A 115,343-nucleotide genomic window follows, 5' to 3' on the forward strand; every position below is an offset into this window, starting at 1 on the left:
TTTTAGTAGTTATTTTTATGATAGGTTTCGTAGGTTCTTTTATCTCAGGGATGCTGGGAGTTGGCGGTTCAATCATCAAATACCCAATGCTCTTATATATTCCACCTTTATTCGGTCTTGTCGCATTTAGTCCGCATGAAGTTTCCGGTATTAGTGCAGTCCAAGTATTATTTGCCTCCATTTCGGGTGTCTGGGCTTATCGAAAGGGCGGTTACTTAAACAAGTCACTTATTCTTTGTATGGGGGGATCCATTCTAGCGGGAAGTTTTATAGGAAGCTATGGTTCTCTTTTTTTATCAGAGAGCGCTGTCAATATTGTATATGCTTTGTTGGCCGTTGTCGCGGCAATTATGATGTTTATTCCTAAAAAACAAATCGATGGTCAGCCGCTTAATGAAGTTACGTTTAACAAGCCGCTCGCCGCCATTCTTGCCTTTATTGTCGGGATTGCTTCAGGAATTGTAGGTGCAGCAGGAGGATTTATGCTTGTGCCAATCATGCTCGTTGTACTGAAAATACCAACAAGAATGACAATCGCGACAAGCCTTGCGGTTACATTCATTTCTTCGGTCGGTGGAAGCGCTGGTAAGATTCTGACAGGACAAGTTGATTATGGACCAGCCTTAATCATGATAATCGCAAGTATCATTGCTGCACCACTTGGAGCAAGGATGAGCAAATCAATGAACACAAAAGTTTTGCAGTGGATCCTTGCTGTCATGATTGCAGCTACAGCGGTTAAGCTTTGGATGGATATCCTTATATAATTAAAGTGCTCAATCAGTATATATGTATTATGTTAAAATCAAATCAATTTTTGAAGCTTTATCAGGAATCTTTGGTGGGGAGCAAGAAGCTCATAAAGGATTCTTGCTTTTATTACGATAGCACATTTTATTTTATGAAGAAGTTTTTATAAATGAAAAACTAAGCAAGCTATTAAAAATGTAAGCGTATTAGTTTATTAATAAATAGTTTATTGTTAAAATATAGTTGAATAAGAAAATAAAGGGGAGATTGTTATGGGGAAACTTCAAGAAAAAGTTGTCATTATTACAGGTGGTGCAGGGGGTATTGGGCTTGGTATGGCGAAAGCAATGGCCAAGGAAGGTGCTATCCTCGCGATTGTCGATGTAAATGAAGAAACAGGCAAAGCGGCGGAAAAAATTCTGCAGGACATCTCTCCAAACTCCATGTTTGTGAAAGCTAATTTAATGGATCGTGAAAACTTACCAAATATTATTCAAACAGTTGTTGATAAGTATGGCAAACTGGATGTGTTAGTCAATAATGCACATGCATCTAAACAAAAATTATTTGAAGAGATTACACATGAGGACTTAGAGCTGTCACTTGGAACAGGATTCTATCCAACATTCTACTTGATGCAGGCAGCTCTTCCTTATTTGAAGGAAACGAAAGGTAACATTATTAACTTTGCTTCCGGAGCAGGTATCAATGGTGACCAAACACAAGCTGCCTATGCAGCTGCGAAAGAAGCTATTCGGGGAATCACTCGTGTTGCCGCTAATGAATGGGGACGCTATGGCATTAATGTTAACCTGATTAGTCCGATTGCCGATTCTGAAGGCGTACGTGCCTGGGCAAAGGCGCAGCCGGAATACTACCAGGCTGTTGTGAATAAAATTCCGCTTGGCCGCTTTGGCGATGTAGAGGAAGATATCGGCCGTGTAGCAGTCTTTTTGGCAAGCGCAGACTCTCAGTATATTACTGGACAAACCATTATGGTCGATGGTGGAGCAACAATGCTTCGTTAAGAAGTGATTATGATGGAACAAGATAATCTATTTGATTTAATTCATTCCATTGAACAAGTTTCCAATGAGCACATTGTGGATTTTACGTCCCGTTACTCTTATCCAATCGGTGTATCGGCAGTACTTGTTCTGGCTGAACTTAGAGATGGCAAGGCATTAAGGCAAAGCGAACTTGCTGATATGCTTGGTTACACAAAAGGAGCAGTCACGCATATTGCCTCAAAACTCGTTCTTTTTGAGCTTGCCGAGCGGGAATATGATGAAGAAGATCGGCGCTCTGTTTATTTGAAGATTACTGAAAAGGGTTGTACAGCTTTAAACGAGGCTCAAAGGATTGGTGAATCGATTTTCTTAGAGTTGTTTGAGGTACTTTCTAAAGAAGAACTGCATGAATATTTGCGCCTTCAGCAAAAATTGCTTGAGGGGATGAAAAACAGGCGGTTATCTGGGAATAAGTGAAAAAAATAAAGAGATAAAAGGCCGATTGCGAATTTAAGCAATCGGCTTTTCTGTGTAATTAAGTATCATACGGATGAGTTTCTATCATTTTCATAAGGGCAATATTGTAAGTTTTCCCTGTATTTAAGTATCAAAGCTTTTTTACCATTAAGTCTGTCGTTTAATATAAAGGTGTTCCTTCTGAGATGTTAATGTCAAAAAAGTATAAGAAGGTGAGGATACCATTGTTATAACAAGAAAAAGACGTAAGCCAATTCACACCTCACTTCTTGTCTCAAAAAATGTGTCCTTTAGGCTAAATGATAAGGCTTGTTTGTTACAACTAATTTGTCAAAGGACAAAGGCCATATGCATACATATAAAAATGACCCATTAAGGAAAGGAAGAAAAACAATGAATGATAATGAAATGGAAAATAATTATAAAGAACCGATATTTTATATTATCCAACCAGTGAATAAAGGTAAATTGATTGCTCAGTATATGCAGGAAGTTTATCACAGTAAGGGGATTATCAAAGAAAAGGAGGATAATAAATTACAAGAAGAATATAGTTTACAAGAGGACGAAGCAGCTGTAAAAAATGAACTTACAGAGAAGTTGCATGAAGAAGCATTAAAAGAAAATAACGATATAATCACAGAAAATTTATTGACAGGAAAAACAAGCCAAAGTGAAGATGAAAATATTGAAGTTCAAGTCGAAAGTGATACTCTAAAAGATGATCTTCGGATGAAATTAATACGGTTAGCAAGGTATCCATCAGTAGTGGAGAAACCTTTCTGTGAAATAAAAATTGAGGGAGAATCCATTGTTGGGCAAATAGAGAGTAAACGTGGAGAATTTTTAAAGGTAAAAGTAGATGGGAAAAATAGATTAATTGCCATAAATGATGTTGATGAACTTTCTATTTTATAAATTAAACATAACAATGACCTTATTTTTCGTAAAAACTGAAAAATAGGTCATCTTTTTATTAATATAATAGCTTTCGCCTAATCAAAAAAAGGTAAATTTCATAAGATGTATCAGAAGGAAAGGATAAGCCTAAAAAGGATAAGCCTGAAGATAATAACTCGCAATTGAAGGTGATAAAAATAAAAGAGTACAGAAAGAAAACCTGGGAGATACCCCCAGGCTGTAAATATATGAAAGTAAATTATAACCTGCCAGTTTATTTACAATCATGATGGATAGCTACAGGACAAAGGCAAGTAACTGCACCAAACATATTCAAATCAACAGTAATATAAGCATCAGTACCTTCGAGTTCCTCAAAATAATAATCATCTTTATGATTCTCTTTATAATCATCTTTATAATCATCTTTATGATTTTCATAATGATGGTCATCTGAGTCTATGCCTTTTGGAAAATAATCTTTTTTCTTTAATAATTCTAAGGTTGCACAACAAGAATCAGAATCAACATTATCGATGCGGAAAATTTTGGATTCAACAAAATAACATTTATTCTTCTTTTTAGTTGTTCCATGCCCTGTAAATAGTTCTCCAGTGTTAAATACAGTAAGCATAATTGGAATCGTGTTATATTTGTACCCTCCAAAAAGTTTACCATTATTTAATTCGTTAATTGCTCTTTCGCAACCTTTTCCAAGAGTTTCTTCATCGGGCTTTACTAAATCTTGAGCCTCCGCAATAGCTAGTAAAGTATCACAAATACAACTGGATGTTTCAAAATCAGAACCGCAGCTCATATCTTCTCCTCCTTGATGAAATCATTTCTCTAACAGGTTATGAAAATAAGAGTATAGTTGTTTGAGTATATAGCCTATTTTTCAATGTATTTATAAAAATGAAGAGAAAGGAGAGTAATAATGGAGCTGGATATTGTGAAAATATTTATAATAGGATTAGCAGCTTTTCGATTAACACGCCTATTTGTATTTGATAAAATCACTGAATTTATCAGGAAGCCATTTTTTAATGAAATCAGTGAAGTTGATGAAGAAGGTAATGAAATTGTTTTATATATGGTTAAAGAAAAGGGAATCAAACATTTTTTTGGAGAATTACTAAGTTGTCATTGGTGCACTGGACTATGGGTTAGTATTGGCTTAGTAATGATCGATTATTATATTCCAGTAGTTAGCTATTTTTTATTGATGGTTTTGTCTGTAGCTGGGATTGGTTCAATAATTGAAACAATTATCGGAAAGTTAAATTCAGAAGAATAAATATTACTTCAGTTAAGAAGTTGCGTAAAGCTTCGGTAAAAGTTTAATTTTCTAATGATTCAAAAGGTGACCTCTAAAAGTTAGATTTCAACTCTAACTTTTAGGGTGAAGTACATCATCAATAAAAATGGTCATTTTTACATAATAAATTCTTTATAAGTTATAGGACAAGCAAACAAGCTATCATAGAAAATCTCCATATAATTAAATTACGGCTAATTATAGCTGAAACATATGTGAGGTGAACAAAAATGGCAGAGGGGAACCCTGAATCTAAGCAGACTCCATCTGGAGCTATTACAAGTGCTTCCTTAAAACAACTGTTAACAGAGTATTTAACAACGACTCAAGAAATGGCCAGGAATAATTCTGAATCGACCCTATCAAGGTCTATTGCAAGAGTATCCTTTAGACAGCTACTACGACATTATTTAAGAACGGGTCAAGAAATTGCAGAAGTTCATGTCAATAGATCACAATTTAATGGAGAACCTGATTTAACTAATGTACAAGTTGTTAATGTAGGCAATGATTATGCTGAATTTAGACAAGTTGATTCTTCATTTGGAGGAAGGACATTTATCGTAAGATTTAATCAAATCACTTCTCTTGAACTTCCTTAAGTTATTTAAAGATAATGTGGCTTTATGTGGTTTTTATAAACACATGAAGCCGCTTTAAGGAGGATATGCGTTTGATTAAACAACCAACTATTTTATTTATTACAAAAAGATTCCATAATCGGATTAATAAAAGTACAGAATACTTTATCTCAGAACTTCAAAAACAATGTAACTTATATATATGGGAAAATGATGGTGATTTAAGCGGAATACTTAGTAGATTGCCGCAGTCACCTTCATTTATTCTTTTAAATGATTTTAAGCCGGATTATACACCTACAATACGTGGTATAAGGGATACCTCTATACCTGTAGGGGCTATATTACATGAAATTAAATATAAACCTTACCGTCGTAGACTGTTTTATGAGCGGGAGTACATTCAGCATATTTTTACACATTATAGGGATGCAAGCAACCGTATCCTTCCCGAATTAAAGGAACGGTACATTTGGATGCCCCATTTTGTTCCACTTGATATTTTCAGAGACTATGGGCAAGAGCGGGATATTGACTGTTTAATGATGGGGATTCTAATCAAAAGGGTATATCCAAAACGATTTGCTATGTATGAGCAGTTGTTATATTATCCAGGCTTTAAGTATTTCGATCATCCAGGTTATGGAGAATTACCAACAAATTCAAATCATTTAACAGGAATAACATATGCCAAAGAATTATCAAGAGCAAAAATATTTGTAACATGTGATTCTGTTGAAAAGCTGCCTCTTATGAAATATTACGAATGCCTGGCCTGCAAAACATTATTGATGGGAACGGGATCAGATGAGTTAAAAGAATTGGGGTTTATTGATGGGGAAACATTTGTTGAAGTAGATGAATATAATGTACTTGAAAAAGTAACTTATTATTTAGAGCATGAAGAGGAAAGAAAACAAATAATTGATAAAGGCTATAAATTAGTTGCAGAAAGACACTCTGTGGAAAAGAGAGTAGAGGAATTTCTGTTTACGGTAAATGAAATTATTTCGAATAGAAGAGATAGATAAGGATATGAACACCTTATCTATATTTGTGGCTGTCGACAAAATCGGCAGCTTTTTTTTAGAAATAATTTAAAAAAATTAGTTTAGCAGTTCTAAATACACGATTTGGGTATTTATAGTTACCTTTTGCGAAGTTATTCATAGTATGAAAAGACAAGTTGTAATTTCCAATATTTTTAAGGAGGGAAACAGGTGCGAAAAATAAACCTTCTTGTGACGACTGGTGATTTCAGCAAATATATATCACCAGAGTTTCACTATTTATTGATGGAGGTAGCTAAGCTAACAAATTTAACTGTTTGGCATGAGTCAGGCGATATTAAGGAAATTCTGAAAAAAGTAGAAGTTCAACCGGATTTTATTTTCATAAATGAATTTGGAGAAAGTAACTCTCCAAAAATTACAGGCCTCAGCACTTTGGAAATTCCTTTTGCAGTTAATTTATATGATATTCATTACCATATTAAGGATAGGAAAGAAGCTCTCCATGCTGAAAATGTAAAGCATATATTTGTGTATTATCGCGATAAGTTCCTCGAGTGGTATCCGGAGTTTGCGCATATGATGAAATGGCTGCCCAAACATATTAATCCAGCTATTTTTAAAGATTATAAGTTAGAAAAAGAAATAGATTATTTGTTAATGGGGGCGGTACATCATCGGGTCTATCCCATTAGACATAAAGTTGTACAAGCTATGAAAGATGAGCCTGGATTTGTTTATCATGAGCATCCTGGTTATCGAAATATAGATGATGACGAAGAGAATGTATTTGCTGGTGAAAAATATGCACAAGAAATAAACCGCTCCAAAATGTTTTTTACATGTAATTCAAGATATGAATATGTTCTTACAAAATATTTAGAAGTACCGGCCTCCAGGACTTTGTTACTAGCTCCCTCATCGAACGAGTTAGAAGACATGGGATTTGTACCAGGAGTGCATTTTGTAGAGATCAATGAAGATAATTTCCAGGAAAAGGCGCAGTATTATCTGGAGAATGAATCAGAAAGGTATAAGATTTCTAAACAAGGCTATTTAATGGTTCATGAACACCATACGACGAAAAAGCGTGCAAAACAATTTGTCGAGTTGATTCAGGAAATAATAACAAATGAACAGAAGTAGGGAAGATAGATTAATCATAAATGCTTGTGCTTATTATGAGAGGGAGGAAATGAATGTCTGAACTTAACTCTGATGAGATTGCAAAGATTCTGAGCTTGGATTCGTTTGAGATTTTGGAAAGAGAGTTGATACTTGATGCCTCAAAGAGAATAGAGCGTATCAAATGGCGGGAAAATAAAAATGCTCAACCTGAACAAGTATTGATTAAATATGGGAGAGATTCAGCGATACTGGTTGAGGTATTTTTTTATAGCAAATTATCTAATTTTGTGAAAGAACATATCCCCAAAATCATAGCTTATGATGTCCATAATAATGTAAAGGTCATGATTCTGGAATGGATAGAAGGAGTAAACCCAGACTTTAGTGACCAAAAAAACGTTAAAAGGGTTTTTAAAGATTACGGGAAGTTTGCAGCTAAGTTGGGAAATCAAATAAATGAGTTTGATAATGATAAGATTGATAAATTGATAAATATCGATAAAGATTTTAAAGGGAAGTTAGATCACTTTATTGACAAAATATCTGTTCGTAACCATATTGATGAGATTTATGAGGGTATAAAATTCCGTGAAATCAGAGAAGACCTTCTGAGAGAGATTGGTGGATCTGAATTTTTAGATTTAATTAAAAGAATGGATCAAAAATGGATATTGCAAATAATCCATAAATTATATGGAGTACCATGTACATTACATCCTGGTGATGTATCGAAGTTTAATACGTTAATTAGACATTCCAATGACCAGGTTTTAATCATTGATTTTGAGAATATGAAAATTGGACCGATGACTTTATTGATGGAATATATTGGTGAGGAGGATATTCATGTTCCTTCAAGTCAGTTAAATGAAACAGCTTTGAGGTCCTATGTTGACGGATGGAATAAATACAGTTCACAGTCAGTTAAGTGGGAACCATTTTATGATAGTTATCTCGCAGCACGAATCCTTTATAAATGTTATTTAATTCAATGGTATTTAAATAAATTTGAGAATAATAGTCGGAGAACTCCTGAGCAATCATGGGTTACAAAGCATGTAAATGATTTACTAAGCTACTGTAAATGGATAGAAAAATAATCTAATATATGTGATTTTTTTAGCGAAGGGAGAGAGAAATTTGTCAAACCAATTATCAAGCGGTGAGATAATGGACCGTATTTTAAGAAGTTTGAAAAAACAAAGGCCTCTATCGATTGTATCAGTCGGTCAAACCGAAGCCGTTGTGATGGGACAAGATCAATTCGATAAGGATCCTATTTTAAATAAATTTCAAGGCCATTACAGAAAGGAAAAAAAGATAGCCAATAAAGATGTGAAAGAAGGCTTTTATCATCGTGGAATAAGGTTTCCAAACCCCATTGCTCAAATGGAAGGGATTGCCGCGGTGAATAGTGCTGATATTGTGGGATATAACACAATTGAAGAAAATTCCAAGGAAATTACGGAGCGTGTTTTTTCAATCTATAATATTGAACCAAAAGAGTATTTTGAAGCGAATATTAGAAGAGTTTTTATGAAGTCACAAAAAGATAAATTTGAAGATATATTACGTAATAGAAAAGTATTATTAATTGGATCACTTGCAGAAAAAGCAAAAAAAGGTTTGGAAGATAGATATGGAAAAACATTGGGTGTACAAGTAGTAGGTGCACTCCCTGTTTATTCGTATGAAGATATACCAACGGTAAAAGATCAGCTTAAAAAGATCGATTTTGATATATGCTTTTTAGGAGCGGGAATAAATGCGCTTATCCTTGCCCCATATATAGCATCCAGGTATGGAAAAGTAGCATTCGATATAGGTTCAGGAATGCAGACATTTATTACGGATGAAATTGTTACAGATTCTTGGATCAATGAAATAATCGGGATAGATCGATTAATGAAAATGTAGATGTGCTGTTTCTGGCTTATATTGATGGGCTTGAAGAATGAAAATTGGATTGATATCGGAAAATATGATTAGGTAAGTGAGTTGAAAAATCGTGAAAGTATCAATTGTCATTCCGAGTCACAATCGGTATGAACAGCTTACAAATACAATTGAAGCATTACGGAAACAAAGTTATGATAATTATGAAGTGATGATTGTGGATGATGCATCAGATGATCGCACCAGTACAATTGATCTTCCGAATCATTTCCGTATAATTCGAAATGATAAAAAAATGGGACTTGCAGAAACGAGGAATCGAGGGATTGCCAATACAGATGGGGATTTAATCATTTTTCTTGATGCGGAGATGCTGGTTTATCCTGACTATATTGAAAATCATGTTAAAAGGCATGAGAAATGTGAAAACTTGGTTTTAACTGGTGCCATGTATTATTATTTTATAACTCAAAGAGCCCAAAAAAAAATCGTGGACCAGAATATAAACTTCTTAAGTGAAGAATTTCAAAAATTAATCCGTTTTAAAGATTATTATTATTCGAATATCATTGTCCCTTATGGGGATGAATTGGACAAATTCCTGATTCCTTGGGTTGCCTGCATGGGTGGTAATCTTTCTGTGAAGCGTACTCTTTTAGACCAAGCGGGATGGTTTGATCCAAAGTTTATTGGCTATGGATGGGAAGACTGGGAATTAGGGTACAGGCTCCACCAGTGTGGTGCTACATTTAAAGTGGATCGTGCTGTGGGGACAATTCATCAAGAACATGAAGTTAACAAGAAAAGATTACAGGAATCCTTACTAAATTATCGCTATTTCATGGATAAACATCCTTCAATTGAAGTGTATGCTATGAGTTTAGAGCTGATTAGCGAGCAAGTAACAATAAGAGATATTGATCAATTACTCCATAAATATGACCATTTTTACAGCAAGGACCTGAGGTTAGCATTTTACGAAATTATAAAATATAATGCCCGTTATGTAACAAAGGAATTCCAAAAACCTTTTATTTCTAAAGACACAATAAACCTAAATCATCTATCTGAGGGGATTTTGAAAGAAGTTTATATCATGTTACTGAATAAACATGTATAGATTGTTAGAAATTTGACCTTGCAAATCCGTTATTTAAATGGTTAAATAGGTCCATTGACGATTAAGAAGTCAGTAATATTTAATTGTTTCGTATATCAAGTAGTAAATGAATTTTAGTAGTCTGTTAGACGTAAATATCCAAGTCAATATAACCGTTCCCGACTGTGGTTCGGTTTTTCTATCTTATATGATACTCGATATATGAGATAAAATGATATTCGCAATGATTTTTCGAAGATGGATATTTAAAATTTAATAAGAGAAAATTAAACAAAAGGGGGATTAAGATGTTTTCAATCGTTGTAGCACATGATCGAAATCGCGTTATCGGTATCAATAATAATCTTCCATGGCGTATTCCTGCGGATATGGCCCATGTGAAACAAACCACGATGGGTAAAATTTTAATTATGGGTCGAAAAACGTTTGAGTCTATAGGAAAGCCACTTCCTGGCAGAACGAATGTCGTTTTAACGAAAGATCCATCTTGGGTCGTTGAAGGAGTAAAAGTCGTACACTCAGTGGATGAAATTCTTCAAATAGAAAAAGATACCGATACTGAATGTGTCATATTCGGTGGGCAAGTATTATTTGAACAGCTTCTTCCATATGTATCAAAAATCTATTTGACATATATCGATCATCATTTTGAAGGAGATACATTCTTCCCAGTCCAAAATTATGATGAAGAGTGGAAATTACTTTCATCTGTAAAAGGACCAAAAGACGAAAAAAATCCATACGATTATTATTTTAAAGAATACATACGCAAGTAGGGTTCAATACAGGAGGCTTATTACATTGCTACGGTTAATTTATATGGTTATTTATTTATGCGGCTTTTTATTGTACAGCTTACCAGGACTGTCTAAAATGAAAAAGATTTATGAGAAAAATAATGCTCGTGACGATGTGGAAATTCAGCAAATTCCAAAAAAGTGGGCAAAAGGATTTTTAAAGAATTCCGGCTGTGAGTTGGAAGTCGAAGGAATCGAAAATATTCCGGATGGACCAGTATTGTTTGTAGGAAATCATGAAGGGAATTTTGATATACCCGTATTAATGGCTGGTATCTCCAAGCCGTTTGGCTTTATTTCAAAAATTGAAGTGAAAAAACTTCCGATTATTGCTGGCTGGATGGAGGTAATGGGCTGCGTGTTTATGGATCGTAAGGATCGCCGTGCCTCTATACAGGCTATTAGAGAAGGGGCCCAGAAATTAAAGGATGGTCACTCTATCCTTATTTTTCCAGAGGGTACTCGCAACAGAGGTAAGGAGATTGGTGAATTCAAAGCAGGCTCCTTGCGTCTTGCAAAAGATACAAAGGTGCCGATTGTACCTTTTATGATTACAGGTACTGCAGATTTGTTTGAGAATAACAATAATAAGATAAAGCCAGGCAAGGTTAAACTTGTTATATTGCCCGCGATTACCTCTGAACAATACGAAGAAGAGGGAATGACAGTAGTGGCTGAACATATTCATACTAGAATCAAAGAGGAAAGAAGCCATCTTTTAAAGGGTGCATAAATCAAAATCAAAGGTATACGTACGTATCATTAGTGCTTGAACGCCAAAGCAGGTGGAGAAAATCCATCTGTTTTGGCGTTTTTTTTAAGGCTTGAAAAATCTGTTGATGAACAAAGTTCCATCAATTCATCAAGTTAGCCAATTTATCACACTGTATTAATTTACGAAATGTTAACAGCAAATCAATTATATTAATTTTTCTAAAAATTCTGTTGATTTATTATTCGTACCTGCTATAATTTATAAATTAATAAAAGTAATGGAGGAGAGCATATGAGGCATCTGGTGAAAACAAATGAAGGAGTATCGCCTGAACAAATTTTAATCGCGTATCAGCAATTAAAAAACAAGGTTGCTCACACTCCTTTGCAAAGAAATAATCGATTGTCAGAAAAGTACCATTGTAATGTTTATTTGAAAAGAGAAGACCTTCAATATGTACGTTCTTTTAAATTACGTGGGGCATTTTATGCGATGCTAAATCTATCGAAAGAGGAATTGCAAAATGGCATAGTATGCGCCAGTGCCGGCAATCATGCTCAGGGAGTAGCTTACGCATGTAATGAATTAAAGGTGATGGGTAAAATCTACATGCCTACAACCACTCCAAGACAAAAAGTTAATCAAGTGGAGTTATTTGGAAAAGAATATGTGGAAATTATCCTGATTGGTGATACGTTTGATGATTCATTTATAGAAGCAAGGAAGTGCGAGGAAGCAGAAAATAGAGCATTCATTCATCCGTTTAATGATCAAAATGTCATTTCTGGACAAGGTACGGTAGCTGTAGAGATATTTCATGATATAGACGTACCTGTTGACTATATTTTTGGTAGCGTTGGCGGCGGCGGATTGATGTCAGGTGTAGCTGCATACAGTGCGAGTATCTCTCCCACTACTGCCTGTATTGGCGTAGAGCCGGTTGGGGCACCATCTATGCAAACAGCAATCAAAGAGGGGCGGGTGGTTAAACTTCCGCAAATTGATTCCTTTGTTGATGGAGCTGCCGTAAAAGAGGTTGGAGAGAAAACATTTGCTATTTGCCGCGATTTGCTTAAGGATGTTGTTACTGTGCCGGAAGGAAAGGTATGTACCACGATTCTGGAATTATATAATGAGCACGCGATTGTGGCTGAACCGGCCGGAGCTATGTCCGTTGCAGCACTGGAATTGTATCAAGAGCAATTGGTAGGAAGAACGGTCGTGTGCATCATTAGCGGAGGCAATAATGATATTGGGAGAATGCAGGATATCAAAGACCGATCTCTTCAATATGAAGGTCTCCTGCATCATTTCATTGTTCATTTTCCACAGCGGGCGGGTGCTCTGAGAGAATTTCTCGATGAGGTGCTTGGACCGAATGATGACATAACCAGGTTTGAATATACGAAGAAGAATAATAAAGACAATGGTCCTGCACTTGTTGGCATCGAATTGCAAAAAAGAGAGGATTATAATGGACTGATGCAGCGAATGGAGACTAAAGGATTCCAATTTGTTGAAGTAAAGAAAGGAAGCAGCCTTCATCAATTTTTAATATAAGTTAGAATGGTAGATTTATTTAACAAAACGAATTACTAAATAAGTAAAAGTTAGTATATTCTGTTTGTATATGAAATTATTACTTTTCTTTACCTTTAAAACAATTATAATAGAATTAGATTCATTTCAGCTTGGGAGGGAGAAAAGAATGTTTTCAAATATTGGTGTACCAGGATTGCTGTTAATCCTTTTGCTTGTCCTGATTATCTTTGGACCTAAAAAGCTACCTGAAATCGGCAGAGCTTTCGGTCAAACATTACGTGAATTTAAAAATTCTACAAAAGATTTAACCAGTGATGTAGTGGATGATATAAAGGATGTTAAAAAAGAGATCAATAAATAATTTAATAGTTTATTTAAAAGAGGTGTGAGAATTTATTCTTGCACCTCTTTAAAGGGATTCAGAAAGGCGTGACTCTAGTTTGGAAGAGAAAGAATTAAATATGATAGAGCACCTTGATGAATTGAGAACAAGGTTAATCATCACAGTAACTGCTTTCCTACTTTTTTTATGTGTATCTTTTTTCTTTGTTAAAGACATATATAAATTCTTTACTCGTAATGTAGATGAGAAGCTTATTGTACTTGGCCCTAGTGATGTTATGTGGATTTACTTTACAATAGCCTCCATAGTGGCTATTGCCTGTACAATACCTGTTCTAGCAATTCAGCTCTGGCTGTTTATTAAACCTGCGCTTTTGAAACACGAACAAAAAATTGCTTTATCCTATATACCTGCATTATTTCTTCTATTTATAGCAGGATTATCCTTTGGCTATTTTGTCATTTTTCCAATCGTTATGAGTTTCTTGACAGATTTGGGTAATGATGTGATGACGACATCCTATACGGCAGATAAATATTTGAAATTTATTATTCATATGTCATTGCCGTTTGCATTTCTCTTTGAATTGCCAGTCGTCATGATGTTTTTGACGTCCTTGGGGATCCTGAACCCTTATTTGATGGCGAAGTATCGGAAATACGCATATTTTGTATTAATTGTAGTAGCGATTATCATTACACCGCCTGAATTCTTATCTGATTTTGTTGTTTCAGTTCCGTTATTGCTGTTATATGAAATTAGCATTTCGCTATCAAAATTTGTATATAAACGAAAGCTAAAAAAAGCAGAACAGTACGAACTAGAACAGGATTTAGATTAAGAATGTAATTTGAATGAAAAGGCTGGGACATAAGTATTTCAGTCAATGATAAATCCGACCTACTAGGTGATATTTTAATAAATATTTCACCTAATAGTTCGGATTTTTATTTGTTTTCAATAGATTGGTTACTTCTGTATACCATTATTAAACTAGTGGAATGGAGCGGAAGCCACCGACTCCTGCGGGAAGTAGAGGAAAGGCTGAGACCTGAGCAAGGCACAGCCGAGGAGGCTAAAGCCTTCCTCCTCGCGGAAAGCGAGTGGCTGCAGCGCAATGGAACGGGCTTTTTTCTCCAACTTAACTCTTTAAGAAGAAACAGATATCGTTCGTTTTTCAGCATTGTTTATAAGTTATGTCCCAACCTCTTTTTATTTTTCATGATAGTAATAAATGATGAGGGGAGATATTAAATAGCTGTAATTTATGAAATATATATAGAGCGTTCACTTGTATATCTGTTATGGTTTTGAGAATCTTTATAGCTTAAATCGATTAACAAATTCCATGGTAGTATTTGCAGGAATTGAGTATTCTTATTGTAAGAATTTTTCATTAACTTATATTAGATAAAATGAAATTCATTTAAATTTAATTTTCTACCATGTATAATATGATTAGTCATACATATAGGATGTGAAACTATGCCAAATATTAAAATTGTTACTGATTCCACGCTTGATCTGCCAAAGGAGGTCATCGCAGATAATGACATAACGGTTGTACCACTCTCAATAACAATAAATGGCGAAACATACATTGATGGAGTAGATATTACATCTAAAGAATTTATTACCAAAATGCAGCAATCAGAAGAATTGCCAAAAAGTTCACAGCCGCCAGCGGGTGAATTTCTGGAAGTATATAATAAACTTACAGAAGATGGAAGTGAAGTGTTATCCATTCATATGACTGCTCAAATGAGCGGTACAGTGCAATCGGCTCAAACTGCTGCCAGAATGGCTGATGGGAAAGTTACTGTAGTTAATTCCAAGTATATATCCAATGCATTGGGATTTCAGGTACTAGCAGCTTCTGAAATGGCAAGAGAAGGTAAAACGATGGATGAGATTGTTGAACGATTGGATCATATTAGGGAAAATACTCGTCTTTTTGTAGTGGTGGATACCCTTGAGAATTTAGTTAAGGGCGGCCGAATTGGAAAAGGGAAAGCTATGTTAAGTTCTCTCTTAAATATCAAACCGATTGCTTCACTTGATACAGGAGAATATACTCCTGTAGCGAAGGTGAGAAGTCAAGGTCAAATCGTAAAATTCTTAGTGAAGCAGCTTGTGCAGGATATTGAGGGGAAAGTTCTAAAGGGGATTGGCATAACCCACGCGGATGCCATGGAACTTGCAATGAAATTGAAAGAAATGGTAATTAGTGAACTTGGCATTGACGATGTACCAATTTATGAAACGACACCGATTATTAGTACGCATACAGGAATTGGGGCAATCGGCTTTATGTATTATTCCGACTAATTTAAACAGTAAAAGAAATGCACTATCCAAGATGGAGATAGTGTATTTTTTTTTATGATTTTGCTATTAATTTCTATTTATTACAGGAAAACTGCCTAATTTTGTCTAATTATTGATAGATACTATGAAATTGTGTGAGGGATCTATGAAGAATATAAAAAAGCCGATGTCAATCAAACGTAAAATTTTGACGAGAACAGCCTTGTTAATGCTTATTACTATCATTCTTATCTCAATAATTGGGTGTAAATTAATTAATGCTTATACAGAAGATATATTGTATGAAAGAGGTAAGGGGATGGTTATGATTGGCTCATCGATGATTCCCTCCCAATTAATAAATGAAGCTTCAGTTAATACTGATTCTTCAATAGGTGCAAGATCTAAACTAAAAACGTATCTAAACGAAATGAATAAACAGAGTAATCACATATATTCCGGACATATTATTATATATAACAAAAATAAAAAGCAGTATGAAATCATCAGTGCATCAGACGGTACTCAACCTAAGGGTATAAAGGAAGGCACACCCTTTGTGCCAAGTAAACGAACACTACCTTATATTCAAAAGGTCATACATGGTGAAAATCCGCAGATAACAGAAATATATAAGGAATCTTCGGAAAAATGGGTCAATGTCTATGCTGGAATTGATGGATTGGAAGAGCCCAATAAAGCTATATTAGCGGTGACAATCAATGCAGAAGAAGCGCTCACGAAAAACTTGTATTGGATACTCCTATTCATTGGATGTATTTTAATCATTTTTTGTATGGCATATGGTGTCCTTCGTCATTATTTAAATAAATTAATGAGCCCTGTTCATAAGCTGATTAAAGGAATAACGAAGGTAAGTCAGGGTGAGTTTAATGTTAACTTAACCGAAGATTCCTCAACAGATTTTGAGGAGCTTTTTGAACAATTCAACCATATGGTTCATCAACTTCATATTTTATTTAAAAAGCTTTCAATTACTTCGGTACAGATTGGTTCCAAATCTGATAATGAAATGTTAATCAATAATTTTGATGAAGCCATCAAAGAAATTGATAATATTGTATATAGGACGAGTATTCAAAAAGAGCTGCAACAGGCTGAAAAAATGAACGCCATTGGACAATTGGCAGCATCGGTTGCTCATGAGATTCGAAATCCTATGACCGTTGTAAAAGGGTTTCTTCAAATCTTTCAAAATAAAAGCAAGTTATCTGAAGAGGAATTATCTTATATAAAATTAATGGTAGATGAAATCAATCGGGCTGAAGGAATTATTAACGATTATTTATCTCTTGCCAAGCCGGATTTAGGATCGAAGGAACATGTGATGTTATCAGAGTTCTCCGCTCATATTGTTGATTTAATGAACGGATACGCCTTAATGGTCAGTAATATTCATTTACGTTTCGAATTGGATTTTGACTTGGAAATATACATAAATACAAACGAAGTGAAGCAGGTATTAATCAATATTATGAAAAATGGGATTGAGGCAATGAAGGATGGCGGCGAACTGACTTTATCCATTCAAAAAGAAGGAGATTATATAGTCTTTTCGATATCAGATACAGGTATTGGTATGAGTGAGGAACAATTGAAACGTTTAGGCACAGCCTTCTACTCATTAAAAGATAAAGGGACGGGTATTGGATTGATGGTTTGTTATCAAGTTATTGAGAGAATGAAAGGGAAGATTGAAGTCGATAGTGGGAAAAATAAAGGTACAACATTTAAAGTGTATGTCCCTTTTAGTTGATATGAAATAAAATAGGTAAATCAAATAAATTAACAATCAAGTATAGGTAGGTCATAATAAAGTAGGATGTTATCTTATTAAACTAAACGATAAAAATCATGCGAAAAGGAGTCTTTCGGAATACATATGTTCATACTTATTCTGATTATTGCACTGCTGCTTTATGGCGGGCTCGTCTACTATATAGGCTGGCGCGGATATCGTTGGCTACGGCCGGAATCTTCAAGTCGGCGATTTAAGATCCTATACAGCCTCATCATTGTACTTGCGGCTAGCTCATTTATAATTGGCCGCTTTTCAGGGTTAACATTTTTAAATATTGTTGGTGCTTATTGGATGGCATGCTTTTACTTGCTGTTAATGCTAGTTCCGCTTGCACATATTACAGTTATCCTCCTACGCCTCACACGGCTGCATCGTCCCAAAACACAGTTATGGGCAGGAATCATCACGGTAGGACTGTTGATTACATTTATGATATTTGGTACATATAATGCCTACAGCCCAGTTGTACGCAACTATGAAATTAAGATGGATAAAGGTTCCTCTTCTCTTGAAAACCTACATATCGTAATGGCTGCAGATACACACTTTGGGCTGCTATCGGGTAAAAACCATGCGGAGCGTTTGGTAAAGAAAGTAAACGAACTGAATCCTGATCTAATCCTTTTGCCTGGAGATCTATTTGATGATGATGTTCAGCCATTCCTTGATCAGAAGATTGATCAGATATTATCTAAGCTTCAGGCGCCATACGGGGTGTATGCATCACTTGGCAATCATGACAAGCATGATGGTACGATGCAGGAACTGATTAAAGCATTAGAACACAGTGGAATTCACGTGCTGTACGATGAAACTGTAGAGGTTAAAGAAGAGTTCACCCTTATTGGACGAAAGGATCGAACAGAACAAGATAGGTTGCCATTAGATAAATTAATGAGTGGTGTAAATCTTGAAAAGCCAGCCATTTTATTGGAACATCAGCCCTATGAACTTGATGTTGCGCAGCAAGAAGGGATTGACTTAATGGTTTCAGGACATACCCATCGCGGTCAGATTTTTCCGGGGAACCTAATTACTGATGCGATATATGAAAATGATTGGGGTTATTTAAAAAAGGATCAGATGCACTCGATCGTGACATCCGGTTTTGGTTTTTGGGGACCGCCTATTCGGATTGGCACACGCTCTGAAATTGTTACGATTGAAATTCAGTTCGAGTAGGGTTTTATAACGAGTCAAAGAAATTCTAACGAACTTACCAGTATTTCAATCTCAAAATATAATAGAGCTCCAAGGGATGTTATAGTAAGATTTAAAGCACCTTGTTCATAATACTGAGCATTTGATTGATTTTAATTGAAATAAAAATGATAAGACAATCCGCCAATCAAAGGCAAAATACTTTTGTGAAAATACAGATTTTGATAAAATTAACAGTATTAGAGATTAAATACAGGGTGGGTAATTCATGAATTATTTTGGCAAAATAGCAATGGTGTTTTTTCTGATTTTAATTGTAAATGGTTGCTCTCAACAAGAAATACCCAATGCGGTAAATTGGAAGGTAGATGATTTTACCTTTACAGACCAAAATGAAAAAAAAGTATCAAAAGGTGATTTAAAAGGAAAAGTATGGATCGCTGATTTTATTTTTACAAATTGCACTACAGTATGTTTGCCGATGACTTCCAATATGAAAAAACTTCAAAATATGATTACTGAAGAAGGCCTTGAAGATGTACATTTTGTTTCCTTTAGTATCGATCCGGAAGTTGACAATCCTGCTATTTTGAAAAAATACGGGGAAAGCTTTCAGGCGGATTTCGATAATTGGAGCTTTTTAACAGGGTATGACCAAGATACGATTGAAAGTCTGGCACAGGATAGCTTTAAAGTATTGGTGCAGAAGCCTGCAGAAGGGGACCAGGTAATTCATGGAACCAGCTTTTCGTTGGTTGATCAAGATGGCACAGTTGTTCAGCAATATTCCGGGGTTGAAGGTATTCCATTCGAGGATATTATTAAACATATAAAAATACTACAGTCAAATTAGGGGCAGGGGAAACCTGTCTTTTTTTATATCATAAGGATATTTCTTGTAAATATAATGAATATAATAAAGAGTAAGCTTTAGGCAGGTGACAGCTATGTGTTGGAAAACCTTGATAACTGTGATTATGATATTTATGCTTGCAGGATGCAGTCCTTATCAATATATTTTTGGAAAGCAAGTGGAAGAACATTCGGCCTCTTCTATAACAAAAGCATTAAAGCGGGAAATTCCGGATGATTTTTTTCCTACCGATGTAAAGGTAGTTTCACTGGGGGATTCCTTGACCCAGGGGGTTGGGGATAGCAGTGATCAAGGGGGGTATATTCCTTATTTAGTCTCCTATTTAGAACAAAATAAGGGGATAAGAGAAGCGGAATTTACTAATCATGGTATCCGTGGCAATCGAACTGCAGATCTTTTAAGGCGGTTGAATACGCCGCAATTAATATCTGATATACAAACTTCAGATGCCATTATTATTACAATTGGCGGAAACGATATCATGAGAGTTGTAAAAGAGCAATTTACAAACTTGACCATGCAGGATTTTAATTTAGAGGCTATTCGTTATGAAGAGCGACTGAAAGAAATCTTTAGTATAATTAGGCAATATAATAAAGAGGCAGAAATTTATTTTGTTGGCTTGTATAATCCGTTCGGAAAATGGATATCTGCATTTCAGGAACTGGATATTATCATGGATGATTGGAATAGCGTCAGTGAGGGAATAGTTTCTGAGGACCCGAATGCTTTTTTCATACGAATTGACGATGCATTCTCAAAATCAAATGAAAATCTTTTATACAAAGAGGATTATTTTCATCCGAATGACAGGGGATATGAGATTATTGCTTCACGTATATATGAGAAAATGAAAGAGAGTACTGTTAAAGATATAAATACGATGAGGATGGTACAAGAGGGGGAGAAGAATGAGGAGAATCTTCAAAATAGATAATAAGTGGAAAGGGTTGTTTTTGGGGCTTTTAGCAATCAACCTAATTGCTGCCTGTATCCTGATCTATTGGACGACTCGTCCAATAAAGGATGAAGAATCATTAAATAAACTATCTACTAACGATGAAAAAGTAGAGATACCGTTTAGATCCAATAAGGAAGATCTTAATCGGATTATTAATTATTATATTGAGGAAGAAAGCTCAGATAGTCCAATTAAATATGAGGTGCTTTTAAAGGAAAGCCTGGAATTGTACGGTACATTATCTGCGTTTGGCAGAAATGTCGAGATCAAGGTGTTATTTGAACCGGTTACACTCAAAAATGGGGATTTGCTTTTAAAGCATGAAGCTATTCAAATTGGCGGTATGAGTTTGCCGGCAACATTTGTATTGAATTACATTAACGAAAAATATGATACACCTGAATGGGTTATGATACGACCTAAAGAAAAAACTATATATTTGGCTTTAAGCCAAATGGATCTTAAGAGTGGAATCACTGTTAAAGCAAAGGCTTTTGATCTCAAAAATGATGATATTGAGTTAAGCTTGTTAGTTCCGGTGGAATAATTGTAAAAAGAGGAATTGTACCATGAATCCATGGATGCAATTCCTCTCATTTTTATATAAACAAAATTTCTGTATCTTTATGGTCGGTTCCTGAGCTTAAAATCAGCATCGTGTATATTTGGTCGGGATGAAGGGTGACGGAAAAAGGATCAAGAATCATTTCTTTCGATCTTGAACACTTCACTAAAATTTCTATTGTCATCGGAGTCAATCCCAGATACGAGCTGGGCTTTTTATAGGTTAAATTAGAAAATATGGTATCTCCACCTGTTACAGCGATATCGATACCAGCTGAATCAGGATTTAGATTTAGAGAGTTTAACTTTGTCTCCCTGGTCGGAAGAGTAAGATTATCCTCGATTGAAAAGAGAGAAAATCCTACTCGCTTTGCTGCAGCAATCATGGTATAAGGAGTTCCTTCTTTAATGTCTACTTTTCTGCTTAATAAAGCGGAATGTGATTGGCCGCTCGGATAAACATCAAATTCATATTTCCCTTCAGGCAGTGATAAATAATGACTAACAGATTTAGAGGGGATGTTCTTGAAAATCCGTGTTCCGTTTATATATAAATCTATGCTTTTTACAGATGGAAGGGCGTGAAAAAACCTTACCTTTCCAAGCATAGTCCGCTCATTGCCTGCCCCTTGGTGAAGTAACTGATTCATATAATGCAGGTGTCGATAGTAATACTTGATATACAAATCAGGATTCGTATATTTATAATACTGGGACAGTAAATCGTATTCCTTCGCCTTCTGATAATAGCTTTGTCCATTCATAGAGGACATTGGTCTCACTCCTAGCACTTCCAAATTATATTCTAGCTATATGCAAGAGAGCTTAGGCATGTGTCTTTGTATGAAAAAAGTCATAAGCAAACCATTTTCTTAATTTACAAAAAAAGGGTAGAATATCTATACGTTTATAAATATAAACTCAAAAGGAGGTAGGATGATGGAAAAAGCAATATTTGCCGGTGGGTGTTTTTGGTGCATGGTAAAACCGTTTGACACATTTCCAGGAGTAAAAAGTGTTATTTCGGGATATACAGGCGGACATAAAGAAAATCCTACTTACGAGGAAGTATGTTCTGGAAGTACTGGGCATGTAGAAGCAGTGGAAATTACATTTGATCCAGCTATTATAAAATATAAATCAATTATGGAGCTATTCTGGCAGCAAATTGACCCGACAGATGCAGGCGGACAATTTTGTGATCGAGGAGACTCCTATAAGACAGCCATTTTCTATACAACTGAGGAACAAAAGGAAATTGCAGAGCAATCCAAAAAAGAGTTGGGTAACAGCGGCAGATTTACAAAGGAAATTGTAACACCGATTCTTCCTGCAAAAACTTTTTATCCAGCTGAGGAGTACCACCAGCATTTCTATAAGAAGAATAAAGATCATTATGAATCCTATCAAGTAGGTTCTGGGCGTGCTGGTTTTATTAAAGAGCATTGGGGTGAAAATAAATGACCAATTATTCTGAGCGTCTAAAAGAATTAACACCGATGCAATATGACGTAACCCAGCGAAATGGTACAGAGCCATCTTTTCGAAATGAATATTGGGACAACCAACAAGAAGGAATCTACGTGGATATCGTTTCGGGAAAACCGCTCTTCAGATCAAAGGATAAATATGATGCGGGATGTGGCTGGCCAAGTTTCACCAAGCCTATTGATGAGTCTGAAGTAATCGAAAAGGACGATTTTTCACACGGCATGCGTCGTATAGAGGTCAGGAGTAACGAAGCGGATTCCCATTTAGGACATGTATTTCCCGACGGTCCTGGTCCTGCAGGAATAAGATACTGCATTAATTCTGCCGCATTAAAGTTTATTCCAAAAGAGGATTTAGAAAAAGAAGGTTACGGGTTATATAAAAAGTTGTTTAGCTGATAAAGCGTAAGGATAATCTCTCTGAGTTAGGGTAATATTGCCCCGCTCGGGTGATTATCCTTTTTGTTATGTAAACCGTATTCGTAATAGAGCAAATGGGGTTTGGAAAATGTGAATCTGTTATTTTTTCTTTATGATATATTTTTACATCATTATACTGACGGGTTCTCGTTTCATTTTAAGAGCTTTTACAGCCTTAAATTCTCTTGCAAAACACGAGATGTTAAAAAGAAAACTCCTGCAATTTGGAATTTTAATATGAAATATAATGTAAATGATATACTTTACTTACGGAGAATGGAGGAGGGGAAGGGTGGTTAAACAAATAAATTTTCAGTGGTGTGTCACAAAGTATAATCCAGATTTTAGGGATGAGAATGGGTACTATACCATAGCGGAGGAATGGACTTGTCCTTCTGAAATAGGGAAATTTATTAATGGGAAAGAATTCACTTTTAATGAATATCTCCAGGTTGAGGCAGCTTATATAAATTCCATGATTAAATTCATGGGGGAAAGTAATATTGATTCACTAAGAATTTTACAATTGGAAAAGAAGATTTCTGAAGAAGACCTTACATCACCTTTATACGAACAGGAATTTGAAAAGCTGGTTATCAAAGAAGACCTGATGGTAAACAAAAATGAATTGCGCTTGATTTGCAAAATGATTTTGCGAAATTTTATATGGTGTAAGCTATATAGTAAAGATCAATTCTTCATACACTTTGGCTATGATTACTATATGTATATTGGGTCCAATGTAAATTGTCAATCTGCTATTCGATTTGCTGAAAGTAATGGACTGTTTGTCGAACAATGAACGTCGCCATATTTTTTCTCTGAGGAAGAAACAACTAGGCTGATTCAATGGAACGGAATTGATGATGAAGATAAGATCGTTATTGGTGAAGAGGAACTAGTATCTATTCCATTAGATGAATATCGCAGGATTTTTAACTTATCAGCAGAACATCCAGTTACTGGCTATTTTGAAATAGGAAAAGAACAAATGGGATTTTTTCAAACCTTTTTAGAGCACAGGATGAATTTTGATAAATATGAGTATAGTTTTTGGGGTGAAAAATGAAGTAATTGAAAAGAGGAAGCATATTCGCTTCCTCTTTTGCTGTTTTACGTGTTATTTTTTTAATGATTCGAAATGGAAAATTTCCTACAAGAAGAGAAGCGTAACTAACAGGCAGTTCCTTATTAGTCTCTATTCTTTTTCAATGATTCCCGAAATCCGAATATAGGATTCGTTCGTTGAATTGTGTTTACTTTGAAGGCTGATAGGAACAATCTTTAGTTCATGTGTTCCTTCCCCGAGGTTATTGGCCAGATAAATATATCGTTCTTTTTGAAAGGGCCACCAAGTACTGATGGTACTATGAAATTGATCGTCTATATAAATATCAGCCGTACCACCATCTGGACCGCGCAGTAAAACGGCACCAATGATTGGTCCTTTAAATTGATAGATTAATTGACTCTTTTCTTTATTTGAATGCAGGTATCCATCATGTTTCGTAAACCCGTAATTATGAGTGTATCGATTATTCATTTTTAATTGATAATCGTTTTGAATATATTTGGCTTCAGGCAGAGTCACTGGTTTTTGTGCATGATCCAATGTACTAAGGATGTTAAAAATTTCATTCGCATATAAAGAGTACCCTTTTCCATTTGGATGAACGGAGTCCTTTGTTAACTCGGAAATCGATAATGGCGACTGTTTAAAGACTGGTCGCATGTCTACTGAGACAGCTCCATAATGCTTGCTGATATCCTTAATTGTTTGGGCAAACCCCTCATCCGGCAAGCTGCTCTCGATCACAGTTATTACGTTTGCTTGTGGTGCATTGATTTTAGCGTGTCTGATTAGATTCTCATACAATTCGGCAAAATCATCTTTCAGCATGTATTTCCTGTCGTTTTCACCAAAAACAATGAAGATTAAATCTGTGTATGGAGAAACCTTTGTTTCTTGCAATTTATAGATACCTTCAAATGAAGTGGCACCGCTTTGAACAATATATTGACCGCTCATTTTGCTTCGATATTTCTCATGGATCATGTTTTCTAATTGGGAGAACCAAGTAAGTTCAGGCTTTTCTGCTCCCGATCCACGACCAATGCTATCACCTAATACTAAATAGCGGATTTTTTGTCCATTCTCTAATTTATCTATTAAGCCCTGTGTTTGGCTTTTGCTGTAAAACACATTCATACTGAAAAAAGCCAATAAACCCGTGGCAACCATCACAACAAGTAATACCCCTTGCTTGCGTTTGAAAATACGATTAACCCCCATTTTTCTCTCTATAATCTAGTCTGATGTTACAATAATGTTACAATATTTACATAAAAAAGGCAATCAAATTAGGCGAATGCACATACCTAAAGGGCGGATAACACATATAGTAAAAATGTAATGATGAACTTCTAAAGGAGTGAAACAAATGTATTACGGTGGTCAAGATGGATGTTTCAGCGGTTGCGGTGGATATGGTTACGGTGGAGGTTACGGACACGGAGGCGGTTTTGGTTCCGGGTTCGCATTGATTGTTGTGTTATTTATCCTCCTTATTATTATAGGTGCTTCTTTCTGCAGCCCTTGCTGATTAAAAAGGAAATGGGACGGTTATCCGTCCTTTTTTGCGTAATCGGTGAAAAAAGTCCATTTTTTGGTTAAAATCTACATATTATCACTTTAAAAACGAACGAAATAATTGATTAATATATTAATGTTCGTATTTTCTGTTGACGGTATAGGTTTGCTTTGGTATGATTTTTAGTGCGGAGCAGACCTATAAATGGAGGAGATCCTCATATGAAAACGAATTATGATGTAATTATCGTGGGTGCCGGTCCTGCCGGAATATTTGCTGCCTACGAATTTACTCTAAAATTACCACAGGCGAAGGTACTTTTAATTGATAAAGGTCATGATATATATAGACGGAACTGTCCCATATTGCAAAAGAGAATCGAAAAATGCCCGCCACCTACTAATCGAAAGAGCTTTGCAGGTTGTTTGCCTGCTTGTTCCATTACGAATGGTTTTGGTGGAGCAGGGGCATATTCTGATGGCAAATTTAATATTACAAGCGAATTTGGTGGATGGATGACAGATTATTTGTCAAAAAATCAAGTCATCGAACTGATAAAATATGTAGATGCAATTAACTTAAAGCATGGTGCTACCGATACGATTACAAATCCGATGAGTGAAGAAGTGCGCCGAATTGAGAAGTCAGGCTATGCAGCTGGGTTAAAGCTTTTGCGAGCATATGTACGTCACTTAGGAACGGAACAGAATCTGGAAATATTAAAAAGTATATATGAATATTTAAAAGACAAAATTGATATGGTTTTTAAGGCTGAAGTAGAAGATGTAGTAACTGAAAAGCAGGATAACCAATATGTAGCCAAAGGAATTGTTCTTAAAAATGGTGAAAAGCTATACTCTGATTATGTCGTTGCTGCACCTGGGAGAGACGGTTCCAAATGGTTAACGGAGATTCTTAAAAAACGTAAATTTAAAATGACGAGTAACCAGGTTGACATTGGTGTAAGGGTTGAAACATCCAATGTGGTAATGGAAGAAATCAATAAACATTTATATGAAGGTAAATTTATCTACAATACCTCTGTTGGTACGCAGGTTCGCACATTCTGCTCCAATCCTTCCGGGCATGTTGTAGTTGAAAATCATTCTGGAATAATGCTGGCGAATGGTCATGCCTATAAAGATCCTGAGCTTGGCAGTGAGAATACAAACTTTGCATTACTGGTATCCCATAAATTTTCTGAGCCGTTTGATAAGCCTACGGAATATGCCCATGAGATATCCAAACTGGCAAATGCCCTTTCAAATGGCGGTTTAATTATTCAAAAGTATGGAGATATCTTAAAAGGAAGACGTTCTACTGTTAAGAGAATAAAAGAAGGCTTTATCGAGCCTACAATGAAAGAAGCGGTTCCTGGAGATTTAGGCTTAGTTTTACCCTACAATACAATGAAAAGTTTAATAGAAATGACCGAAGCTTTAAATAAAGTAACGCCAGGTTTAGCATCTGAGCACACATTGTTTTATGGAGTAGAAGCAAAATTCTATTCAGCAAGACCAAATTTAGATGAGCACTTCCAGTCAGACATATTAAATTTATATGTAGGTGGAGACGGAGGCGGTATTACAAGGGGATTAGCGCAGGCAAGTGCCTGCGGAGTCTGGGTAGCACGTGATATTATCCGCAAAGCTCAGAAAGTTAAAGTAGAACCGGTTTTAGTATAATCAAAATCCTCGGATCATTCCGAGGTTTTTTTGTGAATAAGTATATTTCTGAAACATTTAAATGGTTTATAATATATGGAAATGTATTGTATTCATGTATACTTGTTACAGAATAGAATGAAGAATTATCCGCAATATACATAGTATGCTATAGAATGAAGTTGCATCCCTATCATCCTCCCACTTAAAGTGGTCTGATTAACAAGGTAAATAATAGCATTGCGTAGTTTTTTTAGGTATTATGTATAATGCATAATTAATGTTAAATGAGTGGAGCGAAAGCAAGTGAAATCTTTTTATCAATTTTTAAACACATATAGGCATGCCCTGGAGAAAAGTGAGATGTCCATGTTTGCTGAAAATGTTTTTCATGATCCCGGGTTCCCTAAGAATTCGGCTGATTATCATGAAATTAGCCTGTATCTAGAAATGAATGTAGACTATATATTGGACATGAGCCTATTTGACGATGCCTGGAATCTTTACCTTCAGCATATTGGTGAGTTATAGTTTGGAGAAAATCAGATTAATCATATCGAAGCTTTATAAATTTTTAGTAGGATTCTGAGCTTTTTAGCAATTGAATTTAACGGAAAGAAACAGGTGTTCTTATGCCAGTTCGATTACAAACCCGTTTGTTAAGTTATTCTCTTATTATTTCAACGGTTCCTTTACTATGTCTTGGGATTATCTCGTATTCGACCCAGCGATCGTTGATTGAAAATCAAGTGAAAATGACATTAAGAACGGCTGCATACCATGCGGCAGATACAACAGATCGTTTTATAGATGAGAGAATCAGCGATCTAGCTTATTTAAGTCGGCATTCCGAAATAGAAAGCGAAAATAAAACGCATTCATTGAATTTTTTAAAGGAATATGTTGAATCAAAGTCGATTTACTCCGGATATATCTATGTTAATAAGGACGGGGATGTAATTCCCTCGGAAAAGTACAATGATATTACTCCTTATTTTATAAATAGTGAATCCTTTGAAAAATCAAGCGCAGGCATTCAGTACTTGTCTAAAGTGTATAAATTAGATCGTGAAAAGCCGTTTTTTTTGATCAGCACACCAATATATACGAATGATAATGAAATAAATGGAGTATTTGCTCCAACTTTTAATTTATTTCATCTTTGGAAAACGATCGAGTCCAATTTAACACTTGAGCGTGAAAAATTTCCTTATACAGCGTTTATGATTAATCACGAGGGCTGGATTGTATCAGAACAAAATGAAGATAATATTATGAAAACAAACTTTTTGGAAGAAAATAATCTTTCACTGGATGAATTGATTGCCTCTGATAAACAAAATGAATTAATCCAGTCTAAGAATGGCAAGCAGCTATTTGCTGTGAAACCAATCAAGGAAAGAGCGGATGCTCAGGAACAGTGGTATGTAATTACCGCAGCTAGTAAAAAAGTGGTATATGCTCCATTGCAGCAATTAATTGATCGTTATCTAATGATAGGGTTGATACTGCTGATTGGTATTTTACTATTTGTCTTTTATTTATCCAAAACGGTAGTTAAGCCTGTTGTCAGGATGGCGGAAGGTGTGGAGAGATATACGAATGGGAAAAAATATAACCAAATAGAAAGTACATATCATGAGCTAAATGTACTTAATAGGGCTTTTATTTCCATGATAGAAACCTTGGAACAACGGGAAAAGGAGATACTCAGAACGGAGAAACTTAAATATGTTGGCCAATTAGCGGCCGGAGTAGCCCATGAGATCAGAAACCCTATTACGACGATTCGAGGGCTTTTCCAGCTATTAAGAGATCACCCCTATGATGAAAAGATATTTAAAAATTATATTGATATTATTATAGAAGAATTAAATCGTATGAATAGAATAGTCGGTGAATTGTTGAATCTATCAAAACCATATCAGTTAATCATGAAAAAATATTCAGTTACTGAGTTGATTGAAGAAATTATTTTACTGCAAAGAGCGGAGTTAAATAAAAACAATATTACGATATTAAAAGATATTCATTACGATGGAATCATTTATACAGATCGAAACCGTCTTTATCAAGTGATTTTAAATATAATCCAAAATTCTCGAGATGCTATGAAAGATGGCGGAACAATCAGTATTTTAACAGATTGTTTTGAGGATAAAATGAAATTAATCATTAAGGATAATGGACCGGGTATTCGTGCAGAAACGTTATCCAAGCTTGGTACCCCATTCTTTACAACAAAAGAAAATGGTACTGGATTGGGACTGGCCACAAGCATGAAAATCATGGAAGAGTTAAAGGGTACATTTGAAGTAACAAGCGTAGAAGGAGAAGGAACGAGCATTATTCTAACCATTCCTTCCGATGGAGATATTTCTATTTAACTATCATATGAAAATTTATTGAGCAATCTACTTATTCATATTAACGTGTGAATAAGTGGATTGCTTTTTTTCAAAAAAGGGCATTAGTTGAATTTGAAACGTATGACTCAATCCGACGTCATAAAATGGATAGCAAATGTTAATATACTGTATATACAGTAGGGTACAGTAAGAAAGCAGCCGATTCTGTCACAAATCCAGTCTAGATCGGTGAATTAAGCCAAAGTCAAAAATATAAATCTTTCCCCAATTTAATCCTTTTATTGGATCAAGTCTTGTTTTTTCGGGAAGATCGCTAAAAGAGTTTAAATAATAGGCTTCCCCTCAATAAAAGAGCTGCATATACTGATAAAAATTCTACCCGAACTGCGAGGGGTGGCAGCAATGGGCAAGCGTAATAAACCGAAGTTTGCAATTGGTAATTCAGTAGTCATACTTGTGAATGGAATTGTCGGTAAAGTGAAATCCGTTCAGGAATTTAATCAAACATATGTATATGAAGTCCAAGGTGCTGATGGAGTATTTACGGAATCATCCTTAATGCTTGTAGAGGATTTTGAAGGGCTGTTATTTGAAGCAGAACATGTAAACATTGATTACAAGTATTTTTTTGGAGATTTAGTGCAAGTGAAAGGGTATGGAAAGGAAATCTTTAAAGTCATTGGGTTTCGAACTGAAATTTGGAGATATAAAGAAGAATCGTGGGAAGATATTATTTATGAATTATCTAGAATCACTGACAATGAATGGCTAGAATGCAATGAGGATGATTTGATTTTTCTGGCAGATGCGAAAGATGCAGAACAATTTTTGAAGAAACATGCTCTTAATCAAAAATTGAAATCAAATCAGTATAAGAAACTAACAGAGCCCTCACCGCTCGCACATTTAAATAAAAATGGTAACCAGGAGTATGATCATCAAGAGAAAATTAACCATCTTCTCGATATTTATAATGATTATCGAATTTTACGTGACATGTTTGGTGATGAAACCTATGGGAAAGTGATGAAAACAGCTATAAAAAAACTAGAAAAATTAGTGGTCGATCAAACAACAAGAGAGAAAAAAGAGCCTCACTAAGTAAAAAACAGACTTCTCTTGGTCTGTTTTTTTGAATTCAAAAGTATAGGCAGATTGTAAATGGTTCTCTAGCCACTGAAGTTGTAAATATTTAACGGTATAATTTATAAAAAAGACTAGGCCAAAACTCATAAATTTAGGATTCGACAAAACTAGAAGATTTTCAATGCAGGAATTTGTTATAGGAGGGTGTAATTTTAAATAGCAAACGGATGAGGAGGGAAAGTATGCTTAAACAAAGAATTTTAAAGTGGTCGGCTTTGCGAAGAAGAGAGTATGAAATCGCCATTTTTCAAACAGAACACCCTCGGGAGAAGAAAGGTTATAAACAGGTATATCAAGGCTATATAGACGGAGAAAATCATACGGAAGTCATCAATAAATTGTTTAGAAAGTTTAATATAAGGGATTTAATACCTGAGAATTATAAAGGAAGAACCATATCAAGTGGTGATATCATTATGATTGGGGACAATTACGAGAAAAAGAGTTACTACCAGCTTCAATCTGGTGGCTGGGCTGTTGTAAATCGAATTCATGTTTGTTGAAGTCTGAATTATCGGTAATTTTATTTTCTTTGAAAGCCTATGGTATAGTTATATTGAATATAGACAGTTTTGTCTTTACATAAAGGAGGAAATATTCAAACATGAGTGTACATATAGGCGCTAAAGAAAACGAAATCGCAGAAGCTGTGCTATTGCCGGGAGATCCATTAAGAGCAAAATATATAGCTGAAACATTTTTAGAAAATCCTGTTTGTTATAATGAAGTTAGAAACATGTTTGGTTATACAGGAACTTATAAAGGGAAAAAAGTGTCTGTTCAAGGGACAGGTATGGGAGTTCCGTCCATCTCTATTTATGTAAATGAATTGATGCAAAGCTATGGTGTACAAAAATTAATTCGTGTAGGAACATGCGGTGCGATTCAAAAAGATGTAAAAGTGAGAGATGTTATTTTAGCCATGACATCATCAACTGATTCCAATATGAATAAATTACTTTTTGATGGAATCGACTTTGCCCCTACAGCTGATTTTGGCTTATTAAAAAAAGCATATGACACAGGTGTGGAAAAAGGACTCCAATTAAAAGTTGGTAATGTATTTACTGCAGACCAATTTTACAATGATAAAGCAGACCATGAAAAATGGGCACAATATGGCATCTTAGCTATTGAGATGGAAACCACTGCATTATACACTTTAGCTGCTAAATATGGCAGACAAGCATTATCAATTCTTACTGTCAGTGACCATATCCTTACAGGTGAAGAAACGACAGCTGAAGAGAGACAAACGACATTTAATGATATGATCGAAGTTGCTTTGGATACTGCTATTGAATCTTAATATTATAAAAACAAAAAAGCTCTGGTGAAAACCAGAGCTTTTTTTTATAATTGTACTATTGATAATTTATTTGAATTTTTGTATTGGATTATCCACCAGGATTTTTTGAAAAAATCAAGCAGGTTGGGAACTTTTCAGATATACTTGAAAAGGATTAGAGGAAACATCCATATATCGCTATCTAAAGCAAATGCATTCGAGTGATAAAATATTACACTCATTGGATTAGCGGTTTGTTTGAATTTTTTGGAAACTAAGTATAATACGAACAAAACTTAAAAACATATCAATTTAACAAGTTTACAAAATAGTAATTAACATATGCTGATTTAATGGTTTTTTGAAACAATAAACAGCTAGAGAGAGAGAATTGTGAGGGAAGAGAAATGAGAAAGATACTTCTTAGGATGATGATGGCAACGGTTTTATTACTCACAGCATGTAATGATTTGTCCATTGGCACGGATCAATCAAAAAAAGAAGAGAATGAGAACCATACACAGGAAACAGCAGGGAACGGACAAGGTAATCAAGGGGCGGAAGAGGGTGAAAATAGTGTGGAATTGGCGGCTGAATTCTTAAATGATATTAAGGTCGAGGATGGAGTAAACGTTATCCAAAATCCTGATAATATACTTGTGTTGGTAAATAAGGAGAATAGTCTTCCGATTGGTTACCGAGCAGATGATTTGGTGAAACCGAATGTTACTTTTTCATTCGTAGGAGAGCATGAAAAACAGCTGATGAGAAAGGAAGCTGCAGAGGCACTCGAGAAGATGTTTTCTGCGGCCGATGAAGATGGAGTACAATTAGCAGCTGTGTCCGGTTTCCGTTCATATGAAAGACAGGTACAGCTATATAATGCAGAAATTGAAGCATCTGGTTTAGAGTATGCCCAACAATCGGTAGCTGAGCCTGGTAAGAGTGAGCATCAAACTGGTCTAACAATGGATGTATCGAGTGTTGAAAATAACTATCAGCTTAACGAAGATTTTGGCTCCACAACGGCCGGACAATGGCTTGCTCAAAATTCTGCTGAATATGGATTTATCATCCGCTATCCGAAGGGTGACGAGAAAACAACTGGATATATGTATGAGCCCTGGCATATTAGATATGTAGGAAAAACCTATGCCCGTGATATAAAAAAACGAGGCTTGACCTTGGAGGAATACATTCAGCTGGCAACAGAGTAGGATATCATTTGGAGTTCTGATATAATATAGTTAATTTTAAGGCAGTATAGTTCAGTGAAAGTGGTGAACCAGTTGGATTCAGAACAAGATCAAGAACAAGCAAACAAGCCGAAGGGCTATATTAAAGTAAGCTGGATTTATCTCCTATTAGGATCAGTATTACTTATTATCCTTAGTGTTTTTGCAACAAGGTACATAATGGATAACACGCAACAATCAACATCAGGAATCAAGATTCCACTTAGCGGATCTAAAAACGATATGGAAAAAATCAAAAGTGCTATGGACACCTTGGAAAATAGTTATTTCCAGGAAGTGGACCGCGATAAATTAATTGATGGTGCCATTAACGGAATGGTAGAATCACTTGATGATCCATATTCAGATTTTATGACACAGGAAGAAGCTGCCAGCTTTCATGAAAGTATTTCCTCTTCTTTTGAGGGAATTGGGGCAGAAATAATGTCAGAAAATGAACAAATTGTAATTGTTTCACCGATAAAAGGTGCACCTGCAGAGAAGGCTGGTTTAAAAGCGGGTGATATTATTTTAAAAGTGAATGATAAAAGCCTGCAAGGGATGTCGTCCAGCGATGCAGTGCTCTTAATCCGTGGAAAAAAAGGGACGGAGGTAAATTTAGTAATCCAGCGTCCTGGTGCAAGCAAAACAATGAACGTTAAAATAATACGTGATACAATTCCTGTTAATACAGTTTATAAAGAAAACTTAACGGATGATATTGCAAACATACAAATAACCAGTTTTTCTGAGAATACAGCTGAAGAGCTTGAAAAAGCATTGCGTGAAGTGGAAGAGCAAGGGATGAAGGGAATTGTGCTTGATTTAAGACAGAACCCGGGTGGATTGCTTGACCAAGCTGAAAAAATAGCGAATATGTTTGTTCCAGCTGGGGAAAATCTCGTGCAGATTGAAGACCGCAGCGGAAATAAACAAGTAGCAAAAGCGACAGATACCGGTTATAAATTTAAATTGTCTACGGCTGTACTAATTGACGAAGGCAGTGCCAGTGCTTCTGAAATAGTGGCTGCAGCGTTAAATGAATCTGCTGATATTCCGATTATTGGTGTGAAGTCATATGGGAAGGGAACTGCTCAATCAGCAATGGACTTCACAGATGGATCCAATTTGAAGTTTACGTATGCAAAATGGCTGACACCGGATGGCAACTGGATTCATAAAAAAGGCATCAAGCCGGACATTACTGTCAAAATGCCTGATTATGCAAATTTATCGTTTATTGATCCTGAGGAAAAGCTAGAGCTTTCAAAAATGTCGCCAGAAGTTGAGAATGCTGAAAAAATGCTTAAGGCGCTTGGATATGATCCAGGTAAAGCTGATGGATATTTTGATGAGAACACCGTAACAGCGGTTAAAAAGTTTCAAAAGGATCATGATTTAAAAGAAACAGGTGTGATCCAGGGAGACACCACAAATAAATTAATGAATGAATTAAGAAATAAAATTACTGAAGAAGATCCACAGCTAGAAGCAGCTGAGAAAAAATTGGCTGAGGATATAAAATAAAAAAATCGCTTCTCCATTCCAGGAGAGGCGATTTTTTTGGCTAATGATTCAGGAAAGAATATGAATGTGCTATTAATCAATATTATTTAAACGAGCGTTCGCCAAATGCAATAAATGTTTTCTCATCTTCAATTAAACCACAGGCAGCGCACTGGATTCTTCTGACAGGACCATTATAGGGTAAATGAAAGGCGTCTAGTTCATCGTCTGCGTACATTTGAATAACAGTGCCTGATTGGGGATCAAGCTTCACGTAAATGGGATTTTGTTCAATCACATTAAAACGTGACCGGTTTGTTTTACAGTTTGGACAACAATATGGATGGCTCACATGCCTAACCTCCTTTTAGTATAGGTTTTGTAACCTCATCCAGAAATATACAAGTAGGGAATAAAGAAAAAATAAGATAGAGAAGACCTGTCTATTTGGTGAATTTTTCAATTAATTACTGGTCTCTAATTCCAGTTTTGGAGTATGATTAGAATTAGGGGATTCCGAGAATGATAAGGGGTTGGAATTAAGTTGTTTAAAAAGAATGTATTGTTTTTAAGTCTATGTATGATCACAGTATTAATCCTGTTCGGATGTCAGGACAAAGCAGCAGATGAAGAAATGCCAGCGATCATTGATGTCCAAGTAAAACTTTCTCCCGAGGCTGCCAAGGTGAATGAAAATGTGCTTTTTGAGGTGACCGTAACACAGGGGAATGAAAAGGTAACGGATGCTGAAACTGTCGAATTTGAATTTGGCAAACAGGATGGTTCGGATAAAGAGAAAATTGCCGTTAAGCATAAAAAGGATGGTATATACAGCCTTGAAAAGTCATTCTCTCAGGAAGGGGATTATTATATGATCCCTCACGTGACAGCAAGAGGAATGCATGCAATGCCAAAGAAAGAATTTACTGTTGCTAATTAACGAATAATGGATAATCACAGGATGATTACTCTTTCGTAAATATGATTGCTTATAGCTTGAAATAGAGGAGCAGCTTCTTTGCTGGCTCCTTTTCTGTTTACATACTAGATAGTTTGAGTGCAATTTTCACAAAGATATCTTATGAAGGTTATATCTATTTTTGGTAACGAAAAATGAAGATAGCTTATTCGACAAACGGAGCAGGTGTGCGGAAGAAGGAGAACCATCATAAAGTTGTATAACACAAACCTGCAAATAAGGAGAAATCATGCCACTAATGGGTTATTAAGCCTATATCTAGTGTTCTGATCAGCACTATCTTGTTATACAGCTGGGCATAGTTTAGTGAAAGAAGGATAAAGCCTATTTAAGTTGAATTAATATCGGAAATAGAAATATGGATAACGGGAGGTCACTATGAAAAAACGGTTGCTATTATGGGTTCCTTTTATTTTATTGATTGTTGGATGTAATGATAAAACTATATTTTTCTCAGGAGAAAGTGACACCTCGAAAGTATATATTTGGTTATAAAAAAGAAACGAGTGACACAACTTTTGAAAACTTGGAGATTGTAATCAATGATGGCGAGACCAAATGGAATGAAAATAACTATAAAGGAACTACAATCTCTATCTCAGCATCCTGTACAAGCTGTGCTGTAACACAGGAAGATCAGCCAATCGATGTTACCATTAAATGGGATGATGGAGAAGAAGAATCCTTTAAGTTAGAGACTAAGTGATTATATAAATTCCCGGTAGGATTAATGCTCATTTATTTGTTGAACTCCTTATAATACATGTTTAGAACAGTTATAGTATAAAAACAATGGGTTTTCTACAGGAGAGTGATAACATTGTATAAAAAAATGAGTGACATAAATTTTAATTATTTTATAGGTCAAAAAGTTATAGAAGTAGACACTGATAAGAATCTACCTCTGGGTCTGACTTTAGAAATGGGTCATTTAAATATTGAATGCCCTTGGAGGTTACAAGTATCGAATGAAGTTGCGATTAGATATTCAGACTGCATCCAATCTCCTGAAAACTATTCACATAAAAAAGTTGCAAAGATTCTATGTGGGAAAAAATTATAAAAATCCTACATTTCGAAATGATATCTGATTTAGTGGTGGAATTTGAAGGTGATATTTATCTCGAATTGTTCCACGATAGTAATTATTTTGAGGGATGGCAGTTACAAGGGAACAATGGATCTTATTTATTTACATTACCTGGAGGTTCATATTCAGATTAGTGAAGCTTCTTCTATATAACCAACAACCAGACGTAGTATATCCATATTTATTGAAATGTAAAAATAGCTTCATAATTTTTTTATCCCTTCTTTTCGGAATGATTGATGCATACACATATAGTTAATTACGTTATGCATCGATAGAAAGGAAGGGTCTATCTTGACAATTCAGGAGAATGATAAAAAGGTAATTGAACCATCTCAGGTGTACAAATTACATAGGGAAGAAAAACAATATACCGCTGAAACGCATAATCAAACAGAATTCAGGATAAAAGAGATTGCAGGATTGGATGTTGGAGAGTTTAATAATAATGCGCATATAAAAAGGGAAAATCATGAATTTGTTAATATAAAAAAAGAGTTGTTTTTTAAATCAAATGGCAATGCACATATCATTTTTGATGTCCACAAATTCAGGTATTTTACGGTTGCAACTGCAAATCCAAATGATAAAGGAATCCATGTTTCCTTATCAGTAAGCCCTGATAACACGATTTATGCCTCTTTGATTGAAAAGCGATTGGTTAACCAGGGTAAATTAGAAATATTGGATTGCCATAACAGGCTTAAATATATGAAGGTGGAATTCAATGGGAAACCGGGAGATAAAGTTCTTGTATTTTTACAGGGAGAAAAATAAAGGATAGTAAAAACTGGCCCTGTCATCCAAGCCAGTTTTTTTACCATTCAGGAATAGAAATTTCTGAATAGTTTGATTCATTCACCTTAAAGAGAATGATTTCCAGGATTTCATCCCGATATGAAGATTTCGCTCCCTTTTTTTTTACCGGAGCAGGTAGATGAAAAGAGTGTTTCTCCTCTGGATCCGGGGGTAAACCGGATAGGAGAAGCTTTGTAGAAGTATGGTATAACTTAACGTTAGGTAAATGATCCTCTTTTATTGGGATTCTAATGAAAAGATAATCATGTGTTTCCAGAATATCTACGGAATGTTTTGAATGGACCACCGTTTGCTCATCTGGTTCTGGACTTGATTTAAATTGTTGGTTGATCATTCCTCCTAATTGATCAGGTGATAGCATGGAGAATAATTGTTCCATCTGCTTTTCCATACCTGGCTGATTAAGGAACTTCATCCAATCTGGCATTTGGTTTTGATTTTTGGGAAAAAGGTTCCACGGAAACAATTGATCACCTCGACTTTCAAGAGACATATTAGGTTAACTTACTATATGCGATAAGGGTAATTGTCGTTAATGCAGAAGTCAGCTTTTGATTAACGGAAATGTCATCTTTCAATGTATAATACAGATAGTAAATACTGCCTGTAGGGGGAGAAGAAGTTGACTCGGAAAACGGCTTTAATTACTGGTTCAGCAAGAGGACTGGGCAGAGCTACAGCAAGGCAATTAGCTATGGATGGGATAAATGTCATTACGACCTATCGTACTAATCAAGACAGTTCCATCCGTGATATGCAGGAATTAGCTCAAAACTACAACGTGCAAGCTTATGCTTTGCCATATGATGTAACAGTTCAAGATCATCATCGCAAACTAATTCATCAATGCTATGAATTATGTGGTGGAATTGATATTCTGATACATAATGCTGGTCCATATATACAGGAACGTAAACCAATGATGGAATATACGGAAGAAGAATGGGAATATCTTATTAATGGGAATTTATCGAGTATGTTTTACTTAGCCAGATTGGTTATTCCCTATATGCGAGTGAATAAATGGGGAAGAATTATTACCATGGGGTTTGATCAGTCAGACCACGCTCCGGGCTGGAAATACCGTTCTGCTTTTGCTGCTTCCAAAACGGGATTAACCTCCTTGACAAAAACGCTGGCTTTGGAAGAGGCGGAGTATGGAATCACAGCCAATATGGTTTGTCCAGGGGATATTGTGGATCCTTGGAAGGAAAGCTTTCGTGTAGAAGAAGGTATAGTATCAGAAAATGTTCCGGTTGGAAGGCCTGGAACTGGCGGTGATATCGCACGTGTCATTTCGTTTCTATGTGCAGAAGAAGCTGACTTTATTACAGGAACGGTTATTCCAGTAACAGGTGGGCAGGATGTTTTATCAAAAACCAGATAAGCAGCTTTACCTTGAAAATTTAGTATGTGTAAGTTTATCTGAAAAATCATCGTATAGATAGTAAATAAAAAAGTTCGCTTGGTTTATTCAAGCGAACTTTTTGTATGGTTAGCTATTTGAAGTGTGCACAAATTTTCTTTTTTGAACGTACAACAATCTCAATGTTAAACCAGTTGCCCCAACAGCTAGGCCGGAGATTAATCCAATCCAATAACCAAATGCTCCAAGGTCGGTATAATTAGCAAGGAATATGCCAAGTGGCAGCCCTATAATCCAATAGGATAAAAGGGACATAAAGAACGTGATATTCACATCCTTATAGCCTCTCAAAGCACCCTGGATTGGTGCCTGAAGAGCATCGGAAAGCTGGAAGAAGATGGCGTAAATTAAGAACTGAGCTGTTAATGAAGCTACCACAGGATCGTTAGTGTATAGAAGAGCAATATAATCTCTGAAAATAAATAAGAAGATAGCACTAATGCCTGCAAAACCAATCGCACAAAAAACACCAAGTATTGAATATTCTTTAGCTGCTTTATAGTTCTTGGCACCTGCCTCATGGCCGACAATGATGGTCAATGCCATCGCAAAGCTAAGTGGTACCATATACAAGAAGGATGAGAAGTTCATGGCAGCCTGATGTGATGCAATCGTAATCGTATCATATGAGCTCATAGCCAGCGTAACTGCTGCAAAGATACTGGTTTCAAAAAAGATGGACATACCTATTGGGAATCCAATTTTCATTAATTCAACCCATTCCTTAAAAACGGGCAATGGCCATGATTTTAAAATGCCAAAACCGGAGAAAGGCTGTAATCTAATGATAATCACTGCTGCAACCAGAGTGATAACCCAATAAGTAATTGAAGCAGCGATTCCTGCACCAATACCGCCAAATGCCGGAACACCTAACTCTCCATAGATAAACATATAGTTAAGTACTACATTGACTGGGATCGCAATAAGGGTGATTAGCATGGAGACGGTAGTTTTCCCTAGTGCGTCAATAAATGAACGAAGTACATTGTAAATCATAATTGGTAAGATTCCGAATGCCAAAGCAACTAAATAACCATAGGCTATTTGATAAACATCCGGCTCAAGATTCATGCCTGTTAATATCGGTTTAAGCACTAAAGCACCGGCGCCAATTAGAATAATGGACATTGCGACAGCTACATAAATCGCCTGCATAACAGAAAAGCGAATTTTATCTGCTTTTTCTTTAGCCCCAATTAAGTGGGCGACGATTGGTGTTACTCCCAGTAAAATGCCGGCAAGTCCATTATAGAAAGGACTCCATATAGACGTGCCTATGGCTACTCCAGCTAGGTCTTCAGGACTTGCTTGCCCGGACATAAACGTATCAAAAAAGCTGATAGCGAATAGTCCCAGCTGTGTAATTAATATCGGGAGGAATACCGAAATTATTCTTGAAAAGTTACTCTTTGTAAAAATAGATAAATTCATATCCATGCCCCCCGTATAAAGTAAGTATGACAATAAAAAATTATACCACAAAATAATTCTGCTTTTTAAACTTTAATTTTTACTTAAATTGGCTGGATTATGTTTATTCAGTTATGTGTCATATTAGTTAGAATCACTCATATATTGTATAACGAATAAAACAGAGTGGAGTGAGGAGAGAATGGCATACATAGGTTCGAAGGGTTGGTATGTGGCCAAGCTAAAAGAAAATGGTATAAGAAGGCATCCTGTTGAACGGAGAAAGCTGGAGTTGTACAAAACATATATCTTGAGAAAATTATACGAACAGCAAAAGATAACAAAAGAATAAGGGGCGCTATTACGAAAAAAGGTGTATGCACAGTCTATTAGGCAGACTATGCATAACACCTTTTTTAAGCTTCTTTTATATCAAATACAGACACCTCTGCTGGTTGTCGCATTTGTGATAAAGTGAAGTGGTCCTTTGTTATCTCGAATAAATCAAATGAATACTCCCCTGAGTTGATTTCTTCATATAAGGCTTTTCGACTTTCGTTTGCAAGCATAGTATAGGGCATCTTTTGAGCTGCTTTAAAAGAACGAATATTTTCTTTCTTTATTCTCAGAAAGACCGTTTCAATCTCAAGCTCAAAAAACAATTCTTCAAAGAAATGCTGTTTAGCCAATTGGTTATATCCTTTCCCATGATAGGGTTTCCCTAACCAAGTACCTAAAAAGCCAGCCTGATTGGATACATCATAAAGCGTTATCGTGCCAATTGGATTTCCCCACTCATCGAGAATGGTACGTGAAATCAGTTCGCCACGCTCCTCAGCTTCAATCATTTGTTTAGTAAGAAAGAGATATTCTTCATATTGATGCGTTTTATGGCGCACAAAAGGGAAGACATCGGGGTGAATCATTAAATCAAACAATACAGGACAATCAGATAATTCACGTTTTTTCAACATACAGATCCCTCCGTATGAGGGCAGCCGCTAACTGCGATTTCCCCTCGAAATTTTTTAATGTAATATCAAAAAATTTCGGGGTGGGAATCGAACCCACTAGGACCATTACTGGTGGCGCACCATTTGCCTTCCCTAATTTTCGCTTATACAATTTTCAAAAATAAACTATTTCTGAAAGTATCATACAAGATTTTTTAGTAAAATGAAATAGTTTTTTTTCGTCATTTTTTGTACATTTTTTTAACAAAATTTAATGCCTATTTATCGTAAAAATAAAGTTAGAATATATTTAGGTGCTGAAGTATTAATATGACAGCTCCCAATAGTATGACATAGATAGCAAAAGGCTTTAAGGAATGATTTTTAATATATTTAATCATCCAGGAAACAGCAAGATAACCGAATATAGCAGAAAAAATTGTACCGAGAAATAAACCTTGGAATGAAATCGCTTCGACGGGTCCTGTTAATAAATCTCTACTCTTAAATAATATTCCTCCGAATATGACCGGTATGGAGAGGAGGAAGGAAAAGTAAGCCGCCGTTTCACGGTTAAGACCGCTGAAGAGGCCCGCTGCCATCGTAAAACCGGATCGAGAGATGGCCGGAAAAATGGCGGCCGCTTGGAAAGTACCAATAAATAACGCTTGTTTATAGGTAATGCTCTCTAAATTTTTATTTTGTTTGGGCATAATATCCGCATACCATAGAACAATTCCAGTTATAAGAAATTCCCAGCCAATTGTAATTCCGGATTTAGAAATACCTTCAAAATAATCATTGAATAGTACACCTGCTAAAACTGCAGGGATTGTCCCGATTATCAAAAGGAATGTCATTTTCGAAAATGGTTTTTTAAGAAGTTTTATAATTTCATGCCAATAAAAAATCAGCAATGCAATAAGTGTCCCTGTATGCAGCAGGGTATCCAGTAATAATCCTGCTTCATCGAGACCGAATAAATGTCTCCCTAAATATAAATGACCCGTACTGGAGATAGGGAGAAATTCAGTAAGTCCCTGAATGATCCCCAGTACTATTGCTTTCCATTCTTCAAACAAATTAGTCAGCCTCCTCATGCAGGTTACAAAACCAAATTTTTATACTTGTCTATAGTTTCTGTATAGAGTGTATGAAGAACAGAAAGAAATCATGAAAGCTTTGAAACCTAAATGAGGAATGAATCGTATAAATTTATATAGAAATACAGGAGGTTGTAAATAATGAAAAATACAAATGATAAATTATGGGCAGTAGCCATCTATATCAGCAGTTTTTTCTTAGTGCTGGTTGGGCCGCTTGTTATATGGTTAATTAAAAAGAATGACTCCGATTTTATCGATTACCATGGTAAGGAATATTTAAACTTTTTAATCAGCTATACGATTTACTCCTTTATAGCATTTATATTGGCGTTCATCGGTATTGGTTTTATCCTTGCTTGGCTGATTGGAATATATGTATTGGTATTTACAATAGTGGCTGCTGTAAAGGCATATTCCGGAGAATATTATCAAATCCCATTAACACTTCGAATATTGAAATAGCAATAGGTGAAGACCTCGGCATAATTTTTGCCGGGTCTTTTTTATATACTATTTTGGACATGTTCATCATAGAATGTATAGATGATTGTCAGGTTTAAAAAATTGGCGGTGAAAAATCTTTGACTACTAAGCATTATTACCAAAAAATTCATAGCATATATACAGCAGAATTAGTCGCATACTTTGTAGTCGGTCTCCTCTGTTTTTTGTTTGCCTGGTTGATTGGATTGGATATCATATTAGCTGCGTGTGTTACCATCCCTTTTATAGTGCTGGTTCTTTTTTCTATTAATCGCAATTTCAGACTGAAAAACAGAATGAGAGAACTTCCGGAAGCAAAAGAGGCTGATGAGGAAGGATCGCCGCTGTCGAACAGCCAGTATTTCCTTGGATTTTTACCAGCCCCGACCCTGCATATGGCTATTTTCTCAACAGAAGGAAAGTTGGTTGGATCTCTTAAAGATAAACGGGAAAATATTTGGATGTGGCTCATTCCAGCTTTTTTACTTATTTTTTTACCGAGAAGATATGTCCTTTCAGACAGCAACGGCCATGTATTATGTGAGTATCGAAGCCATTTTGGGTTAAATGGGGATATTGAAATTTTAACGGCTAAGCAAGAACAAATAGGCAGGTATAAACAAACTAAACAACTGCGGAAAAAAAGTACAAGCAATGTGGCAAATCCATATGGAATCCGGCAATATGGCGGTGAAATCCTTCATGGATCTGAATTTATTGTTAAACAAACATATGATGAGCGGAAAATTGTGCATTATTCCTGTGGATGGATGCCGGCATACTACAGTAAACATTTTCTGGATCCCAATACACCTCTCCTGACATTTACGGAAGGAGCAACAGAGGATGAAAAGAGAATAGGCTATTGTTTTTGCCTGGATTACCTTCAGCAGCAAAACCACTGACCACTCCTATAAACATCGCTAAACTTTAGCTTGTTGCACAATATGTTTTATAATGGTGAAATAGTGAAGAGAAGTTGTTTGAAGGGAGCAGGAGAATGGATATAAAGATAATTAAAGTACATGGTTCCAACAATGATTTTTATTTAATTGATGAAATGGATACCGAGTTACCATTAACAGATGAAGAACGAGGCCAATTGGCTATAAATATGTGCAAGCGGACGGGCACTGAGGGAGCAGATGGAATTCTCTTTGTGTTGAACAGTGAGGCCTCAGATGCAAGAATGAGAGTCTTTAATGCAGATGGTTCTGAAGCATCCATGTGCGGGAATGGCCTCCGTTGTGTAGGCCGGTATGTTCAAGAAAAATTGAAGAAAAATAATCTGCTGATCGAAACGATGAAAGCTATCCTGCAGGTCGCAAAAGAGCCGGACATGTATAAGGATATCCCTACATACCGCGTCGAAATATCTCCGGTTATCAAGGCAACGAGTGCATTGCCAATGAATACTGAAATGGACGAAATCATCAATCAAAGCCTGCCGTTTATAGACGAGGATCTTACGTTCACAACTCTGTCAGTTCCAAATCCACATCTGATCAGTCTCGTTGATAAAGAGGTAATCCATTCGGATAAACAAGAGAAAATTGCAACTATGCTGAATGGAAAGAATGACTGGTTTACAGATGGTGTGAATGTCAGCTTCGTTTCCCGTCTGGAGGAAGAATCCATTTTTGTTCGCACATATGAACGAGGAGTTGGCTTTACGGATGCATGCGGAACGGCAATGTCAGCTTCAAGTCTAGTTACAAAATGGATTGATGAGTTGGCTGATGAAGCAGTTCTGCACGTCTATAATCCAGGCGGAATGGTCTTGTGCCAGGTTCATGATTTGCCAGATAAAACGTGGATTGATTTGATTGGCAATGCAACGTATGAGTATGAAACAGTTATTCAATTAAATTTGGAACCACTACATGTTAGCTTTGGAGAAAGGAAAGTCTATAGAGAAGAAGCAGAGGCTTATTCAGCATTCCAACAACATGCTAAAGCATATGTAGAATCTAAATTAGGCTGAGCCATTATCATATCGGGATAGGAGGGCAAAATGAAGAAGCAGACAAATACCTTTTTAAATGTTCATGTAATCACCTTTTTCGTATTAATCGCCCTCTTTATTGTGTGTACCATCCTTTTCGTAGATATTGCAGAGGACATAAATGGGAATGAGCTTTATCATTTTGATATGACCATCATCCAGGCTGTGCAGGGGAGTATTAATGACTTAAGCACAAAAGTCCTTACCTTTATAACTAATCTTGGATCAGTGGATGGGAATATTCTATTGGTTATCCTTTTCTCTGTGTTTTTATTATTTAAAAAACGTGTAGTAAGTGTCATATTCTTAATCATCACGACATTATCAGGCGGTTATGTTAACCATTACTTAAAATGGATTTTTCAGCGGGAGAGACCAACATTAAATCCATTGATCGAGGTAAATGGCTTCAGCTTTCCGAGCGGTCATGCTATGTCATCCTTTATCCTTTACGGCGCACTTATGATCATAACTACCAGAATCACGAAGAATCGGCCTATCAGATTGGCTGTCTATGCGATTTGTATATTTATGATTTTAACGATTGGTTACAGCCGAATCTACTTGGGTGTCCATTATCCGAGCGATGTCATTGCAGGGTATATTGCAGGATGTGCATGGCTTGCTATCATTGCAACTGTATTTACATTTGGGGAATATCGAAAAACAAAAGGTTCGAAATCGTAATAGGGGCTGTCGGTAAGCCATAATGGCTTATGGACGGCTTTTTTTTCTGGAAATCCTGGCGGTCTGTGGCAAAAGGTTATTTAAGGAAATATGTGTTGTGATAATTTATAAAGTAAAATATTCTGGCATAAGTAAGCAAGGGGAGTAAATAAAAGGGATTCATTAGCAAGGATTAAGGATATTTAATTCCCTTAAAAAGACCAACAGGGTCATTATGTTATCAATAACATATATGGTATAATTTTCATACAACTACTTGGTGCGGGTGGTATGCACCTTCTTTTCCTTATATAAAGGAGAAGGGAGGTGATATACGTATGGATTTTCTAATAGCTCTGGCAAAAGATGTAGCAATGATCTTTTTCACGACCCTTGCTGCCGGCATCGCCACGCGATTCGCCAATCTTCGGCTTAAGGGCAAACGAAAAACCACCCCGCGCCGACCAAAGCATAAGGGTGGTTCCTCTAAGAATTAAGCTATTTGCATACCACTCGCTATTAGTTGTACCAGGGAGTATCCAGCTCTCTGGTTTTTAATATATGTCTATATGTTTATAATATACCCTAAATAATAGAAATTCAATCAAAACTGATGGAGCAGCTTATGGTTTTTATTGGTTCAAAAGGGTCAGATAGAAAGAGTGGCATAGGCTTGATTGGAACTTCTAATACTCACAAAAAAGTCTATTTGATGGCTGTGACATTAATAGATAAGCACGGTTTGAGCGGTTTTGTTTGAACCTTAATAGATTTAAAGCCTGTTTTGTTTAGAACCTCTTTAATCTCATCAGCAAAGGCATAAGCCTGTTCTTCAGTTGCTTCTTCCTGCCTTGGCTGTACGGTTATAGTCAGTTTTCCATTCTCTTTTAATAAAGAATGTATTTTTTGAATACAAGCCTCTTGATTTTCCCATAATGGATAACTATTTACACTGAATATTTTATCGTACACCATTGGACTCTGAATCTCGAGAACAGTTCCATTGAATAAACGAAGCTGATTGCGTTTGAGTTGTTCTTGATTACGCTTGCTCGCATTGTTCACCATTTCTTCTGATGGATCGACACCATCAATTTGAACGGTAGGGTGCTTCTTAAAAAGCATATGCATTCCTTCACCCGGGCCAAAACCAACTTCAAGCAGTGTGTCATTTGGGGTAATAGACAATTGATCAAATGTCCATTCATATAATTCCTCATTTTCGTAGGCCATTATTTTACCTGCAATCTTTCCGAGGACACCAGTTGGATTTTTAAACTGATTCGTTATTATTTCCTTCATTTAACATCACTCCTACCCCATACATACCCAAAATACTAAATCGTTAACTCTTTTGGATTAATTATCAAAATAGATTGAAATAACTGAAAATTTATAGTAAATTAAGTAAATATATAATTTCATATTCTTATCTAGAGAGATGGAGGGACTGGCCCGTTGAAATCTCAGCAACCTGGATGGTAATCCAAGGTGCTAATTCCAGCAAGCAATGCTTGAGAGATGAGAGACCTTAGGAAAGAGGGCTTTCATGATGAAAGCTCTTTTCTATTAGTCTGTTTTCCTCATCAGAGAGATTAACCAACTAATTAGGGGGAAAGACAGTGAAACTCTTGGAAACGTTAAATGAAAAAATTCTCGTCGCAGATGGAGCGAGTGGAACACTTTTATATTCATTTGGAATTGATAGTTGCTTTGAAGAGCTTAATTTGACAAACCCCAATCAGATCAAAAAGATGCATAGAAGTTATATTGAGGCTGGTGCTGATGTGATTCAATCGAATACATTCGGTGCAAATTTTCATAAATTAAAGCGCTATGGCCTTGAAAGGGAAGTTTCTCAAATTAATAGAGCCGGAATGAAAATAGCGAAAGCTGCAGCTGATCCAAATACATTTGTTATCGGGACAATTGGCGGCTTGCGGAGCTTCAGGAAATCAGAATTAATATTGACTGAAATTAAGGGATATTTCGAAGAACAGCTGACCGCTTTATTGGATGAAAAGCCGGATGGCATTTTACTTGAAACCTATTATGATTTAGACGAATTATTAACGGTGATAGAGTCGGCTAGAAAAATGAGTGATCTTCCTCTTATCGCGAATATATCTCTGCATGAAACAGGCCTTTTGCAAAATGGAATGCATGTCAGTGAGGCGTTTTCTCTAATGAAAAAAACAGGCGCAAATGTGGTAGGCATCAATTGTCGGATGGGTCCTTATCATATGATTCGCTCTTACGAAGAAGTACCTGTGTTAGAAGATACCTATTATGCAGCATATCCAAACGCCAGCTTACCTGATTTATCAGATGGAAGATATGTCTATTCGACAGAAGCGGATTATTTCATTAATAGTTCAAGGCAGCTTGTGAAGCAGGGGGTCCGGCTGTTAGGTGGATGCTGTGGTACAACTCCTGCCCATATTCAGGCCATTCGTAAAGGAATCGAAGATCTTCACCCTGTAAAGGTGAAAGATTTTGTAGCCAAGCCGAAGCATCAGCCTATATCATATGAAATCATTCAATATAAACGAAAAGGTCCAGATACAATTTTAGGTAAGGCAAAAAAACAAACGACGGTGATCGTGGAGCTGGATCCGCCAAAGACGTTCGGCCTGGAGGATTTTTTAATAGGAAGTCGCTATCTATTAGATTCAGGTGCCGATGCGATTACACTTGCGGATAATTCATTGGCGTCACCGAGAATATCCAATCTTGCGGTAGCGTCGATTTTACAATCAAAATTAAATACGGTGCCTCTTGTTCACTTAACTTGTCGGGATCATAATCTGATTGGCTTACAGTCTCATTTAATGGGCATGCATTCCCTTGGATTATCAGAGGTGTTGGTAGTGACTGGGGATCCTTCGAAAATTGGTGATTTTCCGGGCGCAACTTCAGTATATGATCTTTCTTCCATGGACCTGATTTCATTGATTAAGCAATTGAATGAGGGGCGCTCTTATTCTGGAAAATCGTTGGGTAGCCGGGCAAATTTCGATATCGCAGCTGCCTTTAATCCAAATGTAAAGTACATAGATAAAGCCGTACAGCGAATGGAAAAGAAAATTCAGGCTGGAGCTGATTATTTCTTAACCCAGCCCGTGTTTAGTATTGAAAAATTAGAGGAAGTATACGCGGCAACCAGGCATATAACAAAGCCGATATTTATTGGCATTATGCCTTTAACGAGTCACCGAAATGCAGAGTTTTTACATAATGAAGTGCCGGGTATTTCCTTGCCGGTTCATGTTAGAGAGGCGATGGAAAGAGCCGGAGCGGATAAGGAAGCCTGTGCTCGCGAAAGCTTTGCCATTTCAAAAGAATTAGTGGACGCGGCAAGTGAACTATTTAACGGGATCTATATTATTACACCTTTTATGAAATATGAATTAAGCGGGAATTTGGTTCGGTACATCAAAGAACAGAAATCAGTTGTAAATAAGGAAGTGCATCTATCATGAGAACAGAAAAATTGAAAGAGTTATTGGCTGAAAGAATAGTTATTCTAGATGGAGCAATGGGAACCATGATTCAGGCACATCAATTAACAGAGGATGATTTTGGCGGGGAACAATACGATGGGTGTAATGAGTACTTAACTCTAACCCGCCCGGATGTAATCCAATTGATTCATGAAGAGTACTTGGCAGCTGGGGCGGATATTATTGAAACAAACACATTCGGGGCAACGCCAATTGTACTGGATGAATATGATCTTGGTCACCTGGCATATCAGCTGAATAAAGAATCAGCTCAATTGGCTCGAAAAGCAGCTGAACAATTTGACAGTCCTGACAGCCCTCGCTTTGTCGCAGGCTCAATGGGACCCACCACCAAGACCTTATCCGTAACAGGCGGAGCTACTTTTGAACAATTGGCAGATTCATATAAAGAGCAAACGAAGGGTCTGCTTGATGGGGGAGTTGATTTGCTACTCTTGGAAACATCGCAGGATTTATTAAATGTGAAAGCAGCTTATATTGGAATGCAAAGAGCATTCTCATCTTTAGGCAGAAAAGTACCATTGATTATCTCAGGAACAATTGAACCAATGGGAACTACTCTAGCCGGTCAAACCATTGAAGCTTTTTATATATCGTGCGAGCATATGAATCCTCTAGCAATCGGGCTTAATTGCGCAACCGGTCCCGAGTTCATGGCTGACCATATCAGGTCTTTATCTGAATTAAGCACTGCAGCAGTTAGCTGTTACCCTAATGCAGGATTACCGGATGAAAATGGCCAATATAATGAATCACCATCTTCACTAAGCAAGAAGATTAAACAATTTGCCGAAAAAGGATGGATTAATCTAGTTGGGGGCTGCTGTGGAACGACACCTGATCATATCCGAGCTATTAAAGAAGCTGTTACCGGAATTGAAGCGAGACAAATTAATGATAAACAGGGTAATCATGCTGTCTCTGGTATTGATGCCTTAATCTATGATGATTCAATGAGACCTTTATTTGTAGGTGAACGGACGAATGTAATCGGGTCCAGAAAGTTTAAGAATTTGATTAAGGACAGGAAATTTGAAGAAGCGTCTGAGATTGCCAGACAGCAAGTCAAAAAAGGAGCCCATGTAATAGATGTTTGCCTGGCTGATCCAGATAGCGATGAAGTGTCTGATATGGAAGCATTCATGAAAGAAGCAGCTAAGAAAATCAAGGTCCCTTTTGTCATCGATTCAACCGATGAACTGGTTATTGAAAAGGCACTCCGCCATTCTCAGGGTAAAGCAATCATTAATTCAATTAATTTAGAGGATGGGGAAGAACGTTTTGAGAAAATTGTTCCATTAGCCAAAGAGTATGGGGCAGCCTTGGTTGTTGGTACGATTGATGAAAAAGGGATGGCCGTAACAGAAGAACGGAAACTGGAGGTTGCCCGCAGATCGTATCAGCTATTAACAGAAAAGTATGGAATCGTACCAGAGGATATTATTTTTGATCCGCTTGTTTTTCCAGTTGGTACTGGTGATGAACAATACCGGGAAGGCGCAGCGGAAACGGTAAAGGGACTGGCGGCCATAAAAAAAGAGCTTCCGAGAACATTAACAATTTTAGGCATCAGTAATGTATCGTTTGGATTGCCGAATGAGGGAAGAGAGGTCCTGAATGCCGTTTATTTATACCACTGTACAAAGGCTGGCTTGGACTATGCAATTGTCAATACAGAAAAATTAACCCGATTTGCTTTAATCCCTGAGGAGGAAGTTAAATTATCAGAGAATCTTTTGTTTTATAACTCTGAAGAATCTCTTGCTGAGTTTGTTGCTTTTTATAGGACGAAAAAGCCAGTTCAAAAGGAGACAAAAGAAAAACTGCCATTATTGGAGCGGTTGCCTGAATATATTATCGAAGGGACAAAGGATGGGTTGAAGGAGGATATTGATGAAGCTCTTGCACAAGGGATGGAGCCACTTGATATCATCAACGGTCCATTAATGGCCGGTATGTCGAAGGTTGGGGAACTATTTAATGATAACCAGTTAATCGTAGCTGAAGTATTGCAAAGTGCGGAAGCTATGAAAGCAGCCGTTTCGCAGCTTGAACCATTGATGACTAAATCAGGTACAACGTCTACAAAAGGAAAAATGGTGCTGGCAACCGTTAAAGGGGACGTACATGATATCGGGAAGAATCTCGTTGATATCATCATGAGTAATAATGGCTATGAAGTGGTTGACTTAGGAATTAAGGTAGCTCCGCAAACCTTGATTGAATCCGTCCGAAAGGAGAACCCAACTATTATTGGCTTGTCAGGCTTGTTAGTAAAATCAGCCCAACAGATGGTTATTACCGCTCAGGATTTAAGAGAAGCGGAAATTGATGTTCCGATTGTAGTAGGAGGAGCAGCTCTTACCAGGAAATTTACAAGGGGACGAATAGCTCCTGAATATAATGGACCAGTCTTTTATGCAAAGGATGCCATGAATGGACTTGATTTAATCAATCAGCTCCATGACGAAGAGAAAAGACCATCCTTTCTAGCTCAGCTGGAGGCAGAAGCGAATAAGCAAGCAGAAGTGATTTCGATTGAAACAAAAAGGGATATTCAAGTGGCAGAAAAACGTGAAAAAACAGTGAAGGATCAAGAGAATATACCAGTCCCCGAGGACTTAAACCGGCATATTCTCCAGGATTACCCGCTATCTTTGGTATACCCATATGTGAATAAACAAATGTTATTTGGCCATCACCTTGGAATGAAGGGGAAAGTGGATCGATTGTTTGAGGAAGAGAATCCAAAATTATTAGAACTTGCAGCCATAGTTGATGAAATTCTCGAAAATAATCAGATTAAATTGTCAGCTATGTATCAATATTTCCCTGCTAAAAGTGATGGAGAAATTCTAAAAATCTGTTCTCCAGCTAATCCGGACGAAGTGCTCGAAACGTTTAATTTCCCGCGCCAAGCCAAAAAGCCGTATCTATGTTTATCTGATTATGTAAAGGACCAGGAGTCAGGTGTACAGGATTATGTAGGATTAATGATTGTTACAGCCGGTAAAGGTATAAAGGATATAGCAGAAGAGTGGAAAAAGGAAGGACAGTATTTAAAAAGCCATGTCATCCAAGCACTGGCGCTCGAATGTGCGGAAGGTCTGGCAGAACGAGTCCACCATCTTATGAGAGATGCCTGGGGAATCCATGACTCTATCGATATGACCATGAAAGAACGATTGAGTGCTAAGTACTTGGGTCAGCGTTATTCGTTCGGATATCCAGCCTGCCCGAATCTTGAAGATCAGGAAAAGCTGTTCAGGTTGCTGAAACCAGAGGATATCGGAATTCAATTGACGGAAGGGTTTATGATGAATCCTGAAGCATCTGTTTCGGCAATAGTTTTTTCGCATCCGGAGGCTAGGTATTTTAATGTGGGGCGGGAAGAGTAACGAGATAACGTAAAGGCATAGATAAACGGCCTTCTAAGCCATCGGTCGGGAGTTCGAATCTCTCTTCGGATGTAATAGTTATCATGAATAAGTCCATATGAATAGTAAATTTCAATATTATGGGGTACAAACGGAGATTAGCACCAAGCGTTTGTGCCCCTTTTTAGTTATCTATAAGTAAACTACTGTAAAGCTTAAATGCAGGAATAAAAAGACAAGCTATAATTCTCCTATTTAAGGTTTAAAGTATATACAATCGGGAAATTAAATTATATTAATATAATATTTTTGAAATAACTTTTTTAAAACGGTCAAAAAATCTTTCTATAGAAAGTATTTAAACAAGAAAAGGGAGAGAAGCTAGTATGTTTGAAATCAAAGGAAAAGTAGCAATCGTAACAGGTGGAGCAAATGGAATTGGTAAAGAAGCGGTAAAAGCTATTCTAAACAAAGGTGGAATCCCTGTTATTGCAGACTTCAATGAGGAGTTGGGAAATCAAACTGCCAAAGAGTTAAATGTTGAATTCTTGAAAGTAGATGTATCAGACGAAAAACAAGTAAAAGATATGGTGTCACACGTGGTTGGAAAATATGGACACCTTGACATAATGGTAGCAAACGCAGGTATTGGCGGGGGAGGTAGCACACTAGACCTTTCAACACAAGATTATGAAAAATATATCGGAGTTAATCAGAACGGCGTATTCTTTTGTAGCCGTGAAGCGATTCGTCAAATGGTTGCTCAAGGTACGGGTGGTGCGGTCATTAACGTTTCTTCAATTCTAGGCTTAGTAGGTTCTGCAGGTGCTTGTTTCTACAACGCTAGTAAAGGCGCAGTAAGATTAATGACAAAATCAATGGCCTTGGAATTTGCTCCTTTTAACATTCGAGTAAACAGTATCCATCCCGGATATGTTATTACAGGTATGGTAAATGAGGATGTTGCAGGAACAGAAGGAATTGAAATGTTAAAATCTCTTCATCCGCTATCAAAAGGAATCGAGCGTTTAGGAAAACCAGAAGAAATTGCACATGCAATTATTTTTGGGATTGAAAATACTTTTATGACAGGAGCGGAAATTGTCGTAGACGGCGGATACACTGCTCAATAAAGGAATACATAAAGAGATTTAAGAACACCCACTAATGAAAAAGTAGGTGTTCTTTTCTAAGTCAATGATCAATTGAAGTATGCTAATAATGGCACTAAGCTGGAAGTATTCGATAAATTCGAGCATAAATAAGACAACTTGATGGTCTCGGTGGAAGAGCATTTAAAAGAAGGACAAACAAATAAAAAACTGCATCTTTATTGAGAGAAATCTCAATAAAGATGCAGCGGATATAAGGATAAAAAATAAAATAGAATACTAGAATTTATGACTATGCAGCGTTTTCTTTTCTTTTTTCTTGTTCGTTGATCATGACAGCACAGGCTGCATCACCTGTAATATTGACAGATGTTCGTGCCATGTCAAGAATACGGTCGATTCCGAGGATTAGCCCAATGCCTTCTACAGGTAAATTAACTGAGCTTAGTACCATTGCAAGCATAATCAGGCCTACACCAGGTACACCTGCTGTGCCGATACTGGCAAGAACTGCCGTTATCACGACTGTAACTAAGGCAGTGAATGATAAATCTACACTATAGACTTGAGCGATAAAGATGGTGGCAACACCCTGCATAATGGCAGTTCCGTCCATATTGATTGTCGCACCCAGAGGCTGAACAAAGCTTGATATTTCTTTTTTAACACCTAAATTGTCCTGTGCCGCTTCCATGGATAGAGGTAAAGTTGCATTACTGCTGGAAGTACTGAAGCCTACTGTCATGGCCGGTGCAAAGCCTTTAAAGAACCATATTGGACTTTTACGTGCCAAGAAGAAAATGGTTCCTCCATAAACCAGAAGAGTATGAATGATTAGTCCAATTACAACGACTATCATATATAATGCCATCGCTTTCATTGCACTGTAGCCTTGTTCTCCAATTGCCGAAGCAATCAGACCAAAAGTTCCATAAGGGGCTAATTTCATAACCCAGGTTACTAGAAACATAACCAACTCATTACCTTGTTCGACTAATTTTACAATTCCTTCTGTCTTTTTTCCTAAAGCAGTTAACGCAAATCCAATTAAGGCAGCCATGAAAATGATTTGAAGCATATCACCTTCAGCCATAGCCATGATTGGATTATCAGGAATAATGTTAAGGAACGTTTCTCCGACTGAAGGGGCCTTTTCAGCCTCAAAAGTCGCATTTTCTGTATCAAATTTACCTTTGGTCCCCGGTGAGATTACCATAGCAAGAACGATGGCCAAGATAATGGCTATGGCTGTAGTACATAGGAAGTAGAAAACGGTTTTAAAACCGATGGATCCGAGCTTTTTAGGATCTCCCAGGCCCGCTACACCTAAAATAATAGAAAATAATACAATTGGAACTACTAACAATTTAATCAGATTGATAAAGATGGTACCTAAAGGATCGAATAGAAATTTGTTGAGTGTTTCAAATAAAGATGGGGAGAAAATATTTAGGGAAAGACCTACAAGGGCACCTAGTATCAGTGCAATGATTATCTTCTTTGTTAAGTTCATATGATTCCTCCTAGCTCTCAGCCATAAATTCTGACACTAAACTATCATATTTATCCTTATATTCCAAATCACGGGAATTAATGGATATTTTACCACGGAATTTGAAATTACTCATCTAATATAACTTTTAGAGCATATTAATCTTCTTTATAGTGAAATAAGGAGTATTAAGTCCTAGAATAATGTGAGGATATTTCTATTGATTTTTATTACTAAAAGCAATCAAGGCAAGGTGAAGGGACCATCAAGAAAATTTGGGGAGATACAAAGTGAAAAATAAAAGGAAGAGGAGCGTTAGGCTTCTCTTCCTTTATCTTTAACATCTTCTTTATTATGGTTGATCTGCATTTGCTGATTAATTGCCTCATCAACACCCTGATAATAGATTTTACTATAAAAGTTGGCTACAGCTTTAGTCCATGTCCCAGTCTTTCTGCCTTCTGAACGCTCTGACAGATAATCTGAGTATGTTTGATTATATGCTTCAATTTCTTCTTTTATATCATGCTGATAGGTTTCGTTATGATAGACCGCTTTAACTGGCAGGCGTGGTTTTAAGCCGGGATCCTCTGCAGGATAGCCGATACATAAACCAGAAATAGGTAAAACAAATGGAGGAAGGTTGAGTTCCTTTATGACTTTATCTAAATTTCTGCGTATACCGCCAATGCAGACTGTACCAAGGCCCAGTGATTCGGATGCAGTAATGGCTGCTTCAAGAGCAATCCCAACATCTGTAGCCCCGACCAATAATGTATCAATATTTTCTGGGACTGCAAATGGAGTTTTTTCGATTTCACTGGATACATATGCTCTATAAAAGTCTGAGCAGAATACGAGGAATACAGGGGCCTCTTCAATATGCTTCTGCCCGCCGCATAGCTCTGCAAACTTCTTCTTCCTGACAGGATCTTTCACAGCAATAATGGAAACCTGTTGTCCATTTATCCAGCTTGGGGCAGATTGGACAGCTTTAATGATTTGTTCCAGCTGTTCATCCTCGACTGGTTTGTCTTTATAAGATCGGATGGAACGGTGAGATAATAAGGTTTGCATGATTTCGTTCATGTTGAGGTCTCCTCCTTCGGTATATGGTTTCGTTATTAGTATAGTACAAACGGGTTTATTGTTCATAATAGAACCATACGGTCGGTCAATTATCTAAGTGTTAGATTGGGTTGTAGTGCTTCAATGAAAGAATGAGTTACTTCTATTAGGAGGTCAAGTAATCTGGATAGACTTCGAGATGTAAATTTTTCTATGGGATGACACCCTATATGACTTTTTTGGAGTGTGGAAAAAAGTGGATGAAAAAATAAGCTGGGTGTCCGCGAGGTATCTAATTCTTTCTCAGACTCTCCAGCTTAATTGAGATACTCTTTATTATAACGGTACTGCTTTTTTGTTTCGTGATACCATTTGAAGGTAGCGATAAACACTCGATTCGGACATTCCCATTATCTCTGCCACTTCACTTATTGTGCCTTTTATATCAAATACTCCATATTCTTTTAATTTGGATATAGCAAGTTTCTTTTGGTCAGGTGATAATTGGGCTCCAGATTCCAGGATATCTCTATCTATTACTGAATAAATGATATTACTTACATTATCTTGAAGCTTTTCTACAGGTTGCTCTTGTTCAGTTTTCATATCAATATGTTTAATATCAAAGCTTAGATTGGCTAAATTTAATATATCTTTGGCAACTTTTCGATAAGCGTCTGCATCAAAATTTATACATAAAAGTCCCTGTAACTGACCTTCATTATCTTTTATAAACAAAGTAGATGAACGAAATTTTTTACCCCGCGGTCCTTCTCCAACATATCCAACAACATAATCATTGTCTAAATAAACCTTATCGTTGATTAACCTTTTTGCATAGTTAGTTAATGGGCTATCTAAAGACCTTTCGCTTAAGTCCTCATTGACGATGTGACCGATATGAGAACCGCCATTAGGATTTAAAATATGTAATACAAATTCATAATTAGGTCCCGAAATTTCTCCAAAATAATTCATTATAGTTTGATAATGTCGAAATAGTTCGTTATCCAATTAGATATTCCTCCTTTTAGGAAACGCTTTTAAGTAAATCTTTGACGACCAAATATGTTGGATCAATCGATAAGCATATTTAGTAAAAATTCCTTAATGTAAGCTATCGTTTCTGAGCTTGCTCAGTTCACGTCTGTTGGGGGATTCTAGTGATTATCAAGACTATTAAGTGTAACCTTTGATAATAAAACCAATTTAGTCATAATCTACTAATGATTATAGCAGAATGTAAACGCATTCTAATAATTAATTTTTACAAAAATTAGTTTTTACTCATCTATATTGACATATTAAACCAATTATGTGATACTTTGAGCTAGTAGTAAATAATAACTACTGTAATAAATTATTGGAAATTAAATAATAGATTTCCAAAGTCGATTTTATTTCTTAGTAATGTAAACCTTTTCTAAAAAGAAGGGAGTTATCTATTGGTCTGATGTGTGAACCGGTCGAAGGATTGGTAGAGGTTCCTTGTGTTAAGAGAAAATGAGTTGTTTTCTATATAAATACAATATTTTGTAAACGCAAACAAATTAGTTGGAGCAAAAGATACATATACACAAATATCTCAGTTTTAATCTGCTGGAATAAATACAAAGGAATATAAATTAGACTTTATTTTCGAATCTTGTAAGTAATTAAACTTATAACAACTATAAGTGATAATCCTTAGTAGAAAGTCAATGTATATATAAGGAGGAGTTAAATCATGCATGGAAATACAGCAAAGAAACTCGAGTTACCGATTGAAAACCATTCAGTAAACCAAGAGAACTTTCCAGATGCGAAGAAATGGCATAAACAAGATACAACCTGGGCATTGAGCCTTTTTGGAACAGCAATTGGAGCGGGCGTACTCTTCTTACCTATTAATGCAGGATCAGGTGGATTAATATCATTATTGCTAATTACTATACTAGCCTTCCCAGTAATGTACTACTCGCATAGGGCACTTGCTAAAATGATAGCCGCTTCAGATTCTGCTGAAGAGGGAATTACAGGTACGATAAGAGAGTATTTTGGAAATAAGGCAAGTATAGCCTTTAACATCGTTTATTTCTTCTCTATTTATACAATCGTGCTGATGTATTCAGTTGCACTTACAAATACAGCAAGTAGTTTTATGGTAAATCAATTGCATATGAACGAGCCGCCAAGAGCCATTTTATCACTTGTATTAATACTAGGTCTTATCGTCATACTAAATTTTGGACAAGATATAACTGTAAAAGTAATGAGCATGCTAGTTTATCCATTTATAGCTTCTCTGTTATTTATCGCAGTATCTTTAATTCCACAGTGGAATACATCGATTTTTAGTTCTGCAAGTGTTTCTACTGCTTCATCAGGATCCGGATATTTTGGAATTATACTGTTGATATTACCGATTATCGTATTCTCGTTTAACCATTCTCCTATTGTATCGTCATTTGTAATGAAACAACGGGCAACCTATGGAAAAGATGCGACTGACGCAAAATGCGCCCAGATACAAAAAGTTTGTTATATCATGACATTCTCTGTTGTAATGTTCTTCGTTTGGAGCAGTGTCTTGAGCTTAACTCCAAGTGACCTTGTTATGGCAAAGGAACAGAATTTATCCATTCTATCTTATCTTGCAAATGAGCTTGGTTCACCTATAATTGCTATTGCAGCGCCTATTATTGCATTCGTGGCCATCACAAAGTCCTTCCTTGGTCATTATGTAGGAGCTTACGAAGTAATGCGTGACATGATTGTGGCATCAGGGAAAGCACGCGGAAAAAGCATTAAAGAAAAAACAATTAAAACTTCCATTCTAGTATTTGTTGTATTAACATGCTGGTTTGTTGCTTATACAAATCCAAGTATTCTAGGATTAATTGATACACTCAGCGGACCACTGGTTGCTGCTATCTTATGTGTACTACCAATGTATGCAATCCGTAAAGTACCAGTACTAGCTAAATACAGAGGGAAATTGAGCAATGTGTTTGTCATTGTTGTAGGTGTGCTTACGATACTAGCAAGTATTAAGGTATTCTTCTAATTCCCTTTTGAGAATGAAGATTATTGAAGTAAGTTTGAAAGTAAAAAGTTAATAAAGGTTTGATGCTTGAACCTAAGACAAGGGCTGTATTCCGGACTTTACGGTATGCAGCTTTTTTTGTAGAGGTATTACTGAAGAGTGAAGTTAGTGGTAAAAAATTATTGTATGTATATGAATGAGTTATTAGAATTAAAGTTTAACTATTTAATTATCATTCGATAACTTGCGATTTTAGTCATCCTTTTTTGAAACGGCTACTATCTTTTTAATCCAATTCAAATATTTTGATTATTTAAACATATTTTTAATAGTTTTTTCCTATAGTCATTCCGAAATATTATCTGCTATAATTTTTTTAGGTAAATATTCTCAACTGAGGCGGAAAATTACATGAAAATAGTAGTTAGTGGCTACGGTATAATAGCTCCGAATACACGGAATATCGACGAATTTTTATATAATTTACAGCATGGTGTGAACACATTGGAAGTAATAGATGGAGAAGGTTATAAAAAAGAATCCAATATAGTTGGTTTAGTACATAATGGATTAGAAGAGTTAGAGAAAGATAGGAGAATTAATCGATTACCCAAAGTGTCTAAATTGGGAATTGTGGCCGGGAGAGAGGCATTGGAATCAGCAGGGGTGGATTTAGCAGGAAAAAAAGTCGGGGTTTTCTTTGGAACTTCACTTGGATCATCTGTAGATCAACATTCTCTGGACGCAGTTGTACATGCGAATAATGATGATTATAGAAAAATGCCTATTACGTTTTCTCACTATGTCAATTATCACAGTATGACCTCATCTATCGCTTACTTTTTAGGAGCAAAAGGTGTGACAAAAACAATAAGCACTGGCTGCACTTCTAGTTTGGAAGCAATTGAAGAGGCAATGCTCTATTTACAAGCCGGTAAAATAGATGTGGCTATTGTAGGTGGAACAGAGAGTCCGATTGGTAAACTAATGACTTACGCTTTTTCTAAAACACGAATATTACCTTTAAATCAAGCAATGGATGTGGGAGCTGTTCCATTTCATGAAGATAGTAAAGGATTTGCAGCATCTGAAGCATCTGGTGTGATTGTTTTAGAGAGAGAAGAAGATGCCGTTAATCGGGGAGCTCATATTAAAGGAGAAATTGTAGACATCATCTCGAATAATGATGGGGCTTATATTTATGATTCAGATGAATCAGGAGAACAGATGATTAAGGCATTAAAAGAAGTCACGAGTGGACGCAATCCAGATTATATCAACAGCCAGGCACTTGGAATCCAGCAGAATGATCGGATTGAAGAAAAGTGCTCTAGGGAATTATTTAACCATCAAATACCATACAGCTCGATAAAAAGTATGTATGGAAACCCTCTCGCTTCCATTGGTATCTTACAAGTGATATCTTCATTATTAAGTGTGGAACATGATTTTATTCCTCCAACAATAAGAACAACTAAAAAAGGCTATGAAGATATGAATATTGTTACTGAAACAATTTATCAGGAGGTCAATGAAGTAGCTGTTACCAATCATGGGCATGGTGGAAATAATGCATGTGCTTATATTAAAAAATATAGAACTGAACATACGTCATTGGAGTGCAAAAATAAATGATTATCGGATTATTAATATGTACTATTGGGTTGATCCCTTTGGTTGTTTCATTCGTTATAAAAAGTATGTATAATGAATCAAGATTGACAATGGGTCTCGTTTTATACATGCTCTTTGTTACAATTTGGCAAATTGATGTTGGGGTACTTTATTTTTCAGATATTCTTTCTGAGAGTACCATTCTAGTATTATTTAAATTGCTGCGTTTAGGGCCTACTTTTGGAGTGCCAATTGTTCTCTATGTAGCATATTTGGTTATAAAGGATCAGCCAACAATGTTAAAAGATACTCCTTGGTTAGCAAAGGTCTCGAGATTATTACTTAATAAGAAGTCACTCATCTTTTTTATTATTTTAAGCGGAGTGGTCTATGTAATCAATCTGACGGATTTAGGGATTAGTGGGTTAACCGTAAAGACCAGTTTCTCATCCAGTTTTTATTACCCTGTGTATGGACCCTTAGGATGGATATTCATTTTACATATGATTGGCTTTATCATCTTTTTAATTCTTGTCTATTTAGTTTCGAGACATATATCTAACACGAGCTTCAGAAAATTTTTAAATGCATTTTGTTTAGCCTCCATTTGGTTAATCTTATCTGGATATTTAAACCTTTCACCAGGGACAGGTGCCATAACAAGCAGCATCGGGGTGATCGTATTCTCTGTCTTTGTGGTACATTTCTTTGTTAAATTGAACACGAGTCTAAAAGATAGTCATTATCTACTGCTGGAAAGACAAAAAAAGCTGGATTATACAGGGAATTTAGCGGGAAGTTTAATTCATGAAGTGAAAAATACCAATCAAATAATCAAGAGTTTTTCAAATCTTCTTAATCTGAGTAATGACTTAACAGAGTCAGATAGGAAGACACTGGATATGATTCAAAAGTCATCTGAACATCTAGGTAAACTGACTAATAATTATAAAGATTATATGAAGTCATCTAATCTAGTTCTGAAAAAGGAAAATTTGATAGAGGTTATATTAGATTCCATTAACATGTCTTCTGAAATGCTGCGCACAAATCAGGTGGATATTGAAGTGGTTAATAATTACGAACCTTTGAATGCCTATATTAATAAAACTAATTTTGGGCAAGTCTTTATCAACTTAATCAAGAACAGCGTGGAGGCTATGCCTAAAGATCGAGAGAATAAGAAAATAATGATTAAGACCCAATTGGAAAATGAACACATTATTATTCATTTCATTGACACAGGTAAGGGAATCCCTCCAGCTAACTGGGAAAGTATATTTGATCCATTTATTTCGATAGATAAGCGGGGAATGGGATTGGGATTACCATTTGTTAAGAAAACAATCATTGAGCATTTAGGGAATATTACTATTTCCAAAAGTTCATCTGAAGGAACTCATTTTAAAATCGAGCTTCCACAGAACGGAATATTAGACATGAATTAACTACTGCATCCAATCTACTATAAATTAAGCAGCAATCCTTTTTTAGGGGTTGCTGTTTTTGATTTATAATAGAAGTTAGTTATAAAAATATTATGTAAACTCAAACTGTTTTAATTAAATTGTTTTGAAATATATAGATGTAGGAGGATAATAGAAAAAAGGAGGATGAGTCAAAATGAATATCGTATTCTATGACACGATTAAACCTTTTAAGGACAAAATCGAGCCTATTCTTTTAAAGGATGAAGCGAAGCATAATGTCATTCTGGGATTGGTGAATAAATTGATCCAAAATCCATCAGATACTATAAAACTTTTCATGTGTACAGTGGAGGTAACAGATCAGACTGTCCTGGTATTTTTACGAACTCATCCACACAATCTGCTTATTGCTGGCGATCTTAACCAAAAAGAAGCTATTTCCTTTGCTGTAAATAAATTTGTTGAAGAAGGGTTTATGTTTCCGGGGGTTACAGGCGAAAAGAGATTAGCGCAAATATTTGCTGATGAATGGAAGCGTATAACGGGAATTGAGGGCTCTATTGGCGTGCAGCAGGGCATTTACAAGCTGACCAAACTGAACTCTATTCAAATCACAACAGGGTATCTACGTCAGGCTGTCCAAGAAGATGCTCCTTTAGTAGCTGATTGGATTAAGGAATTCACTGAATATACGGTTGATAATCTCACTTACGAAGAATGTCAGGCAAGAGCAAATGATTTTATCGAGGAGAAGTCCTTGCATTTATGGATTGATCAGAACAGACCGGTATCAATGGTGAAGTGGGCTCGTCCAACGCAAAATGGTATTGTAATTTCCCTGGTTTATACTCCTGATGAAGAGAGAGGGAAGGGGTATGCGAGCTCGTCCGTTCACACTTTTTCGAAACAACTTCTTGAAAACTATTTATTTTGCAGTTTATATACGGATTTATCAAATCCAACTTCAAATTCAATTTACCAAAAAATTGGCTATGAATGGGTATGTGAATCTAGTATGATTCAATTTGGTATTAATCAAAAAGGAGAGTTGGTTATATAATCAATTCTCTTTTTTTGCTATTTCATAATAGCTGATTTTTTGGAAAGTTTTGATTTTCTCGTAAATTAAGTGCAAACCTTTGAGTATATTCACCAAAACATGGTAGAATAATGTCGGAAATGTTTTATCCTTCCGACTTTTTTGATAACGTTATAATTATATATTATTCAGTCGCAGGAATAAGGCAAAACAATGTTTAACAGGGGGATTTCATAATGAAACTTGATACACCTGTAACAAACCCTTGGCTAGAGTTTCAGGGGCCAAACTTGGGTTACGTCCAGGAAATGTACGAAGTTTTTTTACAGGACCCAGAGCAAGTGGATCCGGATTTGGTGAGATTATTTGAAGAGTGGGGACCTCCAAGATTAGAGGAAACCGAACAAACAAGGGGTAATCAAAGTAAGGAAGTTTCAGACGGTCAGTTCACAGCAAAAATGATGTATAAAGTATCGCAGGCTGTCAAATTGGCTGAGGATATTCGAATAAACGGACATTTGGCCGCTGACATTTATCCATTGTACAGTAAGGTAAAGAAAGATATTAATTTAGGATTGGGTAAATATGATTTAACGACTGATGATTTGAAAGCGATGCCAGCTTCCTTAATCAGTGATGTTTTGCCTGCAAACATTCAAAATGGCCATGAAGCCATCGAATATTTAAAAGTTTTATATACGAGAACGATTGCTTTTGAATTCGATCATATCCATGACATGGAAGAGAAAAAGTGGCTTACACAAATGGTTGAACAAACAGCCTCCGGTTTTGCAATTTCGGCAGCTAAAAAGAAAAATTTGTTGAAGCGCTTAACTGAAGTGGATGGATTTGAGCGATTCTTACATAAAACCTTTGTTGGACAAAAGAGATTTTCAATTGAAGGTGTAGATTCTTTAGTGCCACTTCTTGATGAATTAGTTTCAAGATCCGTTCGCGGCGGAACTACTTCAATTAATATCGGAATGGCACATAGAGGCAGATTGAATGTACTGGCTCATGTGCTGGGTAAACCGTACAAAAAAATATTCTCTGAGTTTCAGCATGCTCCGGATAAAAAATTGGTACCATCTGAAGGATCCGTTGGTGTTACATTTGGATGGACTGGTGATGTGAAGTACCACCTGGGCGCAGATCGTAAAATTAAAGAAGAGAATACAAGAGAAGCGATTATAACGTTGGCAAATAATCCAAGTCACTTGGAATTTGTCAATCCCATCGTAAATGGATATACAAGGGCTGTTCAGGATGACAGAAGCCAAAAAGGGTTTCCTGTACAGGATTCGAATTCCAGTATGTCAATTATTATTCATGGAGATGCAGCATTCCCAGGTCAGGGAATTGTGGCGGAAACCTTGAATTTAAGTCGTCTTAAAGGGTATCAAACAGGAGGCACCGTACATATTATCGCGAATAATATGATCGGATTTACAACAGAAAGCCGGGATTCCCGCTCAACTCGATACTCAAGTGACCTGGCGAAGGGATATGAGATCCCGATTATCCATGTCAATGCGGATGATCCAGAGGCTGTATTAGCTGCAGCTTATGTAGCTATTTTATATCGTCAAAATTTCAAAAAAGACTTTTTAATAGATTTAATTGGATACAGACGTTATGGCCATAACGAAATGGACGAGCCAATGACAACAAATCCGGCCATGTACAAGATGGTGCATGAGCATCCAACACCTAGAGAGGTGTATGCAAAGAGACTAGTGGATGAAGGACTTGTAACGGGAGAAGAGGTCGCTCGTCTGGATCAGGAACATTCTGATATGTTGAAAGAGTACTATAATCAAGTGGGTGCAAAGGAAGATTTGCCGCTTGAAGCAGCTGATGTTCCAAAAATAATTGAATCCGGGATTCCGAAGGTAGATACAAAAGTAGAGCTTGACGTATTAAAGCAAATAAATGCGGAGCTTTTAAAACGACCTGAGAACTTCAAGGTATTTAATAAACTGGATAAAATCCTTATGAGAAGACAGAATGCTTTGGAAGAAGGAAATAAAGTAGACTGGGCTTTGGCTGAAACATTAGCTTTTGCAACTATCTTACAGGATGGTACACCGGTTCGCCTTACAGGACAGGATTCCGAGCGCGGTACATTTGCTCATAGAAACATTGTTTTACATGACAGTGAAACGGGAGAAACCTATTCTCCATTACATGGACTTGAAGGGGCAAAAGCTTCCTTTGCGGTTCATAACAGTCCATTGTCTGAAGCAGCTGTGATTGGATTTGAATATGGATACAATGTTCAATCACCGGATACGCTCGTTTTATGGGAAGCCCAATATGGTGATTTTGCTAACACTGCTCAAGTATTATTTGATCAATTTATTGCTGCAGGGAGAGCGAAATGGGGCCAAAAATCTGGCTTAGTCATGCTATTGCCTCATGGCTATGAAGGCCAGGGACCGGAACACTCCAGTGCGCGTTTGGAGCGATATTTATCATTGGCAGCAGAGAATAACTGGACTGTAGCTAATTTAAGTTCAGCAGCTCAATACTTCCATATTTTAAGAAGACAAGCAGCTATTTTAGGAAAAGAAGAAGTACGCCCACTGGTATTAATGACGCCAAAGAGCTTGCTGAGAAATCCGACTGTTGCGAGTACTGCTGAAGAACTGAGTGACGGTGAATTCAAGTCCTTTATTGAACAGCCAGGCTTAGGAAACAAAAAAGACAGTGTGGAAAGAATCGTTTGCTGTACAGGTAAAATGGCAATTGATTTATCTCAGGCTATTGAGGCTCAAGAAAATCTTAATTGGCTTCATATTGTGAGAATTGAAGAAATCTATCCATTCCCACTTAAAGGGGTTCAAGAATTATTTGCATCCTACCCGAATCTAAAAGAGATAGCATGGGTACAGGAAGAGCCTAAAAATATGGGCGCGTGGAATTTCGTTGAGCCACGTTTAAGAAAAGCAGCACCAGAAGGGGTTAAAGTTGAGTACATCGGCAGAAGAAGACGATCCAGTCCTGCAGAGGGAGATCCAACTATTCATAAACAAGGACAAAATCGTATTATTAACAGCGCATTAACTCGCGAATAGAGGAGGAAATATAGAGATGGCAGAGGTAAAAGTACCAGAATTAGCGGAATCAATTACAGAGGGAACAATTGCACAGTGGCTTAAACAACCGGGTGAAAAGGTTGAAAAAGGTGAATATATCGTTGAGCTTGAAACAGATAAAGTAAATGTCGAAATCATCTCCGACTATGAAGGAGTTTTGACAGAGCAATTAAAAGAAGAGGGAGATACAGTTCTTGTTGGGGAAGCAATTGCGCTGGTAGATGCTGAAGGAACACCTGCAGAGAGTGAAAAACAAGAACCTGCTGCTAAAGAGCAAGAAAAAGAAGAACCAAAAGCTGCACCTGCTCCTGAACCAAAAGAAGAAGAGAAAAAAGGAAATAAAACAGTTGCTTCTCCGGCTGCACGTAAACTGGCAAGAGAAAAAGGGATCGATTTGGATGAAATCCCTACAGTAGATCCACTTGGAAGAGTGCGCAAGCAAGATGTAGAATCCTACAATGGACATGCACAAGCCAGCGCGCCTGCACCTAAGCCTCCAAAACCGGAAGCTAAAAAAGCAGCACCTGCACCGGCTCAGGTATCTGGTAAACCGGAAGAACGTGTGAAAATGTCACGCAGACGCCAAACAATCGCGAAACGTTTGGTTGAGGTTCAACATAATACAGCGATGCTGACTACTTTCAACGAAGTAGATATGACGAATATCATGAAACTTCGTAATAAACGTAAGGATGCATTCCAAAAAGAAAATGATGTGAAATTAGGCTTTATGTCCTTCTTTACAAAAGCAGTGGTTGGTTCCCTTAAGAAGTATCCATTGTTAAATGCAGAAATCCAAGGTGACGAGCTGCTTATTAAAAAATACTATGATATCGGTGTAGCCGTATCTGCTCCTGAAGGCTTAGTAGTCCCTGTTGTTAGAGATGCGGATCGTATGAACTTTGCTGAAATCGAAAAAGAAATTGGCAGCTTGGCGAAAAAAGCACGTGATAATAAATTGGCCCTATCAGATTTACAGGGTGGAACCTTTACTATCACAAATGGCGGTGTTTTCGGTTCCTTAATGTCAACACCTATTTTAAATGGAACACAAGTAGGTATTCTGGGAATGCACGGTATTAAAAAACGTCCGATTGCTGTTGAGGATGACAAAATTGAAGTTCGCCCAATGATGTATATCGCATTATCCTACGATCACCGTATTGTCGACGGAGCAGAAGCAGTTAGCTTCCTTGCAAACGTGAAAAAACTAATTGAAGATCCGGAATCTTTATTGCTTGAAGGATGATTTTTTTAGAGTTTAAACGATAAAATAAAAATTAAATATATTAGTTAGCTATAAAATGGTAGGAATTTTAAAAATTGATGTCTACTGGTACAAATCTTTTATATTTAAATACCAATCTATAGAAATATATCAGGCTATTATGCAGTTGCACATGAATATGAATGGATTTTGAACCATTTATAGCTAAGGTAATAAATTAATAATAAATATAGGGATTGAAACTAATAACCCATATTTTTATTCACTGGCAGTAAATTAAGCAAGAATATAAATAGTAGTAGACTAAAGAGTGTCAAATTCCTTGGAATTTGGCACTCTTTTTGTGAGGAAAGCATATACTATACCCTTCTAGCTAGCCTTTGTATTGTAATTAGAGGATAGGAAAACGCAGAGGATGCTTGTTTCTAATAGATAAATTAATATTTAATCTATGAGTTAGATGATCCCTTTCATTAATATATAACCATTTTTTTGGTTTCTCTGACTAAAATGCATCGTTTTACCTATATTTAACTGAATAGGTTGACAATTCAAAATGATTAATTTAATATTAACAACAACTTAAACAACGGAATGCGTTGATGAAGAGTAGTAGCATTTGAAGGAGTTTTAGAGAGCCGATGGGTGGTGGGAATCGGTACGATTTCATTTGTGAATGGACTTCGGAGCTGCCGGGCAGAACGTGAGTTAATCAGTATGCCTTGGCCGATTTAGCCAATCGTTATAATAGGCTGACAGTTATTTCTATAAGCTGTCATAAAGTGGGTTGCTGAATTCAGCAATCAATTAAGGTGGTACCGCGGGTCTCTCGTCCTTTCTACAAGGATATGAGGCCCTTTTTGTATGGGATAAAATTGAATAAATAAAACGTTAAGAAAGAGGAGTAGCATAAAAACATTGCACTACAGAGAGCCGGGATGGGTGAGAACCGGTATGCAGGCTTTATGTGAATGGGCTTTCGAGTGATTCCCTGAAAGATGAGTAGGGGAATACGGGATTCCGCCGTTAAAAGGATAGGATATAAAAATGATGGATTCTTTCATCCTCGTATCTGAAAGAGATCCAACGGGGGTGGCACCACGATTATACGTCCTCCATAAGCAATTTTATTTGCTTATGGGGGATTTTTCTATTTTCAGGAGGGATTAGATTGAGAAAACCTATCATAACCAGGCAACGACTGAAAGACGAAGAAAAGAACAAACTTAGAAATATAGAAGACATCGCTGAGTCATATAAAGCGGTGCTTGAATTTCCATCTCCGGGCGGTGGCAGAACAAAAATTATTGCCTTTAACCTATATGCAGAAATCATGACGAGTATAGATGGTACGTTCTTTAAAAAAGGTCAACTGAAAAAGAAAGTGAATAATCCGCATGAGTTTATAAAAGCGTCCCTTGCAATCGATGATTCTCTTTATCCTGATTTGCCATTTATAGGAGGTTCCATTGGATTTGCCGGTTATTCATATAGTTTTCTCTTTGAAGAAATAGATTCGCCGGAAATGAATCCGGTTGGTATTCCGGATCTCCACTTTCTCTATCACACAGACTATTTTGTTTACAGCGGTGATGATTTTTCTGAATGCAGCCATCTTCATTTAGATTATGAAGGTGAACAATCAGAGGAAGAATTGATTAAAAACATGCAGTACTTTCGGGAAAAATTATCCGCATATAGCCAAGGTTTTGGACATGAAATGTATTTGATTCACGGAATTAAAAGCAATACGGATAAGGAGAGATTTATTGATTCGGTCAATGAATTAAAATCCAGAATTGGAAACGGCGATATATTCCAGGCTGTCTTGTCGCAGCGATGGACCGGTTCATTTATGGGAGACCCGGAAGTATATTATGAGAAGTTAAAGAAAGAACATCCTGATACATTCCACTTTCATATTAATTTTGGTACCTATCACATTGTGGGTTGCTCTCCTGAACGATTGATAGCAATCGATCAGGGCATCATTCACTCTAATCCGATAGCTGGTACAAGACGAAGAGGCTCTACTCTTCAAGAAGACGAAGAACAGATTGCCAGTTTAATAGCGGATGAAAAAGAGAAGGCAGAACATGTCATGCTGGTGGATCTAGCTAGAAATGATTTGGGGAAGATTTGCAAGCCGGAAAGTGTAAATATTAAACGGTTTATGGAGATTGAATCATTTAAAAATGTAATCCATCTTGTCTCAGAAATTACAGGTGTTTTAAACGAAGCAATTCATCCGATGGACGCAATTAAAGCCTGTCTTCCGGCTGGAACCGTATCAGGTGCACCAAAGATAAGAGCAATCCAATTAATCTCAGAGGCTGAACAGGAAAGAAGGGGCGCTTACGGTGGCGGTGTTGGTTTTATCTCCTACGGTGGGGAATTAGACCTGGCCTTAGCAATCCGAATGATGGTGATTAAAGATCAACAAATTCATTTCCAGGCTGGCGCTGGCATTGTCTATGATTCCATTCCGGAAAATGAATGGTATGAAACACTTCACAAGGCGGGATTTAAGGAGGTTGGGCTGAATGATTTTACTTATCGATAATTTCGATTCCTTTACGTATAACCTCTATCAGCTTTTATTGGAACTGGGGGAAGAGGTCCTGATTAAACGAAATAACGTCCTTACGATGCAAGAAATAAAAGACTTAGCGCCAACTTCAATTGTCTTATCACCCGGACCTGGGCGTCCAGAGGAGAGTGGGGTATGTAAAGAGTTAATTAAAGCTTTTTATAGCCATATTCCTATTTTAGGTGTTTGTCTGGGTCATCAGGCCATTGGCCAGGTGTTTGGTGCTACGGTATGTAGAGCAGGAAAAATCAAACATGGTAAATCATCCAAGATCATTCATACACGGGATGAAATTTTTAAGGATACACCTCAAGGGTTTCAGGCAATGAGATACCATTCTTTAATTATAAAAGAAGAGACTTTGCCAAATGAGTTTAAGATTATAGCAACTTCAGAGGATGATGAGGAGATTATGGCTATTCGTCATAAGCAGTATCCCTTATACGGCGTTCAATTCCATCCCGAATCAATAGGAACGCCCTATGGAAAAAAGATAATCACTAATTTTCTTAATAGTACTGTGAAGGAGGCAGTCTTTCATGAATGAGTATCTTTTCATACTAAGCAAAGGAAAGAGTTTATCAGAGGGTGAAATGACGGATGCTGCACAACAAATGCTAAGTCCAACTGTTTCAGAAGCGGAATTGGCTGCGTTTTTAATGGCCATTGGATTGAAGGGATACGGGAGTAAGGAGCTGTATATTATCGCAGAAATGATTCGAAAGGAATCGACACATCAACTGGGAACTATTCCGGATGCAATGGATAATTGCGGTACCGGAGGCGATCGCAGTAACAGCTTTAATATCAGCACGGCATCAGCATTTGTTTTGGCAAGTGCCGGAATCAAAATGGTGAAGCACGGAAACAAAAATATGACGAGTCAATCCGGCAGCATGGATGTGCTGAACGCATTGGGTATTAATACGATTAATCAAAAGGAAGAAGCCAGGAAAGCGATTTATCAAGCTAATTTAGTATTTTTGAATGCTGGACATATCCACCCAAAATTAAAAAGAATCGCTGCCGTTCGGAAGCAATTGGGTATTCCTACAATTTTCAATGCAATCGGACCCTTAACAAACCCAGTCCATTTAACCTATCAAATGGTTGGTGTGTATGATGTAAATCTATTAAAGCTATATGGAGAAGTATTGTTGAAGGCTGGGAGAAAGAGGGCTGTCATTATCCATGGGGCGGGTAATATGGATGAAGCATCATTGGCTGGCGAAAACAAGCTATTTTTCGTTCAGAATGGTCAAATAACAGAAGAAGCCATCCATCCCCAGGAGGTGGGATTGAAAGTATCGGACAATATCCATTTGACTGGTGGTGGGCCATCTGAAAATGCGAAAAAAATGATTGGAATCTTTTGCGGGGAAAAGAATCCATGTCGTGATGCAGTCCTTCTAAATGCAGGAATTGGTTTATTTGTTTCAGAGAAAGTCTCTACGATTCAGGAAGGAGTCATGTATGCGGCTGAATTAATCGATTCAGGTGCCGTCTATCGGAAATTACTTGAAGTTAGGGGACCGGTTCAAACGAAAGGGGTCAATGATATATGCCAACCTATTTAATGAAAATCGTGGAGCACAAGAGGAGAGAGTTGAGTAAATTAACCGCAATTGAACTGTCAAATGACATCAAACGAATGCAGGTAAAAAATACTTTTGCCGAACGAATCAAAAAGCAGTCGACCCTTGGTGTGATTGCAGAATTTAAACGGTCATCCCCTTCAAAAGGAATTATTCATTCTCTGGCCAATCCGATAGAGGTAGCTAATCAATATGTGGAAGGCGGAGCTGACGGCATATCCGTTTTGACGGATAAAGAATACTTTAACGGAAGCTTTGATGATTTACAGGTTGTAAGCAGGCATGTGAATCTGCCAGTTCTATGTAAAGATTTTATATTGGAAGAATCTCAGATTAATCAAGTCCTTTTATCGGGGGCAAGTATTGTCCTGTTAATTGTAAGGATTTTATCACCTGAGAAATTAAAAGCATTGTATGAGTATGCTCTCCATCTACATTTGGAAGTTTTACTGGAAGTACATGATGAGGATGATTTAGAGGTAGCTCTATCCCTTAAACCGCAATTGGTTGGTATAAATAATCGCAATCTTCAAACATTCAAAACGGATATAGCTGTTACTGAAAGTTTAATTAAATTGATTGACGATCCGTCAATTCTTGTCATTAGTGAAAGTGGAATCAAGAATATAGATGATTGTATACGTGTTGCCAATGCAGGCGTGGATGCCATCCTAGTCGGGGAGGCATTGATGAAGCATCTAGACCCCGCTCAATTTGTAAAAGAAATCAAACAAATTGAAAGAAGGCAAGGCCGATGAAGGTGAAAATCTGCGGAATACAAACCATTGAGCATGCATTGGCAGCTGAAAAAGCAGGTGCGGATGCCATTGGATTTATGTTCGCCGAAAGTAAGCGAAGAATTACTCCGGAGAAGGCCAAACGAATCATCTCAAAACTGGAAGGTGAAATCTGGAGGGTCGGTGTCTTTGTTAATGAAGAGGTAGAAACGGTGAGACAAGTGGCACGATATTGTGGATTGACAGCCATTCAGCTTCATGGAGAAGAAAAGCCGGCAGACTATTTGGAGGTTGGATTGCCAATCATTAAATCGATAGGAATTAAGCCTGCTCAAGCAGACTTAGATGTTGATGATGTTCAGCATGCTGATTATATTTTATTGGATGCAGCAGCACGGGAATATAGAGGTGGAAACGGAGTGGCATTTGATTGGGAAAAGGTGAGAGGACTGGGAGGTGAATACCCTACTATCATTCTAGCGGGAGGCTTGAAATCTGAAAATGTAAGAGTTGCAATTGAGGTTGTAAATCCATATATGGTTGATGTGAGCAGTGGTGTTGAGGTAAATGGGAGAAAAAATACGAGAAGAATCTTTGAATTTATAAAAATGGCAAAAGAGGGGGAAATCAAGTGAATCAAATAAAAGAATATCCAGATACAACTGGCCGATATGGGGAATATGGAGGAAGATTTGTACCGGAAACATTAATGCCGGCTTTGTTCGAATTGGAGGAAGCCTATAAAACGATCGCACAGGAAGAGTCATTTATGACTGAATATCAATTACTTTTGAAGGATTATGTAGGAAGAGAGACTCCGTTATACTATGCGGAAAATTTGACTGAATATTTGGGTGGTGCGCGGATTTACCTTAAAAGGGAGGATCTAAATCATACAGGTGCTCACAAAATTAATAATACACTTGGTCAGGCCCTGCTTGCTAAAGCGATGGGCAAAACGAGAATTGTGGCGGAAACAGGTGCCGGCCAGCATGGTGTCGCGACTGCTTCAGCTTGTGCCTTGCTTGGTTTGGAAGCAGTGATTTTTATGGGTGAAAAAGATGTAAAGAGGCAAAAACCGAATGTGCTGAAAATGGAATTGTTGGGTGCAAAGGTAGTGCCTGTACAACAAGGAAGCTGTTCGCTGAAGGATGCCGTAAATGAAGCTTTACGTTACTGGGTCGGTCATATTGAGGATACACATTATTTATTAGGGTCTGTGATGGGACCGCATCCGTTTCCGCAAATTGTACGAGATTTTCAAAGTGTGATAGGTCGGGAAACCAGGGAGCAATTCTTAGCTTTACACAATCGCTTGCCAGATGAAATTATTGCCTGTATCGGGGGTGGCAGCAACGCAATGGGCATGTTTTATGAATTTTTAGAGGATGATCAGGTTACTTTAGTAGGCGTGGAAGCGGCTGGCCAAGGGTTAGATACAAATGAGCATGCAGCATCCCTTTCAAAAGGAGAAAAGGGGATTCTACATGGGGCACTCATGTATCTCCTGCAGGATAAAGCTGGACAGATAGAGGAAGCTCATTCTATATCGGCTGGACTAGATTATCCGGGAGTCGGACCGGAGCACTGCTTTTTGAAGGACGAGGGAAGAGTGGAGTATACATCTATTCGAGATGATGAAGCATTGGAGGCATTTAAGCTGTTAACAAGAAAGGAAGGAATTATACCTGCGCTCGAAAGCTCGCATGCGATAGCGGAAGCAGTCAAAAGGGCACCTGATATGGGGAAAGATCAGTCTATTGTAATTTGTTTATCCGGAAGAGGAGATAAAGATATGGATACCGTCATGAGTGTAATTGGAGGTGTGGAGCATGTCTAATAAGCTAGTAGATTGTTTTTCAGAGGCTAAAAAGAGTGGAGAAAAAGGGTTTGTCCCCTACATTATGGGAGGTGATGGAGGGCTCAATCAGCTTGTTGCGACTATAAAGTACTTTGAAAGATTAGAGGCTTCCGCCATTGAAATTGGAATTCCGTTTTCTGACCCAGTAGCTGATGGACCAAGCATTCAGGAAGCAGGTTTACGTGCCCTGGAACAAGATGTTACTTTGGAGGATATATTAAATGAATTAAGGAATACGGAGGAAATTATTGAAATTCCGTTAATTATTATGACGTATGCAAATCCTGTTTTACGCCTTGGAATTTCAACATTTGCTGCCAAGTGCAGAGAAGCCTCCATTAGTGCCTGTATCATTCCAGATGTTCCGCTGGAGGAAGAGCAGATGTTTAAGAAGGAGCTCAGTAAGGAAGGCATTGTGTTAATCAGACTCTTACCTTTAACAGCAAATCCAACTCGAATGGCAAAGCTTTGTGATGGAGCGGAAGGTTTTATTTATGCAGTAACGGTAAATGGGACAACAGGAGAACAGGCGCAGTTGAATGATGAGGCCTTTAAAGAACAAATCCTACAACTTAAGCAGAATACGGACTGTCCAATCTATGCGGGATTCGGGATATCCAATGCAAAGACGGCCAATCAATTGTATGACTATTGTGATGGTATTATTGTAGGGAGTAAGGTTGTAAGTTTGTTGCATCAGGGGGGACATAAGGAATTGGAGTCCTTTGTAAAAGAATTGAATAGAAATAAGGTAAAGCAAACAACCAGCTAACAATTTGTATGATTATTAGTCAAATAAGCCGCTTCACTTCTGTTTTTTTCCAGGAAAGATAGGGTATAAAAGAAAGCAACCCATATCTTGTGAGGGCAAAAAGAATAAGTGGAGGGGAATATATGGAAACGACTGGTATGCAAAAACAATTTGAGATGACCAGAAGCAAGCTGCAGGACATTTTAGAGGATTTATCTGAAGCAGAAGCTGATCTTCAACCAGAAGGTTTTAATAATACGATTCGCTGGCAATTAGGGCATGTACTGGTAAGTGCTGAATCCTTCTTGTTTGGCTATCCTGGCAGCAGTTCACCGCTTTCTGAGTTATATGGAGAATTTTTCAGTAGTGGAACTTCGCCAAAATATTGGCAAAGAAGTGCACCTTCTTTGAATGATATTAAATCTAATTATCAATCTCAGGAAAAGAGAATTAAAGATTTACCTGAGGAATTCTGGAGAGAAGAGGTAACTGGTCCTCTTGAAAAGTTTGGTATTAGTACAAAAAGCGAATTGTTTCACTTATTACTTAGCCATGAAGCGATGCATTTAGGGCAGATTCAATCATTAAAAAAATTAGTGGAACGACATAAAACGACTAATCAATATTAATAAAGAGAGCGGGGAAGGTGTCATATCCCAAAAGTTAGAGTAGAACTAACTTTTAAGGAGCGGTACCGTATTCCCCGCTTTTTTTTAAGTTTCTGTTTATTTATTGAGCAAAAGATCTGATAAATTCTTTGCATCTGTTTCTAGTGTACCGAGCCCTTCTTTAGGATGGTCACTAATAATAGTTGCCGAATCATTGCTCGAGGTTAAGAATAAGAGATATTCAGTTAATCGTTCAGTACTTTCTTTGTCATTTTTAAAATATAAGGTTAATTTTACATCTTCGGGTCCAGCTAACTTAGCTTCTCCATTTGGTTTCCATGTGATTTGTTGAAATATCTCACGTGATTTTTCAATGGTTCCTTCATCTGTAATCGTATTAATTTCTTCATAAGCATCATCCTTTTTAAGGACTTCCACATCAATCCTGATAAGTTGATTTAAGTTATAACCATTGGAGGCTTGAACATTATGATCCTTCAGAGTTTTATTCATATATACGGTTATAAATAAAACAAGAATGATACCGGTCATCAACAAAACAAATGGTTTTTTAAACAAGAATATCACCTCTATATTTATGAATCCCTAGAAATATATCCTAATCGAGATAAATAGTTTTTATATTCGACTCTTCATAATAAAGAATCTGATTAAAGATTAACATAATTTCTGGAAAATAGGTTTATCTTGGAAAATTTGACTAATAAAATGTTCCATTTTACGGAGTTTTAATAAGGAAAGAAAATTTTAAATCAATCAGTAAAGATCTCAAATGAGGTCTTTTTTTCGTACCTAATACCTACTTTCTTTAAGCACATTCGCTATTCCAATATAAATTTTTCATGAAATGAAAAGTCTTTGGAAAAACTGTTTGAGAGGTGATTGGAATGAAAAAGAGTGGCATCAGAAAAGGACGTTTACTTATTGCTGTATTTAGTGTTTGGCTAAATTTACCTATAAATTGGATAGAAGCTAGTCCAAATATGAGTCATCAAGAAGAAAATATCATGCACGTTCTTAGGTACCAACAATCTACGGCTGATGCGTCATTTAGCAAAGGTTTTAAAGTGGCTAAACAAAGACTCGATCGAGCTCTGCAACAAAAGACGGATGAGGATAAAGCCATTATTTTAGATTTAGATGAAGACGTACTGAATAACCGCCCTTTTTTAGCTCGGTTAGCTCAAAAGAACAGCTCCTTTAATGATAAAGAATGGGAGGCATGGGTCAACCAAGCAAATGCCAAACCTCTGCCCGGTGCATTAGAGTTCCTTCAATATGCGGATATGAAGGGAATCCAAATCTTTTATGTGTCAAACAGGGAAAAACATTTATATGAGGCTACTGAAAAAAATCTAAAGAAGGCTGGATTACCGCAAACAGATCAGGGACATCTTATTTTACTATCAGATGAAGTGAATGCAGAATCAAGAAGAAAAGCAATCGAAAAGAATCATATCGTCATTCTGAATCTCGGTGATAATTTAATTAATTTTTCCAAGTAAATTGATACTTATAATCCTCTAGAACAGACGTGGAAGGAAATAAGTATATCGTGTTATCAACTCCATGAAATGAAACTGGACAAAGGAGGTACGTTATTTACTCGAAGTTGATGGGTAAGCAAATGTCAGTTCCGATTGTGGAGCTGACTATTTTATTTTCAAAAGCTATCGAAAACTTATACCGGAGATTTTAGGAGTAGCTATGCCCCGCTTATGCCGCACCTATCCCCGGTCAAAGGTGGAGCAAAGGTGTAGGAAAGGTGGGAGAAAGGAGGCATTCCCCGGCTATGGACCACCTATGATGCACCTATACCGGGTCAAAGGTGTAGGAAAGGTGAGGGAAAGGAGATATTCCCCGGCTATAGACCACCTATGATGCACCTATACCGGGTCAAAGGTGGAGTAAAGGTGTAGGAAAGGTGAGGGAAAGGAGATATTCCCCGGCTATAGACCATCTATGACCCACCTATTCAGCACCTTTGTTACCACTTTCCTAAACCTTTTCGACAAACCAGATTAGATTTCTTACCTTACTATATCGTTTAAATTTCCTATTCCTATTGTTGTATACTAAAAATATAAGAAGAGAGGTGGTCGATGATGAATATTTATTTTTCGAATGATATCAGACAAATCGACAGTAAAGCTGAAGCGGATGGGCTGTCCATCTTTACTTTAATGGAAAACTCCGGACAGGCTTTGTTCAGAGAAGTATCCAGTTTGATCAAGAGGGAAGATGAAGTTGGAATCATCGCTGGGCAAGGAAATAATGGAGGCGATGCAATTGTCCTTGCGAGATTATTGCTGAATCACGGTTACAAGGCAACGCTTATTTTGCCGTTTGGATTGCCAAAGTCTGAAGTTGCACAACAGCATTTTTCTTATTTTATTACTTGTGGATACCCATACACCCAAACGATTGAAAATGAATATGATGTTCTGGTAGATGGGCTCTTTGGAATTGGGTTTAAACCGCCATTTTCCAGCCAGGCAGATCGAGTGCTTGCCTACTGGAACCAATCACAGGCTGTGAAAATTGCGATTGATATTCCATCGGGTGTTGAAGCAGATAGAGGTAATGTAGTGACCGCCTTTAAAGCGGATTACACATTATGCTTACATGGGGTTAAACCTTCAGCTTTTTTAGTGCCTTCGGCTGAGTTTTATGGGACAGTCAAATCGTTGGATATTGGATTGGTTCAGCAATCAGGCTGGAGAGTATGGACAGAGGAAGATGTTAAACAAACATGGCCTGCTTTACCAAAAAATCCGCACAAAGGTTCATTTGGAACCGGATTATTAATTGCTGGCAGTGAAGAAATGCCAGGCTGTGCACTTCTGTCTGGGCTCGGTGCTATGCGTTCCGGAATCGGCAAACTGATGATCGCAACAGATAAAAGTGTAGCACAAATTGTTTGTCAGAGACTTCCTGAAGCAACCTATTGGTATCACTCGCTTCAACAATTAAAAGAAAATAAACAGTTATCCAGTATGAAAGCAGCAGCAATCGGTCCTGGTTTGGATTTGGATGAACAATTGGAGGATAAAGTTCAATTTTTATTGAATCAACCTGATCTGCCTCTTATTTTAGATGCAGCTGCCCTGCAAAAAAGAGAGTATCCAAAAGGGCGTCCGGCACCGGTTATATTGACACCTCATCCAGGAGAGATGGCTCGTATTACAGGATTATCTGCTAAGTGGATCAATGAAAACCGCATTTCGGTTGCACGTGATTTTGCTATTGAACATGAGGTAACAGTTATTTTAAAAGGAGTAAATACGGTTATCGCTTTTCCAGATGGAACTGGCTATATCAATCAAACGGGAAATCGCGGTCTTTCAAAAGGAGGTTCTGGAGACACATTGCTTGGAATTATTCTAGGATTACTGTGTCAAACTGAACCATTCTCACACTATACAACAGCCGTGTCGAATGGGGTTTATCTTCATGGAAAATCGTCAGAATATTGGGCCATTGAACGTGAACCGAGTGCAATGCTAGCAACAGATATTATGGAGGTTTGGCCATATCTTTTAAAAGAATTAAATCTTAAAAAAATAGGTAGAAAGGTATTAATTTAGCAAAAAAACGGGAATAGACAAATAAAAACATGGAAAGGAGTCTCTTGATGAATCGAGTCTATACTTACACCAAGAAAGAAGAAGTCGTCAATGCGATTACACACGGGATAGGAGCAGCTTTATCCTTTGCGGCCCTCATTTTAATGATTGTTTTTTCTTTAACGAATGGAGCGGGCGATAGGCTATCAGTTGTTTTGGTCTATGGAATATCGATGTTGATGCTATTCACATTCTCGACTCTGACTCATGCATTTCCTGAAGGCAAAGTCAAAGTGATTATGGAATTCTTTGACCATACCTCTATCTATTTGTTTATTGCAGGGACCTATACACCTTATGCAATCATAGCAATTGGTGGAAAAACAGGCTATGCTTTATTAACAATCATTTGGACTTTGGCTATAGCCGGAATTGTTTTTAAAGCCATTTTTCTAAGAAAATTTGTCGTTCTCTCTACCGTGATTTATATCATCATGGGTTGGTTAATTGTTGTAGCATGGGAGCCATTAAAAATGGCAGTTCCTCCAACTGGATTAATGATGCTTGTGTATGGCGGTTTATTATACACGGTAGGAAGCATCTTTTATGTATGGAGAGGGTTTCCTTATCATCATGCGATTTGGCATCTGATGGTATTGGTTGCTTCTATTCTGCACTTTTTATCTATCTTTTTGTATGTATTACCTATGTAAATTAAAAAAATGTCGATTCAATACTCCAACAAAGGTTTGGAGTTTGAATCGACATTTTTTAATATCTTTTTTGATTTTGTAAGAAATGTAACGTTTTCTCGCCAACTGCTCGGGCGCTTTGTGGATTTTGTCCTGTAATCACTCGCTCATTTTCCACCACATGTGATGTGAAAGGAACGGCTGATTTTGTGAATTTTCCAGCTTTAGCTGTTAACTCATTTTGAAGCTTGAATGGTATTTTATGTGATGCAAACATGATTGTTTCTTCCATATTTGTATAACCGGTGACTGTTTTTCCTTCCAAGAGATGAGTCCCATCAGATAACTCCACATTCAATAAAGCGGCAGGTCCGTGGCAAACAGCCGAAACGACACCGCCTTTTTCATATATTTCAGCAGTCAATTTTTGAATGCTGGATTGGTTTGGGAAGTCCCACATTGTACCATGTCCGCCGGCAAAATAGATGCAGCCATATTCATTAGATTTAATCTCGTCAATCGAGGTCGTTTTATCCAATCTACTAATAAAATACGGATCTAGATAGTATTCCTTTGTCCTGTTATCCAGCAAGACAGGGAGAAGGCTTTTCGGATCAAGTGGTACTTTTCCTCCTTTTGTGGAAACTATATCAACCTCATATCCTGCCAATTTTAAACAATCATAAAAATGTACAAGTTCACTTAACCATAAACCTGTTTTATCTTTTTCATTCTTCATATATTCATGGCTCGTTACTACAGCCAATACTTTCTTTTTCGCCATTTAAAATCCTCCTATCTATAAAGTGTAATTTTAACATAAATTGACTCTATTGACCTATTATTATGGTGTTGTGAAATAAAGGAAGGTGTATGTTTTGTTATTTGGTACTTATTATGGGATGTTGCCCCACTAAGGACAAGTTATAGTACTGTATTTCTTGAAAATTGCTAAATTTTATTGGTTAACTTTCCAATAATAAAAGAATAAAAGCTTTAATCTACTGTAGTAAATCAAGATAAAAGAGAAACGATACTTCCAAGTCTTATCTAGATTAAACAAAAGAATATTTAATCTAAATTAATTACGAAAGCGATTTCCAAAATAATGGGCAATATTCCCAATAAATGGTTGATTTTTCAGAATAGTCGATTTATAATCACTAATGAAAGCGGTTTCTGTTCTCTGATAATGACATGATTTAAATATTTTTGGAAACCGGTTTCTAAACGGTAGTGCTATTATCATTTTTTAAAGATTAATATAGCAAAGGGGGTTGAGCCAGTACAGAATCAAAATTTATCTTTATTGCAACATCATTGGATAATGGTCTGACCAAACTATTATAGGGGGTTTTACAATTGAAAAGCTTTAAAAAATTAGCTGCGATCGGATTATCAACGGTCCTGGCGCTGTCATTGGCAGCATGTAAGGATGAAGAAAAGACTTCTTCAAACGGTGGTAAAAGTGGGGAAAAAGTTACCCTGGATTTCTGGACATTCGGAGCTACGAATTATGAGGATCTTGCGAAGGAATATGAGAAGGAAAATCCTAACGTCACCATTAAAGTAAGAGCAGCTGAAACAGCAGATCATCATGATGCTTTATTCACCTCTTTATCTGCTGGAAGCGGAGCGCCTGATATCACAATGTTGGAAATTGACCAACTGGACCGTTTTAAAGCAGCACAGGATCGCTTTGAAAACTTATATGATCTTGGTGCAAAAGATATTCAGGATCAGTACTTAGATTGGAAATGGAAAACAGGTGAGAATGATAGTGGGGATTTCTTGATTGGTCTGCCAACAGATATTGGACCGAAAGCCTTATACTATCGTGCAGATTTATTTGAAGCTGCAGGTCTTCCAACAGATCCTGAAGAAGTGGCCACGCTGATTAATTCACCAAAAGCTTTTGAAGAAGCTGGTGTGAAAGTGAAGGAAAAAACAGGCAAGGTATTTATAGATAGTATCGAAATGGCATTCAGAGCTTACTTGGATGGTGCAGAGACAACATTCCTTAATTCTAAAGGGGAGTTATTGATTGAAGAGGATGGTAACGCCGTTAAAGAAGCTTATGATTATGCTGTGAAATTGAATGAAATGGGTATTGTCGGTAAATTTGAAATGTGGTCACCGGAGTGGGCAAATGCTGTAAATAAAGGTGAATTTGCTGCTGAGTTAGGGGCTGGCTGGTTAAAAGGCTGGATGGAAGGGAATGCGCAAGAAGCTTCCGGTAAATGGAGAGTTGCGACATTGCCATCTGAATTTGCGGCAAACTGGGGTGGTTCATTCATCTCCATACCAAGCGAAACGAAAAATGCAGAAGAAGCATATAAATTTACTTCATGGTTAGTTTCTCCAGACAATCAACTGAAATCCTTCCAAGACAAGGGACTTTTCCCTTCCGCACAATCTGTATATGAAATGGACGCTTTCAAAACAAATGAAGATGCATTCTTTGGCGGTCAAGCAACAGCACCTGTTTTTGCAAAAGCAGCACAGGATATCAGTGGGGCTGTTTATAAAGGAGAAAAATACTTCCCAATCTATTCAGAAGTATTGAATGGCTTAAAGAACGTTCAAAATAAAGGAACGGATCCTGAAAAAGAATGGAAAGCCGCTGTTAAACGCTCCAAAGGCTTATTAAACCGGTAATTTCAATAGATTACTAATAAGGTGGGAATCGGCGTGGTTTTCGTAGAAGCGCCGCTCCCATCTTTGATAAGAAAAGAGGTGTAGAAATGGATCCAGTGAAAGCGAATCCTAGTATGAACGAAATCAAAGTTAAAAAGAAGCGAGCTAGGTCTGAGGCAAAAAAAGATATGTATTCCGCTTATTTATACATTGCTCCTTTCTTTATCATTTTTGCGATTATTGGTTTGTATCCGATGATTTTCAGTATTTATTTAGCATTTCAAAAGTGGAATGGTCTCAGTCCCATGGTCTCAGTGGGGTTGGATAATTTTAAGGTTGTTTTAACAGACCCTCTATTTTGGAAGGCTGTTTATAATACGATTGTTATGGGCATTATGGGCACGGCTCCGCAAATTGTGTTTGGAATCATTTTTGCTTATCTGTTAAATCTAGCCTTCCTAAGATTTAAAAACTTCTTCAGAGTCACTATTTTTATGCCCTATATTACATCAATGGTTGCGGTAGCCTTGATTTTCAGCGTGCTGTTTAGTAATCATGAATCCTCCTTAGCCAATTATGTTCTTAGTTTAGCAGGTCTTGATCCAGTAAGCTGGGCAAGTTCAGAATGGGGAACGAAAATTGCGATATCCATTATGGTCTTTTGGCGATGGGTTGGATATAATACGATCATTTATCTGGCAGGAATTCAGAGTATTCCTAATGAATTGTATGAAGCTGCCACGATTGATGGGGCAAATAAAATGCAACAGTTTCGCTATATAACTATCCCTTTGTTAAAACCATTTATTATACTGACGGTCTTTACTTCTACGGTAGGAGCTTTGCAGTTGTTCTCCGAGCCTACAATATTTATGGGAACGGGGGCCTTTACAAGAGATGAGGCAATGACGATTGTTATGTACCTGTATCGTGATGCTTTCAGATTGCAATCCTTTGGTACTGCTTCTGCAACAGCTATTATTTTGCTGGTATTAATCTCAGTGATTGCAGCAATCAATGTATACGTAACTTCTGGAGTTGGAAGAAAAAGGAGGGGTGGGCAATGAGTAAAAATAAAAAAGTAAGGAAATTTTCCATAAGCAAACTATTAGTTTATGGCTTACTGGGCATCTCCTCCTTATTATCCTTGTTCCCGTTTTATTGGATGTTTGTAATGGCGACTAGTCCAAGCTCGGCCTTTAACTCGATTCCTCCCACCCTTACACCGGGGAATATGTTAGTTGAAAATTTTAAAAAGGTATTAAATCAAATTGATTTCTTCGGTTCAATGTGGAACTCATTTGTCATTTGTGCCATCGTAACCATCGTTGTTTTATTCATTAGTTCATTGGCCGGTTTTGCATTTGCAAAGTTTACGTTCCGGGGAAAAAATGTACTATTTATCGCGATTTTGCTAACGATGATTATTCCGCCTCAATTGGGTTTAATCCCTCAATATTTCCTTATATCAAAGGCGGGCATGCTTGATACCTTACCAGGTGTAATGGTGTTATTCTTTTTAAATCCTTTGGGTATCTTTCTAATGAGGCAATATATAAGTAAATCGGTTCCTGATGAGCTTATCGAAGCAGCAAAGTTAGATGGCTGTTCAAACTTTAGAATTTATCGCAGTATCATTGTGCCGATTACTCTACCTGCATTTGCAACATTGGGCATTATTGTCTTTACAGCAGTATGGGGTGAGTTCCTATGGCAGTTTACCGTATTAAGGGATCCGGAAAACTATACGATTCAGGTAGCATTGGCTCAATTAAGCAATACACATAATGTGGACTTTGGAATGATTATGTCAGGTGTATTTTGGGCAACAGTACCGTTATTACTAGTATTCTTATTTTTCAACAGGTTGTTTATTTCGAGTATTACTGAGGGCTCAGTTAAATAAACATTCCTTCCAAATTTATGCTTAACTATTGAAACTCCTATTAACCTAAAAATGGGTAACCAAACTACTCGAATTTAGAAGGGATTAACATGAATTTAACGATTAAAGATATTGCACAAATGGCAAATGTATCTCAAGGTACAGTTTCAAAGGTAATCAATAATTATGAGGGAATAAGTGAAAAAACGAAAAAAAAAGTAATGGATATTATTAACCAAAACGGTTATGAGCCAAACTTTTCTGCCAGATCCTTGGCAACGAAAAAGTCAAATTTAATTGGGTTAATTTATGCCGGAAGAATTAATGTAGATATGACTCATCCTTATTTTAATGAGGTTATCTCTTCATTTAAAAAAAATATTGGTTTACTTGGATACGATATTTTAATGTTTTCAAACGAACATTTTCAATCCGATAATGGAAGTTATTTAGCAAGATGCCGGCATTTTAATGTGGATGGCTGTTTAATTATTGCAGGTGAAGAGGTGGAGGAATCTACCTACGCTTTAGCTTTAGCCGGCCTACCCTGTATCGGAATCGATATTGAATTAAAAGGGCCAAAGGCTAGCTATATCATGACTGATAATTTGGGCTTGTCGAGAAAAGTGGTGGAGTATTTGTACCTTCATGCCATTAAAAAAATTGGTTTTATTGGCGGTATATTTGATTCTCCTGTTTCTATCTTTCGCAAAAAGGGTTTCCTGGAGGCGCTGAATCAATTTGGACTCGAAATTTGTGAGGACTGGTTTCAATACGGTGATTTTCATGAGGAAAGCGGGTATGCGGCAATGAAGAAAATCCTGCGCTCTAAAACGCTGCCAGAAGCAATTTTTGCGACATCAGATATGATGGCCCTCGGCGCCTTGCAAGCTATTAAAGAGGCTGGCTTAAGCTGTCCAGATGATATCCGGTTAATTGGCTGTGATGATATTGCTGCTTGCCGTTATAGTTCTCCAAAATTAACAACGGTGAAACAGGATAAGGAAAAGTTTGGTAAATTATCCGCTTATATGCTCGATGATTTAATTAATGACAGATCCCAATTAAAACCGATATTTATTGATTCCGAATTAATTATCCGAGAATCCTGAAGTTTCATAGACTTTAAGGTTCACAGATGCTGATAATGTTTTCGATGTATGAAGCTATTTTTAACCCATAAGAAACAAAGATTTATTGGATACGATAATTGAATGAAAAATTGGGTTTGCTGGAGGTTATATGGTGAATTACTATGCGGTACTTGACGTTGGAGGCTCTGCCATTAAATATGCACTTATGGATGAAACGGGTTGTTTTATTGAAAAATCCTCACTTCCAACTCCTAAAGAGAGTCTTCCCGAATTTATAGATACAATTGATACGATCGTGAGCGATTTTAAAAATAAATATGTGATAAAAGGTCTGGCGGTGAGTATGCCAGGTGCGGTGAATATTGAAACCGGAATCATAGAGGGGATAACAGCACTCCCTTATATCCATGGCCCTAATATAAAAGAACTCCTTCAGGAACGGACAAATTTACCGGTAGAATTGGAGAATGACGCTAATTGCGCTGGATTGGCGGAGGGCTGGATTGGTGCGGCGAAGGATGTAAAGGATTATCTTTGTATAGTGATTGGCACCGGTATTGGCGGTGCCGTCGTACTCGATAAAAAAATTCGGCATGGGAGAAATGGGTTTGCTGGAGAATTCGGATATATGAAGATGGAGGGCTATCTGGGAACTCAGCCAGCAGAAACCTATAGCACGTTGGCAGCCGTAGGAGGCTTGATTAAGCAGGTTGCTAAACGAAAAGGAAGAGAACCAGATACTTTTACCGGTAAGATGATCTTTGAGCTTGCTGAACATGGAGACACAGAGGTGCAGGAAGAGATTGACAAATTTATGCGTCGTCTTGCTGTTGGCATATATAATCTACAATTTATTCTGGATCCGGATAAGATTTTGATTGGTGGTGCAATCAGTAATCGCGAGGGATTCATCGACAAGATTAATGAAACATTAAACGAAATGAAATATGAAACAGATGGATTAACGGTCAAAGTGGAAAGATGTCTGTTTGGAAATGATTCTAATTTAATTGGTGCTTTGTATCATTTTTTACAGCGGCAGAAGGACTCCATTATGGTTTAAAGCCAGAGTCTAATTGCCGAGTTTATAAATGGGAAAGGCAACATTCAGACGGAAGGGAGACTAAAACGATTATGTATAAAACATTAAAACCGTTTCCGACAGACTTTTTATGGGGAGCTGCTTCTGCTGCCTATCAAATTGAAGGTGCATGGGATATAGACGGAAAAGGGGTTAGTAATTGGGATCAATTTGTCCGTATCCCGGGTAAGACATATAAAGGAACGACGGGAGATGTCGCAGTAGACCATTATCATCGTTATAAGGAAGATGTCCGTTTAATGGCAGAAATGGGGTTAAAGGCGTACCGTTTTTCTGTATCTTGGCCGCGTATTTTTCCAAATGGAAGAGATGAGATCAACGAGCAGGGTCTCGCGTTTTATGATGATTTGATTAATGAGCTGCACAAGTATCAAATTGAACCTATCTTAACCTTGTACCATTGGGATTTACCACAAGCACTTCAGGACGAATATGGCGGATGGGAGTCCAGAAGAATCGTAGAGGATTTTACAAATTATAGTGTGGAGTGTTTTAAACGGTTTGGAGACCGTGTGAAATACTGGGTCAGCTTAAATGAACAAAATATTTTTACTCGCCTTGGATATGATCAAGGTTCACATCCACCGGGCGTAAAGGATACGAAGTTATTCTACCAAGTGAATCATCACGCAAATCTGGCTAATGCCAGTGTCATCAAAGCATTCCGTCAATATGTCCCGGATGGACTGATTGGCCCGAGCTTTGCCTATGGTCCAGCTTACCCGGCATCTTCAAAGCCGGAAGATATTTTAGCTGCTGAGAATGCAGAGGAGCTGAATAGTCATTGGTGGATGGATATATATACTTGGGGAAAATACCCGAAGGCCGCGTGGAACTACTTGGTTGAAGAAGGTCTTGCTCCTGAAGTGGAAGAGCAGGACTTTGTCTTATTAAGAGAAGGTAAGCCAGACTTTATGGGCTTAAACTATTATCAAACCTCGACCTTTGAAGTCAATCCTTTAGAAGGTGGAGTGGGTGCCGGTGAAATGAATACAACCGGGATCAAAGGGACTTCAAAGGATTCTGGAATTCCAGGGTTATACAAAACTACGAAGAATCCAAACCTTGAACGGACGAATTGGGATTGGAATATTGATCCGCAAGGACTGAGAACGGCGCTGTGCCGAATCACAAACCGATATGATTTGCCGATTCTGATCAGTGAAAATGGACTCGGCGCATTTGATAAGGTAGAGGACCAGGATATAATCCATGATGATTACCGAATCGATTACCTTCGGGCTCATGTGAAAGCAATTCAAGACGCCATTTCCGATGGTTCCGATGTGATTGGCTATTGTGTCTGGTCTTTCACGGATTTACTAAGTTGGTTGAATGGTTTCCAAAAACGCTACGGGTTCGTCTATGTTAATCAGCACGAAGAAGGCACACATGACTTACGCCGTATCAAAAAGGATAGCTTCTATTGGTACAAGCAAGTCATTGAATCAAACGGGATTTAAGGGAGCGGAGGATTACCTTCGCTTTCTTTTTTATAATTGGCTGTTTTCGCATAGATTGTTGCTCTTAAAGAAAAAGGTTAAATATCCTTTTGTGTTGCCATTAAATAAAGGTAGCCTCTTCAATCCAATACTCAAGTAAGGCATGTATCTGTTTTTAGAATAATAGAGGATTTTGTAAAGATAACGATTCATGATTCGGCTTTTTATGAGGAGCTTTTCAAGTGTTTTCTCGATTATATACGACATAAAGTATCACTAAATTACATAGAACGAATAATTGCCAATAGTTAAAGGTTGATTAATACAAGTGTATAAATCAATCTTTTTAATGGAAAACCAAGAATAGTATAAATGGCTTAGAAATTAATGGAAAGGTTGTGTGGCATTATCGCTTAAATTTGATGCTCTCTGAGAATCGATTTGTTCGTTATATGAGTAAAATTGTATGTATATATTTGTTGATAATGGAATTTAGCATTATTAAGTTAAAAAAGGAACAAAATTTATCCTGATCTGAATTTGGAGAGAAGATTTATTTCTATGCTATATTGAAAGGATTATTAAAATGAAACCGTTAAAATACATTGCTCATTCTTTACCGTTGAATTCGACAATTTTTTCGAAATATGAAGGGCTGCTCTAAGATTAGGAGATAAAAGAGTTTACGGAGTTTGAAGTGGTGAAATAAACATAAAAAGATCCTAAACGATTTAAATGTTATGAGAGGAGAAAGCCTCAATAGAAAGAGGTCAGGTTGTTAATTTATTTTAATATATTTTAGATGCTGTCATCCTACTCAAGTGGTAAAAAATAAGAGTAAAAAAATATTGTAAGATTTTACAATATGGCATATCATTAGGAAACGAGTTCTTTATTGAGAACAAAATCACTAAGTCTAGGTAAACAATTAGTTTAATTAGGGGGGGGATTTATGGTAAGAAAGAGATTAAGTATGGTTCAATTTTCCCGAGCGTTCGTACCTATTATGGTAATGCTATTTCACTTATCTTTATCCATGCATGAATACTATGATTTTAATTTGCTTGGATTATATCAACTTCCTATGTCGGGTGGGGTGAGTTACTTCTTTGCACTCTCGGGTTTTATGATGTATTACGTTTACCACAACAATTTTGGCCAACCGAAACAATTGAAGAATTACTTTATTAATCGGTTTATACGAATATATCCGCTTTATTGGATTTTAACGCTGCTTTTGCTACCTTTTTTACTTTTGTATCCATGGTATGGAGCAGGACATGAAACGAAGCTTGGTACAATCATTTCATCTTTTTTGCTCAGTCCAAATCCAAGTGACGATCCTCCAATTCTAATTGCTGCCTGGTCATTGAAATTTACGATTCTTTTTTATTTAATGTTTTCTCTTTCATTCATGCCAAAGCCTAGGTTAGGAAAAGCCATTTTAGCCATTTGGGGAGGAATGTGTGTCGCCGTTTTCCTTGGTTACATTCCGGTTACCAATTTTATTACTGGATTTATTTTTAATGAGATTAATCTTATCCTGCTTGGAGGGATGTGTGCCGCATATTTTGTAACGCATGTTAGGATCAATTGGTTCTTTTCGCTTTTGTTCACTGTAACAGGCATACTGGGTTTTCCTTTTATGTGGCAAAACTCATTGAATCCCATTTACGATATCAACTTTGATCTTGGGACTGGCTTTATGTCCATTCTTCTTATTATAGGGATTGCATCAATAGATCTTAAGAAGGATATACGTATTCCAAGATACTTGAACTATTTAGGAAATGCAGCTTTTTCAATCTATTTATCACATAATATGTCATTGGATTTTTTTAATGAAATGTTTAGCAGGTATTATGTTTACCAAGCTTTGGAGGGATGGGTTTTAAGCATAATTCTCTTTATCATTATGGTCAGTATCGGATGTCTCGTGCATTCTCATCTTGAGAAACCATTAATTAACATGCTTAAGAAGCTTCTGCTGGGTAGGAGAATCAGAATCAAAGGAATCAAAACAGTTGTCGTTAAGTATTAAAGATGCAATGGATATGAGCTATTCAAATACAGGTCATTTTCAAGATAGGACTCAATACTAAATTTTGGGGTGAGAACTTGAGAGTATTAATTACTGGTGGCTATGGATTTATTGGTTCTTTTGTTGGTGAGATGTTTGCTATGGAAGGCCATGAGGTGCACATTATAGATAACTTATCTACAGGCAGTAGTGAAAATGCAAAATTCAGTCATGTATTCTACCAAGTTAATGCAGAAGACCCAAAGTGTGAGGAAATTTTTAAAAAGTTTAAGTTTGATGTTGTGATTCATTTGGCTGCACAGGTAAATGTGGCGGTATCGATGGATGACCCCTATATTGATTCAAAATACAATGTACTCGGTATTTCAAATATGCTCAGTCTTGCAAGGAAATATGGAGCAAATAAAGTTGTTTTTGCTTCATCAGCTGCGGTATACGGATTGAATGAAGAAATACCATTAAGGGAAAATTCGCAATGTGATCCAGTATCTCCTTACGGATTGAATAAATGGGTTGGCGAAATGTATTGCGAAAAGTGGAATGAAATCTTTGGCCTAGATACTCTTTGTTATCGTTTTTCAAATGTATATGGTCCAAGACAGGGAACAATTGGCGAGGGTGGAGTTGTCTCGATTTTTATCCAAAGGGTTGCTCAAGGAAAAGATTTAACTATCTACGGTGATGGGGAGCAAACAAGGGACTTTATCTATGTTCAAGATGTAGCAGAAGCCATTTACAGGGGAGTTGAAAAAGACCTATCAGGGATCTACAACCTATCAACGAATACTGGGATCAGTGTGAATCAGCTAATTGAAACAATCGGAGAACTTGCTGACATAAAGAATGTAAACTATGAAAATGAACGGCAAGGGGATATAAAGCATTCACGCCTGGATAATACAAAAATTAAGAATGATTTGGATTGGGAACCATTTCATACATATAAGGACGGTTTGGAAAAAACCTACCATTGGTTTAATGGAAATAAGATTGTCCCAAAAAAGGAAAAAAAGAAAAGAGAAATAAAAATGCCGAAGTGGCTTAATCGGTATAATTATTTACTGCCATTTCTCGAGAATATAGGGTTGCTCGTATTGGTCTATTTAGTCAGTGCTGTGGTGGATGTCCACTATTATATAGTCGACTATCAATTTGTATATATTATCATGGCATCCTTCTTACTTGGCAAGTCTCAATCGGTATTATCTATTGGCATGGCAACGGTCTGGTTCGTGGCTGAAAATATATCATTGGGAAGAGATATTATTTCTATGCTTATTGACCCAGGTTCACTTGTGCATGTGAGTGTGTACGTATTTGCCGGAATGGCAATGCGCTATGTACTGGACAAAAAGGAAGCCCTTATTGTTAATCATCAAAATGAGGCAGCAGAGATTAAGGAAAAATATCAGTTCTTACATACAACATACAAGGACGCAATAAAGGTAAAAGAAGAACTTCAAAACCAAATTCTCTATACAGATAATAGTGTGGGAACGATATCTAAAATTATGAAGGATTTGGATAGTCTTAAACCGCGTGAAATCTATGAGTCTTCGATTTATACTGTTGAAAATATACTGAAGACAAAAAAAGTCGCTTTCTATATTTATAACTCCTCAACAGGTGAATTACGACTGCAGGAGAAATCGGAGAATTTTGAACCAGAGGAAATCATTGAGTTAGAGCATGAAGTGAATTTTAACTATGTTTTAAAAAATGGGAAGACATTTGTCAACAAAACATTGGAAGAGGCGGCCCCATCAGTAATCGTTCCAGTGTGTGTAAATGGCACAGTGTCAGGTGTGATCTCTGTGGAGGGGTTAGGTTTTGAACAACTGTCCTTATTTTATATTAACCTATTAAACACTGTAGGAGACTTAATTTCCTCATCTTTGAAATGTGCTTTTGAGCATCAGCATTTGATGGAAAATAAAGGCGTAAATAATCGAGTGTCTCATAAGGTGATAGCCAATGTTTAAGTGGTTCATTCTGTATTATCTTTTTTGTCTCGGCCATGTCAGCTATTTAATGTGGAAAAAGAGAGAAAATAGGGTGATTAAAGCGATAATTATAACCTTCATCCCGGTTCTTGGATATGCCCTTTCTTATTTGCTATTTAAAAGGTCGAACAATATACAACAAGAGAGTAGCTGGGAAAGCAATGAGGTGTTTTTATTCTCGTCTTTTCCAAGCAGCAAGATAGATGTAGAGCGGGAAATCAATGTTATCCCGCTCCAGGAAGTCTTGCTTTCCAATGATAATCACCATAAAAGAAGTATGCTTATTGATAGTTTGAAAGATGGAACAAACAATATCGATATCCTCTATAAAGCAACTAAAAGCGATGACACGGAAACAGCGCATTATGCTGCTATTGCTATTATGGAAATCCAGAAGAAATTTGTTACCTCTCTTCACGGACTGATTAAAAGAATTGAAGAGAATCCAACCGATTATGAAGTAATGGATAGGTATGCAGAAATATTAGAAAATTATGTAGACAGTAATATGGTTGATCAAGAGACTAAAATGAAATACCGGCTCCAGTTATCAGAGCTTCTGGAACGTCTGCTGGAAAGCCCTATTCGTTGCAAAAAGCACTTTGTTGATAAAATAAATTGTGATCTGGAAATAGGGGATATGGCAAAATCGCAGTTTTATAGTCAGATGTTTATGGATGATTTTCCTGATGATGAGGTTCCCTATTTACTAGCGATGAAAGTATCTTATACAATGCAAAACACGAAAAAACTTTATGAGATTATGAATAAGTTGAAAAGGAGGCCGATTCAATTATCACCAACGGGGATAAATGCTCTTCACTTTTGGTCGTAGGAGGATGACAGTGATCAACAAAATCAATTTGGTCAAAATAATCAACATAGTGGCTTTCCTGACGTTGTTTGGAATTGTTGTGATTATCTCACAGCTTGAATCAGCCCACTTGTTCAATTTGAATAATAGTCCTGTAATAGCTGGTGGAGTAAAGAAGGAATCAGCTCTTTCCTCAGCAGAAATACAATCCATACATCAGGATAAATTCTTGCTTGTCTATGATCCGAAAATTAAAGAGAGTACTGATTTAATGAGAAATTTCGAGAAGACTTTGGCTTACTTGAAAAAGACATATACTACAGTTTCAGTATCACAAATACCATCAAATCTTCATGATTATAAAAATATCATGATCTTGACTCCCAAGCTGGAGTCGATTAAGGATTTTTCACTCATTACCAACTATGTTTCCGATGGCGGTGGAGTGTTTTTTGGAATAAGACCCGATACAGATTCAACTATATATGAGCGTATTCATGGCATTCTTGGCATCAATGAGTCAGAATCGGATACTTCATACAAAGATACTTCGACTATCAAAATGGAATCGCATTTGCTGTTAAAATCAAAGGGATTGAATTTTGAGGATGAGATTGTCTTTTCCAATTCCATTTTAGATATTAGCTTGGAGGAAAATAGCAAGGTTTTAGCGGTTACCGACAATCACATTCCATTTATTTGGAGTACACCATATGGAAAAGGAACTTTCATGGTGTTCAATGGAACAATGCTGGACCATGAAATGAACCGTGGATTCATCGCAGGAGCACTAAGCTATTTAAATAATAATTTCATTTACCCCATTATAAACTCAAAAGTAATGTATATAGACGACTTTCCGGCACCTTTCCCAGAGGGGACAAATGAGATTATTTATAACGAATATAAAATGGATATTAAAAGCTTTTTCCATAGGGTTTGGTGGCCGGATATGCTGGAGGCTGCAAAGGAATATGACGTGAAATATACAGCAGGAATGATTGAGAGCTATAACGATGATGTTGACGGCCCTTTTAATGAGCGGTTATCGGAAGAGAACTTAAAAATATTCGGGCGTGATTTGATTCAGATGGGTGGAGAACTCGCTGTTCACGGATATAATCATCAATCATTAACGATGGATCAAAGTCATGTGGATCGCCTGGGATACACTGCCTGGAAAGATAAAAAAGATATGGTCAATTCATTGAAGGAACTGGATCAATTTGTACAAGATGTATTCCCAGGACATACCTTTAAAACGTATATTCCTCCATCGAATGTATTAAGCGAAGATGGAAAAAAAGCCATTCAAGAAGCCATCCCATCAATCACCAATTTTGCTTCTCTTCTTATACCTGACGATGAGGCTTTAGCATACATTCAGGAGTATCAATATTCGGGTCAATATTATGAAATACCGAGATTAACCTCAGATTACCATTACCAGGAAGAAGTTCAATGGATTATAGTTAATGGGGCAACCTTATATGGGTCGTTTTCACATTTCGTCCATCCCGATGATATCTTAGATGAAGAGCGAAATGAAAATAAAAGATGGGCTGACATGTCGGCGAATTACAGTAAAATGCTTAAGGATGTCAAAGGAAAATACCCATGGATGAAAAGTCAAACGGCTTCAGAAAGTACCGAGTCAGTAAGGAAATACCAGGACGCACAAGTGTTTATTTCAGAGAGTGACCAAAAAGTAGAAGGATATATAAATGATTTTCAAGGGGAGTTGGATTTTGTTTTCCGTAGTGATAAAAAAATTGCTGATTCCAATGGCTGTAAGGTAAAAAAAATAGATAGTGATCATTATTTGATACGCGCTCTATCATCTAAGTTCACTATTGAATTGGAGGATGTATGATGAGAATATGCCTGATCGCAGAAGGTTCCTATCCATATGTTGTCGGGGGAGTCTCAAGCTGGGTACAATCCTTGATTACGGCAATGCCTGAGCATGAATTTATTATTTATGCCATTGGAGCGGATGAAAAAGACAAGGGGAAATTTAAATACAAACTTCCAGCGAACCTCATTGAAGTGCGGGAAATCTTTTTAAACACAGGGATGGCATGGTCCGGAAGGCAAGGCAAAAGAAATATACTGTCAGATTGGGAGAAACAAGCTATTAAATCAATACTGGTCAGTGATCATGGAAACTGGGAGGCTTTGTTTTCTATCTTTAAAGGAAGATATAGAAAATTCCATTCAGCTGGAGAACTTGTTACAAGCCAGGATTTCTTCGATATTGTTAAAGAGTTATGCCTGGAATCATACTTTGAACTGCCTTTCACCCAGTTATACTGGTCTGTAAGATCGATGCTACTGCCTTTAATATCGGTTCTTTCCTATCCTCCTCCGGAAGCTGACCTGTATCATAGCATTTCAACGGGATATGCAGGTATCATCGGTTCATATTGTAAACATTATTATGGAAGCCCGTATGTCATTACCGAGCACGGGATTTATACAAGAGAGCGTGAGGAAGAAATTGTTAAATCAGATCAAATAAAAGGACCTCTGAAAACGCTGTGGATTAAATATTTTCATAGTTTATCGAAGGGTGCCTATGCATCAGCGAATCAAGTTGTTACCTTATTCAATGCAAATAGGGAAATCCAGCTTGAAATAGGCTGCGCAGAAGAAAAGACATGTATCATACCCAACGGTGTAAACCTTGATGACTATTTAGACTTGCCGCAAAAGGTCGGAGAGAACAAACAATTTGTAGACATTGGGGCTGTGGTCAGGGTAGTGCCGATTAAAGATATAAAAACAATGATTCAAAGCTTTGCTATTGTGAAAAGAAAGATTCCAAACGCCAGATTTCACATTATGGGCCCAGTTGATGAAGACCAGGACTATTACGAGGAATGCTTGCAATTAGTGAGTTTTTTAGGTCTTAGAGACATTCAATTCACTGGAACGGTGAATGTTAAGGAACACATTGGAAAAATGGATTTGCTAGTTCTTTCAAGCATCAGTGAGGGCCAGCCGCTTGTCCTGCTTGAAGGTATGGCAAGCGGAAAGCCGTTTGTCTGTACAGATGTGGGAAGTTGTAAGGAGTTATTGTATGGCAGAGAAGATTCATTTGGCCAGGCTGGATATATAGTCTCGGTTATGGATTCTGTGGGAATGGCACGGGAAATCATCAGGCTTGCTCAAAACCCTCTCCTTCGAACAAGAATGGGGGAGAGTGGAAGATGGCGTATAGAGTCCCTCTACTCCTGGGAAGATTTCATTGAGCAATACCGAAAAATTTACGGAAATAGGGGTTATTTGAATGGCGGGGATAGGATTCCAACTCAAAAAAATAGTGGCTAACAGAAAGAATTACGGTGGTCTCAGAGCTTTTGTCTATTCTTCTGTCATCATTTCTGGCCCAATGATTTTATGTATAATACAGTTGCTGATTGGCCAAAAGATAATAATGGATTCAGGATCAACCTTCATGGAGCGTGAACTCTTATTAACCGGAACAATGTACAGCTTTGTATTTTCTCAAGTAATAACCGGGGGTTTCTTAATGGTTGTTACAAGATATGTATCTGATCAAATCTATTTAAACAAGGAAGAAAATATTCTTTCCTCCCTCTTTGGTGTCATTGCGATTATAGTGTTAATTGGAGGCTTTGCCTCAATTGTTTTTTATGCCATTTCCCCATTGCGTATGGCCTTCAAAATAGTTGCATATCTATTTTTTATGGAATTACTGATTGTAAATATACTGGCAATATATATATCTGCAGTTAAAAAATATATGCAAATAGTTAAGGCATACGGACTTGGTGCTCTCGTGGCAGGTATTTCAATGTGGCTCAGCCTACAGCTAGTGGATTATCAAAAAGCTGAGTATATGATGGCTTGTATGGCTGCGGGATTTATAGTGGCCATTGTTTTCCTCATAAACAGTATCAAAGAACGCTTTCCTAAAGCCAATAAGAACAGCTTTGATTTTTTATCCTACATACAACAATACCCATCACTATTTTTTATTGGTTTTTTTTACTCCATATCATTATTTGGCCATATTTTTATTGTTTGGAGCAGCGATATACAAGCGGTAGTTAGTAATACGTTTGTAATGGCTCCATTCTATGATGTACCAGTCTTCTATGCTTATTTATCTATTATTCCTGCGATGGTTATGTTTGTTGTTTCAATGGAAACGTCCTTTTATAAAGTATATAAAAGGTACTATGAAAAGGTAAGCGGCGAGTATTCTTTGGGCCAAATAAATGAAGCGAAAAATAAAATGTTCCAAGTGTTAATCCGTGAATTAGTCTATATCATGGAATTCCAGATGTTCTTTACGATCCTGGCAATTGCACTTGGTACGACCGTTATACCATTATCAACAGAACAAGTTCACATTTACAATATATTGATAATTGGAAATTACTTCTTTATCATCATGTTTATCTTAATGCAAATCTTACTTTATTTTGATGATCGAAAAGGTGCGCTAATGGTCATCACCAGTTATTTGGCTGTTAGTTTGCTGAGCATGGTTTCAATAATCCTTGTTGGAGGCAATTATGGAATGGCTGGCTTCTGCTCAGGATTAACTGGCTTGGTTATCGCATTTTGGAGGCTTTTTCATTATGGTAAAAATATTGAGTACTATACATATTGTACTCAACCACTGTTTACTATTGAAAAAACAAGCTTTTTAGCCAGAGTGGCACATCGAATGAATGAGGGAAATGGAGAGGGGAGAGGGAATTGATTTTCCCCCCGCCTCTTTATTCAGGTTATACATAAACTCTTTTAGCTTTAATACATAAGAGAATGAAGGGGAACATGGAGTGAGTAAATATATGGTTTTCGCGCTTAGTGCTGCAATTCTAATGCTGGTATTTATATATCATGGCCAAAAGTCCAATTATGAAAAGGAAGAGGAACCTATCATTAATCCATTCATGGGGTTTGCTCCCTCTGCTGAGGGTGGGCCATACAAGCAGGCCCATTCACTCGTTTATGCTAATTTCACCTGGAAGGACATTGAACCGAAAAAAGGAGTTTATGAATTCGATAAAATAGAAGAAAAATTCAAATTTGACTTTTGGAAAACAAATAATAAAAGATTGATTTTCCGGATAGTCTTAGATTACCCAGGAAAATCGGGCCATATGGATATACCCGAATGGCTTTACGATGAATTGGAGGCAGATGGTGATTGGTATGAGCATGAGTGGGGCAGTGGTTTCAGCCCTAATTACAAAAACTCAAAACTGATTAACTATCATGAGAAGTTAATAGAGGCATTGGCTGAACGATATAATCATGATTCTTTCATTGCATTTATAGAATTGGGGAGTTTGGGCCATTGGGGAGAATGGCATACTTTGCAGCAGGAAGGGGTTGATATCCCTTTTCCGAAGCTGTCAATCGCTGAAACCTATGTTAAGCATTATACAGAGAGATTTACAGGCAAGATACTATTAATGAGAAGGCCCCATCAAATAGCTTTGGACAATAATATGGGATTATACAATGATATGTTCGGCAGGAGAGATCACACCATTGATGAATTTTATAGCTGGGTCACCAATGGGTATACGTTTTGGCTAACCGGTGAAAAAAATCCTTCAATGATTGATTCCTGGAAGACTGCTCCAATCGGCGGCGAGCTTGCACCAACCAAGGAGTGGGGGGATTATTTCTCCTCCAGTTCAATTTCAGAAACCATGGAGCAGCTGCAAGCAACGCATGTTAGCTGGCTAGGTCCCAGTTCACCAGCGAATTATAGCCCAAATGATAAATATCAAACTGGAATCAATCGCTTATTAAAGAAAATTGGCTACCATTTCAGGGTAGTTGAAGTAAAGTATAAGAAGTCTGGCGAGGCAGGATCGAAGCTGTCTCTCGAAATGGAGTGGGAAAATAGCGGAGTAGCTCCATTTTATTTTGAATGGCCTTTGGAACTATCTCTTGCGAACAAGGAAGGAAGGATTATCTATAAAGAGACTGCGTCAGTGGATATTCGAGAGTGGCTGCCAGGCCGGTATTCAATTGAAGAATTCATTTCAATTCCTCATGATTTAAAGAAAGGTGTCTATCAGGTTAATGTAGCTATACTTGACCCAGAACTTATGAAACCGGCAATTCATTTGGAAATGGAAGGGAAGAGGGGTGATTTGAGGTACACGATAGGGGAGTTTACAATCAAATAGAAATCGTGCTTTTTTCACATTTAAGATAGAATATTTATCTGTACGAAACATAAGATCCCCATGACTATTTGTAAAATCCACTTCATTTATGAAATGCTCACTGTCAAGTAGACAGTGGAAATAATAAAAATAATTTATGCGGCTTGAGCTCTGAATCCCGGTGAGCTCAAGCTATTTAATTTTTCTTGATAGACTCTGAATTATTAAAACGAAATATATCCTTCTATTATATTTGCTTTTTAGGATTAATTGAACAATTGAGTATTTAGGGGAAATCGCCAACATAAATTATCTTTCTTATCCTTTATTGTCGGGAATATGCTTTCATCTACCGCACACATTTTGACCGACCATGCTTCAACCACATTCTTTTAACGAAAATCCCTTTTCTCCTAGTAGAAAAAGGATTTTCGGCATTTCAAGAAGTGTCGTTCGTTGAACTGCAAAAGGTTTTCCCAAACTGAAGCGGCCTCATTTAGGATTTGAGACAATGAACTGTATCACAAATAAAAGAGGGTTTTTAAAGGAATTAGTAATCAGATGAAATAATGTAATAAAACTGTATAAAAGATGGAGTCCTAAAAGCTCCCACAAAAAATTGACTCAGTCGACTTAGTTGGTTGGATACACAAACTTAAATTGAGATGATATAGTATCAATAGAATAGAAGGAGTGATAACAGATTTTAAAAGTGACAAAAATATTAAGTATTATAGATAGCTACTAACGGTGTATGGACAAGTTAGTTTAAAAAGGAAGCTTGGAGAGGTGATATGTGTGCAAATAAATGGTTTAATGAGGAAAGCTTACAATGTATGTGATTGGTTTGCGAAAATTGTAATAGTTAATATTTTATGGCTCCTTTTTACATTAGCTGGGCTTGTTTTTCTAGGATTCATGCCCGCTACTGTAGCATTGTTTACAGTAGTTAGAAAGTGGACTATGTCGGAAACTGATATTCCTATTTTTGAAACTTTTTTTCAAACTTATAAAAAGGAATTCCTTCATGCTAATTATTTTGGCTTATTTATAGTAGCAATTGGTTCTTTCTTGTTTTATGATCTAAAACTAGTTATGTCAATAGGAGGGAATTTTCAAGCTGTTCTAGGAGTACCATTATTGATGATTATCTGTTGTTATTTACTTATCCTTCTATATTTATTTCCTGTTTATGTTCATTTCGAATTAAGATTTCTTCATTATTTTAAATATGCGTTTTTTATTGGTATCCTCAATTTGCATACGACAATTTTTATGATTATATTACTACTGTTATTTTGTTTTCTGTTATCATTATATCCAGGATTTATTCCATTTTTTTCTGTTAGCGGAATCTCCATTGTAATTATGTTTGGAGCAACAGCTGCATTTCGACGAATTGAAAATAAGCAAAAGAAGTATGATGTACAAAATTAAGCCTTATATACTAAGAGTTTTTATTCGCTTAATTATTTTTACGGAATATCATTAGAATATTTAGCGGAGGACATTTGCAAGGCTAAAGTAAATTTTTCATCTAATGATGCTCGTTTTGGTGAGGTATTAAATCAAAATAGATAGAAGGAGGTGAGTGAAAATGAATGTAACAATTAAAGATATTGCTCATGTTTGTGGTGTTTCAATTGGAACAGTGGATAGAGCACTTAATAATCGAGTAGGAATTAGCGAGAAGACTAAAAAAAGAATTCTAAAAGTAGCCGAAGAAATGAATTACAAACCTGATTATACAGCTAGAGGCCTTGTAATGGGTAAAACAAATACGATAGGGGTTGTCTTGTTTGATTTATATAACCAATCCTTTGCCCAATTATTAAATGCTATTGAGGTCAAAGCTAGAAAGTTAGGCTATTTTGTTTATATTACTCTGTCAGAAAAAAACAAGAACGATGAAATAGAGTGTATTGAACATTTAGTGAATCGGAAAGTTGATGGCATTATATTGTTAACGGTGAATAAGGGGGAGCAATTCGAATCCTATTTAAGTAAATTAAAGATCCCAGTTATTACAATCTTTAATTTTATTTCAGAAAAGTGGGAATTTATTGGTGTTCAAGAACGTCTAGCCATGATGGAAGCCACAGATTTTATTGTTTCTCAAAATCGTTTTCAAAAATTCGTCTATGTTAGTCCGCCTCTTGCTTATTTGGGTCAAACAAATATTTACACGCAAGAAGAGAGGCTTAATGGCTTTTTAGAAGGGTTGAAGAAAAATAGGATTACTACTAAACCGTTTATTATAAAAAGCAGAGAATATATTAAAGAGTTGGAAAAAATATCTTATGATGAAAAAGTAGCCATTATCTGTTCGACTGATCTTTATGCACTGGAGGTAATGAATTTTCTGAAAAAGCGAGGTTTGAATATTCCAGAGCAGGTAGGTGTGATGGGTTTTGATGATATAGATATGTTAAAATACGTTTCACCACGTTTAACTACAGTGAAATATCCAATTGATGAAATCGGCAGGAAGGCAATAGAAAGCATAATTAACAAAATTAAACTTGGAGAATTCATTCCAACTCCTTTACTAGAGTATGAGATTATTAAAGGAGATTCTATCTAATTTTACTTGGATACTTTAATAACACATAGCAGTTGACAATTTTTAACTAAGACTTTATAGAAATTAACTTAAATTGAAACGTGACCTATAGTTTCTACCTTTGAAAAAGGTATTTTGGAATTTAGTATGTTCCTATTTCGAACACTCTATTTATATGTATAGTGGTCATATACCACTAATGAGAATCTCGCCAGTGGCAAATGGTAGTAAGATACTTACATATATCAATAAAGTACTACATGATGAATGATAGATTTAGCTCTTAGATACTTTCTTTAATCCTCATTTGCAGCGCTTTGGAAAAGTCGGGACTATAGTGCTGTAGCATAGGAAAGTAAATGTATACGTAAAGCTTGCTAAATATAAAAACTATGTCACACGAAAATATAAATTGAAAATTCCAAAAACTGGTTGACTCGTATTCAGCAAGAGTGTTAGTATAGATTCATGAATTGTATGTTGATGTTAATATCTTCCTTATATTTTATGTCAGCAAATTGTAAGCGTTTACTTTTTCGTGTACGAACACGATCGTATTTTACAGTGCACGATCAAAACGATTTAGTTAAATGGAATAAAAGATTATGAAAACAATCAGGCAGAGGGTTATTTTATAGTATTTTCGTGTACGAACACGGTGATATGTAATATGCGCAACGCAAGGCAATATACGTTTTAGTTAAAGATAATAAAGCATCATAAAATATCGGAATGAGATTTTTCTTAGCTTTTTTTCGTGTACGAACACGGAGGAAAACGAGGTAAATGCAATTAAGGAAATAGATGATGTTAATAGGTAGACGAGGAAACTAATTCAGGGATTGATTGCAGGCTAGTTAGAAATGGAGGAGAGATTAATAATGAAAAAGCAAGGGATAAATCCTTATCTCCCATCATGGGAATATATCCCGGATGGGGAGCCGTATGTTTTCAATGACAGAGTGTATGTTTATGGCTCTCACGATAGTTTTAATGGTCATGCTTATTGTTTAAATGATTATGTTTGCTGGTCTGCACATGTAGATGATTTGGCTGATTGGAGATATGAAGGTGTAATTTTTAAAAAGACAGATGATCCATTAAATGAAGCCGGGAATATGTGTCTTTATGCACCTGATGTCACAGTTGGAACAGATGGACGTTATTATTTGTACTATGTGCTAGACAAAGTCTCTATTGTTTCAGTAGCTGTATGTGATACTCCGGCAGGGAAGTATGAATTTTATGGTTATGTACATTACTCAGACGGAGTCCGATTAGGCGAAAAAGAGGGGGACGAACCACAATTTGACCCTGGTGTACTTACTGAAGGAGATAAAACCTATTTGTATACTGGTTTTTGTGCGATAAGTGATAAATCAAGAAGTGGTGCGATGGCAACAGTTCTTGGACCGGATATGCTTACAATAGTGGAAAAACCGGTATTTGTTGCACCGAGTGAACCATATAGTGCTGGAAGTAGCTTTGAGGGACATGAATTCTTTGAGGCACCGTCCATCAGAAAGATAGGAGATACTTATTATTTTGTCTACTCTTCTATAGCTATGCATGAGCTCTGCTATGCTACCAGCAAACATCCGACAAAGGATTTTGTTTATAGAGGAGTTATTGTGAGCAATAACGACTTACATATTGATTCTTATAAGCCTGCAGAAAAACCAATGTACTATGGTGGTAATAATCATGGAAGTATAGTTGATATCAATAATCAATGGTACATTTTTTACCACAGACATACAAATGGTTCTAATTTCAGTCGCCAAGGATGTATGGAAAGAATTGAGCTTCTAGATGATGGTAGCATTCCTCAGGTAGAAATGACTTCTTGTGGTGCTAACAATGGGCCACTAATTGGTCGAGGTGTTTATCCCGCGTATCTAGCCTGTAATCTTTTCTGTAGAGATGAAGCAATGTACACAGGTGATTTATGGATGGATACTCAATTTCCTAAAATAACCCAAGATGGGAAAGATGGCGATCAAGAAGCGGGATACATTAATAATATGACCGATTCTTCAACAGCTGGATTTAAGTACTTTAATTGTCAGGGAATCAAAAAGATCAACATCAAGGTGAGGGGATACTGTAAAGGTACATTTGAAGTGAAAACATCTTGGAATGGTCCTACACTCGCAAGTATACCGGTTAATTACACAAATGTATGGACAGAGTATTCTTCGGATATAGAATTACCCGATGGTATACAGGCGCTATATTTTACTTATACAGGAAAAGGAAGAGCTAGTTTTGCTTCTTTTGAAATAGAATAATATGGAACTTAAACCTATGTAAAATAATCATCGTAAAAAATTGTTTTTGATGCCGACAAAATGTGATCCTCTTTCCGAACAGTTGATATTGGAGCAGAGGATTCTTTACTACTATCATCCTGACTGGATAGATTTTCCGAGTAAAAATTGTACTTATTTAATGAAGGGGGGAGATAGGAGAACTTAAGATTGCTAGGATATGAAAATGCTAAGGCTCGCATGTTAGGCATTATTTGAATTATATAACAAGGGGGAGAGATTTCATGAAAAAACTTTCAATGCTATTGTTCGCTAGTTTATTTGTATTTCTTATCACAGCTTGTTCAAGTGACAAAGATAGTGCAAGTCAGGGAGATGGGGATACTATTTCTGGAGAAATCACCATTATGGGTTGGGGTGGAGGAGAAGAATTAAAAGCTCGTAAGGAGGCTACAAAAGTATTTCAAAAATTGTATCCTGATGTAAAAGTTCATGAAATATGGCTTCCGGCTGATAGTGTCGATCAGAAGCTAGATGCAGCATTGGCTGCAGGGGATGCTGCTGATGTTATTATGATGTCTCCTGACTGGAAGGGTCTTAGGTCAAAATGGCTTGAAGATTTAACCCCATATGTTGAAAAGGAAAATATAGATCTTGCAGATTTTACGCCAGGTGCAGACGATGGCTATATTACCCCTGATGGAATCAGGGAAGGAATGCCTACAACTCAATCAACATTTCTAATGGCGTATAATAAAAATATTTTTGATAAAGCTGGCGTTCCATATCCAACAGAGGATTGGACTTGGGACGATTTTGCAGATGTAGCACAAAAAGTATCTTCAGGTTCTGGTGGTAATAGAACATATGGAATGGTTTCACACTGGAGTCAAAATAGATTTGCAACATACTACTATGGCGGAGGTCCATATAACAGCGATTGGACTAAGCAAACTATAGATGATCCAAAAACGATAAAAGCATTGGAGTTAATAGAAAAACTAGTAAAAACAAAAGCACTGCCTGATGATGCAGCTTCGAATAGTATACCTGTGGATGCAATGTTTGTATCTCAAAAAGCTGCTATGTATCCGTTGGGATTATTTGAGGCAGGGGATATAGCCCAAAAGGTAGGAAAGAACTTTGAAATGGGAGTTGTATTACCTCCAAAAGATCCTAATGGAAAAAGCGTCAACCTCAAGTTCCAAACAGGTTTTGCTATGAATAAAGATTCGAAGAATAAGGAAGCTGCTTGGGAATATATAAAGACAGTATCTATGAATAAAGAGATTAATGATATTTATGCTAAAGTAGGTATTCCTGCATTAAACGAATCCGCTGAGACCACTTTCGCAGACATGACTATTCCAAACACAGATATAAAACAAACTGATTATATGTCTGGTCTTAAGGATGCTGTACAGGCCCCATGGGGTGGATCGATAAATAAAGCTACAGACGTTTTTGAGCAATTAATGCAAGAAATAACCACTCAGAAAAGTTCAGCTAAAGAAGCTGTAGAAAAGTATGCACCCAAAATACAAGAAGCGCTTGATGAAGTTCATCAAAAGTAACTAGTATACGTAATAAAAAGGTGAGGAAAAACCAGAGATTTTTTCCTCACCTAGCTTTATTAATCCATCTTTTGGGGGTGAAAAAATGAAAAAGAGATATAGTAGTTTAGAAAAAAGGGAATCTAGACAATTTTTTATATATACATCACCATGGATACTAGGTTTTTTAATTTTCACATTGTATCCGGTAGTATATTCAATAATATTGGTCTTTACCAATGCTGATATGACGGGCATAGGTGAATTTATAGGCTTAGAAAATTTTAAAACGGCCTTTACTCAAGATCCTCTTTTCTATAAATCTATGTTGAATACACTCTATTTTGTGGCAATTTCAGTACCATTAAGCTTAGTACTTTCCATTTTAATTGCACTCCTATTAAATCAAAAGAATATAAAAGGAATGGCGATTTTTAGAACCGCTTTTTATGTTCCATTTATAACTGCAGGGGTTGCAGTTACTTTATTGTGGGGGTGGATTTTCAACTCTCAATACGGTCTTATAAATTACGCTCTTTCATTTTTCGGAATAGAGGGAATAAACTGGTTGAGTGATGAAAAATGGGCTATGCCAGCAATAATCATTATGATGTCATGGTCAATTGGTAACACAATTATCATAACGCTTGCTGGTTTACAGGACATACCGGAACAATTATATGAAAGTGCAGAGATGGATGGGGCAAATAAGTTTGTGAAGTTTACCAATATTACGATTCCAATGTTAACACCGACATTATTTTTTAATCTAGTCATAGGCATAATAAATGGTTTTCAAATTTTTACGCAGCCTTATGTTTTGACAGAAGGGGGTCCTAACCATTCTACTTACACAATTATGATGCATATATACAATAATGCATTCAAATATGGTGAAATGGGATATGCCTCAACGATGGCATGGATTTTATTCACTATTATTATGGTCTTAACTATAATTGTGAACCGTACTTCCAAGCATTGGGTATATTATGATAATTAATTATTGGAGGTGGAAAAATGCAGGGACAGTTGGAAATACAAAAGCAAACGATTAAATATAAAAATAAAAAAGGCAAGGGCGAGACAGTCTCTCGAATTATCAATTATGTGCTATTAATAGTTTTAGCCTCAGTATTTGCTTTCCCATTTTTGTGGATGGTTGCTACCGCCCTTAAATTACCTACAGAGGTGTATACAATACCTCCAAAATTGTTACCAGAAACAATCACATGGGATAATTTTATACAGGGCTGGCAATATGCTGATTTTACAAGATATACTTGGAATACTATTGTAGTAACAACTCTAGCTGTTCTAGGAACAGTAATCTCTGCATCTTTTGTTGCTTATGGATTTGCTAGATTCAAATCTCGATATAATGGAGTGCTTTTTACAATAGTACTTGGAACGATGATGCTTCCTAACCAAGTTCTTTTAATTCCTACCTATATTTTATTTTCTAAAATTGGTTGGTTAGATACACTTGCACCTCTTATAGTGCCATCATTTTTTGGCGGTGGGGCGTTCAATATTTTTCTACTTAGACAATTTTTTAAAACGATACCTAAAGAGTTAGACGAAGCTGCCCTAATTGATGGTGCTAATTCATTCCAAATCTTTTGTAAGATATTGGTACCAGCAATAGCACCAGCTTTAATAACTGTCGCAGTTTTATCGGTTGCTTTTCATTGGAATGACTTTATGAATCCGTTGATATACTTGAATAGCGACCAAAATTTCACGCTCGCTCTTGGATTACAATTTTTCCAAAATTCTTATGGCTCTTCTCAAGTTCAAATGCTTATGGCAGTTTCTTTGATAACAGTAATCCCCCTACTTATCCTTTTCTTTATTGGACAAAAGTATTTTGTTCAAGGGATTACCATGTCCGGGCTTAAAGGATGAACGTTTATACTGCCATAGTCATTAGAAAGAGGTAATAATAGTTTAATATTCTCATTATGAAATGCGAATTTTATCTATACCTGATCATAATCAAATTATGTAATAGTGGAGTCATACAGAAGGACTGGCAAGTGGAGTGGGAATTAGTGAAAATAAATCGCATGATTATATTGAAGGCATTGGTATATTCCAATGCCTTATTTTTTGCTTTTCAATTAACCATATTGGATTTCCTCAAAAACAAATAAGATATTCTACTATAATGACCGTCACTGAGAAAGAATTGTTTTTATAAGTAGTGAAAATTGATAAAATTAACAGACAATTATATGATTATATTAAATAGTCAATCAAGTGCAAGTAGGTATGTTTAATACAAAGAACAATCCATAGTTTTCCTTAGAGTGACTCAGGGATGGATAGAAGAATTGGTCCAAGAAATGTTCAGTGGGCATTCTGGGAATGTTGGGATGATAATAAGAAAGGGTGGTGGATTGTTATGAAAATTATCGTGTTTGGTGCAACTGGTGGTGTAGGTCAATCTGTTGTGCGTCAAGGAGTTGAGGCTGGTTTTGAGGTGACGGCGTTTGTACGTAATCCAGCCAAGCTAGACTTTTCTCATGAAAATTTAAAGATTATACAAGGAAATGCTTTTAATCAAGCGGAAGTTTCAGAAGCGATTGCGGGTCATGATGCTGTTATATCTTGCTTAGGATCGAATCAAGGGATGAAAAAATCAACGGAGCTTCAAGAGATGATAAAAAATATTGTTACTGGTATGAAGGAGCAACATGTAGAGCGGATTATCTACACTGCATCTGCGGGAGTCCATAAAGAATTAACAGGGCTAAGTGGTAAATTGGTCATGAGAATGCTCAAGAATCCTCTAATTGATCATCGGGCTGCAGTTGAATATATTCAATCACATGGATTGAACTACACCATTGTTCGACCGATGGGGCTAACGAATAATCCCTTTACAGGAAAGTACAGAGAATCTGCAACAAGTGTACCAGAGAAATCAAGATCAATACCGCGTGCTGACGTCGCACATTTTATCTTAAAAGCATTAAAGGATAGCCGTTATGAACATACGTCAATCGGAATCTCTACTTGAGGTGCACAAACAAGTCCTTTTCAACAGTCTGAGAGAGTCAGGGTGTTAATCTTAAACTACTTAGTATTGTGTATATTATTAACTATATCTTTAATAGGAGATTCAAAAATTCCACTTAGATATATTACAGAAACTGCATTATAAATAAGAGCGGTCTGTATAGTAGCTAGTAAATAAGGATCTCGCCTTTGCTGGGTATGTTGGTTTTAAAACCTTATATTAAGTCTAAAGCCATTGATGAGTTTACTATATCAATGGCTTTTTTAACTCCATGAAAAAGTATGATACCACCGTTAAAAAACATCTACTACCATAATATGAGATAAACTTTTTATGCGTTTATCTTTTCTGGTAAACGAAATTGTTATAATAAGTCTGAATATTTTGAATAAGTTCTATTTTTAATCATTCTCCTCGTTTATTATGAGAATGAGAGGTGTTGTTAATGATGCTATATGAATTATCGAAGGAGTTGTCTTATCCAGCCCTTTTGTTGGATTTAGATGCTCTAGATCAAAATTGCAGGAGAATAGCTGAAAAAGCAAATGGAAAAACAATCAGAATTGCTACTAAATCGATAAGGTCAATTCCAGTTTTAAAAAGAATTCTCCAATCCGATCCTGTCTATAAAGGCGTAATGTGTTATAACCCCAATGAAGCTGTTTTTCTGGCAGAACAAGGCATTGAGGATATCCTGATAGGTTATCCATGCTGGGATTCCAAAGCTCTTAGCAAAATAGCTGAACTAAATGGAAAAGGTCATCAAATTACCTGTATGGTCGATTCCTATGAACAGGTTGAGCATTTAAATGCGATTGCTAAAGAGGCAAATGGATTTTTTTATTTATGCATCGATATTGATATGAGCACGACATTTGTTAATCTTCATTTTGGAGTAAGGCGTTCCCCATTAAAAACAGAAGAAAGTGTTATTCAGCTAGTACGAATTATACAGGAATATCCATCGCTAAAGGTGCTAGGTATCATGGGTTATGAAGCACAAATAGCTGGGGTAGGTGATCATCTGCCATCTCAGAGGCTTAAAAATATAGCTGTTGCTTTTATGAAAAAGAAATCAATTGATAAAATTAAACGGCGAAGGGAAACGGTTGTTCAAGCTCTTAAGAGTGAGGGTGTACAATTAGTATTTGTTAATGGAGGAGGAACGGGAAGTCTTGAAACTACATCGAAAGAGAAGGATGTTACGGAACTGACAGCGGGGTCAGGTTTCTATGCTCCTTTGTTGTTTGATTATTACCGGAATTTCCGCTTCGCACCTGCCTTATTTTTTGCATTGCCGGTCGTTAGAAAACCAACCCCCAATATATATACTTGTCTTGGAGGTGGATATGTCTCCTCTGGGGTGCATGGTCAGGATAAAGTGCCTTTGCCTATTTACCCGCCGGGTGGTAAATTATTACCTTTTGAAGGAGCTGGAGAGGTGCAAACCCCTGTTTATTATGAAAAGGAAACGTTGGAAATTGGAGATATCATTATCTTCAGGGCAGCAAAAGCGGGAGAAATTTGTGAACGGTTTAATGAAATCATTTGTCTTGCGGATCAACAAATCGTTGATCGATTTCTTACCTATCGGGGGGAAGGGAAATGCTTTCTGTAATGAAAACGATACAAGGCAAACGATGGAGAAATTGGTCTCAAACATGTGAAAGTATCCCAGAAAAAATCCTGTATCCTTCCTCCATTGAGGAGGTTGCTTCAATCGTTAAAGAAGCGTCGAAACAAGAGGAAAGAATCAGAGTTGTAGGAGCTGGGCATTCATTTACGAGTTTAGTAAAAACGGATGATTGGCTCATATCTCTTGATTTACTTAGTGGAATTGAACAACTCGATGAGACAGCCAGTACCGTTACGGTTTTGGGTGGTACCCGGTTATTTCAATTAGGAGAAGCGCTTGGACAAGAAGGATATTCTCAGGAAAATTTAGGCGACATCAATGTCCAAAGTATTGCGGGTGCTATTTCAACTGGAACGCATGGAACCGGACTGGAGTTTGGTAATATTCCAACCCAAGTAATAGAAATCGTTATTGTTACAGCATCTGGAGATGTTCTTACAGTCTCCGAGGAACAAAATCCTCAATACTTCAAGGCTTGTCTTATATCGCTTGGTGTTCTTGGAATCATTGTAAAAGTAAAGCTGAAGATTATTAAAACGCTTATCTATGAATACAGAAGTGAAAAAATAGAATATCCACTTTTTGAGCAACAGCTTGAACACTATATCAATGAAAACCGTCACTTTGAATTTTTTCTATTCCCATACTCCGATTGTGTTCAAGTTAAAACGATGAATATTACAAATCGTAAACCAAAGGGTTTATTCTTTCATAACTTAAAAAATCTCATTTTTGAAAACTATTTATTTTTTGTACTGTCAGAGGTATGCCGTTTGTCACCAAGGTGCAGTCGAACCATTAGCAGAATATCTGCGAAGGCCGTAGGAACAACAGCTATTACGGCAAAAAGCTCTGAGATTTTTGCTACTCCAAGACTGGTGAAGTTCAGGGAAATGGAATATTGTATTCCACTTCATTACTTTAAGCCGGCCATTCAAGAGATTCGGAATTGTATTGAACTTAAGAAGCATAAGGTTCATTTTCCGATCGAATGCAGGACGGTTAAGGCCGATGATATTTACCTTAGCCCCTCTTATCAAAGAGATTCCGCTTATATTGCTTTCCATATGTACAAAGGCATGCCATATGAAGAATATTTTCAAGAGATGGAAGCGATTATGCAGAAGTATGAAGGTAGACCACATTGGGGGAAAATGCATAGCTTAGGTAAACATGAATTATTTTCCTCCTACCCTAAACTGCCGGACTTTTTAGCCGTAAGGCATGAACTAGACCCGCAAGGAATTTTTCTAAACGACTATATTAAAAAGATAATTATTGATGAATAAGAGAATAGCCTTACTATAATCTAATCTTGTATTAATAGAAATCCCAATTGGCAGGCATTGTTTCTGACACAGTATTCCTTAAGCATATCACTAGCAATCAAGTGTGAGGCAGGGATAAACATTCGGCAAGCCTATCGTGATCAAAATCGGGAAACATTGGCGACTTATTGTAATTCCTTCTTACCTGAGATGAAAAAATTAGCAGAGGAATTCATGGCAGCTTATCGAACTCAGTGGATGGAGGAGAATAAAATATTCGGTCTTGATGTATTTGATCTTCGGATGGGTGGCCTGCTGAAACGGATTCAAACCGCCATTAACCGGCTCGATGACTACCTTAAAGGGAGGATAAACGAGCTGGAAGAATTAGAACAAGAGATTCTCTATTTTGATGGCCGGAAAAAAGATGACGAAACAAACGCTATCAGTGCTAACTTATGGCATACAATTGCAACACCTTCTGTTATAGCAGGAATATAGCATTGCTTTCTTTATCCGATTTAAGGTTAAGATAAAAATGAATAAACAATATAAGAAATCAGAATATGTTCTAAAACCTATGTAAACAGCAGTCACGCTGAGTATGACTGCTGTTTTTATCACAAAACGTTCAAATTAAGCGTTTAAATCGCATTGATTAAATTTATGGAAAAATTTACAATAATTGTACAGATGATATACTTATCTTTACAATCCAGTCATCATCCTTTATGTGAAATATTTCACATAATATTATCTAATAATATATGAAAGCAAGGGGACGTTTCTGGCATGGTTGATCGAATTTGTCCCTTTTAATGAGGTGGCCACAAAATGTTGGTATTAGAACCTATTAAAGTCGGAAATTTGGAATTAAAAAACAGATTTGTTATGGCTCCAATGGGAGCAGAACTCGGGAATTTTGATCCAAGAACAGTAGATTACTATGTTGCCAGAGCGAAGGGCGGAGCATCGATGGTGATGACAACCGTTATTGCAACAGAAACTATAGATGGCCATACCCCTGCATCCACATTGACAGAAGAAAGCTTTGCAGGCTTTAAAGAGCTAGTAGACAGGGCCCATGAATTTGATTGTAAAATCTGCCTTCAAGTAGTGCCCGGAATTGGATTGGGAGGGATAGGAGAGGGCAGGGTAAGGCCTGCATCTGCCTCAGCTACACCATTATATCCCGGTGCTAAAATAACCTTTGAGGAATTGATGATTGATGAAATTAAGTTTATACAAGCTGAAATTTCCCGAACAGTGAAATTAGCGAAGAGAGCAGGAGCAGACGCCATTGAAATCCATGCTTATGGCGGGTATCTGACAGATAAATTCATGACCAAACGATGGAATATCCGAAAGGATGAGTATGGTGGAAGCTTTGAAAACCGGATGAGATTTTTAATAGAAATAATCGATGTCATCAAGGAAGACCTTGGAAGTGATTTTCCCCTCCTTGTTAAATTCACCCCGGATCATTTCTTGCCAGTGGAAGAAGGGTACAGGGGAATTGAAGAAGGAATAGAGATTGCCAAACTATTAGAAAGCAAGGGTGTCCATGCATTACATGTTGACGCTGGCTGTCATGATAATTGGTACATGGCAATGCCGCCTATTTACCAGCAGGATATGGTTCCGCAAATGATTTCATCTGCTAAAATCAAAGCTGTCACGTCTTTGCCAGTTCTTTCAAATGGGCGCTTAGGTGACATTGAAAAGGCTGAAGCAGCACTTCGAAATGGTTGGATTGATATCGCAGGAGTTGGAAGAGAGTTTTTGGCAGATCCTAATTTTCCAAAGAAAGTGATGGAAAATAGAACGGACGAAATCAGACATTGCATTTATTGTAATGAAGGCTGTATTGCTACCGTTTCTGCTGGAAAGAGCATAAACTGCGCCGTCAATCCTCTTACGGGCTATGAGGGATTGAAAGAATTGAAAGCAGCAAATGAACCGAAGCGTGTTCTGGTGATAGGTGCGGGTCCTGGTGGCTGTCAAGCTGCCATAACTGCTGCAGAAGCAGGTCATGATGTGGAAATATGGGAGAAAAAAGCCTATCTAGGAGGGAACTTTCATAATGCCTGTATGCCTCCGTTTAAGCGGGACGGAATGAAAATTCTTGATTATTATCGGACAAAACTTGACCGGTTAAATATCTCGATAAAGTATTGTAAAGAGGCAACGGAAGAGGCGATTTTAACCTATAAAGCAGATTTGGTCGTTCATGCTACCGGGGGCAATCCAATTATGCCAAGCGCAATCAAGGGGCTGAATAAGAGCCATGTTTACACAGCAACAGACGTACTGCAAAATCAGGCTCTTCTTGGAAATAAGATATCGGTTATTGGCGGCGGGCTAGTCGGCTGTGAAACCGCAGTGGTGCTTGCAAATAAAGGAATGCAGGTGACTATTATCGAAATGGCTGAAAAAATGTTACCTGAACCGTTATTTATACAAAATGCAATGATGTTAAACCAGCTTTTGCAACACCCAAATATCACGTTTAAAACATCTTCAAAAGTAACAGAAGTACAAGATCGGGCTGTGGAAATTGAGGTAAATGGCAATAAAGAATGGATCGATTGTGATAGTGTTGTGGTAGCTGCAGGATTTTCGCCTAACGATCATCTATATCACTCTTTAAAAAACAAAACGAATATTGTTAACGTTGGTGATAGCGTGAAGGTTAGGAAAGTACTCGATGCGGTACACGAAGCATATGATGCGGTCTTAAATTTGTAGAATTATAATAAAAAGCTGAGACAAATCTACGAATGAACAAAAAAGCCGGTAGAATTTTACGACGAGTAAAATTCTGCCGGCTTTGATTTTGAATCTAGTGATGTCCCTGCCTCTATTCATGCTTTATTTATATAAGACGCTTAAAAGGGCAGATCTAGTTGGACAGACTGAAGTCAAATATTTAGAATGTTGTCATAGCACATCATTCTAAATACGCTTATTTAGTACCAGTTCTTTGTGCACGCACAGGTTTAAATACAGACGATACGTACATCATTAACCCTGCAATACCAATTCCTAAAATAATGTTAAATGACTGGCCAGTGTAGAAGCCGCTGCCGAAATAGAAAATTTCACGTAATCCTTCAGATGCAAAGCGGATAGGAACCCAAGGGCGAATGAAGTTTACAAAGAAATCAGGTAGCATTTCTTGTGGTGTCATTAAAACTCCCATTCCCAATAACATGACAACCATGAATAATGTAATGGCCGGTTTACCAATCCAGGCAGTTACCCCAGAAACTAATAAGAAGAAACAGAAGGCTGCAAATGATACGAATGAACCAACCAAGAAGTAGCTAGGCATATTAATACCAGCGATTAAACCAAGCGTTGCAACGGTAAAACCAGAGAATAGGGCAATAATTATGCCGAATAATGCTTGACCTCCCATTAGGTGTAAGGCCTGTTTACGTGTTAACAATTCTTTTTTCAAAATGTTTGATGAAGCTAAGAATACAATGAA

The 115,343-nt window shown here is 36.9% G+C and carries 105 protein-coding genes, 1 riboswitch and 2 other annotated features (1 of these 108 cut by a window edge); of the genes, 90 read left to right on the plus strand and 15 right to left on the minus strand.

All coding sequences use genetic code 11. The annotated features are described in order from the left end of the window. Positions 1 to 17 precede the first annotated feature (17 nt). The 4 genes from AC4D4B_RS00955 (at position 18) to AC4D4B_RS00970 (ending at position 3,155) form a co-directional block, all read left to right on the plus strand. Positions 18 to 767 (plus strand): sulfite exporter TauE/SafE family protein, encoded by a 750-nt coding sequence (locus tag AC4D4B_RS00955; protein ID WP_490994740.1) that lies wholly within the window; start codon positions 18 to 20, stop codon positions 765 to 767. A gap of 255 nt (positions 768 to 1,022) precedes the next feature. Then, entirely contained in the window at positions 1,023 to 1,778 is a 756-nt protein-coding gene (locus AC4D4B_RS00960) for an SDR family NAD(P)-dependent oxidoreductase (RefSeq protein WP_490998912.1), read from the plus strand. Between the two features lie 12 nt (positions 1,779 to 1,790). Then, positions 1,791 to 2,237, plus strand: coding sequence for a MarR family winged helix-turn-helix transcriptional regulator (locus AC4D4B_RS00965; protein ID WP_490998913.1), 447 nt, complete (start codon positions 1,791 to 1,793; stop codon positions 2,235 to 2,237). A 393-nt stretch (positions 2,238 to 2,630) separates the two neighbouring features. Further along, on the plus strand, positions 2,631 to 3,155 hold the full coding sequence (locus AC4D4B_RS00970) for a hypothetical protein (RefSeq protein ID WP_490998914.1): 525 nt from the start codon (positions 2,631 to 2,633) through the stop codon (positions 3,153 to 3,155). Positions 3,156 to 3,411: 256 nt separating this feature from the next. Here the strand turns inward: AC4D4B_RS00970 and AC4D4B_RS00975 are convergent, their stop codons facing one another. After that, entirely contained in the window at positions 3,412 to 3,954 is a 543-nt protein-coding gene (locus tag AC4D4B_RS00975) for a CotY/CotZ family spore coat protein (RefSeq protein WP_490994162.1), read from the minus strand. Positions 3,955 to 4,074: 120 nt separating this feature from the next. Between AC4D4B_RS00975 and AC4D4B_RS00980 the strand changes: the two genes are divergently transcribed. The 18 genes from AC4D4B_RS00980 (at position 4,075) to AC4D4B_RS01065 (ending at position 21,259) form a co-directional block, all read left to right on the plus strand. After that, positions 4,075 to 4,434: a DUF1360 domain-containing protein gene (locus AC4D4B_RS00980; RefSeq protein WP_490994163.1), complete on the plus strand. Its 360-nt coding sequence runs from the start codon at positions 4,075 to 4,077 to the stop codon at positions 4,432 to 4,434. Between the two features lie 251 nt (positions 4,435 to 4,685). After that, a complete protein-coding gene (locus AC4D4B_RS00985) occupies positions 4,686 to 5,057 on the plus strand; it encodes a hypothetical protein (RefSeq protein ID WP_490994164.1) in 372 nt (123 codons plus the stop codon). A gap of 71 nt (positions 5,058 to 5,128) precedes the next feature. Then, positions 5,129 to 6,067, plus strand: a complete 939-nt coding sequence (locus AC4D4B_RS00990; RefSeq protein ID WP_490994165.1) for a glycosyltransferase family protein — start codon at positions 5,129 to 5,131, stop codon at positions 6,065 to 6,067. A gap of 189 nt (positions 6,068 to 6,256) precedes the next feature. Then, a complete protein-coding gene (locus tag AC4D4B_RS00995) occupies positions 6,257 to 7,192 on the plus strand; it encodes a glycosyltransferase (RefSeq protein WP_490998915.1) in 936 nt (311 codons plus the stop codon). Between the two features lie 53 nt (positions 7,193 to 7,245). Further along, positions 7,246 to 8,274, plus strand: a complete 1,029-nt coding sequence (locus tag AC4D4B_RS01000) for a hypothetical protein (RefSeq protein ID WP_490998916.1) — start codon at positions 7,246 to 7,248, stop codon at positions 8,272 to 8,274. Positions 8,275 to 8,314: 40 nt separating this feature from the next. Continuing rightward, entirely contained in the window at positions 8,315 to 9,091 is a 777-nt protein-coding gene (locus AC4D4B_RS01005; protein ID WP_490994168.1) for a GT-D fold domain-containing protein, read from the plus strand. A gap of 91 nt (positions 9,092 to 9,182) precedes the next feature. Beyond that, positions 9,183 to 10,190 carry a glycosyltransferase family 2 protein gene (locus AC4D4B_RS01010; protein ID WP_490998917.1) on the plus strand — a complete coding sequence of 336 codons (1,008 nt, stop codon included), beginning with the start codon at positions 9,183 to 9,185 and terminating at the stop codon, positions 10,188 to 10,190. A 287-nt stretch (positions 10,191 to 10,477) separates the two neighbouring features. After that, positions 10,478 to 10,966, plus strand: coding sequence for a dihydrofolate reductase (locus AC4D4B_RS01015; protein WP_490994170.1), 489 nt, complete (start codon positions 10,478 to 10,480; stop codon positions 10,964 to 10,966). Between the two features lie 25 nt (positions 10,967 to 10,991). Beyond that, positions 10,992 to 11,720, plus strand: coding sequence for a lysophospholipid acyltransferase family protein (locus tag AC4D4B_RS01020; RefSeq protein ID WP_490994171.1), 729 nt, complete (start codon positions 10,992 to 10,994; stop codon positions 11,718 to 11,720). 273 nt (positions 11,721 to 11,993) lie between these two features. Continuing rightward, the gene (ilvA, locus tag AC4D4B_RS01025; RefSeq protein ID WP_490998918.1) at positions 11,994 to 13,262 is read left to right on the plus strand and encodes a threonine ammonia-lyase IlvA; all 1,269 of its coding nucleotides are present in this window, start codon (positions 11,994 to 11,996) and stop codon (positions 13,260 to 13,262) included. Between the two features lie 148 nt (positions 13,263 to 13,410). Next, the gene (locus tag AC4D4B_RS01030) at positions 13,411 to 13,605 is read left to right on the plus strand and encodes a twin-arginine translocase TatA/TatE family subunit (protein WP_066107160.1); all 195 of its coding nucleotides are present in this window, start codon (positions 13,411 to 13,413) and stop codon (positions 13,603 to 13,605) included. A gap of 79 nt (positions 13,606 to 13,684) precedes the next feature. Continuing rightward, positions 13,685 to 14,428: a twin-arginine translocase subunit TatC gene (gene tatC, locus AC4D4B_RS01035; RefSeq protein WP_490994173.1), complete on the plus strand. Its 744-nt coding sequence runs from the start codon at positions 13,685 to 13,687 to the stop codon at positions 14,426 to 14,428. A 644-nt stretch (positions 14,429 to 15,072) separates the two neighbouring features. Then, entirely contained in the window at positions 15,073 to 15,915 is an 843-nt protein-coding gene (locus AC4D4B_RS01040; protein ID WP_490998919.1) for a DegV family protein, read from the plus strand. Positions 15,916 to 16,060: 145 nt separating this feature from the next. After that, positions 16,061 to 17,671: an ATP-binding protein gene (locus AC4D4B_RS01045; RefSeq protein ID WP_490998920.1), complete on the plus strand. Its 1,611-nt coding sequence runs from the start codon at positions 16,061 to 16,063 to the stop codon at positions 17,669 to 17,671. A 126-nt stretch (positions 17,672 to 17,797) separates the two neighbouring features. Next, complete coding sequence (locus AC4D4B_RS01050; RefSeq protein WP_490998921.1) at positions 17,798 to 18,898, plus strand: metallophosphoesterase; 1,101 nt, start codon at positions 17,798 to 17,800, stop codon at positions 18,896 to 18,898. A gap of 271 nt (positions 18,899 to 19,169) precedes the next feature. Then, positions 19,170 to 19,730: an SCO family protein gene (locus tag AC4D4B_RS01055; protein ID WP_490999049.1), complete on the plus strand. Its 561-nt coding sequence runs from the start codon at positions 19,170 to 19,172 to the stop codon at positions 19,728 to 19,730. Between the two features lie 94 nt (positions 19,731 to 19,824). Continuing rightward, positions 19,825 to 20,688, plus strand: coding sequence for an SGNH/GDSL hydrolase family protein (locus tag AC4D4B_RS01060; protein ID WP_490998922.1), 864 nt, complete (start codon positions 19,825 to 19,827; stop codon positions 20,686 to 20,688). After that, on the plus strand, positions 20,663 to 21,259 hold the full coding sequence (locus AC4D4B_RS01065; protein ID WP_490994178.1) for a YpmS family protein: 597 nt from the start codon (positions 20,663 to 20,665) through the stop codon (positions 21,257 to 21,259). Before AC4D4B_RS01060 ends, AC4D4B_RS01065 begins: the two co-directional genes overlap by 26 nt. Positions 21,260 to 21,311: 52 nt before the next feature. Here the strand turns inward: AC4D4B_RS01065 and AC4D4B_RS01070 are convergent, their stop codons facing one another. Then, positions 21,312 to 22,049 carry a DUF4397 domain-containing protein gene (locus AC4D4B_RS01070; RefSeq protein ID WP_490998923.1) on the minus strand — a complete coding sequence of 246 codons (738 nt, stop codon included), beginning with the start codon at positions 22,047 to 22,049 and terminating at the stop codon, positions 21,312 to 21,314. Positions 22,050 to 22,212: 163 nt separating this feature from the next. On the opposite strand from AC4D4B_RS01070, the gene msrA reads away from it, so the two are divergent. The 4 genes from msrA (at position 22,213) to AC4D4B_RS01090 (ending at position 24,255) form a co-directional block, all read left to right on the plus strand. Then, positions 22,213 to 22,740 (plus strand): peptide-methionine (S)-S-oxide reductase MsrA, encoded by a 528-nt coding sequence (msrA, locus tag AC4D4B_RS01075; RefSeq protein ID WP_490994180.1) that lies wholly within the window; start codon positions 22,213 to 22,215, stop codon positions 22,738 to 22,740. Further along, positions 22,737 to 23,165, plus strand: a complete 429-nt coding sequence (gene msrB / locus AC4D4B_RS01080; RefSeq protein ID WP_490998924.1) for a peptide-methionine (R)-S-oxide reductase MsrB — start codon at positions 22,737 to 22,739, stop codon at positions 23,163 to 23,165. Before msrA ends, msrB begins: the two co-directional genes overlap by 4 nt. A gap of 313 nt (positions 23,166 to 23,478) precedes the next feature. Further along, positions 23,479 to 23,988, plus strand: a complete 510-nt coding sequence (locus AC4D4B_RS01085; RefSeq protein WP_490998925.1) for a hypothetical protein — start codon at positions 23,479 to 23,481, stop codon at positions 23,986 to 23,988. A gap of 57 nt (positions 23,989 to 24,045) precedes the next feature. Next, positions 24,046 to 24,255 carry a DUF7683 domain-containing protein gene (locus AC4D4B_RS01090; protein ID WP_490999050.1) on the plus strand — a complete coding sequence of 70 codons (210 nt, stop codon included), beginning with the start codon at positions 24,046 to 24,048 and terminating at the stop codon, positions 24,253 to 24,255. A gap of 129 nt (positions 24,256 to 24,384) precedes the next feature. Here the strand turns inward: AC4D4B_RS01090 and AC4D4B_RS01095 are convergent, their stop codons facing one another. Next, positions 24,385 to 25,479 carry an SGNH/GDSL hydrolase family protein gene (locus AC4D4B_RS01095; RefSeq protein WP_490998926.1) on the minus strand — a complete coding sequence of 365 codons (1,095 nt, stop codon included), beginning with the start codon at positions 25,477 to 25,479 and terminating at the stop codon, positions 24,385 to 24,387. A gap of 148 nt (positions 25,480 to 25,627) precedes the next feature. Here AC4D4B_RS01095 and AC4D4B_RS01100 point away from each other — a divergent pair, with 148 nt between their 5' ends. From AC4D4B_RS01100 to AC4D4B_RS01140, 9 genes are all read left to right on the plus strand, one after another. After that, positions 25,628 to 25,789, plus strand: coding sequence for a YjcZ family sporulation protein (locus AC4D4B_RS01100; protein ID WP_066107118.1), 162 nt, complete (start codon positions 25,628 to 25,630; stop codon positions 25,787 to 25,789). Between the two features lie 209 nt (positions 25,790 to 25,998). After that, positions 25,999 to 27,462, plus strand: a complete 1,464-nt coding sequence (locus AC4D4B_RS01105) for an NAD(P)/FAD-dependent oxidoreductase (protein WP_490994185.1) — start codon at positions 25,999 to 26,001, stop codon at positions 27,460 to 27,462. A 285-nt stretch (positions 27,463 to 27,747) separates the two neighbouring features. Further along, positions 27,748 to 27,972 carry a YozE family protein gene (locus tag AC4D4B_RS01110; protein ID WP_490998927.1) on the plus strand — a complete coding sequence of 75 codons (225 nt, stop codon included), beginning with the start codon at positions 27,748 to 27,750 and terminating at the stop codon, positions 27,970 to 27,972. A gap of 101 nt (positions 27,973 to 28,073) precedes the next feature. Next, positions 28,074 to 29,828, plus strand: coding sequence for a sensor histidine kinase (locus tag AC4D4B_RS01115; protein WP_490998928.1), 1,755 nt, complete (start codon positions 28,074 to 28,076; stop codon positions 29,826 to 29,828). Between the two features lie 384 nt (positions 29,829 to 30,212). Then, positions 30,213 to 30,911 (plus strand): YodN-related protein, encoded by a 699-nt coding sequence (locus AC4D4B_RS01120; RefSeq protein ID WP_490998929.1) that lies wholly within the window; start codon positions 30,213 to 30,215, stop codon positions 30,909 to 30,911. 227 nt (positions 30,912 to 31,138) lie between these two features. Then, entirely contained in the window at positions 31,139 to 31,459 is a 321-nt protein-coding gene (locus AC4D4B_RS01125) for a YodL domain-containing protein (RefSeq protein WP_490994189.1), read from the plus strand. Between the two features lie 101 nt (positions 31,460 to 31,560). Beyond that, positions 31,561 to 32,265: a purine-nucleoside phosphorylase gene (deoD, locus tag AC4D4B_RS01130; RefSeq protein WP_490994190.1), complete on the plus strand. Its 705-nt coding sequence runs from the start codon at positions 31,561 to 31,563 to the stop codon at positions 32,263 to 32,265. Between the two features lie 386 nt (positions 32,266 to 32,651). Then, positions 32,652 to 33,461 carry a M15 family metallopeptidase gene (locus AC4D4B_RS01135; RefSeq protein ID WP_490994191.1) on the plus strand — a complete coding sequence of 270 codons (810 nt, stop codon included), beginning with the start codon at positions 32,652 to 32,654 and terminating at the stop codon, positions 33,459 to 33,461. A 63-nt stretch (positions 33,462 to 33,524) separates the two neighbouring features. Next, entirely contained in the window at positions 33,525 to 35,006 is a 1,482-nt protein-coding gene (locus tag AC4D4B_RS01140; protein WP_490994742.1) for a S41 family peptidase, read from the plus strand. 82 nt (positions 35,007 to 35,088) lie between these two features. Here the strand turns inward: AC4D4B_RS01140 and AC4D4B_RS01145 are convergent, their stop codons facing one another. After that, complete coding sequence (locus AC4D4B_RS01145) at positions 35,089 to 35,337, minus strand: DNA alkylation repair protein (RefSeq protein WP_490994192.1); 249 nt, start codon at positions 35,335 to 35,337, stop codon at positions 35,089 to 35,091. 192 nt (positions 35,338 to 35,529) lie between these two features. Here AC4D4B_RS01145 and AC4D4B_RS01150 point away from each other — a divergent pair, with 192 nt between their 5' ends. The 4 genes from AC4D4B_RS01150 to AC4D4B_RS01165 all read left to right on the plus strand — a co-directional run bounded on the left by AC4D4B_RS01150 (position 35,530) and on the right by AC4D4B_RS01165 (position 37,831). Continuing rightward, on the plus strand, positions 35,530 to 35,925 hold the full coding sequence (locus tag AC4D4B_RS01150; RefSeq protein WP_490998930.1) for a FixH family protein: 396 nt from the start codon (positions 35,530 to 35,532) through the stop codon (positions 35,923 to 35,925). A gap of 460 nt (positions 35,926 to 36,385) precedes the next feature. Further along, a complete protein-coding gene (locus tag AC4D4B_RS01155) occupies positions 36,386 to 36,670 on the plus strand; it encodes a hypothetical protein (RefSeq protein ID WP_490998931.1) in 285 nt (94 codons plus the stop codon). 114 nt (positions 36,671 to 36,784) lie between these two features. Continuing rightward, positions 36,785 to 37,027, plus strand: coding sequence for a hypothetical protein (locus AC4D4B_RS01160; RefSeq protein WP_490998932.1), 243 nt, complete (start codon positions 36,785 to 36,787; stop codon positions 37,025 to 37,027). Positions 37,028 to 37,348: 321 nt separating this feature from the next. Continuing rightward, the gene (locus AC4D4B_RS01165) at positions 37,349 to 37,831 is read left to right on the plus strand and encodes a DUF6385 domain-containing protein (protein WP_490994194.1); all 483 of its coding nucleotides are present in this window, start codon (positions 37,349 to 37,351) and stop codon (positions 37,829 to 37,831) included. Between the two features lie 40 nt (positions 37,832 to 37,871). Here the strand turns inward: AC4D4B_RS01165 and AC4D4B_RS01170 are convergent, their stop codons facing one another. Beyond that, a complete protein-coding gene (locus AC4D4B_RS01170) occupies positions 37,872 to 38,264 on the minus strand; it encodes an Hsp20/alpha crystallin family protein (RefSeq protein WP_490998933.1) in 393 nt (130 codons plus the stop codon). 231 nt (positions 38,265 to 38,495) lie between these two features. On the opposite strand from AC4D4B_RS01170, the gene AC4D4B_RS01175 reads away from it, so the two are divergent. After that, a complete protein-coding gene (locus AC4D4B_RS01175; RefSeq protein ID WP_490998934.1) occupies positions 38,496 to 39,260 on the plus strand; it encodes an SDR family oxidoreductase in 765 nt (254 codons plus the stop codon). A gap of 108 nt (positions 39,261 to 39,368) precedes the next feature. Here AC4D4B_RS01175 and AC4D4B_RS01180 read toward each other — a convergent pair whose 3' ends face one another. Continuing rightward, positions 39,369 to 40,733, minus strand: a complete 1,365-nt coding sequence (locus AC4D4B_RS01180; protein WP_490994197.1) for an MATE family efflux transporter — start codon at positions 40,731 to 40,733, stop codon at positions 39,369 to 39,371. Between the two features lie 181 nt (positions 40,734 to 40,914). Here AC4D4B_RS01180 and AC4D4B_RS01185 point away from each other — a divergent pair, with 181 nt between their 5' ends. After that, positions 40,915 to 41,064, plus strand: coding sequence for a YflJ family protein (locus AC4D4B_RS01185; protein ID WP_077248137.1), 150 nt, complete (start codon positions 40,915 to 40,917; stop codon positions 41,062 to 41,064). Between the two features lie 64 nt (positions 41,065 to 41,128). Here the strand turns inward: AC4D4B_RS01185 and AC4D4B_RS01190 are convergent, their stop codons facing one another. Together AC4D4B_RS01190 and AC4D4B_RS01195 are read right to left on the minus strand one after the other, a co-directional pair. Further along, on the minus strand, positions 41,129 to 41,686 hold the full coding sequence (locus tag AC4D4B_RS01190) for a GNAT family N-acetyltransferase (RefSeq protein WP_490994199.1): 558 nt from the start codon (positions 41,684 to 41,686) through the stop codon (positions 41,129 to 41,131). A 278-nt stretch (positions 41,687 to 41,964) separates the two neighbouring features. Beyond that, positions 41,965 to 42,747 carry an undecaprenyl-diphosphate phosphatase gene (locus AC4D4B_RS01195; RefSeq protein WP_490998935.1) on the minus strand — a complete coding sequence of 261 codons (783 nt, stop codon included), beginning with the start codon at positions 42,745 to 42,747 and terminating at the stop codon, positions 41,965 to 41,967. A 162-nt stretch (positions 42,748 to 42,909) separates the two neighbouring features. Between AC4D4B_RS01195 and AC4D4B_RS01200 the strand changes: the two genes are divergently transcribed. From AC4D4B_RS01200 to AC4D4B_RS01220, 5 genes are all read left to right on the plus strand, one after another. After that, positions 42,910 to 43,233 carry a DUF4870 domain-containing protein gene (locus AC4D4B_RS01200; protein ID WP_490994201.1) on the plus strand — a complete coding sequence of 108 codons (324 nt, stop codon included), beginning with the start codon at positions 42,910 to 42,912 and terminating at the stop codon, positions 43,231 to 43,233. Positions 43,234 to 43,352: 119 nt separating this feature from the next. Beyond that, on the plus strand, positions 43,353 to 44,159 hold the full coding sequence (locus AC4D4B_RS01205; RefSeq protein WP_490994202.1) for a hypothetical protein: 807 nt from the start codon (positions 43,353 to 43,355) through the stop codon (positions 44,157 to 44,159). Positions 44,160 to 44,254: 95 nt separating this feature from the next. Next, a complete protein-coding gene (dapF, locus tag AC4D4B_RS01210) occupies positions 44,255 to 45,238 on the plus strand; it encodes a diaminopimelate epimerase (RefSeq protein WP_490994203.1) in 984 nt (327 codons plus the stop codon). 30 nt (positions 45,239 to 45,268) lie between these two features. Continuing rightward, complete coding sequence (locus tag AC4D4B_RS01215) at positions 45,269 to 45,946, plus strand: phosphatase PAP2 family protein (protein ID WP_490998936.1); 678 nt, start codon at positions 45,269 to 45,271, stop codon at positions 45,944 to 45,946. Positions 45,947 to 46,263: 317 nt separating this feature from the next. Then, a complete protein-coding gene (locus AC4D4B_RS01220) occupies positions 46,264 to 46,422 on the plus strand; it encodes a hypothetical protein (RefSeq protein ID WP_490551420.1) in 159 nt (52 codons plus the stop codon). A gap of 208 nt (positions 46,423 to 46,630) precedes the next feature. On the opposite strand, the gene AC4D4B_RS01225 is transcribed toward AC4D4B_RS01220, so the two are convergent. Beyond that, positions 46,631 to 47,227, minus strand: coding sequence for an SAM-dependent methyltransferase (locus AC4D4B_RS01225; protein WP_490998937.1), 597 nt, complete (start codon positions 47,225 to 47,227; stop codon positions 46,631 to 46,633). Between the two features lie 124 nt (positions 47,228 to 47,351). Then, positions 47,352 to 47,453: riboswitch (SAM riboswitch) on the plus strand. 94 nt (positions 47,454 to 47,547) lie between these two features. On the opposite strand from AC4D4B_RS01225, the gene AC4D4B_RS01230 reads away from it, so the two are divergent. The 3 genes from AC4D4B_RS01230 to AC4D4B_RS01240 all read left to right on the plus strand — a co-directional run bounded on the left by AC4D4B_RS01230 (position 47,548) and on the right by AC4D4B_RS01240 (position 53,959). Next, positions 47,548 to 49,407, plus strand: a complete 1,860-nt coding sequence (locus AC4D4B_RS01230) for a bifunctional homocysteine S-methyltransferase/methylenetetrahydrofolate reductase (RefSeq protein ID WP_490998938.1) — start codon at positions 47,548 to 47,550, stop codon at positions 49,405 to 49,407. Further along, a complete protein-coding gene (gene metH / locus AC4D4B_RS01235; protein WP_490998939.1) occupies positions 49,404 to 52,847 on the plus strand; it encodes a methionine synthase in 3,444 nt (1,147 codons plus the stop codon). Before AC4D4B_RS01230 ends, metH begins: the two co-directional genes overlap by 4 nt. A 365-nt stretch (positions 52,848 to 53,212) precedes the next feature. Next, entirely contained in the window at positions 53,213 to 53,959 is a 747-nt protein-coding gene (locus AC4D4B_RS01240; protein ID WP_490998940.1) for an SDR family NAD(P)-dependent oxidoreductase, read from the plus strand. A gap of 271 nt (positions 53,960 to 54,230) precedes the next feature. On the opposite strand, the gene AC4D4B_RS01245 is transcribed toward AC4D4B_RS01240, so the two are convergent. The 3 genes from AC4D4B_RS01245 to AC4D4B_RS01255 all read right to left on the minus strand — a co-directional run bounded on the left by AC4D4B_RS01245 (position 54,231) and on the right by AC4D4B_RS01255 (position 57,512). Continuing rightward, a complete protein-coding gene (locus AC4D4B_RS01245) occupies positions 54,231 to 55,451 on the minus strand; it encodes a dicarboxylate/amino acid:cation symporter (protein WP_490998941.1) in 1,221 nt (406 codons plus the stop codon). Between the two features lie 294 nt (positions 55,452 to 55,745). Further along, on the minus strand, positions 55,746 to 56,519 hold the full coding sequence (locus tag AC4D4B_RS01250) for an NADPH-dependent oxidoreductase (protein ID WP_490998942.1): 774 nt from the start codon (positions 56,517 to 56,519) through the stop codon (positions 55,746 to 55,748). 315 nt (positions 56,520 to 56,834) lie between these two features. Beyond that, complete coding sequence (locus tag AC4D4B_RS01255; RefSeq protein ID WP_490998943.1) at positions 56,835 to 57,512, minus strand: helix-turn-helix transcriptional regulator; 678 nt, start codon at positions 57,510 to 57,512, stop codon at positions 56,835 to 56,837. A 712-nt stretch (positions 57,513 to 58,224) separates the two neighbouring features. Here AC4D4B_RS01255 and AC4D4B_RS01260 point away from each other — a divergent pair. From AC4D4B_RS01260 to AC4D4B_RS01325, 14 genes are all read left to right on the plus strand, one after another. Beyond that, complete coding sequence (locus AC4D4B_RS01260; RefSeq protein ID WP_490994238.1) at positions 58,225 to 59,544, plus strand: aromatic amino acid transport family protein; 1,320 nt, start codon at positions 58,225 to 58,227, stop codon at positions 59,542 to 59,544. Between the two features lie 390 nt (positions 59,545 to 59,934). After that, on the plus strand, positions 59,935 to 61,158 hold the full coding sequence (locus AC4D4B_RS01265) for a beta-ketoacyl-[acyl-carrier-protein] synthase family protein (protein WP_490998944.1): 1,224 nt from the start codon (positions 59,935 to 59,937) through the stop codon (positions 61,156 to 61,158). After that, positions 61,155 to 62,585 (plus strand): ATP-binding protein, encoded by a 1,431-nt coding sequence (locus AC4D4B_RS01270; RefSeq protein ID WP_490998945.1) that lies wholly within the window; start codon positions 61,155 to 61,157, stop codon positions 62,583 to 62,585. The genes AC4D4B_RS01265 and AC4D4B_RS01270 overlap by 4 nt, the downstream gene beginning before the upstream one ends. A 175-nt stretch (positions 62,586 to 62,760) precedes the next feature. Beyond that, on the plus strand, positions 62,761 to 63,627 hold the full coding sequence (locus AC4D4B_RS01275) for a GNAT family N-acetyltransferase (RefSeq protein ID WP_490998946.1): 867 nt from the start codon (positions 62,761 to 62,763) through the stop codon (positions 63,625 to 63,627). A 215-nt stretch (positions 63,628 to 63,842) separates the two neighbouring features. Next, a complete protein-coding gene (gene sucA / locus AC4D4B_RS01280; protein WP_490998947.1) occupies positions 63,843 to 66,683 on the plus strand; it encodes a 2-oxoglutarate dehydrogenase E1 component in 2,841 nt (946 codons plus the stop codon). Between the two features lie 16 nt (positions 66,684 to 66,699). Beyond that, positions 66,700 to 67,953 (plus strand): 2-oxoglutarate dehydrogenase complex dihydrolipoyllysine-residue succinyltransferase, encoded by a 1,254-nt coding sequence (gene odhB, locus AC4D4B_RS01285; RefSeq protein WP_490998948.1) that lies wholly within the window; start codon positions 66,700 to 66,702, stop codon positions 67,951 to 67,953. A 569-nt stretch (positions 67,954 to 68,522) separates the two neighbouring features. Further along, positions 68,523 to 68,772: a binding site (T-box leader), on the plus strand. A 42-nt stretch (positions 68,773 to 68,814) separates the two neighbouring features. Next, positions 68,815 to 69,051: a binding site (T-box leader), on the plus strand. Positions 69,052 to 69,103: 52 nt separating this feature from the next. After that, the gene (locus AC4D4B_RS01290; RefSeq protein ID WP_490998949.1) at positions 69,104 to 70,495 is read left to right on the plus strand and encodes an anthranilate synthase component I family protein; all 1,392 of its coding nucleotides are present in this window, start codon (positions 69,104 to 69,106) and stop codon (positions 70,493 to 70,495) included. Next, the gene (locus AC4D4B_RS01295) at positions 70,476 to 71,069 is read left to right on the plus strand and encodes an anthranilate synthase component II (RefSeq protein ID WP_490998950.1); all 594 of its coding nucleotides are present in this window, start codon (positions 70,476 to 70,478) and stop codon (positions 71,067 to 71,069) included. The genes AC4D4B_RS01290 and AC4D4B_RS01295 overlap by 20 nt, the downstream gene beginning before the upstream one ends. Further along, positions 71,062 to 72,099, plus strand: a complete 1,038-nt coding sequence (gene trpD / locus AC4D4B_RS01300) for an anthranilate phosphoribosyltransferase (RefSeq protein ID WP_490998951.1) — start codon at positions 71,062 to 71,064, stop codon at positions 72,097 to 72,099. Before AC4D4B_RS01295 ends, trpD begins: the two co-directional genes overlap by 8 nt. Next, positions 72,084 to 72,875 carry an indole-3-glycerol phosphate synthase TrpC gene (gene trpC, locus AC4D4B_RS01305; RefSeq protein WP_490998952.1) on the plus strand — a complete coding sequence of 264 codons (792 nt, stop codon included), beginning with the start codon at positions 72,084 to 72,086 and terminating at the stop codon, positions 72,873 to 72,875. Before trpD ends, trpC begins: the two co-directional genes overlap by 16 nt. Further along, a complete protein-coding gene (locus AC4D4B_RS01310; RefSeq protein ID WP_490998953.1) occupies positions 72,872 to 73,489 on the plus strand; it encodes a phosphoribosylanthranilate isomerase in 618 nt (205 codons plus the stop codon). The genes trpC and AC4D4B_RS01310 overlap by 4 nt, the downstream gene beginning before the upstream one ends. Before the next feature lie 5 nt (positions 73,490 to 73,494). After that, positions 73,495 to 74,694, plus strand: coding sequence for a tryptophan synthase subunit beta (trpB, locus tag AC4D4B_RS01315; protein WP_490999051.1), 1,200 nt, complete (start codon positions 73,495 to 73,497; stop codon positions 74,692 to 74,694). After that, the gene (gene trpA / locus AC4D4B_RS01320) at positions 74,687 to 75,487 is read left to right on the plus strand and encodes a tryptophan synthase subunit alpha (protein ID WP_490998954.1); all 801 of its coding nucleotides are present in this window, start codon (positions 74,687 to 74,689) and stop codon (positions 75,485 to 75,487) included. The genes trpB and trpA overlap by 8 nt, the downstream gene beginning before the upstream one ends. A 122-nt stretch (positions 75,488 to 75,609) precedes the next feature. Then, entirely contained in the window at positions 75,610 to 76,095 is a 486-nt protein-coding gene (locus AC4D4B_RS01325) for a DinB family protein (RefSeq protein ID WP_490994250.1), read from the plus strand. 96 nt (positions 76,096 to 76,191) lie between these two features. Here the strand turns inward: AC4D4B_RS01325 and AC4D4B_RS01330 are convergent, their stop codons facing one another. Then, positions 76,192 to 76,653: a hypothetical protein gene (locus AC4D4B_RS01330; RefSeq protein WP_490998955.1), complete on the minus strand. Its 462-nt coding sequence runs from the start codon at positions 76,651 to 76,653 to the stop codon at positions 76,192 to 76,194. A 329-nt stretch (positions 76,654 to 76,982) separates the two neighbouring features. Here AC4D4B_RS01330 and AC4D4B_RS01335 point away from each other — a divergent pair, with 329 nt between their 5' ends. The 3 genes from AC4D4B_RS01335 to trhA all read left to right on the plus strand — a co-directional run bounded on the left by AC4D4B_RS01335 (position 76,983) and on the right by trhA (position 80,374). Then, positions 76,983 to 77,600, plus strand: coding sequence for a 5'-nucleotidase, lipoprotein e(P4) family (locus AC4D4B_RS01335; RefSeq protein WP_490994252.1), 618 nt, complete (start codon positions 76,983 to 76,985; stop codon positions 77,598 to 77,600). Positions 77,601 to 78,200: 600 nt separating this feature from the next. Further along, on the plus strand, positions 78,201 to 79,682 hold the full coding sequence (locus tag AC4D4B_RS01340; RefSeq protein WP_490994253.1) for an NAD(P)H-hydrate dehydratase: 1,482 nt from the start codon (positions 78,201 to 78,203) through the stop codon (positions 79,680 to 79,682). A gap of 47 nt (positions 79,683 to 79,729) precedes the next feature. After that, positions 79,730 to 80,374, plus strand: coding sequence for a PAQR family membrane homeostasis protein TrhA (gene trhA, locus AC4D4B_RS01345; protein ID WP_490994254.1), 645 nt, complete (start codon positions 79,730 to 79,732; stop codon positions 80,372 to 80,374). A 58-nt stretch (positions 80,375 to 80,432) separates the two neighbouring features. Here the strand turns inward: trhA and AC4D4B_RS01350 are convergent, their stop codons facing one another. Next, entirely contained in the window at positions 80,433 to 81,137 is a 705-nt protein-coding gene (locus AC4D4B_RS01350; protein WP_490994255.1) for a type 1 glutamine amidotransferase domain-containing protein, read from the minus strand. 578 nt (positions 81,138 to 81,715) lie between these two features. On the opposite strand from AC4D4B_RS01350, the gene AC4D4B_RS01355 reads away from it, so the two are divergent. The 24 genes from AC4D4B_RS01355 to AC4D4B_RS01470 all read left to right on the plus strand — a co-directional run bounded on the left by AC4D4B_RS01355 (position 81,716) and on the right by AC4D4B_RS01470 (position 114,598). After that, positions 81,716 to 83,011: an ABC transporter substrate-binding protein gene (locus AC4D4B_RS01355; RefSeq protein WP_490998956.1), complete on the plus strand. Its 1,296-nt coding sequence runs from the start codon at positions 81,716 to 81,718 to the stop codon at positions 83,009 to 83,011. Between the two features lie 86 nt (positions 83,012 to 83,097). Then, positions 83,098 to 84,057 (plus strand): carbohydrate ABC transporter permease, encoded by a 960-nt coding sequence (locus AC4D4B_RS01360; RefSeq protein ID WP_490998957.1) that lies wholly within the window; start codon positions 83,098 to 83,100, stop codon positions 84,055 to 84,057. Beyond that, positions 84,054 to 84,896 carry a carbohydrate ABC transporter permease gene (locus AC4D4B_RS01365; protein WP_490998958.1) on the plus strand — a complete coding sequence of 281 codons (843 nt, stop codon included), beginning with the start codon at positions 84,054 to 84,056 and terminating at the stop codon, positions 84,894 to 84,896. Before AC4D4B_RS01360 ends, AC4D4B_RS01365 begins: the two co-directional genes overlap by 4 nt. Positions 84,897 to 84,985: 89 nt before the next feature. Next, complete coding sequence (locus AC4D4B_RS01370) at positions 84,986 to 85,987, plus strand: LacI family DNA-binding transcriptional regulator (protein WP_490994258.1); 1,002 nt, start codon at positions 84,986 to 84,988, stop codon at positions 85,985 to 85,987. 133 nt (positions 85,988 to 86,120) lie between these two features. Next, positions 86,121 to 87,032 carry an ROK family protein gene (locus AC4D4B_RS01375; RefSeq protein ID WP_490998959.1) on the plus strand — a complete coding sequence of 304 codons (912 nt, stop codon included), beginning with the start codon at positions 86,121 to 86,123 and terminating at the stop codon, positions 87,030 to 87,032. A gap of 71 nt (positions 87,033 to 87,103) precedes the next feature. Continuing rightward, positions 87,104 to 88,534, plus strand: a complete 1,431-nt coding sequence (locus AC4D4B_RS01380; RefSeq protein ID WP_490998960.1) for a glycoside hydrolase family 1 protein — start codon at positions 87,104 to 87,106, stop codon at positions 88,532 to 88,534. Positions 88,535 to 89,465: 931 nt separating this feature from the next. Beyond that, a complete protein-coding gene (locus AC4D4B_RS01385; protein ID WP_490994261.1) occupies positions 89,466 to 90,554 on the plus strand; it encodes an acyltransferase family protein in 1,089 nt (362 codons plus the stop codon). A 77-nt stretch (positions 90,555 to 90,631) separates the two neighbouring features. After that, the gene (locus AC4D4B_RS01390; protein ID WP_490998961.1) at positions 90,632 to 92,536 is read left to right on the plus strand and encodes an NAD-dependent epimerase/dehydratase family protein; all 1,905 of its coding nucleotides are present in this window, start codon (positions 90,632 to 90,634) and stop codon (positions 92,534 to 92,536) included. Then, complete coding sequence (locus tag AC4D4B_RS01395) at positions 92,529 to 93,392, plus strand: hypothetical protein (protein ID WP_490998962.1); 864 nt, start codon at positions 92,529 to 92,531, stop codon at positions 93,390 to 93,392. The genes AC4D4B_RS01390 and AC4D4B_RS01395 overlap by 8 nt, the downstream gene beginning before the upstream one ends. 10 nt (positions 93,393 to 93,402) lie before the next feature. Beyond that, positions 93,403 to 95,244, plus strand: a complete 1,842-nt coding sequence (locus tag AC4D4B_RS01400) for a DUF2194 domain-containing protein (RefSeq protein ID WP_490998963.1) — start codon at positions 93,403 to 93,405, stop codon at positions 95,242 to 95,244. Further along, entirely contained in the window at positions 95,244 to 96,704 is a 1,461-nt protein-coding gene (gene pelF, locus AC4D4B_RS01405; RefSeq protein ID WP_490998964.1) for a GT4 family glycosyltransferase PelF, read from the plus strand. The genes AC4D4B_RS01400 and pelF overlap by 1 nt, the downstream gene beginning before the upstream one ends. Next, the gene (gene pelG, locus AC4D4B_RS01410; protein ID WP_490998965.1) at positions 96,664 to 98,109 is read left to right on the plus strand and encodes an exopolysaccharide Pel transporter PelG; all 1,446 of its coding nucleotides are present in this window, start codon (positions 96,664 to 96,666) and stop codon (positions 98,107 to 98,109) included. The genes pelF and pelG overlap by 41 nt, the downstream gene beginning before the upstream one ends. A 79-nt stretch (positions 98,110 to 98,188) precedes the next feature. Continuing rightward, positions 98,189 to 99,556, plus strand: a complete 1,368-nt coding sequence (locus AC4D4B_RS01415; RefSeq protein ID WP_490998966.1) for a DUF4832 domain-containing protein — start codon at positions 98,189 to 98,191, stop codon at positions 99,554 to 99,556. 777 nt (positions 99,557 to 100,333) lie between these two features. Continuing rightward, complete coding sequence (locus AC4D4B_RS01420; RefSeq protein ID WP_490998967.1) at positions 100,334 to 100,972, plus strand: YesL family protein; 639 nt, start codon at positions 100,334 to 100,336, stop codon at positions 100,970 to 100,972. 160 nt (positions 100,973 to 101,132) lie between these two features. Next, complete coding sequence (locus tag AC4D4B_RS01425; RefSeq protein WP_490998968.1) at positions 101,133 to 102,119, plus strand: LacI family DNA-binding transcriptional regulator; 987 nt, start codon at positions 101,133 to 101,135, stop codon at positions 102,117 to 102,119. Between the two features lie 860 nt (positions 102,120 to 102,979). Continuing rightward, a complete protein-coding gene (locus tag AC4D4B_RS01430) occupies positions 102,980 to 104,389 on the plus strand; it encodes a family 43 glycosylhydrolase (protein WP_490998969.1) in 1,410 nt (469 codons plus the stop codon). Between the two features lie 263 nt (positions 104,390 to 104,652). Beyond that, a complete protein-coding gene (locus AC4D4B_RS01435) occupies positions 104,653 to 105,942 on the plus strand; it encodes an ABC transporter substrate-binding protein (RefSeq protein WP_490998970.1) in 1,290 nt (429 codons plus the stop codon). A gap of 85 nt (positions 105,943 to 106,027) precedes the next feature. Next, a complete protein-coding gene (locus AC4D4B_RS01440; RefSeq protein ID WP_490998971.1) occupies positions 106,028 to 106,924 on the plus strand; it encodes a carbohydrate ABC transporter permease in 897 nt (298 codons plus the stop codon). 17 nt (positions 106,925 to 106,941) lie between these two features. Further along, positions 106,942 to 107,829: a carbohydrate ABC transporter permease gene (locus tag AC4D4B_RS01445; protein WP_490998972.1), complete on the plus strand. Its 888-nt coding sequence runs from the start codon at positions 106,942 to 106,944 to the stop codon at positions 107,827 to 107,829. A 415-nt stretch (positions 107,830 to 108,244) separates the two neighbouring features. Next, on the plus strand, positions 108,245 to 108,946 hold the full coding sequence (locus AC4D4B_RS01450) for an NAD(P)-dependent oxidoreductase (protein WP_490998973.1): 702 nt from the start codon (positions 108,245 to 108,247) through the stop codon (positions 108,944 to 108,946). Positions 108,947 to 109,391: 445 nt separating this feature from the next. Beyond that, complete coding sequence (locus AC4D4B_RS01455) at positions 109,392 to 110,564, plus strand: amino acid deaminase/aldolase (RefSeq protein WP_490998974.1); 1,173 nt, start codon at positions 109,392 to 109,394, stop codon at positions 110,562 to 110,564. Further along, on the plus strand, positions 110,564 to 111,871 hold the full coding sequence (locus AC4D4B_RS01460; RefSeq protein WP_490999052.1) for a D-arabinono-1,4-lactone oxidase: 1,308 nt from the start codon (positions 110,564 to 110,566) through the stop codon (positions 111,869 to 111,871). The genes AC4D4B_RS01455 and AC4D4B_RS01460 overlap by 1 nt, the downstream gene beginning before the upstream one ends. Positions 111,872 to 111,901: 30 nt before the next feature. Beyond that, positions 111,902 to 112,351, plus strand: a complete 450-nt coding sequence (locus AC4D4B_RS01465; protein WP_490999053.1) for a hypothetical protein — start codon at positions 111,902 to 111,904, stop codon at positions 112,349 to 112,351. 333 nt (positions 112,352 to 112,684) lie between these two features. Further along, positions 112,685 to 114,598: an NAD(P)/FAD-dependent oxidoreductase gene (locus AC4D4B_RS01470; RefSeq protein WP_490998975.1), complete on the plus strand. Its 1,914-nt coding sequence runs from the start codon at positions 112,685 to 112,687 to the stop codon at positions 114,596 to 114,598. A gap of 217 nt (positions 114,599 to 114,815) precedes the next feature. Here AC4D4B_RS01470 and AC4D4B_RS01475 read toward each other — a convergent pair whose 3' ends face one another. Further along, positions 114,816 to 115,343: the 3' portion of a YhgE/Pip domain-containing protein gene (locus tag AC4D4B_RS01475; RefSeq protein ID WP_490998976.1), read on the minus strand. 624 nt of this gene lie beyond the right edge of the window; only the last 528 of its 1,152 coding nucleotides appear in the window; the start codon falls outside the window, past its right edge; its stop codon occupies positions 114,816 to 114,818.

This window comes from Pradoshia sp. Z6_59 (genome assembly GCF_058267515.1).

Excerpts from the sequence above, each read along its gene's own strand:
- AC4D4B_RS00955 (WP_490994740.1), top strand. The coding sequence starts at position 18 with ATGATAGGTTTCGTAGGTTCTTTTATCTCAGGGATGCTGGGAGTTGGC.
- AC4D4B_RS00960 (WP_490998912.1), top strand. The coding sequence starts at position 1,023 with ATGGGGAAACTTCAAGAAAAAGTTGTCATTATTACAGGTGGTGCAGGG.
- AC4D4B_RS00965 (WP_490998913.1), top strand. The coding sequence starts at position 1,791 with ATGGAACAAGATAATCTATTTGATTTAATTCATTCCATTGAACAAGTT.
- AC4D4B_RS00970 (WP_490998914.1), top strand. The coding sequence starts at position 2,631 with ATGAATGATAATGAAATGGAAAATAATTATAAAGAACCGATATTTTAT.
- AC4D4B_RS00975 (WP_490994162.1), bottom strand. The coding sequence starts at position 3,954 with ATGAGCTGCGGTTCTGATTTTGAAACATCCAGTTGTATTTGTGATACT.
- AC4D4B_RS00980 (WP_490994163.1), top strand. The coding sequence starts at position 4,075 with ATGGAGCTGGATATTGTGAAAATATTTATAATAGGATTAGCAGCTTTT.
- AC4D4B_RS00985 (WP_490994164.1), top strand. The coding sequence starts at position 4,686 with ATGGCAGAGGGGAACCCTGAATCTAAGCAGACTCCATCTGGAGCTATT.
- AC4D4B_RS01000 (WP_490998916.1), top strand. The coding sequence starts at position 7,246 with ATGTCTGAACTTAACTCTGATGAGATTGCAAAGATTCTGAGCTTGGAT.
- AC4D4B_RS01015 (WP_490994170.1), top strand. The coding sequence starts at position 10,478 with ATGTTTTCAATCGTTGTAGCACATGATCGAAATCGCGTTATCGGTATC.
- ilvA (WP_490998918.1), top strand. The coding sequence starts at position 11,994 with ATGAGGCATCTGGTGAAAACAAATGAAGGAGTATCGCCTGAACAAATT.
- AC4D4B_RS01030 (WP_066107160.1), top strand. The coding sequence starts at position 13,411 with ATGTTTTCAAATATTGGTGTACCAGGATTGCTGTTAATCCTTTTGCTT.
- AC4D4B_RS01040 (WP_490998919.1), top strand. The coding sequence starts at position 15,073 with ATGCCAAATATTAAAATTGTTACTGATTCCACGCTTGATCTGCCAAAG.
- AC4D4B_RS01045 (WP_490998920.1), top strand. The coding sequence starts at position 16,061 with ATGAAGAATATAAAAAAGCCGATGTCAATCAAACGTAAAATTTTGACG.
- AC4D4B_RS01050 (WP_490998921.1), top strand. The coding sequence starts at position 17,798 with ATGTTCATACTTATTCTGATTATTGCACTGCTGCTTTATGGCGGGCTC.
- AC4D4B_RS01055 (WP_490999049.1), top strand. The coding sequence starts at position 19,170 with ATGGTGTTTTTTCTGATTTTAATTGTAAATGGTTGCTCTCAACAAGAA.
- AC4D4B_RS01060 (WP_490998922.1), top strand. The coding sequence starts at position 19,825 with ATGTGTTGGAAAACCTTGATAACTGTGATTATGATATTTATGCTTGCA.
- AC4D4B_RS01065 (WP_490994178.1), top strand. The coding sequence starts at position 20,663 with ATGAGGAGAATCTTCAAAATAGATAATAAGTGGAAAGGGTTGTTTTTG.
- AC4D4B_RS01070 (WP_490998923.1), bottom strand. The coding sequence starts at position 22,049 with ATGTCCTCTATGAATGGACAAAGCTATTATCAGAAGGCGAAGGAATAC.
- msrA (WP_490994180.1), top strand. The coding sequence starts at position 22,213 with ATGATGGAAAAAGCAATATTTGCCGGTGGGTGTTTTTGGTGCATGGTA.
- msrB (WP_490998924.1), top strand. The coding sequence starts at position 22,737 with ATGACCAATTATTCTGAGCGTCTAAAAGAATTAACACCGATGCAATAT.
- AC4D4B_RS01095 (WP_490998926.1), bottom strand. The coding sequence starts at position 25,479 with ATGGGGGTTAATCGTATTTTCAAACGCAAGCAAGGGGTATTACTTGTT.
- AC4D4B_RS01100 (WP_066107118.1), top strand. The coding sequence starts at position 25,628 with ATGTATTACGGTGGTCAAGATGGATGTTTCAGCGGTTGCGGTGGATAT.
- AC4D4B_RS01105 (WP_490994185.1), top strand. The coding sequence starts at position 25,999 with ATGAAAACGAATTATGATGTAATTATCGTGGGTGCCGGTCCTGCCGGA.
- AC4D4B_RS01115 (WP_490998928.1), top strand. The coding sequence starts at position 28,074 with ATGCCAGTTCGATTACAAACCCGTTTGTTAAGTTATTCTCTTATTATT.
- AC4D4B_RS01120 (WP_490998929.1), top strand. The coding sequence starts at position 30,213 with ATGGGCAAGCGTAATAAACCGAAGTTTGCAATTGGTAATTCAGTAGTC.
- AC4D4B_RS01125 (WP_490994189.1), top strand. The coding sequence starts at position 31,139 with ATGCTTAAACAAAGAATTTTAAAGTGGTCGGCTTTGCGAAGAAGAGAG.
- deoD (WP_490994190.1), top strand. The coding sequence starts at position 31,561 with ATGAGTGTACATATAGGCGCTAAAGAAAACGAAATCGCAGAAGCTGTG.
- AC4D4B_RS01135 (WP_490994191.1), top strand. The coding sequence starts at position 32,652 with ATGAGAAAGATACTTCTTAGGATGATGATGGCAACGGTTTTATTACTC.
- AC4D4B_RS01170 (WP_490998933.1), bottom strand. The coding sequence starts at position 38,264 with ATGGAAAAGCAGATGGAACAATTATTCTCCATGCTATCACCTGATCAA.
- AC4D4B_RS01180 (WP_490994197.1), bottom strand. The coding sequence starts at position 40,733 with ATGAATTTATCTATTTTTACAAAGAGTAACTTTTCAAGAATAATTTCG.
- AC4D4B_RS01185 (WP_077248137.1), top strand. The coding sequence starts at position 40,915 with ATGGCATACATAGGTTCGAAGGGTTGGTATGTGGCCAAGCTAAAAGAA.
- AC4D4B_RS01190 (WP_490994199.1), bottom strand. The coding sequence starts at position 41,686 with ATGTTGAAAAAACGTGAATTATCTGATTGTCCTGTATTGTTTGATTTA.
- AC4D4B_RS01200 (WP_490994201.1), top strand. The coding sequence starts at position 42,910 with ATGAAAAATACAAATGATAAATTATGGGCAGTAGCCATCTATATCAGC.
- dapF (WP_490994203.1), top strand. The coding sequence starts at position 44,255 with ATGGATATAAAGATAATTAAAGTACATGGTTCCAACAATGATTTTTAT.
- AC4D4B_RS01215 (WP_490998936.1), top strand. The coding sequence starts at position 45,269 with ATGAAGAAGCAGACAAATACCTTTTTAAATGTTCATGTAATCACCTTT.
- AC4D4B_RS01220 (WP_490551420.1), top strand. The coding sequence starts at position 46,264 with ATGGATTTTCTAATAGCTCTGGCAAAAGATGTAGCAATGATCTTTTTC.
- AC4D4B_RS01225 (WP_490998937.1), bottom strand. The coding sequence starts at position 47,227 with ATGAAGGAAATAATAACGAATCAGTTTAAAAATCCAACTGGTGTCCTC.
- metH (WP_490998939.1), top strand. The coding sequence starts at position 49,404 with ATGAGAACAGAAAAATTGAAAGAGTTATTGGCTGAAAGAATAGTTATT.
- AC4D4B_RS01240 (WP_490998940.1), top strand. The coding sequence starts at position 53,213 with ATGTTTGAAATCAAAGGAAAAGTAGCAATCGTAACAGGTGGAGCAAAT.
- AC4D4B_RS01245 (WP_490998941.1), bottom strand. The coding sequence starts at position 55,451 with ATGAACTTAACAAAGAAGATAATCATTGCACTGATACTAGGTGCCCTT.
- AC4D4B_RS01250 (WP_490998942.1), bottom strand. The coding sequence starts at position 56,519 with ATGAACGAAATCATGCAAACCTTATTATCTCACCGTTCCATCCGATCT.
- AC4D4B_RS01260 (WP_490994238.1), top strand. The coding sequence starts at position 58,225 with ATGCATGGAAATACAGCAAAGAAACTCGAGTTACCGATTGAAAACCAT.
- AC4D4B_RS01265 (WP_490998944.1), top strand. The coding sequence starts at position 59,935 with ATGAAAATAGTAGTTAGTGGCTACGGTATAATAGCTCCGAATACACGG.
- AC4D4B_RS01270 (WP_490998945.1), top strand. The coding sequence starts at position 61,155 with ATGATTATCGGATTATTAATATGTACTATTGGGTTGATCCCTTTGGTT.
- AC4D4B_RS01275 (WP_490998946.1), top strand. The coding sequence starts at position 62,761 with ATGAATATCGTATTCTATGACACGATTAAACCTTTTAAGGACAAAATC.
- sucA (WP_490998947.1), top strand. The coding sequence starts at position 63,843 with ATGAAACTTGATACACCTGTAACAAACCCTTGGCTAGAGTTTCAGGGG.
- odhB (WP_490998948.1), top strand. The coding sequence starts at position 66,700 with ATGGCAGAGGTAAAAGTACCAGAATTAGCGGAATCAATTACAGAGGGA.
- AC4D4B_RS01295 (WP_490998950.1), top strand. The coding sequence starts at position 70,476 with ATGATTTTACTTATCGATAATTTCGATTCCTTTACGTATAACCTCTAT.
- trpD (WP_490998951.1), top strand. The coding sequence starts at position 71,062 with ATGAATGAGTATCTTTTCATACTAAGCAAAGGAAAGAGTTTATCAGAG.
- trpC (WP_490998952.1), top strand. The coding sequence starts at position 72,084 with ATGCCAACCTATTTAATGAAAATCGTGGAGCACAAGAGGAGAGAGTTG.
- AC4D4B_RS01310 (WP_490998953.1), top strand. The coding sequence starts at position 72,872 with ATGAAGGTGAAAATCTGCGGAATACAAACCATTGAGCATGCATTGGCA.
- trpA (WP_490998954.1), top strand. The coding sequence starts at position 74,687 with ATGTCTAATAAGCTAGTAGATTGTTTTTCAGAGGCTAAAAAGAGTGGA.
- AC4D4B_RS01325 (WP_490994250.1), top strand. The coding sequence starts at position 75,610 with ATGGAAACGACTGGTATGCAAAAACAATTTGAGATGACCAGAAGCAAG.
- AC4D4B_RS01335 (WP_490994252.1), top strand. The coding sequence starts at position 76,983 with ATGAAAAAGAGTGGCATCAGAAAAGGACGTTTACTTATTGCTGTATTT.
- AC4D4B_RS01340 (WP_490994253.1), top strand. The coding sequence starts at position 78,201 with ATGAATATTTATTTTTCGAATGATATCAGACAAATCGACAGTAAAGCT.
- trhA (WP_490994254.1), top strand. The coding sequence starts at position 79,730 with ATGAATCGAGTCTATACTTACACCAAGAAAGAAGAAGTCGTCAATGCG.
- AC4D4B_RS01350 (WP_490994255.1), bottom strand. The coding sequence starts at position 81,137 with ATGGCGAAAAAGAAAGTATTGGCTGTAGTAACGAGCCATGAATATATG.
- AC4D4B_RS01360 (WP_490998957.1), top strand. The coding sequence starts at position 83,098 with ATGGATCCAGTGAAAGCGAATCCTAGTATGAACGAAATCAAAGTTAAA.
- AC4D4B_RS01365 (WP_490998958.1), top strand. The coding sequence starts at position 84,054 with ATGAGTAAAAATAAAAAAGTAAGGAAATTTTCCATAAGCAAACTATTA.
- AC4D4B_RS01370 (WP_490994258.1), top strand. The coding sequence starts at position 84,986 with ATGAATTTAACGATTAAAGATATTGCACAAATGGCAAATGTATCTCAA.
- AC4D4B_RS01380 (WP_490998960.1), top strand. The coding sequence starts at position 87,104 with ATGTATAAAACATTAAAACCGTTTCCGACAGACTTTTTATGGGGAGCT.
- AC4D4B_RS01385 (WP_490994261.1), top strand. The coding sequence starts at position 89,466 with ATGGTAAGAAAGAGATTAAGTATGGTTCAATTTTCCCGAGCGTTCGTA.
- AC4D4B_RS01395 (WP_490998962.1), top strand. The coding sequence starts at position 92,529 with ATGTTTAAGTGGTTCATTCTGTATTATCTTTTTTGTCTCGGCCATGTC.
- pelF (WP_490998964.1), top strand. The coding sequence starts at position 95,244 with ATGAGAATATGCCTGATCGCAGAAGGTTCCTATCCATATGTTGTCGGG.
- pelG (WP_490998965.1), top strand. The coding sequence starts at position 96,664 with ATGGCGGGGATAGGATTCCAACTCAAAAAAATAGTGGCTAACAGAAAG.
- AC4D4B_RS01425 (WP_490998968.1), top strand. The coding sequence starts at position 101,133 with ATGAATGTAACAATTAAAGATATTGCTCATGTTTGTGGTGTTTCAATT.
- AC4D4B_RS01430 (WP_490998969.1), top strand. The coding sequence starts at position 102,980 with ATGAAAAAGCAAGGGATAAATCCTTATCTCCCATCATGGGAATATATC.
- AC4D4B_RS01435 (WP_490998970.1), top strand. The coding sequence starts at position 104,653 with ATGAAAAAACTTTCAATGCTATTGTTCGCTAGTTTATTTGTATTTCTT.
- AC4D4B_RS01440 (WP_490998971.1), top strand. The coding sequence starts at position 106,028 with ATGAAAAAGAGATATAGTAGTTTAGAAAAAAGGGAATCTAGACAATTT.
- AC4D4B_RS01445 (WP_490998972.1), top strand. The coding sequence starts at position 106,942 with ATGCAGGGACAGTTGGAAATACAAAAGCAAACGATTAAATATAAAAAT.
- AC4D4B_RS01450 (WP_490998973.1), top strand. The coding sequence starts at position 108,245 with ATGGATAGAAGAATTGGTCCAAGAAATGTTCAGTGGGCATTCTGGGAA.
- AC4D4B_RS01455 (WP_490998974.1), top strand. The coding sequence starts at position 109,392 with ATGATGCTATATGAATTATCGAAGGAGTTGTCTTATCCAGCCCTTTTG.
- AC4D4B_RS01460 (WP_490999052.1), top strand. The coding sequence starts at position 110,564 with ATGAAAACGATACAAGGCAAACGATGGAGAAATTGGTCTCAAACATGT.
- AC4D4B_RS01470 (WP_490998975.1), top strand. The coding sequence starts at position 112,685 with ATGTTGGTATTAGAACCTATTAAAGTCGGAAATTTGGAATTAAAAAAC.